At 55.0% G+C, this 115,343-nt stretch carries 93 protein-coding genes, 1 tRNA gene and 2 pseudogenes (2 of these 96 only partly in view); 55 read left to right on the top strand and 41 right to left on the bottom strand.

Annotation, left to right across the window (positions count from 1 at the left end; all coding sequences use genetic code 11):
* From VIJ98_RS17025 to VIJ98_RS17010, 4 genes are all read left to right on the top strand, one after another.
* Nucleotides 1–824, top strand: partial view of a LysR substrate-binding domain-containing protein gene (locus VIJ98_RS17025; RefSeq protein WP_061720473.1) — the 3' portion only. Its footprint begins 76 nt before the window's first position; only the last 824 of its 900 coding nucleotides appear in the window; its start codon lies off the left edge, out of view; the stop codon is at nucleotides 822–824.
* A 265-nt stretch (nucleotides 825–1,089) separates the two neighbouring features.
* A complete protein-coding gene (locus VIJ98_RS17020; protein ID WP_323275169.1) occupies nucleotides 1,090–3,279 on the top strand; it encodes an Ig-like domain-containing protein in 2,190 nt (729 codons plus the stop codon).
* A gap of 48 nt (nucleotides 3,280–3,327) precedes the next feature.
* Nucleotides 3,328–4,206: an OmpA family protein gene (locus VIJ98_RS17015; RefSeq protein WP_008103387.1), complete on the top strand. Its 879-nt coding sequence runs from the start codon at nucleotides 3,328–3,330 to the stop codon at nucleotides 4,204–4,206.
* A 211-nt stretch (nucleotides 4,207–4,417) separates the two neighbouring features.
* Nucleotides 4,418–7,588 (top strand): Ig-like domain-containing protein, encoded by a 3,171-nt coding sequence (locus VIJ98_RS17010; RefSeq protein ID WP_323275166.1) that lies wholly within the window; start codon nucleotides 4,418–4,420, stop codon nucleotides 7,586–7,588.
* Nucleotides 7,589–7,673: 85 nt separating this feature from the next.
* Here VIJ98_RS17010 and VIJ98_RS17005 read toward each other — a convergent pair whose 3' ends face one another.
* Together VIJ98_RS17005 and VIJ98_RS17000 are read right to left on the bottom strand one after the other, a co-directional pair.
* The gene (locus VIJ98_RS17005) at nucleotides 7,674–7,982 is read right to left on the bottom strand and encodes a putative quinol monooxygenase (RefSeq protein WP_008103384.1); all 309 of its coding nucleotides are present in this window, start codon (nucleotides 7,980–7,982) and stop codon (nucleotides 7,674–7,676) included.
* A 31-nt stretch (nucleotides 7,983–8,013) separates the two neighbouring features.
* Nucleotides 8,014–8,592 (bottom strand): NAD(P)H-dependent oxidoreductase, encoded by a 579-nt coding sequence (locus VIJ98_RS17000; protein ID WP_008103382.1) that lies wholly within the window; start codon nucleotides 8,590–8,592, stop codon nucleotides 8,014–8,016.
* 161 nt (nucleotides 8,593–8,753) lie between these two features.
* Between VIJ98_RS17000 and VIJ98_RS16995 the strand changes: the two genes are divergently transcribed.
* On the top strand, nucleotides 8,754–9,515 hold the full coding sequence (locus tag VIJ98_RS16995; protein WP_323275163.1) for a transporter substrate-binding domain-containing protein: 762 nt from the start codon (nucleotides 8,754–8,756) through the stop codon (nucleotides 9,513–9,515).
* 61 nt (nucleotides 9,516–9,576) lie between these two features.
* Here VIJ98_RS16995 and VIJ98_RS16990 read toward each other — a convergent pair whose 3' ends face one another.
* The 6 genes from VIJ98_RS16990 to VIJ98_RS16965 all read right to left on the bottom strand — a co-directional run bounded on the left by VIJ98_RS16990 (nucleotide 9,577) and on the right by VIJ98_RS16965 (nucleotide 14,922).
* Nucleotides 9,577–10,440, bottom strand: a complete 864-nt coding sequence (locus VIJ98_RS16990) for a ketose-bisphosphate aldolase (RefSeq protein ID WP_061720478.1) — start codon at nucleotides 10,438–10,440, stop codon at nucleotides 9,577–9,579.
* 128 nt (nucleotides 10,441–10,568) lie between these two features.
* Nucleotides 10,569–11,420, bottom strand: a complete 852-nt coding sequence (locus VIJ98_RS16985; RefSeq protein WP_154155102.1) for a class II fructose-bisphosphate aldolase — start codon at nucleotides 11,418–11,420, stop codon at nucleotides 10,569–10,571.
* Between the two features lie 9 nt (nucleotides 11,421–11,429).
* Nucleotides 11,430–12,521, bottom strand: a complete 1,092-nt coding sequence (locus tag VIJ98_RS16980) for a PTS fructose transporter subunit IIC (protein WP_008103374.1) — start codon at nucleotides 12,519–12,521, stop codon at nucleotides 11,430–11,432.
* An 11-nt stretch (nucleotides 12,522–12,532) separates the two neighbouring features.
* Entirely contained in the window at nucleotides 12,533–12,847 is a 315-nt protein-coding gene (locus VIJ98_RS16975) for a fructose PTS transporter subunit IIB (RefSeq protein ID WP_323275159.1), read from the bottom strand.
* A 24-nt stretch (nucleotides 12,848–12,871) separates the two neighbouring features.
* Nucleotides 12,872–13,342 carry a PTS sugar transporter subunit IIA gene (locus VIJ98_RS16970; RefSeq protein WP_008103369.1) on the bottom strand — a complete coding sequence of 157 codons (471 nt, stop codon included), beginning with the start codon at nucleotides 13,340–13,342 and terminating at the stop codon, nucleotides 12,872–12,874.
* A gap of 17 nt (nucleotides 13,343–13,359) precedes the next feature.
* Complete coding sequence (locus tag VIJ98_RS16965) at nucleotides 13,360–14,922, bottom strand: transcription antiterminator (protein WP_323275157.1); 1,563 nt, start codon at nucleotides 14,920–14,922, stop codon at nucleotides 13,360–13,362.
* 407 nt (nucleotides 14,923–15,329) lie between these two features.
* Here VIJ98_RS16965 and parC point away from each other — a divergent pair, with 407 nt between their 5' ends.
* The 3 genes from parC to ftsP all read left to right on the top strand — a co-directional run bounded on the left by parC (nucleotide 15,330) and on the right by ftsP (nucleotide 19,926).
* Complete coding sequence (gene parC, locus VIJ98_RS16960) at nucleotides 15,330–17,600, top strand: DNA topoisomerase IV subunit A (protein ID WP_323275155.1); 2,271 nt, start codon at nucleotides 15,330–15,332, stop codon at nucleotides 17,598–17,600.
* Nucleotides 17,601–17,641: 41 nt separating this feature from the next.
* On the top strand, nucleotides 17,642–18,379 hold the full coding sequence (locus tag VIJ98_RS16955) for a 1-acylglycerol-3-phosphate O-acyltransferase (protein WP_061720484.1): 738 nt from the start codon (nucleotides 17,642–17,644) through the stop codon (nucleotides 18,377–18,379).
* A 119-nt stretch (nucleotides 18,380–18,498) separates the two neighbouring features.
* A complete protein-coding gene (ftsP, locus tag VIJ98_RS16950) occupies nucleotides 18,499–19,926 on the top strand; it encodes a cell division protein FtsP (protein WP_154155114.1) in 1,428 nt (475 codons plus the stop codon).
* A 62-nt stretch (nucleotides 19,927–19,988) separates the two neighbouring features.
* Here the strand turns inward: ftsP and dkgA are convergent, their stop codons facing one another.
* The gene (gene dkgA / locus VIJ98_RS16945; RefSeq protein ID WP_008103359.1) at nucleotides 19,989–20,816 is read right to left on the bottom strand and encodes a 2,5-didehydrogluconate reductase DkgA; all 828 of its coding nucleotides are present in this window, start codon (nucleotides 20,814–20,816) and stop codon (nucleotides 19,989–19,991) included.
* Nucleotides 20,817–21,021: 205 nt separating this feature from the next.
* Here dkgA and VIJ98_RS16940 point away from each other — a divergent pair, with 205 nt between their 5' ends.
* Nucleotides 21,022–21,933 (top strand): AraC family transcriptional regulator, encoded by a 912-nt coding sequence (locus tag VIJ98_RS16940; RefSeq protein ID WP_323275152.1) that lies wholly within the window; start codon nucleotides 21,022–21,024, stop codon nucleotides 21,931–21,933.
* Here VIJ98_RS16940 and VIJ98_RS16935 read toward each other — a convergent pair whose 3' ends face one another.
* Together VIJ98_RS16935 and metC are read right to left on the bottom strand one after the other, a co-directional pair.
* Nucleotides 21,934–22,596, bottom strand: a complete 663-nt coding sequence (locus tag VIJ98_RS16935; RefSeq protein WP_061720572.1) for a DedA family protein — start codon at nucleotides 22,594–22,596, stop codon at nucleotides 21,934–21,936.
* 98 nt (nucleotides 22,597–22,694) lie between these two features.
* A complete protein-coding gene (gene metC, locus VIJ98_RS16930; RefSeq protein WP_323275149.1) occupies nucleotides 22,695–23,885 on the bottom strand; it encodes a cystathionine beta-lyase in 1,191 nt (396 codons plus the stop codon).
* A 260-nt stretch (nucleotides 23,886–24,145) separates the two neighbouring features.
* Between metC and exbB the strand changes: the two genes are divergently transcribed.
* The 3 genes from exbB (at nucleotide 24,146) to VIJ98_RS16915 (ending at nucleotide 26,796) form a co-directional block, all read left to right on the top strand.
* Nucleotides 24,146–24,874 carry a tol-pal system-associated acyl-CoA thioesterase gene (gene exbB / locus VIJ98_RS16925; RefSeq protein WP_071531643.1) on the top strand — a complete coding sequence of 243 codons (729 nt, stop codon included), beginning with the start codon at nucleotides 24,146–24,148 and terminating at the stop codon, nucleotides 24,872–24,874.
* A 5-nt stretch (nucleotides 24,875–24,879) separates the two neighbouring features.
* The gene (exbD, locus tag VIJ98_RS16920; RefSeq protein WP_008103349.1) at nucleotides 24,880–25,302 is read left to right on the top strand and encodes a TonB system transport protein ExbD; all 423 of its coding nucleotides are present in this window, start codon (nucleotides 24,880–24,882) and stop codon (nucleotides 25,300–25,302) included.
* Nucleotides 25,303–25,479: 177 nt separating this feature from the next.
* Complete coding sequence (locus VIJ98_RS16915; RefSeq protein ID WP_323275147.1) at nucleotides 25,480–26,796, top strand: MFS transporter; 1,317 nt, start codon at nucleotides 25,480–25,482, stop codon at nucleotides 26,794–26,796.
* A 31-nt stretch (nucleotides 26,797–26,827) separates the two neighbouring features.
* On the opposite strand, the gene VIJ98_RS16910 is transcribed toward VIJ98_RS16915, so the two are convergent.
* The 6 genes from VIJ98_RS16910 to VIJ98_RS16885 all read right to left on the bottom strand — a co-directional run bounded on the left by VIJ98_RS16910 (nucleotide 26,828) and on the right by VIJ98_RS16885 (nucleotide 33,353).
* Nucleotides 26,828–28,015, bottom strand: a complete 1,188-nt coding sequence (locus VIJ98_RS16910; RefSeq protein WP_323271415.1) for an IS4 family transposase — start codon at nucleotides 28,013–28,015, stop codon at nucleotides 26,828–26,830.
* Nucleotides 28,016–28,130: 115 nt separating this feature from the next.
* Nucleotides 28,131–29,096 carry a spore coat U domain-containing protein gene (locus VIJ98_RS16905; protein WP_323275145.1) on the bottom strand — a complete coding sequence of 322 codons (966 nt, stop codon included), beginning with the start codon at nucleotides 29,094–29,096 and terminating at the stop codon, nucleotides 28,131–28,133.
* A complete protein-coding gene (locus VIJ98_RS16900) occupies nucleotides 29,093–31,528 on the bottom strand; it encodes a fimbria/pilus outer membrane usher protein (protein ID WP_323275143.1) in 2,436 nt (811 codons plus the stop codon). Before VIJ98_RS16900 ends, VIJ98_RS16905 begins: the two co-directional genes overlap by 4 nt.
* The gene (locus tag VIJ98_RS16895) at nucleotides 31,528–32,226 is read right to left on the bottom strand and encodes a molecular chaperone (RefSeq protein WP_179452132.1); all 699 of its coding nucleotides are present in this window, start codon (nucleotides 32,224–32,226) and stop codon (nucleotides 31,528–31,530) included. The genes VIJ98_RS16900 and VIJ98_RS16895 overlap by 1 nt, the downstream gene beginning before the upstream one ends.
* Nucleotides 32,227–32,250: 24 nt before the next feature.
* Entirely contained in the window at nucleotides 32,251–32,745 is a 495-nt protein-coding gene (locus VIJ98_RS16890; protein WP_154155515.1) for a spore coat U domain-containing protein, read from the bottom strand.
* A 38-nt stretch (nucleotides 32,746–32,783) separates the two neighbouring features.
* Complete coding sequence (locus VIJ98_RS16885) at nucleotides 32,784–33,353, bottom strand: spore coat protein U domain-containing protein (protein WP_008103338.1); 570 nt, start codon at nucleotides 33,351–33,353, stop codon at nucleotides 32,784–32,786.
* Nucleotides 33,354–33,901: 548 nt separating this feature from the next.
* Here VIJ98_RS16885 and VIJ98_RS16880 point away from each other — a divergent pair.
* The 3 genes from VIJ98_RS16880 to VIJ98_RS16870 all read left to right on the top strand — a co-directional run bounded on the left by VIJ98_RS16880 (nucleotide 33,902) and on the right by VIJ98_RS16870 (nucleotide 39,747).
* Entirely contained in the window at nucleotides 33,902–36,004 is a 2,103-nt protein-coding gene (locus tag VIJ98_RS16880) for an EAL domain-containing protein (RefSeq protein WP_323275140.1), read from the top strand.
* Between the two features lie 156 nt (nucleotides 36,005–36,160).
* A complete protein-coding gene (locus VIJ98_RS16875; RefSeq protein ID WP_323275138.1) occupies nucleotides 36,161–38,251 on the top strand; it encodes a bifunctional diguanylate cyclase/phosphodiesterase in 2,091 nt (696 codons plus the stop codon).
* An 83-nt stretch (nucleotides 38,252–38,334) separates the two neighbouring features.
* Nucleotides 38,335–39,747 (top strand): PLP-dependent aminotransferase family protein, encoded by a 1,413-nt coding sequence (locus tag VIJ98_RS16870; protein WP_323275136.1) that lies wholly within the window; start codon nucleotides 38,335–38,337, stop codon nucleotides 39,745–39,747.
* Here VIJ98_RS16870 and VIJ98_RS16865 read toward each other — a convergent pair.
* On the bottom strand, nucleotides 39,744–40,226 hold the full coding sequence (locus VIJ98_RS16865) for a YlaC family protein (protein WP_008103330.1): 483 nt from the start codon (nucleotides 40,224–40,226) through the stop codon (nucleotides 39,744–39,746). The genes VIJ98_RS16870 and VIJ98_RS16865 overlap by 4 nt on opposite strands.
* 185 nt (nucleotides 40,227–40,411) lie before the next feature.
* Nucleotides 40,412–42,124, bottom strand: a pseudogene (locus tag VIJ98_RS16860) (FHIPEP family type III secretion protein); the annotation flags it as partial.
* Here VIJ98_RS16860 and VIJ98_RS16855 point away from each other — a divergent pair.
* The 6 genes from VIJ98_RS16855 (at nucleotide 42,117) to VIJ98_RS16830 (ending at nucleotide 47,874) form a co-directional block, all read left to right on the top strand.
* Entirely contained in the window at nucleotides 42,117–42,998 is an 882-nt protein-coding gene (locus VIJ98_RS16855) for a flagellar motor protein MotB (RefSeq protein WP_238541696.1), read from the top strand. The pseudogene VIJ98_RS16860 and the gene VIJ98_RS16855 sit on opposite strands and share 8 nt — an antisense overlap.
* Before the next feature lie 269 nt (nucleotides 42,999–43,267).
* Nucleotides 43,268–43,882 (top strand): cupin domain-containing protein, encoded by a 615-nt coding sequence (locus VIJ98_RS16850; protein ID WP_154155147.1) that lies wholly within the window; start codon nucleotides 43,268–43,270, stop codon nucleotides 43,880–43,882.
* Nucleotides 43,883–43,992: 110 nt separating this feature from the next.
* On the top strand, nucleotides 43,993–45,432 hold the full coding sequence (locus VIJ98_RS16845; protein ID WP_008103320.1) for a circularly permuted type 2 ATP-grasp protein: 1,440 nt from the start codon (nucleotides 43,993–43,995) through the stop codon (nucleotides 45,430–45,432).
* The gene (locus tag VIJ98_RS16840) at nucleotides 45,426–46,355 is read left to right on the top strand and encodes an alpha-E domain-containing protein (protein WP_008103318.1); all 930 of its coding nucleotides are present in this window, start codon (nucleotides 45,426–45,428) and stop codon (nucleotides 46,353–46,355) included. Before VIJ98_RS16845 ends, VIJ98_RS16840 begins: the two co-directional genes overlap by 7 nt.
* Nucleotides 46,352–47,152: a transglutaminase family protein gene (locus VIJ98_RS16835; RefSeq protein ID WP_008103316.1), complete on the top strand. Its 801-nt coding sequence runs from the start codon at nucleotides 46,352–46,354 to the stop codon at nucleotides 47,150–47,152. The genes VIJ98_RS16840 and VIJ98_RS16835 overlap by 4 nt, the downstream gene beginning before the upstream one ends.
* 17 nt (nucleotides 47,153–47,169) lie before the next feature.
* Nucleotides 47,170–47,874, top strand: coding sequence for a proteasome-type protease (locus VIJ98_RS16830; protein WP_323275126.1), 705 nt, complete (start codon nucleotides 47,170–47,172; stop codon nucleotides 47,872–47,874).
* A 34-nt stretch (nucleotides 47,875–47,908) separates the two neighbouring features.
* Here VIJ98_RS16830 and VIJ98_RS16825 read toward each other — a convergent pair whose 3' ends face one another.
* A complete protein-coding gene (locus tag VIJ98_RS16825) occupies nucleotides 47,909–48,529 on the bottom strand; it encodes a response regulator transcription factor (protein WP_008103313.1) in 621 nt (206 codons plus the stop codon).
* A gap of 272 nt (nucleotides 48,530–48,801) precedes the next feature.
* On the opposite strand from VIJ98_RS16825, the gene VIJ98_RS16820 reads away from it, so the two are divergent.
* From VIJ98_RS16820 to VIJ98_RS16800, 5 genes are all read left to right on the top strand, one after another.
* A complete protein-coding gene (locus tag VIJ98_RS16820) occupies nucleotides 48,802–50,502 on the top strand; it encodes a lysophospholipid acyltransferase family protein (protein ID WP_258145207.1) in 1,701 nt (566 codons plus the stop codon).
* Nucleotides 50,503–50,644: 142 nt separating this feature from the next.
* Nucleotides 50,645–51,712, top strand: a complete 1,068-nt coding sequence (locus VIJ98_RS16815) for an ABC transporter ATP-binding protein (RefSeq protein ID WP_323275123.1) — start codon at nucleotides 50,645–50,647, stop codon at nucleotides 51,710–51,712.
* Between the two features lie 24 nt (nucleotides 51,713–51,736).
* Nucleotides 51,737–52,726 (top strand): ABC transporter substrate-binding protein, encoded by a 990-nt coding sequence (locus VIJ98_RS16810; protein WP_323275122.1) that lies wholly within the window; start codon nucleotides 51,737–51,739, stop codon nucleotides 52,724–52,726.
* A 2-nt stretch (nucleotides 52,727–52,728) separates the two neighbouring features.
* Nucleotides 52,729–54,465, top strand: a complete 1,737-nt coding sequence (locus VIJ98_RS16805) for an iron ABC transporter permease (protein WP_323275121.1) — start codon at nucleotides 52,729–52,731, stop codon at nucleotides 54,463–54,465.
* A gap of 202 nt (nucleotides 54,466–54,667) precedes the next feature.
* On the top strand, nucleotides 54,668–57,511 hold the full coding sequence (locus VIJ98_RS16800; protein WP_323275119.1) for an EAL domain-containing protein: 2,844 nt from the start codon (nucleotides 54,668–54,670) through the stop codon (nucleotides 57,509–57,511).
* Nucleotides 57,512–57,611: 100 nt separating this feature from the next.
* Here the strand turns inward: VIJ98_RS16800 and ftnA are convergent, their stop codons facing one another.
* The gene (gene ftnA / locus VIJ98_RS16795; protein ID WP_008103301.1) at nucleotides 57,612–58,118 is read right to left on the bottom strand and encodes a non-heme ferritin; all 507 of its coding nucleotides are present in this window, start codon (nucleotides 58,116–58,118) and stop codon (nucleotides 57,612–57,614) included.
* Nucleotides 58,119–58,356: 238 nt separating this feature from the next.
* Between ftnA and VIJ98_RS16790 the strand changes: the two genes are divergently transcribed.
* The 11 genes from VIJ98_RS16790 (at nucleotide 58,357) to mrdA (ending at nucleotide 71,032) form a co-directional block, all read left to right on the top strand.
* Nucleotides 58,357–59,460: a M20 peptidase aminoacylase family protein gene (locus VIJ98_RS16790; protein ID WP_323275117.1), complete on the top strand. Its 1,104-nt coding sequence runs from the start codon at nucleotides 58,357–58,359 to the stop codon at nucleotides 59,458–59,460.
* 259 nt (nucleotides 59,461–59,719) lie between these two features.
* Nucleotides 59,720–61,309: a peptide chain release factor 3 gene (gene prfC, locus VIJ98_RS16785; RefSeq protein ID WP_154192538.1), complete on the top strand. Its 1,590-nt coding sequence runs from the start codon at nucleotides 59,720–59,722 to the stop codon at nucleotides 61,307–61,309.
* A 261-nt stretch (nucleotides 61,310–61,570) separates the two neighbouring features.
* Nucleotides 61,571–62,185 (top strand): molecular chaperone OsmY, encoded by a 615-nt coding sequence (gene osmY / locus VIJ98_RS16780; RefSeq protein ID WP_008103296.1) that lies wholly within the window; start codon nucleotides 61,571–61,573, stop codon nucleotides 62,183–62,185.
* A gap of 93 nt (nucleotides 62,186–62,278) precedes the next feature.
* Nucleotides 62,279–62,440, top strand: coding sequence for a DUF1328 domain-containing protein (locus tag VIJ98_RS16775; protein ID WP_007893192.1), 162 nt, complete (start codon nucleotides 62,279–62,281; stop codon nucleotides 62,438–62,440).
* A gap of 179 nt (nucleotides 62,441–62,619) precedes the next feature.
* Nucleotides 62,620–63,672, top strand: coding sequence for a patatin family protein (locus VIJ98_RS16770; protein WP_154192536.1), 1,053 nt, complete (start codon nucleotides 62,620–62,622; stop codon nucleotides 63,670–63,672).
* Nucleotides 63,669–64,448, top strand: coding sequence for a TatD family hydrolase (locus VIJ98_RS16765; protein WP_323275109.1), 780 nt, complete (start codon nucleotides 63,669–63,671; stop codon nucleotides 64,446–64,448). Before VIJ98_RS16770 ends, VIJ98_RS16765 begins: the two co-directional genes overlap by 4 nt.
* 291 nt (nucleotides 64,449–64,739) lie before the next feature.
* The gene (gene deoC / locus VIJ98_RS16760) at nucleotides 64,740–65,519 is read left to right on the top strand and encodes a deoxyribose-phosphate aldolase (protein WP_323275108.1); all 780 of its coding nucleotides are present in this window, start codon (nucleotides 64,740–64,742) and stop codon (nucleotides 65,517–65,519) included.
* 62 nt (nucleotides 65,520–65,581) lie between these two features.
* Nucleotides 65,582–66,904, top strand: a complete 1,323-nt coding sequence (gene deoA, locus VIJ98_RS16755; protein WP_323275106.1) for a thymidine phosphorylase — start codon at nucleotides 65,582–65,584, stop codon at nucleotides 66,902–66,904.
* 94 nt (nucleotides 66,905–66,998) lie between these two features.
* A complete protein-coding gene (deoB, locus tag VIJ98_RS16750; RefSeq protein WP_008103285.1) occupies nucleotides 66,999–68,222 on the top strand; it encodes a phosphopentomutase in 1,224 nt (407 codons plus the stop codon).
* 33 nt (nucleotides 68,223–68,255) lie between these two features.
* Complete coding sequence (gene deoD / locus VIJ98_RS16745) at nucleotides 68,256–68,969, top strand: purine-nucleoside phosphorylase (RefSeq protein WP_008103284.1); 714 nt, start codon at nucleotides 68,256–68,258, stop codon at nucleotides 68,967–68,969.
* A gap of 188 nt (nucleotides 68,970–69,157) precedes the next feature.
* The gene (gene mrdA / locus VIJ98_RS16740; RefSeq protein WP_323275102.1) at nucleotides 69,158–71,032 is read left to right on the top strand and encodes a penicillin-binding protein 2; all 1,875 of its coding nucleotides are present in this window, start codon (nucleotides 69,158–69,160) and stop codon (nucleotides 71,030–71,032) included.
* Here the strand turns inward: mrdA and VIJ98_RS16735 are convergent, their stop codons facing one another.
* The 5 genes from VIJ98_RS16735 to VIJ98_RS16715 form a co-directional block, all read right to left on the bottom strand.
* Nucleotides 71,033–71,740 (bottom strand): GGDEF domain-containing protein, encoded by a 708-nt coding sequence (locus VIJ98_RS16735; protein ID WP_265299481.1) that lies wholly within the window; start codon nucleotides 71,738–71,740, stop codon nucleotides 71,033–71,035.
* Nucleotides 71,740–72,126 carry a DUF1987 domain-containing protein gene (locus VIJ98_RS16730; RefSeq protein WP_008103278.1) on the bottom strand — a complete coding sequence of 129 codons (387 nt, stop codon included), beginning with the start codon at nucleotides 72,124–72,126 and terminating at the stop codon, nucleotides 71,740–71,742. Before VIJ98_RS16730 ends, VIJ98_RS16735 begins: the two co-directional genes overlap by 1 nt.
* 7 nt (nucleotides 72,127–72,133) lie before the next feature.
* Complete coding sequence (locus VIJ98_RS16725) at nucleotides 72,134–72,685, bottom strand: SiaB family protein kinase (protein ID WP_154155184.1); 552 nt, start codon at nucleotides 72,683–72,685, stop codon at nucleotides 72,134–72,136.
* Nucleotides 72,686–72,694: 9 nt separating this feature from the next.
* On the bottom strand, nucleotides 72,695–73,918 hold the full coding sequence (locus VIJ98_RS16720) for a SpoIIE family protein phosphatase (protein ID WP_154155187.1): 1,224 nt from the start codon (nucleotides 73,916–73,918) through the stop codon (nucleotides 72,695–72,697).
* Nucleotides 73,919–74,371: 453 nt separating this feature from the next.
* Nucleotides 74,372–75,694, bottom strand: a complete 1,323-nt coding sequence (locus VIJ98_RS16715; protein WP_008103272.1) for a PAS domain-containing methyl-accepting chemotaxis protein — start codon at nucleotides 75,692–75,694, stop codon at nucleotides 74,372–74,374.
* Between the two features lie 195 nt (nucleotides 75,695–75,889).
* Here VIJ98_RS16715 and VIJ98_RS16710 point away from each other — a divergent pair.
* The 3 genes from VIJ98_RS16710 to VIJ98_RS16700 all read left to right on the top strand — a co-directional run bounded on the left by VIJ98_RS16710 (nucleotide 75,890) and on the right by VIJ98_RS16700 (nucleotide 78,016).
* A tRNA-Phe gene (locus VIJ98_RS16710) sits at nucleotides 75,890–75,965 on the top strand.
* Nucleotides 75,966–76,502: 537 nt separating this feature from the next.
* Nucleotides 76,503–77,417: a hypothetical protein gene (locus VIJ98_RS16705; protein WP_407330309.1), complete on the top strand. Its 915-nt coding sequence runs from the start codon at nucleotides 76,503–76,505 to the stop codon at nucleotides 77,415–77,417.
* Nucleotides 77,418–77,554: 137 nt separating this feature from the next.
* Complete coding sequence (locus VIJ98_RS16700; protein WP_323275094.1) at nucleotides 77,555–78,016, top strand: GNAT family N-acetyltransferase; 462 nt, start codon at nucleotides 77,555–77,557, stop codon at nucleotides 78,014–78,016.
* A 10-nt stretch (nucleotides 78,017–78,026) separates the two neighbouring features.
* Here the strand turns inward: VIJ98_RS16700 and VIJ98_RS16695 are convergent, their stop codons facing one another.
* The 6 genes and pseudogenes from VIJ98_RS16695 to VIJ98_RS16670 all read right to left on the bottom strand — a co-directional run.
* Nucleotides 78,027–80,069, bottom strand: coding sequence for a pyridoxamine 5'-phosphate oxidase family protein (locus VIJ98_RS16695; RefSeq protein ID WP_323275092.1), 2,043 nt, complete (start codon nucleotides 80,067–80,069; stop codon nucleotides 78,027–78,029).
* 10 nt (nucleotides 80,070–80,079) lie between these two features.
* Entirely contained in the window at nucleotides 80,080–80,697 is a 618-nt protein-coding gene (locus VIJ98_RS16690; protein ID WP_323275090.1) for a glutathione S-transferase, read from the bottom strand.
* A gap of 169 nt (nucleotides 80,698–80,866) precedes the next feature.
* The gene (locus VIJ98_RS16685; RefSeq protein ID WP_323275089.1) at nucleotides 80,867–83,149 is read right to left on the bottom strand and encodes an autotransporter outer membrane beta-barrel domain-containing protein; all 2,283 of its coding nucleotides are present in this window, start codon (nucleotides 83,147–83,149) and stop codon (nucleotides 80,867–80,869) included.
* Between the two features lie 510 nt (nucleotides 83,150–83,659).
* Entirely contained in the window at nucleotides 83,660–83,842 is a 183-nt protein-coding gene (locus VIJ98_RS16680) for a general stress protein (RefSeq protein ID WP_007893075.1), read from the bottom strand.
* Between the two features lie 412 nt (nucleotides 83,843–84,254).
* The gene (locus VIJ98_RS16675) at nucleotides 84,255–85,661 is read right to left on the bottom strand and encodes an MFS transporter (RefSeq protein ID WP_323275086.1); all 1,407 of its coding nucleotides are present in this window, start codon (nucleotides 85,659–85,661) and stop codon (nucleotides 84,255–84,257) included.
* 414 nt (nucleotides 85,662–86,075) lie between these two features.
* Nucleotides 86,076–86,220 (bottom strand): annotated as a pseudogene (locus VIJ98_RS16670) (tartrate dehydrogenase); the annotation flags it as partial.
* A 283-nt stretch (nucleotides 86,221–86,503) separates the two neighbouring features.
* Here VIJ98_RS16670 and VIJ98_RS16665 point away from each other — a divergent pair.
* The 10 genes from VIJ98_RS16665 (at nucleotide 86,504) to fabF (ending at nucleotide 95,395) form a co-directional block, all read left to right on the top strand.
* Entirely contained in the window at nucleotides 86,504–87,463 is a 960-nt protein-coding gene (locus tag VIJ98_RS16665) for a LysR family transcriptional regulator (RefSeq protein ID WP_323275085.1), read from the top strand.
* A gap of 333 nt (nucleotides 87,464–87,796) precedes the next feature.
* Complete coding sequence (locus tag VIJ98_RS16660; RefSeq protein ID WP_323275083.1) at nucleotides 87,797–89,251, top strand: NAD(P)/FAD-dependent oxidoreductase; 1,455 nt, start codon at nucleotides 87,797–87,799, stop codon at nucleotides 89,249–89,251.
* Nucleotides 89,248–89,730, top strand: a complete 483-nt coding sequence (locus VIJ98_RS16655) for a hypothetical protein (RefSeq protein ID WP_323275082.1) — start codon at nucleotides 89,248–89,250, stop codon at nucleotides 89,728–89,730. Before VIJ98_RS16660 ends, VIJ98_RS16655 begins: the two co-directional genes overlap by 4 nt.
* Complete coding sequence (locus tag VIJ98_RS16650) at nucleotides 89,727–90,293, top strand: peroxidase-related enzyme (protein WP_008107152.1); 567 nt, start codon at nucleotides 89,727–89,729, stop codon at nucleotides 90,291–90,293. The genes VIJ98_RS16655 and VIJ98_RS16650 overlap by 4 nt, the downstream gene beginning before the upstream one ends.
* A gap of 10 nt (nucleotides 90,294–90,303) precedes the next feature.
* A complete protein-coding gene (locus VIJ98_RS16645) occupies nucleotides 90,304–91,041 on the top strand; it encodes an amino acid ABC transporter ATP-binding protein (RefSeq protein WP_323275079.1) in 738 nt (245 codons plus the stop codon).
* 21 nt (nucleotides 91,042–91,062) lie between these two features.
* Nucleotides 91,063–91,878, top strand: a complete 816-nt coding sequence (locus VIJ98_RS16640) for a transporter substrate-binding domain-containing protein (RefSeq protein WP_008107157.1) — start codon at nucleotides 91,063–91,065, stop codon at nucleotides 91,876–91,878.
* A 100-nt stretch (nucleotides 91,879–91,978) separates the two neighbouring features.
* Nucleotides 91,979–92,665 (top strand): amino acid ABC transporter permease, encoded by a 687-nt coding sequence (locus tag VIJ98_RS16635; protein ID WP_154155525.1) that lies wholly within the window; start codon nucleotides 91,979–91,981, stop codon nucleotides 92,663–92,665.
* 15 nt (nucleotides 92,666–92,680) lie between these two features.
* The gene (locus tag VIJ98_RS16630; RefSeq protein WP_061720264.1) at nucleotides 92,681–93,373 is read left to right on the top strand and encodes an amino acid ABC transporter permease; all 693 of its coding nucleotides are present in this window, start codon (nucleotides 92,681–92,683) and stop codon (nucleotides 93,371–93,373) included.
* A 180-nt stretch (nucleotides 93,374–93,553) separates the two neighbouring features.
* Nucleotides 93,554–94,096: a helix-turn-helix domain-containing protein gene (locus VIJ98_RS16625; protein ID WP_154192506.1), complete on the top strand. Its 543-nt coding sequence runs from the start codon at nucleotides 93,554–93,556 to the stop codon at nucleotides 94,094–94,096.
* A 36-nt stretch (nucleotides 94,097–94,132) separates the two neighbouring features.
* Entirely contained in the window at nucleotides 94,133–95,395 is a 1,263-nt protein-coding gene (gene fabF / locus VIJ98_RS16620; RefSeq protein ID WP_323275075.1) for a beta-ketoacyl-ACP synthase II, read from the top strand.
* A 232-nt stretch (nucleotides 95,396–95,627) separates the two neighbouring features.
* On the opposite strand, the gene VIJ98_RS16615 is transcribed toward fabF, so the two are convergent.
* From VIJ98_RS16615 to VIJ98_RS16600, 4 genes are all read right to left on the bottom strand, one after another.
* A complete protein-coding gene (locus tag VIJ98_RS16615; protein ID WP_323271415.1) occupies nucleotides 95,628–96,815 on the bottom strand; it encodes an IS4 family transposase in 1,188 nt (395 codons plus the stop codon).
* Between the two features lie 118 nt (nucleotides 96,816–96,933).
* Nucleotides 96,934–97,998, bottom strand: coding sequence for a mannonate dehydratase (uxuA, locus tag VIJ98_RS16610; protein WP_323275073.1), 1,065 nt, complete (start codon nucleotides 97,996–97,998; stop codon nucleotides 96,934–96,936).
* Nucleotides 97,999–98,129: 131 nt separating this feature from the next.
* Nucleotides 98,130–98,834, bottom strand: coding sequence for a response regulator transcription factor (locus VIJ98_RS16605; RefSeq protein WP_008107174.1), 705 nt, complete (start codon nucleotides 98,832–98,834; stop codon nucleotides 98,130–98,132).
* The gene (locus VIJ98_RS16600; RefSeq protein WP_323275070.1) at nucleotides 98,831–102,076 is read right to left on the bottom strand and encodes a transporter substrate-binding domain-containing protein; all 3,246 of its coding nucleotides are present in this window, start codon (nucleotides 102,074–102,076) and stop codon (nucleotides 98,831–98,833) included. Before VIJ98_RS16600 ends, VIJ98_RS16605 begins: the two co-directional genes overlap by 4 nt.
* 379 nt (nucleotides 102,077–102,455) lie before the next feature.
* Here VIJ98_RS16600 and VIJ98_RS16595 point away from each other — a divergent pair, with 379 nt between their 5' ends.
* Entirely contained in the window at nucleotides 102,456–103,403 is a 948-nt protein-coding gene (locus tag VIJ98_RS16595; protein WP_008107179.1) for a sensor domain-containing diguanylate cyclase, read from the top strand.
* Between the two features lie 106 nt (nucleotides 103,404–103,509).
* Here the strand turns inward: VIJ98_RS16595 and VIJ98_RS16590 are convergent, their stop codons facing one another.
* Nucleotides 103,510–105,378 carry an amidohydrolase gene (locus tag VIJ98_RS16590; protein ID WP_407330308.1) on the bottom strand — a complete coding sequence of 623 codons (1,869 nt, stop codon included), beginning with the start codon at nucleotides 105,376–105,378 and terminating at the stop codon, nucleotides 103,510–103,512.
* A gap of 146 nt (nucleotides 105,379–105,524) precedes the next feature.
* On the opposite strand from VIJ98_RS16590, the gene VIJ98_RS16585 reads away from it, so the two are divergent.
* Entirely contained in the window at nucleotides 105,525–106,433 is a 909-nt protein-coding gene (locus VIJ98_RS16585; RefSeq protein ID WP_008107183.1) for a LysR family transcriptional regulator, read from the top strand.
* Here the strand turns inward: VIJ98_RS16585 and VIJ98_RS16580 are convergent, their stop codons facing one another.
* A complete protein-coding gene (locus tag VIJ98_RS16580) occupies nucleotides 106,434–108,023 on the bottom strand; it encodes an MFS transporter (RefSeq protein WP_323275066.1) in 1,590 nt (529 codons plus the stop codon).
* Between the two features lie 216 nt (nucleotides 108,024–108,239).
* Here VIJ98_RS16580 and VIJ98_RS16575 point away from each other — a divergent pair, with 216 nt between their 5' ends.
* Nucleotides 108,240–109,058 (top strand): alpha/beta hydrolase, encoded by an 819-nt coding sequence (locus VIJ98_RS16575; protein WP_323275064.1) that lies wholly within the window; start codon nucleotides 108,240–108,242, stop codon nucleotides 109,056–109,058.
* Between the two features lie 87 nt (nucleotides 109,059–109,145).
* Here the strand turns inward: VIJ98_RS16575 and treF are convergent, their stop codons facing one another.
* A complete protein-coding gene (gene treF, locus VIJ98_RS16570) occupies nucleotides 109,146–110,804 on the bottom strand; it encodes an alpha,alpha-trehalase TreF (RefSeq protein WP_052026007.1) in 1,659 nt (552 codons plus the stop codon).
* A gap of 323 nt (nucleotides 110,805–111,127) precedes the next feature.
* Nucleotides 111,128–111,982: an SDR family oxidoreductase gene (locus tag VIJ98_RS16565; protein WP_323275062.1), complete on the bottom strand. Its 855-nt coding sequence runs from the start codon at nucleotides 111,980–111,982 to the stop codon at nucleotides 111,128–111,130.
* Nucleotides 111,983–112,079: 97 nt separating this feature from the next.
* Here VIJ98_RS16565 and VIJ98_RS16560 point away from each other — a divergent pair, with 97 nt between their 5' ends.
* Nucleotides 112,080–112,442, top strand: a complete 363-nt coding sequence (locus VIJ98_RS16560; protein ID WP_008107191.1) for a helix-turn-helix domain-containing protein — start codon at nucleotides 112,080–112,082, stop codon at nucleotides 112,440–112,442.
* 77 nt (nucleotides 112,443–112,519) lie between these two features.
* Here VIJ98_RS16560 and yghX read toward each other — a convergent pair whose 3' ends face one another.
* The gene (yghX, locus tag VIJ98_RS16555) at nucleotides 112,520–113,410 is read right to left on the bottom strand and encodes a YghX family hydrolase (protein WP_323275060.1); all 891 of its coding nucleotides are present in this window, start codon (nucleotides 113,408–113,410) and stop codon (nucleotides 112,520–112,522) included.
* A 564-nt stretch (nucleotides 113,411–113,974) separates the two neighbouring features.
* On the opposite strand from yghX, the gene VIJ98_RS16550 reads away from it, so the two are divergent.
* On the top strand, nucleotides 113,975–115,343 hold the 5' portion of the coding sequence (locus VIJ98_RS16550) for a cytochrome ubiquinol oxidase subunit I (protein WP_008107195.1). It continues 53 nt past the right edge of the window; 1,369 of the gene's 1,422 nt are visible here — the first part of the coding sequence; its start codon is at nucleotides 113,975–113,977; the stop codon falls past the right edge of the window.

Genomic DNA, 115,343 nt, shown 5'->3' with positions numbered 1-115,343 from the left:
AGTTGGAACAAACCAGCTCCGGTATTAGTCGTGCGTTGAGTCGCTTAGAAAGCAAGCTGCAAACCACATTAATGCACCGCACAACTCGTCGTCTGGCGTTGACCGAAGAAGGGCTTATTTTCCTCGATCACGCGCGGCAGATTCTCGCTTCAGTCGAGCAAGCGGAAGAACATATTGCTCAGCGCAGAGACATTCCTTCAGGGCGGCTACGCGTTAATGCCAACACACCCTTTACTTTGCACGTTATTGTGCCGCTTGTTGCAGAGTTCAGTCAGCGCTATCCGCACATTCAACTTGAACTGAACACTGACGACATCGTCATCGACCTGCTGGAGCAGCAAACAGACATTGCCATCCGCATCGGTGAGTTGCGGGACTCCACGCTGCGCGCGCGCGTCCTTGGCAGCAGCGTGATACGTCTGTTGGCCAGTCCGGCGTATCTGGAGAAATATGGCGTTCCAGAAAGCGTGGATGCGCTGGTGAATCATCAACTGCTGGGGTTTAGTCAACTTGATGCGCATAACATTTGGCCGGTTTGGCAGCGAGAAGGAGAGTTCCTGCGCATCAAACCTACGTTATCTGCTTCGAGTGGTGAAACGCTTCGTCAACTGGCATTGGCTGGGCAAGGCATTGTGCGTTTATCTGATTTTGTCAGCCGTGAAGATCGCATCAATGGACGTCTGGTTCAGGTTCTGGAAACTGAAACGCGCGAGCAGCGCCTACCTATCCACGCGGTTTACTATCGCAACCAATCTCTTACCTCCCGCATCACCTGTTTTCTGGATTTTTTGCGCGAAAAAATTCAGGAAAATCATCTGTTATAGTCCTGTTATGGTTTAATTATTTCCCTTCTCTGGTCGTTTTTTTTCCATAAAGGTTTGTTAATTCAGGTAGTTAATTAACTAACTGGCTTTTTGACAATGTTGGGAAATTTTTTCTTTCCTAACGGGACGTTTCTTATGTCTCGGAAATCTCTCTTTCCTGATTATGTCGCTCACTTTGAGCCCACGGAGGTGGGTTGAGCCAGGGAGATTGCTGCGCTTGTACGCAATCGCGCAATCAAAATCTAAATGACGGAAGGGATTAATCATGAACGTTTCGCCCGTGAGTGTTGCGGTTATTGATAAAAAAACAATAACGAAAGCGGAAGCATTGCGTGTAGGCAAAGAGGGTAAAGCTGCGAAAATTCAGGCTATTACCAACGGAAAATACTTGCTGACCCAAGGTAACGATGGTGTTGCGCCTGAAAATATTACTGTTAAGCGTGTAGGCAAAAATCTGCTGGTGATGCTGGAAGGTTCAGATGCCAGCGATCCTGATCTGATTATCGAAGACTTTTTTGCCAAATCGGGTTCCTTAGTCGGTAAAGCAGAAGATGGCGCGATGCACGAATACGTCGCCACTGATGGTAACTCCGATCACGATGCTGCCGCTTTAGCTGATGGTGAAACCAGTGCTTTAGCCTTGGGTGAAAGCACCGTTGAGAGTGACGGTGGCTTCGCGCTGGCTTCGGGTTTTGAGTGGTCGCCAGCGTTGATCGCTTTGGGCGGTTTGGCAGCTATCGCAGCAGCCGCGGGCCTGGGTTTCCTGGCAGCTAAACAGCAGTATCAGGACAGCAATAGCGGCAGTAACAACAACGGAAACGGTGGCAGTGGCGGCGACGGTGGCGACGGCGGTAAAGGCGGTGACGGCGGCAAAGGTGGTGGTGATAATGGTGGCGGCGACGTAAACATTCCGGTCGTAAGCGGTCTTTATGATGACGTGGGAAGTGTAACGGGTTTGATCGCCAAAGGTGGCCGCACTGATGATACAACCCCAACTCTGAATGGTACCGGCACTAAAGGTAACGTTATCGAGATTTGGGATGGCGAGAAGAAGATTGGTGAAACTACCGTTGGCGAAAACGGTAGCTGGTCGTTTACGCCTGGCACTGCTCTGTCAGCCGGCGATCACAGCATCACCACACGTGAGCGTAATGAGAGCGGTGTGGTCGGTGAGTCAAGCGAAGCATGGAAATTCACCGTTGACTTGACCGCACCAGCCAAAGGCTCAATTGATGGCATGATCGATGATTCGGTTAATCCAGCAAAAGAGATTGTAAACGGTGGTTTGACAAAAGACAGCACGCCGGTTTTGTCGGGTAAAGCTGAGCAGGGTTCTACCGTTGAAATCTGGAAAAATGGCCAACTGATCGGTACGGCGCAAACGGATAATGAGGGTAACTGGAAATTTATTAGTCCAGTATTGGAAGATGGTAAGCACGATTTCAGCGTAGTGGTGGTTGATCAGGTGGGTAATAAATCCCTGCCTTCAACGCCATGGATTATTGATGTTGATACCATCGCGCCAGAAAACCAGGGTATCGGTCAAATTTCTGATGATGATGGCGCACCAATCGGTTCTGGCGAGGAAACAGAAGACAGCACGCCTACCTTTGAAGGCAAAGGTGAGAAGGGCGACATTATCAAAATTATCGATAACGGTAAGGTCATTGGTAGCACGGTTGTTGATGATAAAGGTGAATGGACCTTTACACCGGAAAAACCAATTGATAATGGCGAGCATGAATTCCAGATTATTGTTACCGATCCTGCTGGAAATGAATCTGCACCTTCTGACAAAGTTATCATTACAATCGACGATCCTAATTTCGATCCAGGCAAAGAAGTTGAGCCAAATCCGGAAGTGCCTGTAACAGGAACTATCGATGGCGTCTTCAAAGATAACAATGACGCTGGTCGTAAAGAGTTGGTTGGAAACGGCGGCATTGACTCTAACGATCCAACGATGATTATTGAAGGTTCGGGTCAGGCAGGTAATATCGTTTATCTGTGGATTACGGGCACTTCCGGTCATACGTATCACTCAGTAACGGTTAACACTGACGGTAAATGGAGTTTCACCACTCCAGAACTCGCAGAAGATGTTTATAAAATTGAAGCAGCCTTCAAAGATGCTGATGGTGTAGTAACAGCTAAAACGGATGTTTATCAGGTTGAGGTGGATATCACGCCTCCTGGTCCGCCGGATCTTGGTGGTCTCTCTATTAATGGGCTGGATTTGTCAGAGCTATTATCTGAACAAAGCCAATCATTATTAAACGAGCCATTGGAAGATAATGCCGTCATTCACGATATTAAAAATAGTTTGCTGAATGATATTGATTTCATTAATGATGCCAATAGTATTACCGCTACAGGTGTATTAACGTCGAATGATTCAAGTATTAATTCCGCATATGAGATGAAAGACTTTATCGATTATTCATCACAAAACTAATATTTAAAAGTAGCAGGTGTCTCCAGACACCTGTTTTCTGGAGTGATTATGAAAAATAAAACTATCATGATGCTGGCTGCATTCGCCTCATTGTCAGCCATCACTGTATTTAATGCTCAAGCACAAAATAATTTTGGGCAAGCCTGGCGTTCAATGCCTGCAGCTGCTGCGGACCAGGTGCGTATTGTTTATTATCGTCCGGCGGACGCTATCGGTAATTCACCGGCACATATCTATGTTGATGGCGAATTTCAAACCGCTCTGCTTGCTGGCGGCTACAGCACATTCTGTGTAAATCCAGGCGTGCATTCGCTGGCGAGTTTCACAAATGACGCGCCATCCTATCAGGGCAAGCAACAACAGCCGTGGCGTGACAACTTGGCTGCAGGGAAAACCTATTACATCCGTGCCAGCCTGGATGGTTCCGGCCGTCCATTGGTGACCAGCGAAACAGAAGCCCAGCAGCAGCTGGTGGGCACTCGCCAGCAAACCCATCTGTTATCACGCGTCTCCTCTGTAGTGGCTTGCCAGGCAGGAACCACCCAATCTTATGATAACTATGAGTTTTCATCAGATCTGCTCTTTAAGTTTGCCAGCGCCAACAGCAGCGATATTTCCAATGAAGGCCGTAATGCTATTCAGCAATTTGCCGCCATGATTAAGCGCCAGTCGAATAATCAGCCGCATATTGTGGTTACCGGATTCACCGATCCAATAGGCGACGAGAATAGCAACATGAAATTAGGCCAGCTTCGTGCGGATACGATTAAGAAACTTTTAGTTAATAATGGGATCTCAAGTGCCAATATTTCTTCTCAAAGTATGGGAGAAAGTCAGGTAACTATGCAATGTCAGGGATCGCAGAAAGAGCAAGTAGCCTGCTATGCCAATGAGCGTCGGGTTATTATTAGCGTTGAGAATAAATAATAGCGTTAATGATTTCTAAATATTTACAGGTGGCTTTTCTATAAATATAAGATGGCCACTTTTACCCACTTTTTATCTTTATTAGCTAATCAAAGATATATAGGGTTTTAAGACGTGTCCTGTGTAACGCGTTTCACTAACTAACCGAAAATGATTTCGCTCCGGAGGGATTTCCGGACCCCAAGAATCCATGTTTAAAAGGAATATGCTCATGGCGAATAACAGCATTAATGCAATTAAAGACGTAGAATATATCTATAGTAAAGACACTGATTTCAAATGGACAGATCGAAAAGCTCCAGATGCAAAAGGTGGAGTAGCCGAAATTATTATTGACGGTGTGACTTATACCACCCCAATAAGTGCTGAAGGATTATGGTCTTTCACTCCTCCAGGTGGTTGGGCTGAAGGCATGCATACCTTGCAGGTTATCATTATTGATAAGGCAACTAACCGCGGTGCTCCGGGCACATGTATTGTAAGCATTGATAAATCAGCACCCGCACAGCCTGAAATCTGGCGTGCGGTTGATAACACCGGTAGTGACAAAGGCAACCTGACGCCAGGCGACAGCAGCGATGAGCGCAAGCCGGTACTTTCAGGTGTTGCTGAGCCTAATTCCATCGTCTATCTGTATGATAATACTGGCACAACGCCTATCGCTTCCGTTAAAACGAACAGCATGGGTGCGTGGACGATCACCCCAGAGCTCAGCAATGGTGAGCATAGCCTGACGGTCACTGCTAAAGATGCCAATGGCAACGAAAGTGTGAAATCCCCGGCGTTCAAACTGAGCATCGCCAGCGGTAATGTGGTATTTGCTGATTCGGATACTGCAGAAGCTTCGCATGCAGTTGTTGCACCGGTTGACATTGGTACTTTCGCTCAAAATGATGGAGCGGTAGAACCAACATATGTCTCGAGAAATATCATTAATCCATATGGCGAAAACGCTGAACCAAACATTTTAGTTCAAGTGATTCTGAATAATGTTATTTACACTACCATGACTAAATCGGATGGTACGTGGACACTTCCTTCCATCGAAATTGCGGATGGCACCTATTTTTATCAGACCCGTTATGTTGATCGTGCAGGCAACTGGGGCACAGCAAAACAGCAGATCCTTATTGTCGAGGGTACTGCACCAGAAGCGCCGGAAATTATGCGCGTCATTGATAATGAGGGACAGTTGGATTACCTGTCATCAAACCAATATACCAATGACACTACACCAACGTTGAGCGGCGTCGCTCAGCCAGGTTCAATGGTTTATATTTACGGTAATGGTGCCGATCCTATCGGAACAGTTAAGGCCGGCGAAGATGGCCGCTGGACCTTTGAACCAACGCTGACCGCTGATGGTTCATATGTGTTTAGTGCTCAATATATGGGGCGTCACGGTATAACAAGCGCGAAATCAGAAAATTTCATCATCAATCTTGACAGCTCAATACCGGGAAATCCGTCTCTGGGAGAGGTCTGGGACAATGAAGGTCGTTGGACTGGGAAACTAAATTCTGGTGATACCACCGATGATAAAACGCCTAAGCTTTCCGGTACCGCCGATTCAGGTTCACTGGTGCGTATCTGGGATGGCGACGAAATCATCGCAAGCGTTGTTGCTGGCCTGCGTGGCGAGTGGTCAATCGAGTTGGATTTGGCTGACGGCCCACATAGCCTGCGCGTTGATGCACAATCTAAAGGCGGTAACACCTCTGGTAAAACAGAAGAATTCAAACTGATCGTTGATCCAAACATTTTGCCGCCGGGTAAAATTGACGAGATCGTTGCTAACAATGGCGACACTGAAATTCCTTTGATGGACGGTGATTCCACCAATGACACCACCCCGTTGCTGCGTGGCGCAGGCAATGAAGGCGATATCATTTACATCATTGATAACGGTAAAATAGTGGGTACCGCTGTTGTTGATGACAAAGGTAAATGGGAATTTGAACTTCCTGCCAGTGCAGATGGAGATGGCGAGCACTCGTTAGTGGTTGAAGTTGAGTCAGGTGGCAAGCGCTCTCCTGGTTCAGATCCTATCAAGATCATTATCGACACCATGCCGCCAACCAAGCCGACCACACCGGAAATTATCGATAATGTAGGCGATAATCCTAGCCCAGTGCTTCCGGGTGAAGCGATTGATGATCCACGTCCTGAATTCAAGGGTGGTGGTGCAGATGAAGGCGATACTGTAGAAGTCATTGTTAGGGATGAAAATGGTAATGACACCGTAATTGGTACCGCCATCGTTGGTGCAGGCGGTGATTGGATTGTTAAACCGACGGATCCAATTTCTGACGGCGAGTATGAAGTCATCGTGGTAATCACCGATCCGGCGGGTAACTCCTCTGAGGAATCCGATCCGATTAAAGTGATCATTGATACCAAGGTGCCGGGCGCACTGGAGGCGTTTGAGCTGCACGATGACGTCGAGCCAGTTAAAGGTCTGATCAAAGATGGTGATATGACTGACGATACTAAACCGACTCTGAAAGGTAAGGGTGTCGATGGTTCAACAGTCATCATTTATGATAACGATGTTGAAATTGGCCGTGTAAAAGTTGCAAACGGTGAATGGGAATTTGAGACGCCTGCTCTTCCTGAAGGTTCGCACAAAATTACTGCTCAGCCTGAAAGCGTCTCAGGTGTGAAAGGTCCAGTCAGTGGCGGCATCAGCTTTACTGTTGATACCACAGCACCAACCACCGGTACTTTCGATGGTGTTTATAAAGATAATACCAATCGTGAAGAGCTGGTGGGTGAAGGCGATAGCATCAACGATAACACCTTGATCATGAAAGGTACGGGTACCAATGGTGACATCGCTGTGCTGTATGGTACCTACCATATTAAAGATGCCAACGGTACAATCATTGAGACCATCACTAATGAACTTGGAAAGGCTACTATCGCAAATGGTGCCTGGAAGATTGAAACCGCAGAACTGCCGGATCATGAATATACATTCAGCGTGGGTATCCGTGACGTGGCGGGCAACGAAAATCTGCTTGCCAATGAATTCAATATCGAAGTTGATACCACACCTCCGGGTCCACCAGATATTGGTGGTCTGTTCAGCATCGCGGGCTTGAACGAAGGTCTGATGAACATGTCACTGAATGACATCATGTCTCAGGGCAATGATTCACTGTTCATCGACAACGGTAAAACCCAGATGATTGTGTCGGAAAAAGCCGGTGAAGATCTGAAACTGGAAGACATCTTGCCGAAAGGTGAAGAAGTGAGCAACTGGAGCCAGGCAAATGGCACCGTAACCGTGGCAGGCGTTGAATACAACGTTTACCAGAACAACGGTGGCGATGCTGAAGTGATGGTTCCACAGCACCTGATGCAGGAACAACAGCACTAATCCCTGATTAGCTGCTAAACAAAAGCCCCGGTCGCAAGATCGGGGCTTTTTTTATGCATGATACTGAACGACAAAGGAAATCGACTTATTTAGCCGCTTCCAGCACCAGAATCTTTACATCAACCACTTCATCTTTAATCAGCGCGCGATGCGCATCCATATGCGGCATCTGCTGATGCTGCTCCAGATGGCGCAGTGATTCCCACAGTTCCAGCATAAAAATGGAATCGGGTGAATTCTGTTTCCACGGCACTTGTGCCTGATGATCCACTAATGCGTCATATTGATGGCAGCCATCCTCTTCCAGCACGGTTGGAATCAGCTGATTAATCGCATCCAGCACCACCTGACGGCGGCCCGGTTTGACACAAATTTCTGCAACGACGGTTAACATAGCGCTTCCTTTTTTCCCTGGGTGCTCACAGTTAAGCAAAGATCTGGCTGAGATGAGTCCGATAACGTTCGATATCGCGCGGCACGTCCGGCATTTTAATCACATCGTTACAGATAAAGGTTGGCAAACCTTCCATACCGAGGAACTGGTTGGCTTTATGGAAGTGCAGATATAAGCCATCCACGCCCACGCCTTCGAAGAACTGCTCAGGATCGTTAAAGGCTTCCAGCGGCGCGTTCCAGGTCAATGACAACATGTATTTCTTGCCCTGAATCAGGCCGCCAGAACCGTACTTTTTACCGGCATCGCTACGCGTGCGACCATCGCTGGCATACAGTGAACCGTGACCTTCAGTGAAGACATCATCGATGTATTTTTTCACCGTCCACGGCTCGCCCATCCACCAGCCCGGCATCTGATAAATCACCACATCGCTGTCGAGATACTTCTGCACTTCTTCTGCCACGTTGTAATCGCTATCGGCGATAGTCACCTGTACTTGATGGCCAAGGTCGCGCAGCTGGCTGGCTGCAACGTCAGTCAAAGTATGGTTCAGCTCGCCTTTCGAATGGGCGAAGGTTTTGCCGCCATCGATAATTAAAAAATTCATCTAATCCGCTCCGTTTCTGGTTGATGCCGCACACTCTACGCGCGCGCAGGAACGAGAAAAATGCGTGATTGATCACAACACTTTTGCTAATAAAGCAATAATGCGGACGATTATGAAACAATCCTCGTGCAAACCAACATCAACCCTAAAAAGAAGAAACCATGAAAACCGCGATACTGAGTGCATTACTTCTGGTGACTGGCGCTGCTCAGGCGCAATCCCACCTTGATGACATCCGCGCAAGCAAGACCTTAAAAGTTTGTACCACCGGCGATTACAAGCCTTATAGCTATTTGCGCAGCGATGGCCAATACGAAGGATTGGATATCAGCATGGCGCAATCGCTGGCGGCGAGCCTTGGCGCGAAAGTCGAGTGGGTGCCAACCACCTGGAAAACCCTGAGTGATGATTTTGTGGCGAAGCAGTGTGATATCGCACTGGGCGGCGTATCGGTCACGCTCAAGCGCCAGCAATTCGCTTGGTTCGCGCAGCCGCTCGGCGTCGATGGCAAAATCCCGCTGGTACGCTGCGATGACAAAGCGAAATACCAAACGGTTGAGCAGATCAACAAGTCGAGCGTACGGGTGATTGAACCGGCGGGCGGCACCAACGAAGCCTTCGTGCACAGCCATTTACCACAGGCAACGCTGCAGTTGGCCGACAACGTGGGGATTTTCCAGGAGTTGGTGGATAACAAAGCGGATGTGATGATCACCGATGCGTCTGAAGCACTGTTCCAGCAGCAGCATTATCCAACGCTGTGCGCCATTAATCCGGACAAACCGATGCAGTACGGCGAGAAGGCCTACATGATCCCGCGCGATGATATGAGCTGGAAACTGTATGTCGATCAGTGGCTACATCTCAGCACCGCCACCGGCGAATATGCCCAGATCACTAAAAAATGGTTAGGCGTGAAGTAGGGTCGCCATTCATGGCGACCTGTGTTTCTGGTGCGCAATAGTGCGCACCTTACAGCAGAACTCAGCGATACAAACTCGCCTTACCCAGCCCACCAAACAGATTCATCTTGTAGCGAATCACTGACTTCGCCGCAGCAATCGCATCCGGATAAATCACATTCGGATCCCACCAGGTTTCGCGCGCCAGAATCTCACGCAGTTTGTCGAAATAGGCGAACTTCATATCGCTGGAAATATTGATTTTCCCTACGCCTAACGTTACCGCTTCCGCAATCTCGGCATCCGGATTAGCTGAACCGCCGTGCAGCACCAACGGAATTGTGGTGCGTTGTGAAATGTCTCTGAGGATATGCATCTGCAGCTCAGGCTTCATATTTTTCGGGTAGATGCCGTGCGCGGTGCCAATCGCTACCGCCAGCGTATCCACGCCGGTGCGCTGCACGAAATCCTCTGCCTGCGCCGGTTCGGTGTAGATCACTTTACTCACACCACCCTCCACTGAAGTGCCGGTATCGCCGATGGTGCCGAGTTCCCCTTCCACTGAAACGCCCACCGCGTGCGCCAGCTTCACCACTTCTTTGGTCAGCGCCACATTCTCTTCATAGGGCAGCAGCGAGCCATCGATCATCACCGAAGTAAAGCCGCATTGAATGGCGCGCAGCACCTGAGCGATAGACGCGCCGTGATCGAGGTGAATGGTGAACGGCACTTTGCTTTTCAGGGTGCGTTCGCGCACGTAGCCAAAGAATTCATCGGTGACAAACTCCAGTTCGCTCGGGTGGATGGAGATGATCGCCGGCGTATTGGTGGCCTCGGCTTCTTCAACTACCGCGCGGATAAAGCAGCTGTCCGCCACGTTAAATGCGCCAATCGCGTAACGGTGTTCACGAGTCGGTGCCAACATCTCTTTCATTGAAATCAACATGTTAATATTTCCTCAGCGTGAGTTTTACTGGAGCCGACGCACGCGCCGACCCGATAGTGGATATGAATGTGAAATTGACAATGCTTTGTAGGGTCGCCATTCATGGCGACCACCAATTAACGCCGCACTTAAACCTTGCCCGCCGATCCCGACCAGCTCAGATACTCGACTACCACCTCGCGGCAGGCAGATTCCATTAGCCCAAGCAAGTCGGCCAGTTCAGCATGCGGATGCTGCTTCAGGGCCTGCTCCACCGCCATTTTCCCGGCATCAAACACCGCCGCACCGACGTTGATCTTGGCAACACCAAACTCGCTGACGCGGCGAATATCCTCGGCCGGCGTGCCCGATCCGCCATGCAGTGCCAGCGGTCGCGTGGACACCGCATGCAGTTCCTGCAAGCGCTGAAAATCGATCTTCGGCTTCACGCCAGCCGGATAAAGTCCGTGCGCGGTCCCGACCGAGATCGCCAACAGATCAATGTTGGTCTGTTCGATAAACGGCAGCACATCGGCCACCTGCGTCATCTTCACTGAAGCATCAGCCAGCTCGTAGGTCGGTGCATCGGCGATATGCCCCAGCTCGCCTTCAACACAAACGCCGGCGGTATGTGCCATCTTCACTACGGCGGCGGTCTGGCGAATGTTCTCGGCGAGCGGCTCAGACGAAGCGTCGATCATTAAGCCGGTAAAACCGGCGCGAAACGCCTGACCAATCAGCGGAAAGGCTTTGCCGTGATCGAGTGCCAGCGCCACCGGCACGCTGGCGGCATCAGCCAGCGCTCGCACTAACGGCACCGCGACAGCAGGGGGAAAGTGCGCGCTGTGTCCCTGATACACATTGAGGATTAGCGGGGCGCGCTGCTGTTCGGCGGCCTGAATGGCGGCGCGCGCGGTTTCCAGGTTGAAGCAGTTGATTGCCAGCACCGCATAACGCTGTTGGGCGGCGGCCTGAATCAGGTCGTTCATCATGGCAAACATGGTGGCTCCTTATTCCAGAGTGAATTTGATCTCTTCATCGCGGACGCCGGGGGCTTCCACGTCATCGAACTCTTCATCCGCCTGCGTAACCGGCTTTTTCAGTACCGACAGCATCACGCCGCACACCGTGGTGCCGATGCCAAGCGCTAGACAGAACAGCCAGGGTTTGGTGAACAGCGGCACCACAAACATGCCGCCGTGCGGCACCGGTGCGCCAACGCCCCACACCATAATCAGCCCACCGGCGATAGCGGAGGCCACCACGCAGCTGCCGACCACGCGGAACAGGTCGCGCGCCGCAATCGGAATCACCCCTTCGGTAATCATGCAGATGCCCATCGGGAAGGCGGCTTTCAGCGCCTCTTTTTCCGCTTTGGTGTATTTGTTGCGGCTCAGCAGATAAGAGAGCGTGATGCCGAACGGCGGAATCATCGAGCCGACAAACTTCACCGCTTCCGGCCCGTAAATGCCGTCAACCAGCATGCCGTCGGCGAACAGCGACATGGTTTTATTCACCGGACCGCCGAAATCGAAGGTGGCCATCGCGCCAAGAATTGCGCCCATCACAAACTTCGAGCCGCCCTGCATCGATTCCAGCAGGGCAATCAGCGCCTTCTGCAGCCAGACAATCGGCTGGCCGATAAAGGTCATCATTAGTAGCCCGGCGATGATGGTGCTCAGCACCGGCAGCACCATAATCGGCATCAAACCCTGCATCGATTTCGGTAACTTGATGGTTCGGCGCAGCAGCAGCACCGTGTAACCAACCAGAAAGCCACCAAAGATGCCGCCGATAAAGCCGGTACCGATCTGCCCGCAGATAAAGCCGACAATCAGGCCAGGCGCGAAGCCGGGACGATCGGCAATTGAGTAGGCGATCGCCGCGCTGATCAGCGGCACGATCAAGCCCATGCCCCAGCCGCCGATCTGGTTGAGCATCCAGGCGATAGTGCCGGTTTGTTTGCCGACATCCGGCCCGCCGATCACTTGGCCGAGCGCGATGCAGATCCCGGCGGCGACGATCAGCGGGATCATCCACGAGATCCCGGTGAGCAAATGCCCTTTGATCTCCTGGCCGTACTGACGTTTGTTGTCATTCATGATGGATCTCCTCAGGCGCGCGCCAGTGAATCCGCCACTTTTTCGAGGAATTTCACCGGTGATTTGATCACCACTTCGGTTTTCACTCGCACAATGGGTTTGCCCTGAAAGCGCTCCTCGCCTTTGATCTTCACGTCAACGGCGAGGATCACCACGTCAGCGGCGGCGATGTTTTCCTGCGTCAACGCCGTTTCGGTGCCGATGGTGCCCTGAGTTTCAACGTGGATGGTGTGGCCCAGCGCGTGGGCCCCTTTAATCAGTTTTTCGCGCGCAATATAGGTATGCGCGATGCCTGCCGTGCAGGCCGCTACACAGACGATATTCATGTGTCACCTCAGAGAGTTAGGGTGTTAACAGAGGTCGGTTTCGGCGTACTGACTAAACAGCCGGATGATATTGCTGGCGTCATTTTCGACCAGCAGTTGGGCTATCACCTCATCATCGGCCAGCGCACTGGCCACCTGCGACAACAGGCGAATATGGGTGGTGTTCTGATCTTCCAGTCGTACCGCGAACAGGATGATGCAGCGCACCTGGCTGCCATCGAGTGTTTCCCACGGAATGTCGTGTTGGGTGCGACCAATGGCGAGCGTGGTTTGTTTCACCGCGGCGGATTTACCGTGCGGAATGGCAATGTGATTTTCGAAGCCGGTGGAGCCTTCGGCTTCACGCAGCCAGACGTCTTCGATAAAGGCGGCGCGGTCGCTGATGGCGCCGTCGTGGTAGAGCAAATCGGTCAGCTCATTAATCGCTTGTTCTTTGGTGGTGGCGGTCAGCGCCAGGTTAACGCGGCGTGGCGTCAGAATGCGCGAAATATCCATGATCAATCCTCATTCAATTAATGTTCAGCCAAAGCGCAGGAGGCGCCGTCGGGCAGCTGGCTGCCAATCATGGCGTCTGTCACCCGCCGAATATCGTCATCGTTAAAAAAGGCACTGACATACACCGCCGGAACCGATCCGGCATTGAGGTGAATGGTGGTGATCACCAAATCCACCGTTTCTCGCTGGCAAAACTCCGCATGATTGCTGGCGGAAACTACGCCGACGATCGCCCAATCCGGGAAGGCGCGCAGGATGCGACTCTTCAGCAAATGCGAGGTCCCGACGCCGCTCGAGCACACCACCAGAATGCGTTTGTGGGCAATTTGTCGCTCCAGCGCCGCCTGGAAATGCACGCACAGATAACCTATTTCGTCATCCGCCACTGATGAAAGTCCCTGGCTGCGCGCGGTTAATTGCATCGCCTGTTGAGTTAACGAAAATATTTCCTTCATCTCCTGCTGAATATCTTCCAGCAGCGGATTGCGAATATGAATGTGATATTTGAGTCGATTTAATAATGGCTTTATATGGACTAATAACCCTTCAAATAATAATCGGTCCTGTGATAAGTCCTGCTGAATAAATGACGCGAAACGATCGATTAATTCACAGGTTATTTTTACCGATTCAGCGGTGGAAAACTGATTATGCAGCGGCGCATTATCGCCACGCTCTTCCACCACAATGCCGGACGAGACAATATATTGATAAATAAAACCCACTTCATCGGCTGGCAATGCACAGCACATGCGCTGTTCAATCTGGACCACCATCTGCTGGGCAATGTTGAGAATACGCTGGTCGAGATCCTGCGCGCTGGTCAGCGTTTCCAGCGCCAGCGCGTTACCTTGCGCCATGCGATGCATCATGATCAGAATGTGGGTGCAGAGATTGAGGTACCACGCATCGCCCAGTGGATAACTCAGCTGCTGCTCCATCTGTTGCAGCAGCGCCTGCACAAAAGCCACATCATCATCGCCAAAATAGTGCACCAGCGCCTGCTGGCTGCCGGGATCGAGCCGCGGTAGCAGCGGCGTGCCGGCGACGTTCTGCTGCATCACATCATTAATCAGCGACACCATCGCCTGGCGCAGCGTCTGCTCATTGCCTTCAATGTGCGTGCCGCCGGGGCCGCGCTGCAGTACCAAACCCAGCGGCTGCAGCCACTCTTCAATCACTTTCAGGTCATTCACGATCGACGCATGGCTGATAAAGTAGCGCTCCGACAATTTGCTGATTGAGGTCGCGCGTGGTGCATCACTCAATAGCTGCGAAGCAATCTTCACCCGTCGGCTGTTATGGCTCAGCGCATCCGAGCTGCTTTCGTCGCCATTCAGCTGCTGCTCCAGTTGCAGACGCTGTTGCAGATCGTCCACTCGCAGGCGCACACCGCGTCCCGGCATTTTTTCCAGCTGCAGCGACCAGTCGCTCAGCCAGCTCTCCAGCCACTGCAAATCGCGCTGAATGGTTTTCTCCGACACGCCAAGCTGTGTCGCTAACGCTTTACTCGGCTGCGGTGCGGCATGATGCAGCAGCAATTTTACTAATCGGTGTTGTCGCGAAGTCAGTATTTGCATTCGGTCACCCTTATTTTGGCAAAACGTTTATGGCTAATTGATGTTTATATTTATTCCATGCCAGAAATCAGAAGCGCAAAAATGTGGTGCTTGTGGAGTATGAATTTAGGAGAGGAATCAGTAAGCAACAATACTAAATGTTGTCCCATCTTGCGGACACTATTAATACGCTAAACGCATCGTGATATTAATTGCGAAGTTGCTCACATATTATTAGCGATATTCACTGTGACAGGGCTCCCATTCCGTTTTAATTTTTCAACCAATATCACGTTATTAAATGTAAGCCGTTTCTGTTTGCTGAACGGGCTTCTCTGTGACTAAACCGCACGAATAAGGTAATATCCTCGCCAAATGACCGCCGGATGTCCCGCCGTTGCGGGCCACGAAGTGAGGATGCGAGCTGAATGAGCGAATTGACGCAGGATGGTGCAGAGCGTCTTGCCCTGCACACGTTTACGGAAAACGCGTACCTGAACTACTCCATGTACGTGATCATGGACCGCGCGCTGCCGTACATCGGCGATGGCCTCAAGCCAGTGCAGCGCCGTATTGTGTATGCCATGTCGGAATTGGGCCTCAATTCCAATGCCAAATTCAAAAAATCGGCGCGTACCGTCGGTGACGTATTGGGTAAATACCATCCGCACGGCGACAGCGCCTGTTATGAAGCGATGGTGTTGATGGCGCAGCCGTTCTCCTACCGCTATCCGCTGGTGGATGGCCAGGGAAACTGGGGTGCACCGGACGATCCGAAATCCTTCGCCGCGATGCGTTATACCGAATCGCGCCTGTCGAAATACGCTGAAATCCTGCTGGGCGAACTTGGCCAGGGCACGTCCGATTACATCCCGAACTTCGACGGCACCATGCAGGAGCCGAAGATGTTGCCGGCGCGTCTGCCCAACATTCTGCTGAACGGTACCACCGGCATCGCCGTGGGCATGGCGACCGATATTCCGCCGCATAACCTGCGCGAAGTGGCGGAAGCGGCGGTCAAGCTGATCGACAACCCGAACACCACGCTGCATGAGCTGCTGGATATTGTGCAAGGCCCGGATTACCCGACCGAAGCGGAAATCATCACGCCACGCAACGAAATCCGTAAGATTTATGAAAGCGGGCGTGGTTCGATTCGCCAGCGCGCGGTGTGGAAAAAGGAAGATGGCGATGTAGTGATCACCGCGCTGCCGCATCAGGTTTCGGGCGCACGCGTACTGGAGCAGATTGCTAACCAGATGCGCAATAAAAAGCTGCCGATGGTGGAAGATCTGCGTGATGAGTCCAACCACGAAAATCCAACGCGTTTAGTGATTGTGCCGCGCTCCAATCGTGTGGATCTCGAGCAGGTGATGAATCATCTGTTTGCCACCACCGATCTGGAAAAAAGCTACCGCGTTAACCTGAACATGATCGGACTGGATAACCGTCCGGCGGTGAAAAACCTGCTGGAAATCCTCTCTGAGTGGCTGGTGTATCGTCGCGATACCGTGACGCGCCGACTCAACTATCGTTTAGACCGCGTGCTGCGTCGTCTGCATATCCTTGAAGGTATGCTGGTGGCGTTCCTCAATATTGATGAAGTGATCCACATCATCCGTACCGAGGATGAGCCGAAGCCGGTGCTGATGTCGCGCTTTGACATCAGCGAAACTCAGGCCGAAGCGATTCTCGAACTCAAATTGCGTCATCTCGCCAAACTGGAAGAGATGAAGATTCGCGGTGAGCAAGCGGATCAGGAAAAAGAGCGCGATCAGCTGCAGGCGATTCTGGCGTCTGAGCGCAAGATGAGCAATCTGTTGAAGAAAGAGCTGCTGGCTGATAGCCAAACCTACGGCGACGATCGCCGTTCGCCGCTGCGCGAGCGCGAAGAAGCCAAAGCGCTGAGCGAAACCGAGCTGGTGAGCGCCGAGCCGGTAACCATCGTGCTGTCGCAGATGGGTTGGGTGCGCAGCGCCAAAGGTCACGATATCGATCCTGCGGGCCTGAGCTACAAAGCGGGCGACAGCTATCTGGCCGCCGCACGCGGCAAGAGCAATCAGCCGGTGGCCTTTATCGACTCCACCGGACGCAGCTACACGCTGGATCCAACGTCATTGCCGTCCGCGCGCGGGCAGGGCGAACCGCTCACCGGCAAACTGACACCACCGCCGGGCGCGGTGATTGAACAGGTGCTGATGGAGCCCGACGATCAGAAGCTGTTGATGGCCTCTGACGCCGGTTACGGCTTCATCTGTACCTTTGCCGATCTGGTATCGCGCAACCGTGCCGGTAAAGCGCTGCTGACGCTGCCGGAAAACGCCAAAGTGATGACGCCAATGGCGGTGCACTCAGGCGATGATATGCTGCTGGCGATTACCCAGGCCGGACGCATGTTGATGTTCCCGGTTGGTGACCTGCCGCAGATGTCGAAAGGCAAAGGCAATAAGATCATCTCGATTCCTTCAGCGGAAGCCGCTGCGGGCACCGACAAACTACAATGGTTGCTGATTCTGCCGCCAGGCGCGTCTATCACCGTGTATGTCGGTAAACGTAAGCTGATCATGCGTGATGAAGATCTGCAGAAAGTGCGTGCCGATCGCGGTCGTCGCGGCAGCGTGGCGCGTGGTCTGCAACGCATTGATAGCGTAGAAGTGAATGCACCAGCGCGTCCGAAAGCCGACGCGAGCGAAGAGTAACGCTGTTATTCAGGCGATGGAATGCCCAATTTGAGGAATCTATGTTACTAATTTTACGAGCAATTATTGTTATTGTTTATTCGATTCTGGTTTGTATCTTCGGCAGTATCTGGTGTCTGTTTTCACCGCGTAACCCGCGTCATGTTGCGACGTTCGGCCATATGCTTGGTCGTCTGTCGACGGTGTTTGGTCTCAAGGTGGAACTGCGTAAACCGGCGGAAGCCGCGCATTACGGTAACGCGATCTATATCGCCAACCACCAGAACAACTACGACATGATCACTGCAGCAAAAATCGTGCAGCCAACCACGGTGACCGTGGGCAAGAAAAGCCTGCTGTGGATTCCGTTCTTTGGCCAGCTCTACTGGCTGACCGGTAACCTGCTGATTGACCGTGATAACCGCTCCAAAGCGCACGGCACCATCGGTGAGTTAGTGGATCAGTTCAACAAAAAGCGCATCTCGTTCTGGATGTTCCCGGAAGGGACGCGCAGTCGCGGACGTGGTCTGCTGCCGTTCAAAACCGGCGCGTTTCATGCGGCGGTAGCGGCTGGTGTGCCGATCATTCCGATCGTGGTGTCTAACACCCACGACAAGATCAAGCTGAACCGCTGGAACAACGGCTTGGTAATTGTCGAGATGTTGCCGCCGGTTGATACCTCGCAGTTTGCCACCACCTCGGTGCGCAAGCTCGCCACGCACTGCCGTGAATTAATGTCGACTAAACTGGAAGAATTGAACGCCGAAGTCGCCGAACGCGAAAAAAGCGGTAAACTCTGACCAGCCAAAATGGGGCAGGTGATCATCTGCCCCGTTCTCAAGCCACACAGCAACTAATAATTAATTAGAACAACATGGACACGGCGTCCTCACGCCACGCTCAAAAGGTCTGAAGTTTTATGTCTTGCAGCAGACGTCAGTTTATTCAGCTTTCTGCCGGTGTCGCACTGGCTTCCGGTGCTATGCCTTTCGCCGCCCGCGCCGCCGCGCCATTGGGCGATACGCCACTTCCTATTCCACCGCTGATTGAATCCCGTCGCGGTCAGCCGCTGTTTCTCACCTTGCAGCGCAGCCATTGGTCGTTCAGCGGCAACAGCAATAAAGTGCCGGTGTGGGGCTTTAACGGCATGTATCTCGGCCCAACGGTGCGCGTTTACAGCGGCGACGATGTGAAGCTGATTTACAGCAACCGCCTCAACGAACCGGTATCAATGACCGTCAGCGGTTTGCAGGTGCCGGGCGCGTTAATGGGCGGTGCGCCGCGCATGATGTCGGCGGGAGCTGACTGGGCGCCTGTGCTGCCGATTCGTCAGGGCGCGGGCACATTGTGGTATCACGCCAACACGCCAAACCGCATGGCACCGCACGTCTACAACGGGCTCGCTGGTATGTGGCTGGTGGAAGATGACGTCAGTAAATCGCTGCCGCTGCCGAAGCATTATGGCGTCGATGATTTCCCGCTGATTATTCAGGACAAGCGCCTCGATAACTTCGCCACGCCGGTTTATAACCCGCCATCCAGCGGCGGTTTTATCGGCGACGTGCTGCTGGTGAACGGCGTGCAAAATCCCTATGTCGAAGTGTCACGCGGCTGGGTGCGTTTGCGTTTGCTGAACGGCTCGAACGCGCGCCGCTTCGATCTTAGCTTCTCCGATAATCGTCCCTTTACGGTGATCGCCAGCGATCAGGGCTTCCTGCCTGCACCGGTGGCGGTGCAGCTGCTAACGCTGGCACCCGGCGAGCGTCGCGAAGTGCTGGTGGATATGTCGCAGGGCGATGAAGTCTCGATTACGGCCGGAACGGCGGCGGGCTTGATGGATCGTCTGCGCGGGCTGTTTGAGCCGTCATCGATTCTGACCAACACGCTGGTGCTGAGCCTACGCCCAACCGGTTTGTTGCCACTGGTAACCGACAATCTGCCGATGCGTTTGCTGGCGGATCAGATTCTCGATGGCGTAGCGACACGCACGCGTGAATTCCGCATTGGCGACAGCGAGCCGGGCATTAATGGCGTGCTGTGGGACATGAACCGCATCGATACCACCGTGCAGCAGGGCACCTTTGAACGCTGGATCATCCACGCCGATCGCCCGCAATCGCTGCATATTCAGGGCGTAATGTTCCTGATTAAGAACGTCAATGGCGCGCAGCCGATGGGTGAAGATCGCGGCTGGAAAGATACCGTGTGGGTGGATGGCAGTGTGGAGTTACTGGTGAGCTTCCCGCAGAGTTCGTCAGATCACTTCCCGTTTGTCTATTACAGCCAGACGCTAGAGATGGCGGATCGCGGTACGGCAGGGCAGTTGCTGGTGAATTCGGTCTCTTAATAAAAACGGTGCGCATAACCGCGCACCGTAGGGTCGCCATTCATGGCGACCTTTTCACATGGCTACCCGTTAAACGCCTCCGGATCCGGCCCCAAACGGTTACCGCTATCCAGCTTACTGATCTCACTCACTTCAGTTTTATCCAATCTAAAATCAAACACCTGGAAATTCTCACGAATACGTTCCGGGGTAATCGATTTCGGAATCACCACCAGGCCGCTATCCAGATGCCAGCGGATCACGATTTGTGCCGGCGTCTTGCCATACTTTTTCGCCAGCTCGCGGATAATCTCCTGATCGAACACGCCTTTGCCGCCTTGTGCCAGCGGGCTCCAGGATTCGGTTTGAATCTGGTGCAGCGCATTCCACGCATGCAGCGTGCGCTGTTGCAGCATCGGATGCAGCTCAATCTGGTTCACCACCGGCGACACACCGGTTTCATCGATCAAACGCTTCAGGTGCGCCTCGTGGAAGTTACATACGCCGATGCTCTTGGTTAAGCCCTGTTGCTGCAGCTCAATCAAGCCTTTCCAGGCTTCAACGTAGTTATCTTTTTCCGGGCACGGCCAGTGCATCAGATACAAATCCACCTGCTCCAGCTGCAACTTCTTCAGGCTGGTTTCCATTGCCTGCTGCCAGTTGGTTTGATCGTCATTCCACAGCTTGGTAGTGATAAAAATGTCTTCACGCGCCACGTCGGTCTCTTGCAGCGCTTGCCCAACCGCTTCCTCATTTTTATAGATAGCGGCGGTATCGATGGAGCGATAGCCGACCTTCAACGCTTCCAGGATGGCGTTACGCGCATCCTCAATGCTCGCTTGCCACACGCCGAGGCCAAGCTGCGGCATCATGTTGCCGTCGCGCAATTTAATAATGGGTTGCTCTGCCATAGTTGCTCCTTATCTGTTGCAGTGACTTACCGTAGAAAAGATGTGCTTAAGTCTAGTCAACAAACCTCACCTCAGGATCATTGTGGCAAGCGGGCGGCACTTTTGCCTGATGGATTTCTGCAAGAATCTTGCCTGATTCTCCAGAATGGTGGAGCTTTGCACAGCCTTACGGCAAACTGACTTTTTTGCTGCCCGAGAGAGATGCATGCCAAACGACGCCCTTTGTCGCCAGCTGGCGCAGCGCGTAGTTGCGCTGATGAGTGACCTGCATAAGCCGCTGTGCGCGGTAGAAAACGTCAAGCTGATTTACGCCTGCGAAACCTTGCCACGCACGCCGATGATGTACCAACCCGGCATTGTGATTCTGTTTCAGGGGCGTAAAACCGGTTATCTCGGCAGCACGGTTTTTCACTACGACGCCACCAAATATCTGATGCTCACCGTGCCGCTGCCGGTGGAGTGTGAAACCGAAGCCACGCTGACGGAGCCGCTGGCCGGCATGTGTTTAAGCGTGGATGTCGCCAGCCTGCAGGATTTGCTGATGGATATCGGCGATGACGAGCAGTTCCAGCCACAGGCGCAAACTTCCGGCATCCATTCGGCGTTTATGAGCGAAGAGATGCTGTGTGCGGCCGAACGCTTGCTGGATGTGATGAACAGTCCGCGCGACGCCCGCGTGCTCGGTCCGCAGCTGGTGCGCGAGATCATCTATTACGTATTAACCGGACCGATTGGCGGCGCGCTGCTGTCGCTGGTCAATCGGCAGACGCAGTTCAGCCAGATTGCGCGCGCGCTGCGTCGCATCGAAAGTCACTTTGCGGAAAGCCTGAGCGTCGACATGCTGGCCGCCGAAGTGAACATGAGCGTTTCGGCATTTCATCACAACTTCAAAGCGGTGACGCAAACCTCGCCGCTGCAATATCTCAAGCGCTATCGCCTGCATCAGGCGCGCCTGATGATGCTGCAGGATGGCATGAAAGCCAGCGCGGCGGCGGTGCGCGTCGGTTATGAAAGCCCGTCGCAGTTTTCGCGTGAGTTTAAGCGCTATTTCGGCGTGACGCCGGGAGAAGAGGCAAGCCGCGTGCGTCAAACCTTACCGTTTGACGCCGCGTCGTAATCAGGAGACTTTCTGGCGGCGTTTTTTCCAGATCACCACAATGCTGCCGGCCAGGCCGATAAACAGCAGCGCGATCGGCAGAATCATCAGGATCGCCATCACCTGATCTTCATGGCGCTTGATAAAGGGCACATGGCTAATGCCGTAGCCTAGCGTCACCACAATCCCAACCCACAACAAACCGCTCAACCAGTTAAACAGCTGGAAGCGGCCATTGTTCAAACCGGAAATGCCGGCCATGGTGGGCAGCAAGGTGCGTACAAAAGCGAGGAAGCGGCCAACCAGCAGCGCCATCAAACCGTGGCGGTTAAACATATTCCACGCGCGCTGGTGATATTGCGCGGGCAGATGCAGTAACCAGCTTTTCACCAGTTTGGTGTTGCCGAGCCAGCGCCCTTGCAGATAGCTGAGCCAGCAGCCGAGACTGGCCGCCGTGGTCAAAATCACAATCGTCGGCACGAAATCCATCACACCTTTAGCGACCATCGCGCCCGCCAGTAACAGCAGGCTATCGCCCGGCAGGAATGACGCGGGCAGCAAACCGTTTTCCAGAAACAGCGTTAAAAACATCACGCCGTAAACAATCCAAACGACATCCGGATTGCCTAGCGCGGCAAAATCCTGATGCCAAAGCGCCTGGACAATCTCATGTAAAACACCCATCAGCTATTCCATCGAGTCACAAGGAGTCTAATTTTAACCTTCTGTGGCATCGTATACGTTGATCTCTCATCGCCGCCACAGCGTGGTTTATCTTCTGTTTAACTTCTTAAACGTGCAAAACCGGCTTTCAGGTCATCCAGCAAGTCGTCGACATGTTCGAGGCCGATATGCAGACGCACCAAAGTGCCGTCAAAATCCACGCCGCCCGCCGGACGAATCGCCGCCAGCTCTTCGGGCTGATTTGCCAGAATCAGTGATTCATAGCCGCCCCACGAATACGCCATGCTGAAATGGTGGAAGTGATCGAGGTAATTTGCCAGCTGCTCACGGCTCAGTTTTTCATGCAGGATGAAAGAGAACAAACCGCTGCTGCCGCTGAAATCACGCTGCCAGAATTCATGGCCTTTACACTGCGCCAGCGCCGGATGATTCACGCGCGCTACTTCCGGCTGCGTTGCCAGCCATTCGGCCACCTGCAATCCGCTCTCTTCGTGCTGACGCAAACGCGTGCCCAGCGTACGAATGCCGCGGCTCGCCATATAGGCGGTATCGGCATCGACCATCTGGCCCATCAGATAGGAATTCTCGCGCAGCTGTGGCCAGCAACGTTCATTCGCTACCGCAGTGCCAATCATCGCATCGCTGTGACCAATGATGTATTTGGTGCCGGCCTGAATCGAAATATCGATGCCATGCTCCAGCGCGTTAAACAGCACGCCCGCCGCCCAGGTATTATCGATCATGATGATCGCATCCGGCGCTTTGGCGCGCACGGCGGCAACAATCGCCGGAATATCCTGCACTTCCATGGTGATCGATGCCGGTGATTCCAGGAACACCACGCGCGTATTCGGCTGCACCAGTTCGCCAATTTCGCTGCCGATGCAGTGGTCGAAATAGGTGGTGGTGACGTTCAGCTTACTGAGAATTTTCGAGCAGAAATCCTGCGTCGGTTCATAGACCGCGCCGCTGACCAGAATATGGTCGCCAGCTTCGACAAAGGACAAAATGGCATTAGAGACTGCCGCCGCACCGCACGGATAAAGTGCGCAACCTGCGCCGCCTTCCAGCTCGGTCATGGCGTCTTGCAGCGAGAAATGGGTGAGGGTGCCGCGACGGCCATAAAACAGCTCGCCTGAAGCGCGACCGGCGGTAGCACGTTTCTTGTCGGCGACCGTGTCAAAAACCAGGGATGAAGCGCGTTGAATTACGCTGTTAACTGAGCCTTGAGTGTAACGTTTATTGCGTCCCGCGCTGACAAGCGTGGTGTCTATTTTCTTCGTTGCCATCACTGCCTTTCCTGACATTTCCCACAAAACATCCACGTTACCACGAATCAGCGTAGTGGGTTGAGCCTGATTGCGGATTATCAGAGTGAGGCCAGTATTGCGCATAACATCAGCTAAATTGTGGAAATTGCTGGCCTCTTTGCTTTGTAAATAGTAATGAGAACCACTATCACTTCGGGCGTTTTTTTTGCTATGATCCGCGCTTCAATCGTGAACTGTGCAACAGAAGTTGGAGATGCAGCGTGGTAGCCAGTGATTTGATGCAAACGGATCTCTCCGTTTGGGGCATGTATCAGCATGCCGATATCGTGGTAAAGATTGTGATGATTGGCCTGTTACTGGCTTCCGTTGTCACCTGGGCAATTTTCTTCGGTAAGTTTGCTGAGCTGAGCGGGGCGAAACGTCGCCTGAAACGCGAGCAGCAAGCGCTGGGCGAAGCCCGCTCGTTAAACGATGCTTACCGTGCTGCTGAAACCTTCAAAGCCAACAGCCACAGCGCTGTGCTGCTTAACGATGCGCAGAATGAGCTGGAGCTGTCTGCCGGCACCGAAGATCTGGATGGCATTAAAGAGCGTACCAGCTTCCGTCTCGATCGCCGCGTGGCCGCATTCAGTCGTCATGCCGGTCGCGGTAATGGTTTCCTCGCCACCATCGGTTCCGTTGCGCCGTTTATCGGTCTGTTTGGTACCGTTTGGGGCATCATGAACAGCTTCATCGGTATCGCTAAAACGCAAACCACCAACCTCGCCGTGGTTGCGCCGGGCATCGCCGAAGCGCTGCTGGCCACCGCGATTGGTCTGGTTGCGGCAATTCCTGCCGTGGTTATCTACAACGTCTTCGCGCGTATGATTGCCAGCTACAAAGCGTCGCTGGGCGATGTCGCCGCGCAGGTCATGCTGCTGCAGAGCCGCGACCTTGACCTCGGCAACGTCGATACCGCGAAAGAAGCCAACCGTCCAGCGGCGGCACAGAAACTGCGCGTAGGATAAGTATTATGGCGATGCGTTTAAACGATGACTCGGTCGGCGATGGCGAAATGCACGAAATCAACGTGACGCCGTTTATCGACGTCATGTTAGTTCTGCTGATCATCTTTATGGTCGCCGCGCCATTAGCCACCGTCGATGTGCGCGTTAACCTGCCAGCATCGACCAGCGCGCCGCAGCCTCGTCCGGAAAAGCCGGTTTATCTCTCCATCAAGGAAGATAAGCAGATCTTCATCGGTAACGATGCGGTCACCAAAGAGACGCTGGTGAATGCGCTGACGGCACAAACCGAAGGCAAGAAAGACACCACCATCTTCTTCCAGGCGGATAAATCGGTTGATTACGCCACCCTGATGGAAGTGATGGATCAGCTGCGTGAAGCCGGTTATCTGAAGATTGGCCTGATGGGCATGGAAACGGTCAAAAAATAATATTTTTCAGCGTAGACGTAGGGTCGCCATTAATGGCGACCTTTTTTATTTCCCGCACTTAACTTGTTAATTTATTGTTACTATTGGTCTTATTTTTGTAAACTGCAATGGTGAAGAGGATCACGTTTATTCCTGGCCCGGCACGTTAAAACGGAAGAAAAAACCAGGAAGGACAATATGAGCTCAAGTCACTCTTTACAAAAGTCGTCGCAAGGCGGTGCCAAAACCATCTTTAGCGTTACCAGCGGTAACTTCCTTGAGATGTACGATTTCATGGTGTTTGGCTATTACGCCACCGCGATCGCCAAAACCTTTTTCCCCGGCGATGATCCCTTTGCCTCTCTTATGCTCACGCTGATGACCTTTGGAGCAGGCTTCCTGATGCGCCCGCTCGGCGCGATTATTCTCGGCGCTTACATCGACCATCATGGCCGCCGTAAAGGCTTACTGTTAACGCTTGGTCTGATGGCGATTGGTACCTTAACCATTGCGCTGGTGCCCGGATACGCCACGTTGGGTGCCGCCGCGCCGATTCTTATTCTGCTCGGTCGTTTATTGCAGGGCTTCTCGGCGGGCGTTGAGCTGGGCGGCGTGTCGGTTTATCTGGCTGAAGTGGCGCCGAAAGGGCGCAAAGGTTTTTATGTCAGCTGGCAGTCGGGCAGCCAGCAAGTGGCGGTGATCTTCGCCGCGCTGCTTGGTTTGGGTCTGAATCATCTGCTGGCTAAAGATGCCGTCACCGAATGGGGCTGGCGTATTCCGTTTGTGGTGGGATGTATGATCGTGCCGTTCCTGTTCTACATTCGTCGCATGCTGGAAGAGACCGAAGCCTTTAGCCAGCGCAAACATCATCCTTCCATGAGCCAGATTATGCGTTCGGTCGGGCAGAATTGGGCGCTGGTGCTGGCGGGGATGTTGATGGTGGTCACCACCACCGTGATGTTCTACATGATCACCGCGTTTACCCCGACATTCGGCAAAACGGTGCTGATGATGAGCGACAAGGAGAGCTTCCTGGTGACGCTGTTTGTCGGCATCTCCAACCTGTTCTGGCTGCCGGTGATGGGTTCGTTGTCGGACCGCGTTGGCCGTCGTCCGCTGCTGATTGTCTGCACCATCTTGATGATTCTAACCACCTGGCCGGTGCTGCATTGGCTGGTGGGCGCGCCGACCTTTGCCCGTCTGGTTGAAGCTGAGCTGTGGCTGTCATTCCTGTATGCCAGCTACAACGGCGCGATGGTGGTTTATCTGGCTGAGATCATGCCAGCAGAAGTGCGTGCTTCGGGCTTCTCACTCGCCTACAGCCTGGCAACCGCGCTGTTTGGCGGCTTTACGCCAGCGGTGTCGAGCTACCTGATTCATGCCACCGGCGACAAAGCGATGCCAGGCGTGTGGCTCTCTTTTGCGGCGGTGTGCGGGCTGGTTGGCACGCTACTGATTGGCCGTATGGTGAAGCAATATCAGTCACGACATAGCACAACACCTGTCAGCGCATAACCGTAGGGCTGAGGGATCCCCAGGAATATCGTTAATACACATATACGATATTCCTGTAACTCGCTGATAGTTCGGCTCGCACCGTTTCTATATCCAGCTGACTGATCCCTGCCGGGTTGTGCCTTATCGCATTTCTTGCCAGCGTAAGGTATGACAGTACTCGCCGGTGTTGCACCGTGTTCGCCTGATAAAACCGGTGCTCGCCTTTTCTTTCAAGCGCGTAGCCCATCAGCCACAGTACGATGCTGCACAGCGTCGACAGCAGGTTCAGCACTGACATCCTTTCCACACTCCGGCTGAAGCTGCTTCTCAGCCCCATACCGTAACGTTCACTCTTTTCATCCCGGAAGTTCTGCTCTATCTGCATTCTCCGGCTGTAAAGCTTCATTATCGTCCGTGACTTCAGCTCCGCATCGCTGGTAAACAGCACCCACGGCTCACGGGCCAGGCGACTCTGGTTTGCCTCTTCGCGCGTGTAAAAAAAACGATCCCGGCTTTTCTTTCCGTGACGATTTTTGGGTGCTCTCTTATGAACGTGCACGAAGCCGTAAGCCGGTGATTTTTTATATCGCGTCAGCCGGGCCGCACCAGCACAGCGCGGCGTTGTGCCGGCTTTTAGCTGACCCGGCGTTACCCACTCTTCCGTTCCGGCCAGCTTCAGAACGCCGTTGCCCCTGAGCCGGCCGATGAAGTGCCATCCGTGCGACTGAACGCGGTTAAACCACTCGCGGCGGAACCCGGCATCGGTGACGATGGTCACTTTCCTGTCTCCCAGGCACCCGGCCAGGTCGTCCAGAAAACGGTTCTGAAGGTCGGGATTTCCCAGCTTATCGCCTTCTGCGATGAGGCTCAGCAGCGGGATGGCGCGTCCATCCGCCAGCAGGCTGGCACGCAAAAGGCTGAAGGACTGAGTCGGCCAGGCGCTCCAGTCCACGGCAATGACGCACTCCTTCATGTCCCGGATAAGCCAGCAGATAATGTCGCGTGACAGCGCGGGCACCTCCCGGTGGAGGGCGGCATTCCCCATAAGGCGGTCAACGCGTTTGATTTTGTGCTTAACGCGGGCATCGCCCGCAAGAGAGCGACCAATGCTGGTCAGATTGAGGGAAGCACCGCGGGTCAGGGAAATCGTCATATCAGTGAGGGCGTTACGACGATACTGATGGGTGCTGGCTAAAGATTCCCGTAAAAATTTATGGCAAAATGCGGAAGCAGGCATAGTGGCGATCTTATTTTTTGTTGGCGCAATAATTAGATCATTTTTCCACTGTGCCTGCTTCGTTTTTGTGGGGATTCATCAGACCGTAGGGTCGCCATTCATGGCGACCTCCTTTTTAAAACGACACATCCACCACCACGCTATCGGTATAATTCCCCGCCGCAGGGGTATTCTGCGTGGTCAAAATCTGCGCCGTATAGGTAAAGTTGCGCGTCACGGTATCCGCATTCAACGAGGTCGAGGTGGTGCTGCTCCAGCGATCGGTGCCGGTCGGTCCCCAGCGCGAGGTGGTGGTGGTGCCTTTGTAGATGTCATACGCCAACCGGTTGGTTCCGCTCGCCATCTGCCGCGTGGTGCCGCTGTAGTAACTGCCGTTGCTCAGGCCCACGGTATAAGTGCTGCCCTTCGAACACACCACGTTAATCGTCTGCTGCACGGTTGAGAAACTGCCCACCAAAGGTGCGCTGCCGAAACTAACATTCGGCGCGGTGATGGTGGTGCAGTCGTTGGTAACCACCAGATTCACGGTAATCGGCATCGCCGTACCGGTGCTGCTCTGTACCGTTCCCACGCACAATCCTGCCACGTTCAACCCGGCGCACACCGTATAACTCACGGTCAGCGTGATGGTGGTGGTATAGGTGCCGGCGGCGATCACCTGCCCGGTAAGGGTGCGGAAGTAGAGCGGAATGTTGAAGTTGAGGGTGTTACCCAACGCCAGCAGCGAGGCAGAACTCCAGCGATAGCTGCCGCCCTGCTGTAATTCGGTGGCACAGGCGCTGTCGATACACAGCTGAATCGGAATGTTATCGGTGCCGCCGCTGGCGGTTTTCAACACGGCGCGCGTGCCGCTAAGGTTTGAGGCGGTGGTAAAGGCATAGGTGATGTTATCGGAGCCCAACAGCGAAAGCGTGCCAGAGCCGCAATTCACGTTGGTGGTGCTGGAGGTGTTATTCACCGTCGAAGCCACCGAAAATGTGGTGACCGAACCAAAGGTCGCAGTAGGCGCTGATAAGGTACAAAGCGCATAGCTGGTACCCGGCAATATAAATAACGCCAGCAGGAGCAGAAGCTTTCTCATGGTGAAATCCCTGACTGTGAATTATCCGCGCTACTCACCGCCGAACCTTGCGGCGGCGGTGGCAGCGGGCAGGTAAGCGGTCCGTAGGTTTCCAGCGCTTTTGGCTGGCCGTCGGTGATGTCCAGTTGCGTATCGCAACTGCGTCCATCGGGCGTCACCACGTGAATCGGGTTACTGGCAGCGAGATCTTCCATCCACACAATGCCGTCCCAGCCGACATATTCGGTGGCCTGATTCGGACGAAGTACCTGGCTGGAAATCGGCAGCGGCTGATGGTTGCTGTCATGCAGTACTACGCTGGCGGCGCGTAGGCGCTCCACCGGGAAGTTGAGCAGATAACCGCTCTTACGCTTCACCGCAAAGCGCTGTTCGACTTTCGGCGCGGTGCGATCGGCGGGCAGATCCAGCGTATCGATATCGTACTTCGCGCCGTAATAGCTGCTGATTGAGGGCACCAGCAGATAGCCTTGTTTATCGGTGCGGCCCATGGTCTGGTTTTCATAACGCACCGTCACGTCGGGATAATCGGTTTTCACCACCACAAAGGCATCGTTGATATCGTTGGCAGCGAACACGCGGTTATCCATCAACACCACCGAACCGGTGAAATCGGCCCATTGCGTGGTGTTGTCGTTGTCGCCATAGAAACCGGCTGAGGTATCAATTTTGTTGTTGCGATAACGCAGGCTGGCCTGGCGATAATCGCCGCTGTCGCTGGCCTGTTTGGCCCACGCGGCATCGTAGGAGAAGCCACCGTCGGTTGGCATGGCGCGCGATACATACAGACGCTGGCTGTTATTGCCTTCCTGATCGCGCTCGGTGCTGACCGAGGCGCTGCTCTGCTCGCCAAACGGGATGACCAGCGAAATCGCGCCGCTCCAGTTGCCCTGCTCCTGATCGCGGCTGGCGGAAATGTACAAACTGCTGTTGCCCCACAGATTTTTACTCCACGACAGATTCAGTAAACGTGTGCGGTCACCGTTGCCGCCGGAGATATCAAAATAGGCCAATCCCAGGCTGCCGTAATCATTCAGCGACACGCTGGCAGTGTACTGCGCGCTGCGTCGTGCCAGCGAATAGCTGGTGTTCGCGCTGTCGCCACGACTGCCAACCAGCGCGAGGTTGCCGAAATCGGCACTGCGAATGATGTGCTGAGTTCCGAGGCTGAACCAGCTGTTGTTGTATTGATAGCCCCAGCTGTATTGCGTGCCTGGATTGCCGTCCATCTGGCTTTGTGCCAGCGCACCATTCACCACGCCAAAACTGCCGAGCTTCACCAGGCCACCTGCGCCGCCCATCGCCACGCTGTCGCTGCCTTCTGCGTGACTCTCCAGCGTTAGCCAATCGTTGATACCGTAGCGATACGAACCGCTGGCCGCCGCCGCGCCATAATCAAAATTGTTTATGCCGTAGTTTTCGCGAATGGCACCGGCGGAAAACGAGTAATCGGATAACCCACTTTTCAGCAAACTGCTGGAGACGTAAAACGGCAGCGTGGTGGTGACTTGTCTGCCCACTGCATCGGTGGTGGTGATCACCGCATCGCCTGCGCCGTTAACGAACGGCACGTTAGTGAGTGACCACGGACCCGGCTGCACATCGGCCTGGGTGCTGCGATAACCATTAATAAACAGATCGACCGAAGAGGGCACCGCCGCCTGGCCGGAAAACGCCGGCAGCGGATAGGTCACCAGATCCGGACGCACGCTGAAGTCGCGGCCAATCTGCACGCCTCCCAGCCGCACGCTGTTGCTCCAGCTCAACGCATCTGTAACCAAATCCCCGGCGCGCCAGCTGATCGCCGCATTCTCGTTTTCATTACTGAACCAGGTGTCGTAGCGGATATAGCCTTCCTGCTGACCGGCAACGCCACCTTCCAGTTGCTGCACGTAAACACCGTTGGTAGAAAACTGCCCAACCGGGCCAAAGAAGCGCAATTCGTTCCAGCTGGAGAGGCGCGAACCGGCGTTATCGGTGCGCGTGGCGTAGAAGTCATAATTGAGCAGGGCGCCGTTGCTGGCGCGGCCGGGAAATCGCGGAGCATTCTGCAGTTGGCCAATGGTTTGACCCGGCAGCCAGGCGGGCGGCACCGTCAATAACAGGCGCTGGCGTCGTTCGTCATACTCCACTTTCGCTCCGCTCAGTTGATTGATATCGATCTGCTGCCCCTGCAGTTTCTCGGCCGGAATACCGGCGCGTTGCAGATCGCCACGTCGCAGCCAGAAATCACCGTTCTTGCGTTCAACCGGCACGATGTCGCCGCGTTCGCCTTGATTCACCACCAGTTCCAGCATGTATTGCTGGCCGCTGGCGTTATTCTCCAGCGCAGGCGGCGGTGGCAGTTCGGAGAAAGTCTCCGCGCTGCTACTCATCGGACTGATACAGAGCACGCTGGCAACGGCCAGCGCGCAGGGATGCGGCGTTAACTTCATCAACGCGCGGCAGCGCTGCTCCAGTGGCCTTTATTCATTTCGGCCGACAGTTCACCGCTCACGCTGCTGGTTAACGGCCAGCGATTGCTGCTGTTGGCCAGCACATAGCCAAACAAGCCGTTGCCCATTTTGCGTCCGCCAATGGTGACGTTGCTTAAACGCGCGTGGCCGTTACCGTGATTGGTCAGCTCCAGCCAGCGCTTGCCGCCGCTGTTCACTTCCTGCCAGCTCAGCTGCGGTTTCGCCGTATCACGCGTGACGCCGTCGCCATAGATGAATAGCGGCACTGAGTAGCGCATCTGGAACGTCAGTCCAGCCTGATTCTCTCCCGGCGTGCGCGGCGTGGGGATCTCATCCAGCACCACGCGATAGGACATCTCACGTCCGGCTTCGGGCGGCGTTTGCTTGATTAAACGCACCAGCTGCTTTTGCCCTGGCTCCAGCCGCACCATCGGCGGGCTCGCCACCACTTGCTGCTGGGTTTGATACTGCTCCTGACCGTTGACCTGCTGCCAGCTGAAGATACGCACCTGCATCATGGTGGTGGCGTTGCCACGGTTTTCCAGCCACAGCTCGCTGGCTTTATCTTGCGGATCGATTGCTGGATCGATCGGCCACACCATCAGTGAATTGGCAGCGTGTACCGCAGGCGTTAGTGCCACGCATAACAACAGAATCAGGGCGCGCAGGTTCATCATCATTCATCCTTCTTATTGACGCCGTCACCAACTCAGCGTGACGGTTAAGGTGTCGGTATAAGTCCCGGCGCGCGTGGGGCCGGGCAGCGTTAATAAGCCGTAAATCGGCAAAGTGATGTTATTGGCATTGCTGTAGCTCAACGCCACAGCGCTACTCACGGGAATCGCCACGGTATGTGCGGCATTCGTAAAGAGGCTGTAAGCCACGGTATTGGTGCTACTGGTATTTTTGAGGTTGCGCGTGGAGGTGTAATTGTTGCCACCGTTAATGCTCATGCTCACGGCGGTGCCTGGCGTGCAGGCGAGAGTGATAGTGGTACTTTGCACATAGCTAGCGCTGACGCTGTTGGAAGCCACGCCAGACTGTGTTCCAAAATCAAGCGTGCCAAAGACCCCGGTATTGGTACCGGAGACGACACAGCCTGCCACTACTGATGCTGAAACCTGAAACGTTGCAGTGGGCAACCCCCAGGCGGAGACGCTCCCTATCAGCAGGGCAAGGCCGCCTGCACTGTGCATCAACCGCTGCACCACGGCCACCCTGATTATCCTTTCCCTCAGTAATTCACCGCCACGTTAATGGTGTCGGTGTAGGTGCCTGCGGGAATCAACGGGTTAAAGCCGCCGCCCACCACGCGACCATAAATGGCGTAGTTGGTACCGAGCGTCGGATCCGTGGTGCCACTGGCAGCGATATTGGTGTTGTTGGCGATAGCAGTGGTAAAGGCGGCGTCGCTATACAGCGTATAAGCAATGCCCTGCGTATTGTTGGAGCCGAGGATCAGGTAGCGTGGCTGGCCGCTCACCGTGCCGTAAATGGTCGCCGGAGCGGCATTACTGCTGGTGACCTGCACGTTAAAGGTTTGTCCGGTGGTGCAGCGGACAAAGATGCCGTTACCCGAGGCGCCGACCAGCGTGGCGTTGAGGGTATCAAAGGTGGCTGCGCTGCTACCAAAGTTCAGGGTACCGAAGTTCACCCCTGTCGTTGCCGATTGACCGTTCACCAAACAACCGGTGGTCAGCGTCAACGTTGCATTGATGGTTCCCGTTGTGGTGGCGGCAAAAACAGCAGTAGGGGCTAGCGCGGCGCTTAGGCTAGTAGCCACAAGAAAAAGCTTGAGTTTCATAATCATTCCTTACTGATTATCCAAGGTCAGTGCTTTTTCACCTGGTCATACATTTATGGAAATACATCCGAAATCAAACAAGAGCCGCAATCGGCTCGACAGCGTAAGCGCCTGCCATCTAAGAAAAATCCTAGATGGTGGATTAATGATTTATATCAGTTTTCTTTACTATAGATCAGCAAATCGGCCCTTGTGCGCCGATGGTTCAATTTTTCCCTAATCAATTCACACTTTTCGCCGATAACTCAGTATTCACAAGGGGTAGCGAGCGGTTAAAAAAACTAAACAGCCGATGATTCCTCCCTCTACCGCGCGCTTCGGTTCAATGTTATGTTCGTGCATTAATCAGATATTATTAATTTTTCGCTTAACGACTGACGATGAAAATAAAAAAAATCCGCACGACGACTCCAGATTTGTCTGGATCGACTTTTTGTTGAGTTTCGCCGCAGGCGGTCATTAATCGCCCTTGATCGGCGCTTTATCATCCTTGTTCTAATTTGACGACACCGCACCTGCTCCGCAGCGGGTGGAATTTAGGAGCGCACATGCTGCTGGTTACCTGGGATAGCGTTCTGGTTACCGTTTCACTGATCGTGGCCTTCATTGCCGCGTTTACCGCCTTAGATACCGCCGGGCGCGTTGCCGTTTCACGCGGTTGTCTGGCAAAACTGTGGTTGATCGGCGGAGGCACCGCGATGGGCATCGGCGTGTGGGCGATGCACTTTATTGGCATGCTGGCGATGATGATGCCAATGACCATGCGCTACGACGTCGAGCTCACCGCCATCTCATTGCTGGTGGCGATTATCACCGCCATCTTCGCTTTTGCACAGGGCGTTCAGGGCAGTCATCTCACCCGCCGACGCCTGGTGCGCGGCACCCTGATCATGGGCAGCGGCATCATTGTCATGCATTACCTCGGCATGAACGCGCTGATGATTGAAACCCCCATTAACTGGAATCTGCCGCTGGTGGCGCTCTCGGTGCTGATTGCCTATGCCGCATCGGGCGCGGCGTTATGGCTGGCGTTTCATCTGCGCCAGGGCGAAAGCCTGCTGTTACTGCGCGCCTGCGCAGCGCTGGTAATGGGGATTGCGATTGCCGGGATGCACTACACCGGCATGGCTGCAGCTGAGTTTGTTATGCCAGTGAGCATGCAACATCAGGGTGCCAGTGAAGAGGGACTGGCGGTGTGGGTCACGATTATTACGCTGAGTATTCTCGGGCTGATGTTGCTGATCTCGATGTTGGATGCGCAGCTACGCGCCGCGCGCCTCGCCGCCAAGCTTAAGCGCGCCAACAGCGAGCTGCGCCAGCTGGCGATGCATGACAACCTCACCGCGCTGCCGAATCGCGTGATGCTGGAGCAGCAACTCACCACGCAGATCAAACAGGCGACGCTGCAGGATGAGAATTTTGCGCTGATGTTCATGGATCTCGATGGTTTCAAAGCCATTAACGATACCTGGGGCCATCACGTCGGCGACCGCCTGCTGATTGCCGTAGCCGATCGTTTGCGGGATGAACTCGCTGAAGAGATTCTGCTGGCGCGTCTGGGTGGCGATGAATTCGTGCTGCTGTGTCCGCAATACCATCTTCATCAGGCCACCAAACTGGCACAGCGGCTGGTGCAGGTAATTGATGCGCCGTTCGATCTCGATCGCTATTCGCTGCGCGTCTCCTTGAGCGTTGGCATTGTTATCTTCCCGCTGCACGGCCGCAGCCAGCAGGAGTTGATGTTCAACGCCGACTCCGCCATGTATCACACCAAACACAGTGGCCGTAACGGTTGGTGCCTGTTTGAACCGGCGATGAGCGCGGTGGCGCAGCATCAGCTGGCGCTGGCCAACGATCTGTGGAACGCGCTGGAATATCAGGAGATGCGCCTGTTCTATCAGCCAAAATTCCGCGCGGGCGGCACGGTATTAATCGGCTTTGAGGCGCTACTGCGCTGGCAGCATCCGCGTCGCGGGCTGCTGATGCCGGATATGTTCCTGGCGCGCGCCGAGAAAACCGGGCAAATTGTCGCGCTGGGTAACTGGGTGATTAATGAAGCCTGCCGCCAGCTGAAGCAGTGGCACGATGAAGGTAACGGTGACTGGACGGTGTCGGTTAATCTCTCGGCTTTGCAGTTCCAGCAGCGTGACCTGATTGAGAGCCTGCGTCAGGCGTTGCAGCACCATCAGATCCCGGAAGGGGCGTTGATGCTGGAAATTACCGAGAACATCGCGATGCGCGATCCGCAGTTCAGCCAGCAACGCATTGCCGAGCTGCATCGTCTTGGGGTGAAAGTGGCGATCGATAACTTCGGCATCGGCTACGCCAACTTGCTGCATTTGAAACATCTTGAAGCCAGCGAGCTAAAAATCGACCGCGCCTTTATCAACAGTTTGCGCGCCGGCAGTGAAGACGCCACGGTGGTGACAGCGATGTTGACGCTGGCGCAAACGCTCAACTTGCGCATGGTGGCGGAAGGCGTCGAAACCGAGGAGCAGCAGCGTTTGCTCACTGGTTTAGGCTTCGACACACTGCAAGGTTATCTGCTCGGCAAGCCCACGCCAGCCGATCGCATCGGTGAATTTACCGCTGCGCTTACCGTGCCGCTGGCGTTTAGCGATAACGTGGTGCCGTTGGCTGGCGCGCAATAAACAATTTTTATTTTCTTCCGCATCGGAAGGTTTCATCGTTCAAAAACTCAGATCGGCAGTTACGCTGCCGATAATTCCTACAATAAAACCAATAGATCTCACTTTTAACAACAACACCACAGCTGACTCAAACCGGCTTTTACTTGGGAAATCACTATGTTAGTGACTTCGTACGACTCGTTTACCGTCATCGTCTCGATCCTGGTGGCAATGCTGGCCTCGTTTACTGCACTAGATATGGCAGGACGCGTGGCTTCCTCAACTGGCAAGGTGGCGCTGGTTTGGTTATTTGGCGGTGGATTCGCTATGGGCGTCGGCATCTGGGCGATGCACTTCATCGGCATGCTGTCGATGAGCGTCGATATGGTGATGAGCTACGATCCCACACTTACTGTCACCTCAATGGTGGTGGCGGTGCTGGCGTCGGTATTTGCGCTATGGCTGGTGTGTTCAACGCCGACGTTGCCGTGGCCGCGACTGTGCGGCGGCGCCTTGGTGCTGGGTTCCGGCGTGGTGGCGATGCACTACACCGGCATGGCAGCGCTGATGTTTGCGCCTGGCATTACGTGGAATTGGGGTTGGGTGGCGGCATCGGTGGCGATTGCGCTGGTGGCGTCGGGTGCCGCGCTGTGGCTGGCGTTTAACCTGCGCGAAGGCCACGGCCGCGTCACCGTGTTGCGTTTAGGCGCATCGGTGGTGATGGGCTGCGCGATTGCGGGTATGCACTACACCGGCATGGCGGCGGCCAACTTCCCGATGCACAGCCACGCGACGCAAATGGGCGTTAACAGCAACTGGCTGGCGATTGTGGTGACAGTGGTAACGCTGGCGATCCTCGGCATTACCTTGCTGGTCTCGATGCTGGATGCGCGTCTGCAGGCACGCACTTCCATCCTTGCCCATTCGCTGGCCGAGGCCAACCGCGAATTAGCGCAGCTGGCGCTGCACGATAACCTGACGCGCTTACCCAACCGTATTTTGCTGGAAGATCGCCTCGAACAAGCTCTCAATAAAGCCAACCGCGAGAAGTCGCAGTTTGCGCTGATGTTTATGGATCTCGACGGCTTCAAAGCAGTTAACGACGCCTTTGGTCACCACGTTGGCGACAATTTGCTGATCGGTGTGACTGAGCGCATGACCGAACAGATGAAAGGGCACTACACGCTGGCGCGCATGGGCGGCGACGAGTTTGTACTGCTGCTGGAAATTGATGATCCCAACGATGCCGCAGCAGTTGCCGATACGCTGGTGAAAGCGGTGGATCGTCCGTTCGATATCTCGCGCTATGAGCTGGTGGTGTCGCTGAGTATCGGTATTGCGGTCTATCCGGGCGATGGCAAAGATGAGCGCGAACTGATGTTCAACGCCGATGCCGCCATGTATCACACCAAAAACAATGGTCGCAACGGTTACACCTTCTTCCAGCCGTCGATGAACACGCTGGCGCAGTCGCAATTGCAGCTGAACAACGATCTGTGGCAAGCGCTGGACAACGAAGAGTTACGCCTGTTTTACCAGCCAAAATATTGCGCGCCGAGCGGCCCGATCCTTGGCTTTGAAGCGCTGTTGCGCTGGCAGCATCCTTCACGCGGCTTGCTGGCACCGGACGCCTTCCTGCCGATGGCGGAAAAGACCGGCATGATCATTAACATCGGCAACTGGGTGATCAACGAAGCCTGTCGCCAGCTGCGTTCCTGGCATCTGCAAGGCCATCCGCACTGGTCGGTGGCGGTTAACCTCTCGGCGCTGCAGTTTGAGCAGAATAACCTGGTCGAAACCGTTACCGAGGCGCTGGCGCAGCACCAGATTCCGGCTGAGCTGCTGACGCTGGAAGTCACCGAAACCACGGCGATGCGCGATCCCGAAGAGAGCGTGCGTATCCTCACCGAGCTCACCAATATGGGCGTGAAAGCCTCGATTGATGATTTCGGCACTGGCTACTCCAGCTTGTTGTATCTCAAGCGGTTACCGGCCAGCGAGCTAAAAATCGATCGCGCCTTCGTTAACGAACTGCAGGAGCACTCCGAAGATGCCACCATCGTTTCCGCTATTGTTGCGCTGGCGCAGTCGCTGCACCTGAAAGTGGTGGCTGAAGGAGTGGAAACTCAGGATCAGCAGGCGTTCCTCACCGGCTTGGGCTGCGATACCTTGCAGGGCTATTTGCTGGGTAAACCGGTTCCGCCGGAGCGTATTGCTGAGCTACCGAATTTCTACGAAGAAGTGTTAGAGCTGGAGCGCATGCCTTAACGCCGATTCATTCCCTCTCCCGCTTGCGGGAGAGGGTTAGGGTGAGGGAAACTAGCCGCCAAATCCTCTACATCGGAGTTAGGGTGGCGAAATATCAGCAGTTGGTGGAGCAGCTTCGCACGCAAATCGAGGCCCGCATCTGGCCGCAGGGCGAAAAACTGCCATCTTTACGCCAGCAGGCGGAACAAAGCGGATTAAGCCTGATGACGGTGATGCACGCCTATGAAGTGCTGGAGAGTCAGGGCTGGATCGTCTCAAAGCCGCAATCTGGCTACTACGTGGCGCCGCGTGCCGCCGAGAGCCGTCCTCGGCTGCCAACCCAGGAGATCGCCAAAACCGATCAGGCCGATACCAACAGCTTCGTATTTGACGTGCTGCAGGCCACGCGTAATCCCGCCATCATGCCGTTTGGCTCTGCCTTTCCCGATCCTGAACTCTTCCCGCAGCGCCAGCTGATGCGCTCGCTGGTTAAAGTCTCACACAACCTGAAACCCACCGATGCACTCAATAACCTGCCGCCAGGTAATGAAGCGCTGCGTAAAATTCTGGCTCAGCGCTATGCGCAGCAGGGCATTACGCTGTCGCCGGATGACATCGTCATCACCAACGGTGCAATGGAAGCGCTCAATCTGAGCCTGCAAGCGGTCACTGAACCCGGCGATTGGGTGATCCTCGAAAACCCGTCGTTTTATGGCGCGCTGCAGGCGATTGAACGTCTCAAGTTGAACGCGATTGCCATCGCCAGCGATGTGGAACACGGCATGGATCTGCAGGAGCTGGAGCAGGCGCTGCAGCGCTGGCCGGTGAAAGCCTGCTGGCTGATGACCAACCGACAAAATCCGCTCGGCTTTACCCTGAGCGCCGAGCGCAAGCAGCAGCTGGTGGCACTACTGGCAAGCTACAACGTGGCGATGATTGAAGACGATGTGTATGGCGATCTGTATGAAGGCCATGACAAACCGCTGCCGGCCAAAGCCTTTGATCGCGACGGCAACGTGCTGCACTGCGGCAGTTTTTCGAAGAATCTGGTGGCGGGATTTCGCGTCGGTTGGGTGGCAGCAGGACGACACGCGCAGCGCGTGCAGCGTATTCAGCTGATGAGCACGCTATCGACCAGCGCGCCGATGCAGTTGGCACTCGCCGATTTCCTCAGCACGCGCAGCTACGATACCCATTTAAAGAAGCTGCGTCAGACGCTGGCAAAGCGTAAGCAGCTGGCGCAACAGGCGCTGCGCCGCGTATTACCTGCCGATGCCAGCATCAGCGACACGCCGGGCGGCTATTTTCTCTGGGTTGCGCTGCCTGCGCACATCAACACCACAGAGCTCTATCATTTGGCGTTGCAGCAGGGGATCAGCATCGCGCCCGGCCAGCTGTTTTCCAGCAGCGAAGGTTTCAGTCACTGTTTCCGCTTTAACACCGCCTGGCCGTGGGATGCACGCGCCGAAGCGGCGGTAGAGACACTGGGAAAACTGATCGCCAGGCTAAACGGCTAAACGTGGGCCGCCTGCTGGTGGCCCCAGGTGAGATAGTAGACGTCGTAGAAATCCACTTCACCTTTCTGCTTCATCAGGCGATCAATACCGCTGCGCACGCGATCCGGCGTGTGCGGATTATCGAGAATTTTGTCCAGCGCCTGCTGCGAAACCGGCTGCACGTAATACCACTCGCCGTTGTAGCACACGCGCAGATCCAGCGTATCGATATCTTCGAAGCGATATTTCGGGTTGATATCCATCAGCATCAGCACGCTCATCACCACCACAAACGCCGTGGCAAACCAGAAAGCTGGCCAGCCGAGCATGTCGGTTGAGAAGATCAGCGCCACGCACAGCGCGTAGCACAGATACATGATGGCCCAGAGTCCCGGATGGGTTTTGAGGAAGGAAAAGCTAAAGCGCGGCAAATTATCACGCTGTCCTTCGCGGTTCAGCGTGGCGATTTCGTCGAGCAGAATTTGTTTGATCGCGTCCATTGTTCACCTCTAATTATCACTGCCTGCCAGTAAAGCACATAACAGTGAAGCGAATTAGAGACAGATTTGATGTGATTTTTTATAACAGTTGAGGTGCGCATGAATGCGCACCCTACAAAAACCGTATCAAACATGAGAAGGGTCGCCATTTATGGTGACCGAAAAATGCAACGGTCAGGCATTTACTAACTTACTTGCCCCACAATCTGCAAATTCGCATCATCCGGAACTTCGTTATACGACAGCACATTCAGCCCGTTTGCAAACAGACGTGCGTAGCGCGCAATCAGCGGACGCAGCTGCGGCGTTACCAACAACACCTGCGTCAGGTTCTGCGCTTTCAGCTGCTCCATCATCACCGGCAGCGTGCTTTGTAGCTGCGTCAGGATATTCGGATCCACCGGGAAGCTATCCAGCGCCACTTTGCCGGCTTGCTGCGCCTGATTCAGCGCCGCCAGCAGCAGGTTCTCAAGACTGTTCTCCAGCGTATACGCCGACAACGGTTTATTGTCTGGCGCAATCGCCGCCACCATCGCACGGCGCAAGGCGAAGCGCACATCGGAAGAGAGCAGGATCGGATCTTTGGTGATCGACGCGCTTTCCAGCAAGGTGGTGGCGATGGTGGTGATGTCTTTCAGCGACACCTGATCATTGAGCAGTAAGCGATAGACTTTCAGCTGCAAACTGTAATTCACTGCCGCATTAAGATCGTCGGACAGTTTTGGTGCCACGCTCGCCAATCTTTGATGCAGCTGCGTGATGTCGTCATAATTGAACAACTCTGGCAGATTCTCGCGCACCACTTTATTGACATGCGTTGCTACCACGCTGGCGCAATCCACTACCTGATAACCCAGATTAAGCGCCTTCGCCTTCTGCTCGGGTAAAATCCACGTCACCGTCATGTTGTAAGCCGGATCAATATCCAGCACGCCATCGATCTCGCCATACTGTTCAGGCGTGGGGATCGCCATCAGGCGATCGGCATGCACTTCACCCACAGCGGTACGTACACCGTTGATCTTTATTGCATACTGCGCGGGCTTGAGATGAAAATCCTCACGCAGGGCGATCTCCGGCAGCAGCACGCCGCTGGTTTCAGACACCACTTGCCGCACGCCGCGCATCCGTTGAGTCAGCGGCGCACCTTTACCTTTATCCACCAACGTCACCAGCTTATAGCCGAGATTCAGGCCAATGGGCTCCACCATCGGAATATTATCCCAGCCAATTGCCAGCTGATCTTCCGGTTGCGCCAGCGCCTGCTGGATGGCATCCATGTCGTTGTGATCTTTGGTCGGTGCTTTTATTCCACGGCCCTGACGCCAGGCGGAGAACAGCAGCAGACCGGCGAACAGCAGAAACACCGTATGTGGCATGCCAGGCACGATGGCCAGCACAAACATGACGGCTGCTGCGGTATAAAGCGTTCCCGGCTTTGCCAGCAGCTGAGACTTAATGTCATCGCCCATGTCCGCACCATCGCTGATGCGCGTAACGATAATCGCCGCCGCAGTTGAAAGCAGTAACGATGGAATCTGCGCGACTAAACCATCACCAATGGTCAGCAACACATACTGTTCAAACGCTTGTCCTGCCGGCAAACCGTGCTTGAACACACCAATCAAAATACCGCCAATCACGTTGATCAGCAGGATCATGATCCCGGCGATGGCATCACCACGCACGAACTTAGATGCGCCATCCATTGCCCCGTAGAAGTCGGCCTCGTTCGCCACATCTTTACGGCGCAGGCCGGCCTGTTCCTGATTGAGTAAGCCGGCATTGAGATCGGCATCGATCGCCATCTGCTTGCCGAGCAACGCATCCAACGTAAAGCGCGCTGATACTTCCGAGATACGCTCTGCGCCTTTGGTCACCACCACGAAGTTGATCATCAAACGTGCCGCTAAGAGGGCGAATCACAGCCATCACGGTGGCGCGTGGAAAGTTGCTTTTGCCGACTTCACCCTGGCGATGATGGCGCTGTTTATGGTGCTGTGGATTACCGCGTCGGTGAGTGTCGAAGAGCGTAAAGAGATCGTCGCCCAATTGAATGGTGCATCAATTTTTGATGGCGCGGCGTTCAACCCGTTTGAGCAACACGGCGGCAAGAGTGATGCGCTGATTGGCGACACGCTGGAACTAAGCAAAGCGGAAGAAACCGCCAAAGCCGGTGAAATGCTGCAATCGGGCGGCAAACCACAGGAACATCTCGATAGCGTGCTGTCACGCTCCGATGCTGAGCTGGCGAAACTGTACCAGCAGATTCAACACATCATCAAAAGCTATAACGCCCAGGATGTACTGTCGCTGGAAACCCTGCCGCAAGGCCTGCGCATCCTGGTGCAGGACGATCAGTCGCGCATGATGTTTCCACGCGGTAGTGCGGTGTTGACGCCTTATTTCCAGAAATTGCTGACCGAACTCGGCCCGGTATTTAACCGCATCGATAACAAAATCATGATCAGCGGGCATACCGATGCCGCGCAATACAGCGGCAATGCCGCCTACAACAACTGGAATCTGTCCGGCGATCGCGCACTGGCGGCGCGCCGCGCGCTGGAGCGTGGTGGGCTGGAGAGTGAGCGCGTGTTGCAGGTTAATGCAATGGCCTCACGTATGCCGCTGGATAGAGAAGATGCGATGAGTGCGCGTAATCGCCGTATCGAAATTCTGGTGTTAACCGATGCCGCTGCAGAAACCTTATTCCAATTTTATGGCCGCGAAGGGGAGAACGTTGTGAAACCCATCGCTGAGCGCCTGCGATAACCTGTCAGTGCCTTTGAATCGCTTTTTTTGATTCGACCGGTGGCGAAATCCACCGGTTTTTTTTCGTTTAAAATTTATACGGCGATCCATCGTAGGGTCGCCATTAATGGCGACCATCAATCCCCCGCACGCGATGTTAATAATGTTGCCAATAAATTTGACTTTAGTTAGCTAAATCATTCTTTTTTGTGAATTTTGTCGCCGGGAGCACATTGCAATGCCGCTTTGGTAAGCCACAATTAAGCATCGTGATTAACCGGAGAAAGAGTATGACTGCCAACCACTCCAGCCTGCTGTTACTGATGTCTTTCGCCGCCGGCACCTTTTCTGCTGGATCCTCCAGCAATCCGCAACATTTGATGCTGTCGCTGCCGTCCGGCGGCGTGCCTAATAATCCGCTACCGCTAATTATCTGGCCCGGCATCGTGCCGTATGACGCTGAAAATCCAACCGAAGACAGCGCGGCTTGGTTTGAAACCACCTTTACCCGCAACGGTTGGCCCGCCGCGTGGCGTGCGCCGATCTTCCCGTATACGCATTACCATCCGAACACCCATGAAGTGCTGGGCGTGGCTGCCGGTTGGGCGGAAGTGCTATTTGGAGGCGACAGCGGTCGCATGGTGACGCTGCGTGAAGGCGATGCGGTGCTGATCCCCGCAGGCGTCGGCCACAAACAGGTATTTGCCTCAGAGGATTTTTTCACCGTAGGCGCCTATCCTGAAGGCATGTCCCCGGAAACCGTGCGTGATGAGCCGTCGCGTTTACGTGCGTCGAAGGAGAAAATCCAGCATGTTCCACTGCCGCACCGCGATCCCTTTACCGGTGGCGAAGGCGCGATGACGGAGATCTGGCTGCCAATCGCGCAGCAGCTGATGCACCAGTAAAGTGCAAAACAGCCATTTCCATCTACGCGGCGCGTGTGCCATGCCGGGGGCAAGCCTCTGGCACAGTTTGTGCAGGAGAGAAATATCTCTAGACAAGCGCCGGGTAAATCATGAAAGAAAGCTATCAGATAGCATCGCACTTCTATGATGAGATGTTGCTGAGCGATGGCCAACACCGCGCTCACTACCAGCAATACTGGGAATGGTTACAACAGGCGGACAAAGAGGCAGTGGCGCGCAAGCGCGAAGAGGCGGAACTGCTGTTTCATCGAGTCGGTATTACTTTCAACGTTTACGGTGATGATGGCGGCGCGGAACGTTTAATTCCTTTCGACAGCGTGCCGCGCATTATTCCTGCCAGCGAGTGGGCAATGCTCGATCGCGGCATTCGCCAGCGCGTGCAGGCCCTCAACGCCTTCCTGCACGACATCTATCATCAGCAACTGATCCTCAAAGCCGGCATCGTGCCTGCCGAACAGGTGCTGGTGAACGATCAATATCAGCCCTGTATGCAAGGCGTCGATTTGCATCGCAATATCTACGCGCACATTGTCGGCGTGGATATGGTGCGCAATAACGATGGCGAATATTACGTGCTGGAGGACAATCTGCGCACGCCGTCTGGCGTCTCCTACATGCTGGAGAACCGCAAGATGATGATGCGCCTCTATCCGGAGTTGTTCGCCGGACAGCACATCGCGCCGGTTGAGCGTTATCCCTCGCATCTGCTGCAAACCTTGCGGGAAAGTTCGCCGGTCAACGATCCGGTGGTGGTAGTACTGACGCCGGGCCGCTTTAACAGCGCCTATTTTGAGCACAGCTTCCTCGCACAGCAGATGGGGGTTGAGCTGGTGGAGAGCGCCGATCTGTTTGTGAAAGACGGCGCAGTGATGATGCGCACCACCGCCGGGCCGTGCAAAGTCGATGTGATCTATCGTCGCGTGGATGATGCCTTCCTCGATCCACTGGCGTTCCGCCCGGATTCGATGCTCGGCGTGCCGGGCTTATTATCGGTGTATCGATCCGGCAACGTGGTGCTGGCGAACGCGATCGGTACCGGCGTCGCCGATGACAAATCGATCTACCCGTATGTGCCGGACATGATCCGCTTCTACCTCGACGAGGATCCGATCCTCAATAACGTGCCGACCTGGCAATGCCGCAAACCGCAGGATCTCACCTATGTGCTGGCCAACCTGGCGAAAATGGTGGTGAAAGAGGTACACGGCGCTGGCGGTTACGGCATGTTGATTGGGCCGGTGGCGAGCCAGCAGGAGCTGAGTGATTTCCGCGATCGCCTCAAAGCGCGGCCAGAAAACTACATCGCGCAGGACACGCTGTCGCTCTCGACTTGCCCGACTTTTATCGACAACGGCCTCGCGCCACGCCATATCGATCTGCGTCCGTTTGCGCTGTGCGGCGCGGATATTCGTCTGGTGCCCGGCGGCTTAACCCGCGTGGCGCTGAACGAAGGTTCGCTGGTGGTGAACTCGTCGCAGGGCGGCGGCACCAAGGACACGTGGGTTCTGGAGGATGACGCATCATGCTAAGCCGCACGGCCAGTGGCCTTTATTGGATGGCGCGCTATCTCGAACGCGCAGAACAACTCGCACGCGTGTTGGACGTGACCAACCGTTTGTCATTAATGCCGGTTCGCGGTAGCCAGGGCGATGAGCTGCTGCTGCCGCTCAATCTCACCGGCACACGGGAACTGTTTGAAACCCTGAATGGCCGCTTCACCATGCCGCAGCTGTTCAACTTCTTCGCCCTCGACGACCGCAATCCGTGCAGCATTTTTAGCTGCTGGCAGGAGGCGTGGAACAACGCGCATGCGGTGCGCGGCAGTTTGTCGTCGGAAGTGTGGGAGAGCATCAACTCGACGTGGATTGAGATGCGCAACACGCGGCGGCGCGGCATTACCAGCGCTAACGCCGACACCTTTTTCGATTGGGTGAAAGAGCGCTCGCACCTTTTTCGTGGCGCGATGTTCGGCACCTTGCTGCGCGGCGATGCGATGAGTTTTATCCGTATCGGCACCTTGATGGAGCGCAGCGACGGCACCGCGCGTTTGCTGAGCGTGAATCAGCAATTGCTGGAGCAGCAGTCGGATTCGGTACGCGAGTATTATTGCCTCGACACCTTATTGCGCGCGGTATCGGCGCGTGAAGCTTACAACGCCATCTTCAAGCAGCAGCTGTTGCCCGATCTGGTCAATGAGATGCTGATCCTGCGCAGCGAAAGTCCGCGATCGCTGCACTCCTGTATTGATGAGATCGCCACGCAGTTAGAGAACATCGGCAGCAGCGGCGAAGATCGCCCGCGCTATTTGATCACCGTGCTGCTGGCCGAGATGCGCTTCAGTACCTGGGAAAGCCTGACTCAGGAAGGCTTATATCACTGGCTCAATGAATTCCTGACGCGCCTGAATGCGCTGGCAGACAGCATTAATCACACCTATCTGGAGGCGAAATGAGACTGAACATCGAGCATAAAACCCGTTACGCCTACGAGCATCAGGTGACACTCAGCACCCAATATCTGCGCCTGACGCCGCAAAATTCGGTGCATCAGCAGATAATCTCGTGGGATCTCGAGCTGCCGTGTGAAGCCACCTGCACGCAGGATGCGTACGGCAATGTAATGCATGTGCTGACGCTGGATACGCCGCATCAGCAGTTGGATATCGCCGCGCGCGGCGTGGTGGAGATCCTTGATGATGGCGAATGGGCGCCCGATCCTGAATCGTTATTGTCGCCGTTGGTGTTTCTGCGCTCATCGCCGCTGACGCAGCCTGACGGTGAAATCCGTGAGTTCGCCAAGCGCTACTGGCGACCGGAAAAACCGCTGGCTAGCCTGGAAAAACTCATGGATGAACTGCTGCTGAAGATGCCGTATCGTCCCGGTAGCACCTTGGTTACTGATGCCGCCACGAAAGTATTTGCCGCCGGCAGTGGCGTTTGCCAGGATCACAGTCACGTGTTTCTCGCCTGCTGTCGTAGTTTAGGGATTCCGGCGCGCTATGTAAGCGGCTATCTCTATACTGAAAACGTTGAGCACGTCGCCACTCACGCCTGGGTTGAAGCCTGGCTGGATGGCAGTTGGCACAGCTTTGATATCACCAATAATACCCGCAGCACGCGCCAGCATTTACGCCTGGCGGTCGGCGTGGATTATCTCGATGCGTGTCCGGTGCGCGGTATGCGACTGGGCGGCGGCGGTGAAGATATGCTGGCGGTGGCTGCGGTGCTTCAGGTGCATGCGCAGCAGTAATCAGAACAGGCGTGACTATGACTTATTGTGTGGCAATGCGTTTATCGTCAGGGATGATTTTTGTATCCGATTCACGCACCAATGCGGGCGTCGATCATATTTCCTCGTTCCGCAAATTGCATGTGTTTCAGGTCGATGATGAACGCACGCTGGTGCTGCAAAGTGCCGGCAATCTGGCCACCACGCAGAGCGTGCTGAGCCTGCTGCGACGCAACAACGGCGATAACGATCAACCGAATTTGCTGAATGGACGATCGCTGTATGACATTGCGCTGATGGTGGGCGAAACGCTGCGCGAGGTGATCAAGCGCGATGGCGAAGAGTTTGGCGGCACGCTGCTGCTGGGCGGGCAGATTCGCGGCGAAGAGCCGAGACTGTTCCAGATCTACCCGCAGGGCAACTTCATCGAAGCCAGTGTGGATACGCCTTATTTTCAGATTGGTGAAAGCAAGTACGGTAAACCGATTATTGACCGCGTGCTGCGTTACGAAACGCCGCTGAGTCAGGCGATGCAGTGCGCGTTGATTTCGATGGATTCGACGCTGGCGAGTAATATTTCGGTGGGCTTGCCGCTGGATGTGATGGTCTATCGCACCGACAGTTTCAGTGACAGCGAGCAATATCACATCACCGAACATCATCCCTATTTTTCACAAATTCGTCAGCTGTGGAGTAAAGGCCTGTTGAGTGTCTTTTCACAGCTGCCGCCGTTAAAGCTCTAATCAGTAGGGTCGCCATTAATGGCGACCTGCCCATTCACACCAACTCATTCATCTTCGCAGTCATATTAATTCCGCTAATCCCTTTCAATCCTAATTTGCGCAGGATTTTTATTTTATAGGTACTCACAGTTTTACTACTCAACTGCAATTGTGAAGCAATCTCTTTATTACTCATTCCCGACGCGAGTTTGACTAAAACAATCAATTCACGTCGCGTCAGGCTCATCAATTTCTCGCTTTCAATCAATTCGCCGGCATCAGCAGCGGCATGGGTTACGGGATAAAAACGTTTGCCGTGTTCCACTTCTTTTATTGCGGTAATCAGCGTGTCTAAATTCCCGCGCTTGTAGACATAACCTTCAACGCCTAATTGCAAGCAACATCGTTGATAAAAAAGGCTTTCTGACGCAGTGAATACGATGATTTTCTGTTCTGGCATCGCGCGCTTGATATCCGCAATCAGCGGAATACCGGCACGACCGGGCATGGTGAGATCAAGCAGTAAAACGTCCGGACGCATTTGGTGTAACTCGGTAATCAGTAAATCTCCTTTCTGCGCAATACCGACAATTGCATAGTGATAAGAATCTAATAGTGCCTGAATACCCGCACAGATTAGCGGATGGTCATCAACAATAAATACCGAATGAATCATATGTGTAGCCCAGAAAAAAAAAGAAAAAACCCAAGGGTTAAAACACTCATAAAAAACACAACCAGAGGTGTGACCAGATTAATTCACGGGGCTTAACATTAAGATTTAAGCCATGTCTTGATTTTCTCCTTTTAAGATCAATCGATGGTTTTTATGCGTTAGAACAATGCACCTTGCTGATTTATCCATTCTTACTGGGCGGCAGTCATAAATCTGAAAACAAGCCGTTTTAACGTCGAGGCGATAAACCGCTGCGCATAAAAAGGTGAATGATGTTTTCAGTTGATCAGCTTCTCGATACTTACTGGCCTGGCCATCAACCGGCGAACTGGCAGAAAAGAGCCCTGAAATGGGCGGTTCGTGAACATGAATTCCAGGCATTTGCCGCCCGCTATCGCCACCTCAAAGGCGTGGATATGGTGGAGCAAGTGCTGGAGCATCTGGATGTACGTTGTGAACTGAGCGAACGTGATTTGGAGCAGATCCCAACGCGTGGGCCGGTGGTGATTGTTGCTAATCATCCGCTCGGTGCGCTGGATGGCCTGGCGCTGCTGGCGGCGGTTTCGCAGGTGCGGCGCGATGTGAAAATTGTTGCCAACCGCATGCTGATGATGCTGGAACCGATCAACAACATGATGCTGCCGGTGGATAACATGGGCAACCGCACCAGCCGCGAACAGCTGACGCACATGCAGCAGCATCTCGATAATCAGGGCGTGCTGATCATCTTCCCAGCGGGCGAAGTGTCGCGGCTTTCCAGCCGTGGCGTGCGCGATCGTCACTGGCATCACAGCTTTTTACGCCTTGCCGCCCGCGCTCGCGCGCCAATCGTGCCGGTGCATGTGGTGGGGCGCAACAGTCTGGCGTTCTACGCCGCCGCTAAAATTGCCTCGCCGCTGGCATTACTGATGCTGGTGCGCGAAATGTTTCGCCAGCGCGGTTCGCGCATCAAGCTGCACATTGGCGAGCAGATTCCGTTTGCCAACTGGCATGATGGCCACACGCCCGGCAAAGAGCTGGCGAAGCGGCTGCGCAAACATCTGTATCGCATTGGACAAGGGCGGCGTGGCCTGTTCCAGACCGAAGCGGCGATTGCGCGACCGGAAGATCGCGCCGAGCTGAAAAAAGCGCTGATGGAGAGCGAGCGACTCGGCACGCTGCCGGATGGCAAGCAGATCTACCTGTGGCGACGTAACGGTGCCAGTTGGGTGCCGTTGCTGCGTGAGCTTGGACGTTTACGTGAAGTGGCGTTCCGCGCAGTGGGCGAGGGCAGCGGCCGTCGTCGCGACCTCGACAAATACGATGACGATTACTATCACCTGATTCTGTGGGATGACGATGCGCTGGAGATCGTCGGTGCCTATCGCTTTATTCCCGGCGCTGAGCAGCTGGAGCGCCGTGGGCTGGAAGGTATTTATAGCGATAGCCTGTTCCACTACGACGAGCGCATGTTGCCGATCATCAATCAAGGTCTGGAGCTGGGCCGCAGTTTTATTCAGCCCGCTTATTGGGGTAAACGCGGCCTCGATTATCTGTGGATGGGCATTGGTGCCTACATCGCCAGGTATCCGGAAACCCGCTATCTGTTTGGTCCGGTCTCGATCTCGGGCGGCATGCCGCTGGCGGCGCGCGATCTGCTGGTGGCGTTCTATCGCATGTATTTCCCCACCGAACTGCCGCTGGCCACCTCACGCCGCCCTTATCCAGCCTCGCTGCCGGAAGTGCTGGCGCAGTTCACCGGCGATAACTACAGCGAAGATTTACGGCGGTTGAAGCATCTGCTGGCGAACCTCGGCACCGCCATTCCGACGCTTTACAAGCAATATTCCGAGGTGTGCGAGCCGGGCGGCGTGCAGTTTATCGATTTCGGCAGCGATCCAGATTTCAATAACTGTATCGATGGTTTGGTGCTAGTGGATCTGACGCGAGTGAAGCCCGCGCGTTATGAGCGCTATATCGGCATGCACCTTTGAATCGGTCGCCATGAATGGCGACCCTACGACGGGATACCAGCATTTGTAGGGTCGCCATTTATGGCGACCTGGCCCAATGTCATGGAATCGTCATCACAGTGTCGTAGGGTCTTAGCCGGACTGTTAGCGAAAGGCCAGAAACATGGCATCAATCACACTGCGCGGGCTGCGCAAATCCTTTGCGGCGCAGCCGGTATTGCAAGACATCTCGCTGCAGATTGCGCAGGGAGAATTCATCGCCGTATTGGGGCCGTCGGGCTGCGGCAAAACCACCTTGCTGCGCCTGCTGGCCGGATTTGAAACCGCCGATGCCGGAGAAATCCACGTTGGCGACCGCTGCTTCGCCGCGCCGGGCGTGCATTTGCCGCCGGAAGATCGCCAGCTTGGCGTGGTATTCCAGAGCTACGCACTGTGGCCGCATATGACGGTGGCGGAAAATGTCTCCTACAGCCTGAAAGTCAACGGCGTCGCGCGTGCCGAACGCGAGCGCCGCACGCAGCAGGCGCTGGAGCTGGTGGGACTGGAAGCGTTCGCCGCACGTCGTCCTGCCGATCTCTCCGGCGGCCAGCGTCAGCGTGTGGCGCTGGCGCGTTGTTTAGTGGCGCAGCCAACACTGGTTTTGCTCGATGAGCCGCTCGCCAACCTTGATGTCCACCTGCGCGCCACCATGGAAGAGGAGTTTCGCCGCTTCCATCATCACAGCCGCGCCACCTTGCTCTACATCACCCACGATCAGCATGAAGCGATGGCGCTGGCCGATCGCATCGTGGTGATGGATGCCGGCCGCGTGATGCAGTTCGCCACGCCGCAAACGCTGTGGCGCGAACCGGCGAATGCCATGGTCGCGCGCTTTATTGATGACGGCAAAGTGCTGCCGATCAGCGATATCGAACCGCTCGGCGATGGCCGCGCCTTTGCCACGCTGTGCGGCCTGCGCGTGCCGTTACGCTGCGCGCCGCATCAGCGCCCGCAGCCACAGGCGCAAGCCAGTTTTCACGCGGTGGATTTCCACTTAGCCGCGCCGGGCGAACCTCAGTTTGCCGCACGCGTGCAGCGGGTGATTTATCGCGGCGGTCACCATCAACTGAATGTGGTTCCGCTGGATGCGCCGGAATGCAGCATTACGCTGCTGCTGGCCGATCAACCTTTACCCGCTGTCGACGCCACTGTCGGTGTGGCGCTGCGCGACGGCTGGATTCTTCCTTCTTAACTCTTAAACCTTCAGGGAAATGCTATGCGTACGTCGTTCAACGTGTTGATGTTAGCCAGTGGATTATTCGTTTCTGCTGCCAGCCTTGCCGATGAGGCGCCAGCGGGAAAATTGGTGGTTTATACCTCGCAGGCACCGGAAATTGCCCAGCAAACCATGGATGCCTTTAAAGTCGCCTATCCCAATGTGCAGGTCGAGTGGACGCGCAACGGCACCACGCAGTTAATGAACGTGCTGCGCACCGAAATGATGAGCGGCGAAGCTAAGCCGGATGTGCTGCTGATTGCCGACGCCATCAACCTTGGCGCGCTGAAAAACGAAAATCATCTTTATAGCTACAGCGATGCGCCACTCAGCCACATCAATCCGTCGTTCTACGATAAAGACAAAACCTTCTTTGGCACTAAAATCATCGCCACGGTGATTGCTTACAACACTCAGCACGCGCAGCCGATTGATAGCTGGAACGCGCTGGCGGTGGAAGCCAATAAAGGGCAGATTGCGGTGCCAAGCCCGCTCTACTCCGGCGCGGCGCTCTACAAGCTGCACACCGATATCAACACGCCGTCGATTGGCTGGAGCTTCTATAAGAAGCTGGCGGCCATCGGCGTTGCGCCGCAGGGCGGCAACGGTCCGGCGCTTAAAGCGGTTGCCAGCGGGCTGGATAAGTACGGCATTATCACCGACGCCGACGTGATTCTGGCGAAGAAAAAGGGTTCGCCGGTGGATCTGGTCTATCCGAAAGAGGGCGTTTCTTACGTCACCGAGCCGGTTGCCATCATGAAAACCGCGCACAACTTGCCGGCCGCCAAAGCTTTCGTCAACTTTATGCTGTCCGAGCAAGGCCAGAAGCTGGTGGTCGAGCAGGGCAACCGTCCGGTGGATGATCGCGTCTCAGCACCGGAAGGCTTCACGCCGATCAACAAAATCAAGCTGCTGTCGCCGGACGTGGCGAAAGCGATTAAAGAAGATGCGGCAGTGCGCGATCAGTTCACCGCGCTCTTCGGCGGCTAAGCATGAGCGTGTTGAGCAACGAATGGCGTAGCGCGGCGCGCAAAGCGCCGCGCGTTAACAGCGAACGGCTGATTCTGGCATTGATGGTGCTGCTGATTGGTTTGCTGTCGGTCGCTCCGCTGATGCGGCTGGTGTGGACCGCCATTGCGCCCAACGGCGTGCCGGACATCGCGCGCTTAACGCGTCTGCTGGCGAGCGATCGCGTGTTGATCGCCAGTGGCAATACCTTGCTCATCGCGCTCAGTTCTACCCTGATTTCCGTGGTGCTCGGCACCGCCGCCGCATGGCTGGTGGCGCTCAGCGATCTGCGCGCTAAAACCGCGTGGGTGTTTGCGTTTATCCTGCCGCTGATGATTCCGCCGCAGGTGACTGCGCTGGCCTGGCTGCAGGCGCTGGCACCGAGCAGCCCGCTGGCGCTGCTGTTCGCCACGCTAGGATTGCCGTGGTTTGCGCCCGGCGAGCAGCCGCTTTACTCCTTAACCGGCATTGTGCTGCTGCTCGGCACGCACAATGCGCCGCTGGTGTTTCTCACCGTGCGCGCCGGTTTGCGCCGTTTACCCGCCGATTTGGTGGAAGCGGCGCAGGCCAGCGGGGCGTCTCGCGCACGCATCCTATTCACTATTGTGCTGCCGCTGGCGCGCCCGGCGATCTTTGCCGGAGCCGCGCTGACCTTTGTCGCGGCGGCGGGCAACTTCGGTATTCAGGCGATGCTGGGGATTCCGGCACGCGTGCCCACGCTAATCACGCTGGTGTATCAGCAGCTGAATGGTATTGGCCCGAGCGCGCTGCCGAACACGGCGGTGTATGCGTTATTGATCGCGGTGATCACGCTGGCGGGCATGGCGGCCAGCGCCTGGTTGGGCGGACGCCATGATGTGCGCGTCAACGGCGCGCCGCGTCTGTGGCAGCAATCGCTGGGGCGCGGGCGTGTGGCGATTGAAGGCGTCGCCTGGCTGTGGATGGCGCTGACCTTGCTGCTGCCGCTCAGCGCGCTGCTTATCACCGCGCTCACCAGCGGTTTTGGTCAGGCGCTCAGCTGGCAAACGCTGACGCTGGAGAACTTCCGCGCCGCCTTGTGGGGTTATCCGGCGGTGCGGCACGCGTTTCTCACCAGCCTCGGATTAACTACGCTGGCGGCGCTAATTTTGACGGTTTGCGCGCTGTTTCTTGCCTACTTCCTCAGCTGGCGTCGTACCAAACTGGTGCGCGGTTTGTGGCTGGCGAGTGAACTCACCTATGCGCTGCCGGGCATTGTCACCGGCGTGGCGGCAATGTTGTTCTTCCTGCGTCCGCTGCCGATCGTCAACGTTTCGCTGTATGGCACGGTGTGGATCATCCTCGCCGCCTATCTGGCGAACTTTCTCGCGCTGGTGCTGCGCCCGACGTTGGCCGGATTTGCTCAACTGGAACCGGCACTGGATGAAGCCGCACGCTTGTGCGGCGCCGGTTTTCTGCGCCGCATGCGCGATATTTTACTGCCGCTGGCGGCACCGTCCGCGCTGGCGGGCAGCGTGCTGGTGTTTCTCACCGCGCTGAATGAAATCCAGGTTTCGGTGTTGCTGGTGACCTCGCAAACGCAAACCATCGGACCGACCATCGTGTTTCTCGATGAAGGCGGATCCGCTTCGCTGGCGGCGGCGGTCGGCTGCCTGATGATTGTGGTGGTGTGCTTATTAATGGCGCTGGCGACTCGCCTGACCCGACGCCTGCCGCACGGCATTTTGCCGTGGCAAGCGTAACGGCAGCCTGCCGTCAACGCATGATGATTTATGAAGTATCCCGCTGAACATTTTCTCGCCACTGCCGATAACTTACCTACCAACATTTGTCTGTGGATGAATAGCGCTTGTCAGCGCTGCGTATTTGCGCTTAAGTCTGCACGATAATTAAGAATTTTCTTAATAGTCTCGACGATACCAGGCCAGCAATAGGCGAATAACAATGAATAATAACTCTGACGTCATGTACCGACTTTTGGTACAGAGCGTGGTGGATTACGCCATTTACATGCTCAAACCCGATGGCACCGTGGCGAACTGGAACGCCGGCGCGCAGCGTGCCAAAGGCTACACGCTCGAAGAAATCGTGGGTAAGAATTTTGCGCTGTTTTACAGCGAAGAGGATCGCAAAAACGGCGCGCCGCAGCGCGGGCTGGCGACAGCGATGGCGACCGGGCGCTTCGAAACTGAAGGCTGGCGCTATCGTAAAGATGGCAGCGCGTTTTGGGCGCATGTGGTGATCGACGCCATCCGCGATGAATTTGGTGAGCTGCTGGGCTTCGCCAAAATCACCCGCGATTGCACCGAGCAGCAAGAGCAGCAGCGTAAACAGCGCGAGCAGGAACAGCGTTTCCGCATGCTGGTGGAAGGCGTTAGTGATTACGCCATCTACATGCTCGATTTGGACGGCAACGTTGAAAATTGGAACGTAGGCGCACAGCGCGCAAAAGGCTACGTGGCCGAAGAGATCGTTGGACAGCACTTCTCACGCTTCTACAGCGCGCAGGATCGACTAAACCATATCCCGGAAAAAAATCTCACCACCGCCTTTAAAACCGGCCGTTTCGAAGATGAAGGCTACCGTTACCGCAAAGATGGCAGCGCGTTTTGGGCGCATGTCATCATTGACGCGATCCGCGATGATGCGGGCAAGCTGATCGGTTACGCCAAAATCACCCGCGACTGCACCGAACAGCAGGCGCTGCTGCGTAAACAGCATGAGCAGGAGAAGAATTTCCGCCTGCTGGTGGAGGGGGTGCGCGATTACGCCATTTATATGCTGGATGTGCAGGGCCGCGTAGTGAACTGGAACAACGGGGCGCAACGCGCCAAAGGTTATCTGGCTGACGAGATTGTCGGCCAGCACTTTTCGGTGTTTTACAGTTCAGCGGAACGTAATGCCAACGCGCCCGAAGCCAACCTTGGCATCGCGTTGAAAACCGGCCGTTTCGAAGATGAGGGCTGGCGCTACCGCAAAGATGGATCGGCGTTTTGGGCGCATGTCGTCATTGAGGCAATCCGGGATGAGAGCGGCAAACTGATCGGTTTTGCCAAAATTACCCGCGATATCACTGAACGCCGTGAGAACGAACAGCAGCTGCTGCGCGCGCGCGATCTGGCGCAGTCGCAGAGCGCGAAAATGTCGGAGCTGTCGGGCTTTCTCGACACCATCATCAGCAATATTCCATCGTGCGTGATTGTGGAAGATGCCATCAGCCGTGAAATCCTGATGGTGAATGACAAAGCCGAGCAGCTGTTTGGCGTCAATAAAGCGCTGATCATGCATAAACGCCCGCACGAATGTATGTCGGCGGAGCTGGGCGATTACTTCAACAGTCTGGCGGATGTGGCGCTGCGCAGTGAAGGCATTCACTCACGTGAACAGCTGCTGTTGACGGCGGGCGGCGAGCGTATTTTGCATACGCGTGCCACCACCATCAGCGGCAAAGATATGCGTCAGAACTACGTGATGCTGATTGTCGAGGACGTGACCGATCAGCGCGAAGCCGATGCGCGCATCCGTCATATGGCGCATCACGATAATCTCACCAGCCTGCCGAACCGTGTGCTGTTCCGCCAGAAACTCAGCGAAGCCTTGCGTGTTGATAATCAGAATAACCAGGTCAGCGCCACGCTGTGTCTCGATCTCGATAACTTCAAAAACGTCAACGATGCGCTCGGCCATCAGATTGGTGATGACCTGCTGCGCGTGGTGGCGAAACGCCTGCGCAGCGCGCTGCGCGATCACGATACGCTGGCGCGTATTGGTGGCGACGAGTTTGCCATCGTGTTGCCCAATGTCCGTTCTGCCGATGAAGCGGCGGTGGTGGCGCAGCGGCTGATCGAGGGAATCCGTCCGCCAATTAACGTTGAAGGACATAACCTGTCGGTGGGCTTGAGCGTCGGTATCGCGCTCACCTCGCAAACCACCAACACGCCGGAACATATGCTGCGCTGCGCAGATATGGCGCTGTATGAAGCGAAACGTAATGGCCGCAATCGCTTCGAACACTTCACCATTGAAATGGACGATCAGGCGCGCAGTCGTCGCGTGATTGAGAACGATCTGCGTGATGCGATCTCCGGCCGTCAGCTCAAACTCTATTACCAACCGATCACCGACGAGAAGGGCATCATCGGCTATGAAGCGCTGATGCGCTGGCATCACCCGATTAAAGGGCTGATTATGCCAAACGATTTCATCCCGATCGCCGAAGAGACCGGCTTGATTCATATGCTTGGCGCTTACGCGCTGTACGAAGCCTGCCGCGAAGCGCAAAGCTGGAACACCGAACAATCGGTGTCGGTGAACCTGTCGCCGCTGCAGTTTAAGAACAGCTCGCTGGTATCCGTGGTGGAAGGTGCGCTGCGTGAATCGGGGCTGGCGCCGCATCGGCTGGAAGTGGAGATCACCGAATCGGTGCTGCTGGACGATACGCTCGGTAATATCCGCACATTGCAGAGTTTGAAAACCCTTGGCGTGCAGATTGCGCTGGATGATTTCGGCACCGGCTACTCATCGCTCAGCTATCTGCGCTCGTTCCCGTTCGACAAAATTAAAATCGACAAGTCGTTCATCAACGATATGGGCGATAGCCGCGAGGCACTGGCGATTATCCGCGCCATTACTGGCATGAGCCGCAGCCTCGATATTCAGATCACCGCCGAAGGCGTGGAGAGCGGCGAGCAGTACGCCAAGCTGCGTGAAGAGGGTTGTACGCTGTTCCAGGGGTATTTCTTTGGCCGTCCGCAGCCATCGGAGTTGCGCTTGAAAGAGTTGGAGTAAATACGTTGGTCCCGGTCGCCATAAATGGCGACCCTACAAAGCATAAAAAAACGCCCGACATGTCGGGCGTTCTCTGTTTTGCTGTGTGTAATCTTTATTATTATGCGCCGTGGCCGTCGACAGACATGTGGCCGAGATCTTTATCCACCAGGAACAGGCCTTCGCCTTTGGTGCCGACCATCGCCAGTTTATCCAGCACGGTTTTGAACAGCTTCTCTTCTTCATGCTGCTCGGCAACGTACCACTGCAGGAAGTTGAAGGTCGAGTAATCCTGCGTGGTTAATGCGGTGTGCACCAGCTCGTTGATTTTCTTAGTAATCAGCTGCTCATGCTTCAGCGCTTCTTCCAGCACGTCGTTCAGTGACGTCCAGCTAATGGCCGGTGCAGCAATGCTGCCCAGCACTGGCAGAGCACCGGCATCGCTGACGTAATCAAACAGCTTCTGCATGTGCTGCATCTCTTCGCGAGAATGCATTTTCAGGAATGAAGAGGCGCCTTCATAGCCTTTATCGCTGCACCAGGCGCTCATCTGCAGATACAGGTTGGCAGAGAAGAATTCGAGGTTCAGTTGGTCGTTTAAACGCGAGGTCATTTCAGCAGTTAACATGGCTGAGTCCTTTTTAATTTGTCAGGTGAAGTACGGCGAATTATGCATCAATCTATACTTTTTTGTGAAGGACTTTCCTTAAAAAAGTTGAATTTATCTTATTGATTGTAAATGGAATTATTCCACATGTTGAATGCGAAGAGTTCTCACTTTTGACTAATTTTCATTCACGCTGGATTGATTATAGCTGCACATCGGGCGATGCTGAGGCTTGCCTTTACTTGTCAGGAGCTTAGCGGTGTCGAACGTCTTAGAGCATTACCATTTTCTGCATGAAATTCCCGAGCTGGGTTTTCAGGAATTCAAAACCTCTGCTTATATTGCCGATCAGCTGGAAAGCGCCGGAATTAAGGTGACGCGCGGCATCAATAATACCACTGGCATGGTGGCGGAAATCGACAGCGGCGTGCCCGGTCCGGTGCTGGCGCTGCGTGCGGATATGGATGCGCTCGGTCATATCATTGACGGCGTGGCTTGTGCGCGTCACACCTGCGGCCACGATGGCCATTCGTCGGTGGTGCTGACGGCGGCGCAAGAGCTGCTGAAAGAGGGCGCGATCAAGAAAGGGCGGCTGAAGCTGCTGTTCCAGCCAGCGGAAGAACTCGGTGCCGGTGCGCTGGCGATGATTGAGGGCGGCGCGCTGGAGGATGTGGAGATGATTCTCGGCTTCCATGTGCGTCCGCTGGAAGAGTGCCATGTTGGGCAAGCGACCCCAGCGGTGATCTACTCCGCTTGTAGCACTCTGGAAGCCACCATCAAAGGCGCGCCGGCGCATGCGGCGCGTCCGCATTTGGGCGTTAACGCGCTGGATGCGGCGGTGCAAGCGGTGCAGGCCGTCAACGCCATCCATCTGCCGCCGGGTTTGACCTGGAGTGTGAAAGCTACACGTTTTCTGTGCGATGCGGGCGTGACCAACTCGGTGCCGGATGAGGCGCGCGTGGTGTGGGATTTGCGTTCGCAGGAAAACGCGCCAATGGATGTGCTGAAAGAGAAAGTGACGCTGGCGATTCAGCACAGCGTGGCGGCGCTGGGTGCCACGGCGGACGTGGTGGTGCTGAAGGAGATGCCGGCAGCAGAAATTCATGAAGAAGCCACGGCGGTGATTCGCGCGGCGATTATCGATGTGCTGGGTGAAGAAGGTTTGCTGGATACCAAAACCACGCCGGGCAGCGAAGATTTCTTCTATTACCCGGTGAAAAATCCGCAGGTGAAAGCCGGTTTCTGGGGATTGGGAACCAATCTGGTGCCGGGCCTGCATCACCCCGAGATGCGCTTTGAGCTGAGCTCGCTGGAGATTGGCGTGAAGATCTTTAAAGCGGCGGTGGTGCGGGTTTTAGGCTGAATGTGAGTGGGTCGCCATGAATGGCGGCCCTACAAGGGCAACACCATGCGACGATTTCCCCCCTCGGCGAAATATTGTATGCTATGCCGCCTCAATGCTGCCGGGATAATCGGAACTGCCGCCAATGTAGATCGCACACCTCTTGCTGTGAACTGACGCCACTGCGTCGCCATTGGCCGCGTTATCCTGCGGAATGACCCCGAAACGATTTATTCGCAGCGCGCCGCCCGCGTGTTGCCCTTGAAGAAGAATTCACTCAATGTCTAATGCTCCCTTTTTAGAAGAAGTGGCGCGCCGCCGTACTTTTGCGATCATCTCGCATCCGGATGCCGGTAAAACCACAATCACCGAAAAAGTGCTGCTGTTCGGACAGGCGATTCAAACCGCCGGTACCGTCAAAGGCCGCGGCTCCAACCAGCACGCGAAATCGGACTGGATGGAGATGGAGAAACAACGTGGTATCTCCATCACCACCTCGGTGATGCAGTTCCCGTATCGCGACAGCCTCGTGAACCTGCTGGATACCCCAGGACACGAAGACTTCTCCGAAGATACTTACCGTACGCTGACGGCGGTGGACTGCTGCTTGATGGTGATCGACGCCGCCAAAGGTGTTGAAGATCGTACCCGTAAGCTGATGGAAGTCACGCGCCTGCGTGATACGCCAATCATCACCTTTATGAACAAACTCGACCGTGACATCCGCGATCCAATGGAGCTGCTGGATGAAGTGGAGAGCGAGCTGAAGATCGCCTGCGCGCCTATTACCTGGCCGATTGGCTGCGGCAAGTATTTCAAAGGGGTTTATCACCTCTACAACGACGAAACTTACCTGTATCAAACCGGCAAGGGCCACACCATTCAGGAAGTGCGCATTGTAAAAGGTCTGGCGAATCCTGAGCTGGATGCGGCGGTAGGCGAAGATCTGGCACAGCAGCTGCGCGATGAGCTGGAGCTGGTGCAGGGCGCTTCGCACGAGTTCGATCAGGAGCTGTTCCTGAGCGGCGAACTCACGCCGGTGTTCTTCGGCACCGCGCTGGGTAACTTCGGCGTTGATCATATGCTCGATGGCCTGGTTTCGTGGGCGCCGCGTCCAATGCCACGCAACACCGACACGCGTCTGGTGGAAGCGAAAGAAGAGAAATTCAGCGGCTTCGTGTTTAAGATCCAGGCAAACATGGACCCGAAACACCGCGACCGCGTGGCCTTTATGCGTGTGGTATCCGGCAAGTACGAAAAAGGCATGAAGCTGCGTCAGGTGCGTACCGGCAAAGACGTGGTGATTTCCGATGCACTGACCTTTATGGCCGGTGACCGCTCGCACGTGGAAGAAGCCTATCCGGGCGATATTATTGGTCTGCACAACCACGGCACCATTCAGATCGGCGACACCTTTACCCAAGGTGAAAACATGAAGTTCACCGGCATTCCGAACTTCGCGCCAGAGCTGTTCCGTCGTATTCGCCTGCGCGATCCGCTGAAGCAGAAACAGCTGCTGAAAGGGCTGGTTCAGCTGTCGGAAGAGGGCGCAGTGCAGGTGTTCCGTCCGGTGCATAACAACGATCTGATCGTGGGCGCGGTTGGTGTGCTGCAGTTCGAAGTGGTGGTGGCGCGCCTGAAAAGCGAATACAACGTTGAAGCGATTTACGAAGCCATCAACGTCTCAACCGCGCGCTGGGTTGAGTGTGATGACGCGAAGAAATTCGACGATTTCCAGCGTAAAAACGAAGTGAACCTGGCGCTCGATGGCGGTGATAACCTCACGTATATCGCGCCGACCATGGTGAACCTCAACATCACCCAGGAACGCTATCCTGACGTGCGATTCCGCAAAACGCGCGAGCACTAATCGGCGTTGCCAGCAGGGCCTGTGATTTTCACTGGCCCTGTTTTATTTGTTACAGACTCCTCCTAATTCCGCTGTTTTTTTCTCTTTTTGGCGATATATCAACCACAAGAGCCAGCAAAAGCTATAATCCCTACTACTATTATCCTGTCGGACGAGAAAAGAGACCTTTCGGGTTTCATTACGTCCAGTAACTCAGCAACGCCGTTCGTTGCTGGCGCATCCGCGATAACGGATGAGTTAACTGATAGAAGGATGATATCGATGAATAAGACTAAGATTGCCAAAACCCTGATTGCTGCCCTGGCCGGTTCTGCTCTGCTGAGCGGTGCGGCGTTCGCAGATGAATCATTGTCGCAGAAAGCACAGCAAACCTCCGACAGCGCGGGTGCGAAGATCGATAGCTCTATGAAAAAAGTCGATGGTTATATGGATGACAGCGGCATCACTGCTAAAGCCAAAGCGGCGCTGGTGGATGATGAAGCGATTAAAAGCACGGATATCTCCGTCAAGACGCATGATGGCGTGGTGACACTGAGCGGCTTTGTGGCTTCTCAGGATCAGGCTGAAAAAGCCGTCGCGCTGGTGCAGAAAGTCGAAGGTGTGAAATCCGTCAGTGACAAACTACACGTTAAAGACAGCAAAAATGCTTCTCTGAAAGGTTATGCGGGCGATACCGCAACCACCAGCGAAATTAAAGCTAAGCTGTTAGCAGATGACATCGTGCCATCACGCAACGTTAAGGTGGAAACCACCGACGGCGTGGTGCAGTTATCAGGGGAAGTGGCGAACCAGGCACAGTCTGATCGTGCTGAGAAAATCGCCAAAGCCATTGAAGGCGTGAAAAGCGTGAAGAATGACCTGAAGGTGAAATCTTAACGCGAGCGACTCGGCACCCGCTGGTGCCGTTTCGTAATAAAAACAAAGGTGTAAATAAGCAGTTCGATTTTCACAATGGTAAAGGAGAGGCTTATGTTTCGTTGGGGTATTATCTTTCTGGTCATCGCTCTGATTGCTGCAGCATTAGGTTTCGGCGGTCTGGCGGGTACGGCAGCATGGGCAGCTAAAATTGTCTTCATTGTCGGTATTATTCTGTTCCTCGTGAGCCTGTTTACCGGGCGCAAACGACCCTGACTACTTGCGTCTCAATAGACGCTAACCCGCGAGTCACCTAAAGCGGAGACCGGTCATTTGCGGCATACTATGAAGCCGCAACGATTGCTGAGGCAATTGGTCAGGGAACGACAATGACTGGTTCTCCGGGATGCTGCTTCGGCGACTCCCTCAGAGCAAGCAACACTGAGGGACATCCATTGGGAACACGTATTCCGTTGACGTTAGGTTCACTTGAACCGCTAGCTTTAACCCCTTTCAAATCCAGTAAAATCGCCTTGGTGTGCGAAGGCGGCGGTCAGCGCGGCATCTTTACCGCAGGCGTGCTGGATGAGTTTCAACGCGCAGGCTTCAACCCCTTTCAACTGTTACTCGGCACCTCGGCCGGGGCGCAAAACCTGTCGGCGTTTGTCTGTGGCCAGCCTGGCTACGCGCGACGCGTGATCTCCCGCTACACCACCAGCAAATTATTCTTCGATCCGCTACGATTCGTGCGCGGCGGACATCTTATCGATCTCGATTGGCTGATCGACATCACCAAACAGGAATTCCCGCTGGCGCTCAATACCGCCGAAGGGCTGTTTGCCAAAGGCAGCGAGTTCTATATGTGCGCCTGCCGCAGCGACGATTACCGCGCCGAGTACTTCAATCCGATCAGCACCAACTGGCATGACATCCTGAAAGCGTCCAGCGCGATTCCCGGCTTTTACCGCAGCGGCGTGCAAATGGATGGCGTGAGTTATCTGGATGGCGGCATCAGCGATGCAATTCCGGTACGCGAAGCCGCACGCCGCGGCGCGGATACCATTGTCGTGATCCGCACCGTGCCATCGCAGGTGTCATACACGCCGAAGTGGTTCAAACGCATGGAGCGCTTTTTGTCTGACAGCGCCTTGCAGCCGATGATCAACATCCTGCATCAGCATGAAGAGAGCTATCGCGAGATTCAGCAGTTCATCGAGCAGCCGCCGGATAACCTGCGCATCATCGAAATCTGTCCACCGAAACCGCTGGCGAGCATGGCGCTCGGCAGCCGCTTGTCATCGCTGAATCAGGATTACCATTTAGGCCGCCGCAGCGGGCGCTATTTCCTCGCCACGCTCGGTCAATGGCTGAGTGATGCCGAGCCGCTGATACGGCAAACCACGGTTACGCCGCCAGCCGCTGTGGCGAATTCGCCCGACAACCGCCCACTGATTACGCCCGCGCTGGCGGAAAACGATGCGGATTACGATAAAGGCTCGCTGGCATGAAGTTTATCGATACGCATTGCCACTTCGATTTCCCGCCGTTCATTGATGATGCAGACGCCAGCATTGCGCGCGCTGCGCAGGCGGGCGTGGAACGCATCATTGTACCGAGCGTGGACGCCAGCCGTTTCGCGCGGGTGACGCAGTTGGCGCAGCAGCATCCGGCGCTGTATGCCGCGCTCGGCCTGCATCCAATCAATATCGCTGAGCATCAGGAAGATGCGCATCTTGATGAGTTAGAGCGCTGGCTGAAAAAGCCGGATAGCAAGCGGGTGGCGATCGGCGAGATCGGTCTCGATCTCTATATGGACGATGCGCAATTCGCCAAACAGACGCGGCTGCTCGATAAGCAGCTCAGGCTGGCGAAGCAATACGATCTGCCAGTGATTCTGCACTCGCGTCGCACCCACGATCAGCTGGCGCTGCACTTACGTCGTCACGATCTGCCGCGCCGTGGCGTGGTACACGGCTTTGCTGGCAGCCAGCAGCAGGCGGAGCGCTTTATTCAGCTCGGCTATGCGATTGGCGTGGGCGGCACCATCACCTATGAACGCGCCAGTAAAACCCGCAACACCATCGCCAGCCTGCCGCTCAGTGCGTTATTACTGGAAACCGACGCGCCCGATATGCCGTTGCAAGGTTTTCAGGGCCAGCCCAATCGTCCGGAGCGGGCGCGCAACGTGTTTGACGTGTTGTGCCAGTTACGCAGTGAATCTCCCGAAGTGATTGCCGACGCGCTGTGGCATAACAGCCAGCAGCTGTTCAACTTGCCTGCCTGATTCTCCCCCGACAGATTCTGCATTTACGCTGCCTTACGCCTGATTAGCTACATTGATAAAGCTGAGAGTACACTTTCGCGCCCATTTTTGTGATAATAATAACAACGGCCATCGCGGCGCATTTCGGCCTGACTGGTGGTTATTTGTGATTAACATCACTAAATAACTGTATTTAAATGACAGGTTTTCTTTTTCGTGTGACACGAAGCTCAATTCATCGTCACGGTAGTTGTTAGAATTGTCACATTCCCCGGTGGGTTGTGCCCGCCGATCTGAATTTTGGAGAGCATCATGATCGACCTGAAAGCAGCAGCACAGCGCGCATTGCAACTGATGGATTTAACCACCCTGAACGAAGACGACACCGACGAGAAAGTGATCGCGCTGTGCCGTCAGGCAAAATCCCCAGCCGGTAATACCGCTGCCATCTGCATCTATCCGCGTTTCATCCCGGCGGCACGTAAAGCGCTGCGCGAGCAGGGCACGCCGGAAATCCGCATCGCCACCGTCACCAACTTCCCGCACGGCAACGATGACGTTGAGATCGCGCTGGCCGAAACCCGCGCGGCCATCGCCTACGGTGCTGACGAAGTGGACGTGGTGTTCCCGTATCGTGCGCTGATTGCTGGCAACCGCGACATCGGTTTCGAGCTGGTGAAAGCCTGTAAAGAAGCCTGCGAACAGGCAAACGTGCTGCTGAAAGTGATCATCGAAAGCGGTGAGCTGAAAGACGAAGCGCTGATTCGTGCTGCGTCGGAAATCGCTATTGATGCGGGCGCCGACTTCATCAAAACCTCCACCGGTAAAGTGCCGGTCAACGCGACGCCAGAAGTGGCGGCGATCATGATGCAAGTGATCCGCGATAAAGGCGTGAAGCAGCAAGTTGGTTTCAAACCGGCGGGCGGCGTGCGCACTGCGGAAGACGCGGCGCTGTATCTGAAGCTGGCGGACGACTTGCTGGGTGAAGGCTGGGCGGATGCGCGTCATTTCCGCTTTGGCGCTTCCAGCCTGCTGGCAAGCCTGCTGAATACGCTGGGCCATGAAACCGCGACCAGCAAAGCGGGTTATTAAGTTCATATCGATGTTCGTAGGGTCGCCATTTATGGCGACCTCTCTATTCCGGGGAGGCAACCGTGTTCCTGCCACAAGAAATTATTCGTAAAAAACGCGACGGCCAGGCGCTGAGTGAAGCGGAGATCCGCTTCTTTATCAACGGCGTGCGCGACAACAGCGTTTCGGAAGGTCAAATTGCCGCGCTGGCGATGACCATCTATTTCCATGATATGACGCTCGACGAGCGCGTGGCGTTGACCATGGCGATGCGCGACTCCGGCACGGTGCTGAACTGGAAATCGCTCAATCTCAACGGCCCGATTGTTGATAAGCACTCCACCGGCGGCGTCGGCGATGTTACTTCGCTGATGCTTGGCCCGATGGTGGCGGCATGCGGCGGTTATGTGCCGATGATCTCCGGGCGCGGCCTGGGCCACACCGGCGGCACGCTGGATAAACTGGAAGCGATTCCGGGCTTCGATATCTTCCCGAGCGACGATCGTTTCCGCCAGATTATTAAAGACGTCGGCATCGCGATTATTGGTCAGACCAACTCGCTGGCACCGGCCGACAAACGTTTCTACGCCACGCGCGATATCACCGCCACCGTGGATTCCATTCCGCTGATCACCGCGTCGATCCTCGCCAAAAAGCTGGCGGAAGGATTGGATGCGTTGGTGATGGACGTCAAAGTGGGTTCCGGCGCCTTTATGCCGACCTTCGAAGCCTCAGAAAATCTGGCGCAGGCGATTGTTGGCGTAGCGAACGGCGCAGGCTGCAAAACCACTGCGCTGCTCACCGACATGAATCAGGTGCTGGCTTCTACTGCGGGTAACGCGCTGGAAGTGCGTGAAGCGGTGCAGTTCCTGACCGGCGAAGCGCGCAATCCGCGTCTGTTGGAAGTGACAATGGCGCTGTGCTCGGAAATGCTGATCTCCGGCAAACTGGCTGAAAACGACGCCGATGCACGCAAAAAGCTGCAGCAGGTGCTGGATAACGGCAAAGCCGCTGAAGTGTTTGCCCGCATGGTGTCGGCGCAAAATGGTCCGGTCGATTTCATCGAGCGCATGGACAGCTATTTACCAGCCCCAACCCTGAGCAAAGCGGTGTACGCCGATGGCGCCGGTATCGTCAGCGCAATGGATACGCGTGCGCTTGGCATGGCAGTGGTTGCGCTTGGCGGTGGCCGTCAGCGTGCCAGCGACAGCATTGATTACAGCGTGGGTCTGAGCGACATGATCACGCTCGGCACGCAAGTTGATGCGCAGCGTCCGCTGGCGATTATCCACGCCGCGTCTGAAGCGCAGTGGCAACAGGCCGCTGCCGCCGTTAAAGCGGCCATCACGCTGAGCGATACTGCGCCAGCGATCACGCCGGTGGTTTATCGTCGCGTCAGCGAATAACTGGCGCTTCTTCGTGCCAGGCAGCGGCCGTTCGGGTATACTGATCTGATCGCTTTTTTTTGACTTGTCATCGCGCATTGCGCAGGAGACTTGCATGAAACGTGCTTTTATTATGGTTCTCGACTCCTTCGGGATCGGCTCCAGTAAAGACGCCGATAAATTCGGTGATGAAGGATCGGACACGCTCGGCCATATCGCCGAAGCCTGTTTCGAAGGCCGCGCCAATGAAGGTCGTGAAGGCCCGCTGCACTTACCTAACCTGACCAAACTGGGCCTCGGCAAAGCGGCTGAGCTCTCCACCGGTCGTTTCCCGCCAGGCCTCGATCCCAACGCGGAAATCATCGGTGCGTACGCTTACGCCAGCGAATTGTCGTCCGGTAAAGATACGCCGTCGGGCCACTGGGAAATCGCCGGTGTGCCGGTGCTGTTTGATTGGGGCTACTTCAGCGACAAAGAGAACAGCTTCCCGCAGGAGCTGCTGGATATTCTGGTGAAACGTGCCGATCTGCCGGGTTATCTCGGTAATTGTCACTCATCGGGCACGGTGATCCTCGACCAGCTCGGCGAGGAGCACATGAAATCCGGCAAGCCGATTTTCTACACCTCGGCGGATTCGGTGTTCCAGATTGCCTGCCACGAAGAGACCTTTGGCCTCGATCGCCTGTACGAACTGTGCGAAATCGCCCGTGAAGAGCTGACCAATGGCGGCTACAACATCGGCCGCGTGATTGCGCGTCCGTTCGTCGGCGACAAAGCAGGTAACTTCGAGCGTACCGGCAACCGTCACGATCTGGCAGTGGAACCGCCAGCGCCGACCATGCTGAAAAAACTGGTGGATGAGAAGGGCGGTGAAGTGATTTCGGTGGGTAAAATCGCCGACATCTACGCTGAGCAGGGCATCACGCAGAAAGTCAAAGCCACCGGCTTAGACGCGCTGTTCAACGCCACCATCGAGCAGATGAAGAAAGCGCCAGATACTTCGATTGTGTTCACAAACTTCGTTGATTTCGACTCAACGTGGGGACATCGTCGCGATATCGCCGGTTATGCGGGCGGGTTGGAGTTCTTCGATCGTCGCTTGCCAGAGCTGATGGAGTTGGTGAAAGAGGGTGACATTCTGATCCTCACCGCCGATCACGGCTGCGATCCAAGCTGGAAAGGTACTGAACACACGCGTGAGCACATCCCAATTCTGATCTACGGCCCGAATGTGAAGCCAGGATCGTTGGGATATCGCGATACCTTCGCTGATATCGGCCAGACCATCGCAAAATATTTCGGCCTGTCCAGCATGGACTACGGCAAGAGCATGCTGTAAAACAGCGCCCCAAATTTAATAAGGAAAATAACCATGGCAACGCCTCATATTAATGCAGAAATGGGTGATTTCGCGGACGTCGTACTGATGCCGGGCGATCCGCTGCGCGCTAAGCACATCGCTGAAACCTTCCTTGAAGATGTGGTGGAAGTGAACAACGTACGCGGCATGCTGGGTTACACCGGGACTTATAAAGGCCGCAAAATTTCGGTGATGGGTCACGGCATGGGCATTCCATCCTGCTCGATCTACACCAAAGAGCTGATCACCGATTTTGGCGTGAAGAAGATCATCCGTGTCGGTTCTTGCGGCGCGGTGCGCGCAGACGTGAAACTGCGCGACGTGGTAATTGGTATGGGTGCCTGCACCGATTCCAAAGTGAACCGCATGCGCTTCAAGGATCACGACTTCGCCGCGATTGCGGACTTCGACATGGTGCGTAACGCGGTTGACGCAGCCAAAGCGCTGGGCGTTGATGCGCGCGTGGGTAACATCTTCTCGGCCGATCTGTTCTACACGCCAGATCCGCAGATGTTCGACGTGATGGAGAAGTACGGCATTCTGGGCGTGGAAATGGAAGCTGCGGGTATTTATGGCGTGGCAGCAGAGTTTGGTGCCAAAGCGCTGACCATCTGTACCGTGTCGGATCATATCCGCACCCACGAGCAGACCACGGCGGCTGAGCGTCAGACCACCTTCAACGATATGATTAAGATCGCGCTGGAGTCCGTGCTGCTGGGCGATTAATCACTGCGTTAAACCAGGTCGGCATAAATGCCGACCCTACATTCGTCGTAGGGGCGCCATTAATGGCGACCTGGCTTCCCACCGTAAACATCTGACACACTTTTACCCAGGCTTGTGCATCTTCGTGCTGGCTCTAAAGCAATCTCTGCTTATCATTAGCGTGATAACAAAGAGACTAAGCCCACCTGATGAATTTCCGTAATTTCGAAGCAGAAGAAAAGCTGTTTGCCCGCCGTGCGATTGTCGCTTTTGCCCTGGTTGTCATCTGCTTTACCATTTTAGGCATCAACCTGTATCGCTTACAGGTCGATCAGCACAGCTATTACCAGACGCGTTCCAACGAGAACGACATCAAAATGATCCCCATCGCACCCACGCGCGGGCTGATCTTTGATCGCAACGGTATTCCGCTGGTGCGCAACGTTAGCTGGTACGACATTCACATCACGCCGTACAAAATCGACAACATGCAGGAAACGCTGAAGGAGTTGACGCCGATTGTCGATCTCACGCCGGAAGAGATTGAAACCTTCGAGCACGAGCTCAAACAGAACAGCCGCTACAAGCCGGTTGAACTGAAAGCGGAACTGACTGACGAAGAAGTGGCGCGCTTCGCCGTCAATCAATTCCGCTTTACCGGCGTTACCGTCGATACCTATCAGGACCGCGAATATCCTTACGGTGCCGACCTGGCGCACGTGCTCGGCTATGTTTCTAAAATCAACGATAACGACTACAAACGCCTGAATGCAGAAGGTGTGGGTGAGAACTACGCGGCGGACCACAACATCGGTAAGCAGGGCATTGAAGGCTATTACGAATCGCTGCTGCACGGCAAAACCGGCTATCAGGAAGTGGAAGTGGATAACCACGGCCGCATCGTGCGCGTACTTAAAGAAGTGCCGCCGGTTGCCGGTCAGAACATCACGCTGACGCTCGATCTGCATTTGCAGCAGTATGTCGAGAGCCAACTGGCCGGGCAACGTGCGGCGGCGCTGATTGAAGATCCGCACGACGGCAGCGTGCTGGCGATGGTTTCTGCGCCGAGCTACGATCCCAACCCGTTCGTCAAAGGCATCAGCTACAAAGCCTATAAAACCCTGCTGCAGGATAAAGATCTGCCGCTGATTAACCGCGTCACCCAAGGCTTGTATCCGCCGGCGTCCACGGTAAAACCTTATATGGCGATGTCGGCGCTGCTGACCAAAGTCATCACGCCGAGTTTCACGATCTTTGGCGCGCCCACCTGGACGCTGCCGGGCACCGATCGTAAATATCGCGACTGGAAAAAAACCGGTCACGGCATGCTGGACGTGACGAAAGCCATTGAAGAGTCGGCGGATAGCTTCTTCTATCAGGTGGCGTTCATGATGGGCATCGATCGCATCCACACCATGTTGAGCCAGTTTGGTTACGGCAAATCCACCGGCATCGATCTCAACGAAGAGTACGCCGGATTATTGCCAAGCCGTGAATGGAAGCAAAAGGTGCACAAAAAGATGTGGTATCAGGGCGATACGGTTTCAGTTGGGATTGGGCAAGGTTATTGGGTGGCGACGCCGATTCAGATGGTGAAAGCGCTGGTGGCGCTGTTGAATAATGGCCGCGTCATTAATCCGCATCTGCTGGAAAAATCGCAGCGCGGCACGGTGGTGCAGCCGTATCAGGCAAAATTACCGCAGCCGCAGATTGGCGATGCCAAATCGCCGTACTGGTCGCTGGTGCGCCACGCCATGTTTGGTATGGCGAATGCGCCAAACGGCACCGGCTACAAATACTTCCACACCGCGCCGTACGGCATTGCGGCGAAATCGGGTACTTCGCAGGTATTCAGCCTGAAAAAGAACCAGATCTATAACGCGAAAATGACGCCAATGCGCCTGCGAGACCATATCTTCTACACCGCGTTTGCGCCGTTTAACGACCCCAAAGTGGCAGTGGCGTTGATTCTGGAAAACGGTGGCAACGAAGGCGTCACGGCGGCGCCGCTGATGCGTAATATTCTCGACCACATCTTTGTGCCGGAAGCCACACCGCCGCCGGTAGCAACGGCGGCTAAGTAATTAGCGGAAGAACACCCGATTGCGGCCATGGTTTTTGGCGTCGTACAGCGCCACATCGGCGTTGTTATACAGCGTCTCAAAATCAGATCCCGGTTTGCCGTAGCTGACGCCAAGGCTGGCGGTCACTAGCTGACCGGGCAACACCGCCAGCGGTGAAGCATTCAGCGAGGCGTGAATCGCGCCCGCCACAATAACCGCATCGGATAGGCGATAGTGCGGCAGCAGCACGGTAAACTCTTCGCCACCAATGCGGCCAATGCTGGCTTCTTCCGGGCAGTGCGCCTGAATGCGCGACACCAGCGCGCAAATCACCTTATCGCCCATCGGATGACCGAACTCGTCGTTAATGCGTTTGAAGTGGTCGATATCCAGAATGATCAGCGCCGCTGCGCCGTTACTCAATGTTTGCGTAATGCGCTGAATAATCGCCCCGCGATTCCACACCGCCGTCAGTGGATCGTGGCTGGCTTTGTACTCCAGCTCCTGCGCCAGCTGATGCAGCTGTTCGTTGACGCGATTGAGCTCACGCTCGGCGCGGTCGCTGCGCGAGATCATGCGATAGGTTTCACGCATCAGACGCTGATAATGGCGATTCACCATCAGCAGCGCATCGCGATAATCCTCAGCGCTGAGCGTGGTTTGAGCCGCCACATCCTGCGAGCGATTAAGCACATCGCTCTCTTCGCGGAACAGCTCGTTGAGGTCCATCACGATGCCATTTCCGCCTGCAGATTCACCTGCAGATCGGTGAAATCCAGCGCCAGCTCCTGACCAAACTCTTCTGAGACATCATCTTCGGCGTCGAAGAACCAGTTGAGCGCCACGGTTTGCCCGCTCTGCGCACGCTGGTTAAACAGGTCAAACAGGCTGAACAGCATTTTAGTGCTGGAGCTGTTGAAGTAGCGCAGCGCGATATTCACTTCAACGTCGCCGCCCGGCTGCGGCTGCCAGTTCTCTAAGGCGTCCAGTAGCGGACGGTAAAACGCCGCCGCGTTCTCAGGCCAGGATTCACCGCGCAGGGCAAACTGGCCGGCGGCAAAATCAAAACTCACTTCGGGCGTGCTCTCTGTGGCAGCAATAACAAGGTTTTGCATCAATCGATCAATCCTGGTGAATGGTGGCTTTCAGCCAAAACGTGGCGTAACCGTTGGAGGCCAACGGACGCAGTTCATACTCCAGCGGTTCGCTGACGTCGCGCGCCAGCGTTAATAATCCAATGTTGGCCCCTTTGCTGGTGGCGGGGCTCTCGGCGCGTAATCCCACGCGATACGCCTGTTTGATCTCTTCGTTGCTCATGGTGCGCAGCAGGTCGAGCCAGTAGCGCAGCTGCTCGCAGGCGACTTCATCCACCTGATTGCTGCTCTCCAGCACGTAGTTGTCGCCTTCAACGTGCAGCGTCACCGTGCCGAAGCGGAAATCCTGCTCGGCGTGGCTGGTGCTGCGGCTGTCTTGTGAATAGCGCAGGATGTTTTGCACGATCTCGACAAAGCTGGAGAACAAGCGACGCCGAACTTTGACCGGCGCCTGCTGATTCTCAAGAAACACTTTGATCACTTCGCCCATCGCAGTGATGTTCTGCGGCGAAAAGAGGCCGGTGTAGTGCAGCGCCACGCTGTCGGGCGGGACGCGGCTGAGGTTCGAAGCTGGTGTCATAACGTGACTCTAATAGCGGAAGCCAAACCAGGTGACGTCATCGCGTCGCGGCTGGTTGCCTTGCCAACGAAGAAATTCCTGCTCGAATGCCGTGGAAAGCGCCGGCATCGGCAGCGTTTGATAATGATTCAGCAGCGTCTGAATGCGCTTTTTGCCAAACATAATGTGACGTTCACCGCCGGGCTGATCGGTGACGCCATCGGTCATCACCAGCAGCATGTCGCCGGGATTGAGCGTACGTTGCTGCTGCGGCCAGACGTAATCCTGCGGCGTATCGGTATAGCCAACGCCAACGCGGTCGGCCTTCAGCGATTCTGCCTCGCCGCTGGCGCTATGCAGCAGCGCGTGCATGCGCGCGCTCGACCATGAAAGCTGATGATTTTCGCTATCGAGGCGCAGCGCGATGGCATCGCAGCCGTCGTTCGACAGCGAAGTCTGCTGCGAAGCATTGAGCTGGCCAAGGGTTTGCTTGATATGACGATTGAGCGATTGCAGCACGTCGGATGGTGCACGCCGATTCTGCTGCAGCGCATTTTCCAGCGCCGATTGCAGGATCACCGTCATAAACGCGCCGGGAATGCCGTGGCCGGTGCAGTCGGCAATCAGCGCCAGCCAGCCGTGTTGATCCTGATGAAAAGCGTAATAGTCGCCGCCGACGCCATCGCGCGGCTGCCAGTGCAGGCACCAATCGCTGAGCTGCTGCGCCATTTGCTGCTTTGAGCGATCGAGCATTGCGTCCTGAATCACGCGCGCGTAATCGATGCTCTGCAAAATTTGCTGATGCTGTTGATGCTGCAAATCCGACACGGTACGAATCAGATCGATGCCCAGCCCGATGCCGATGTAGCGCCCTTGCTCGGTGAGGATAAAGCCGTCGGTCACCGATTTATCGCCGGTCGCCACCACTTGCTGCGCTACCTGATCGAGCTCGGTATCGGCATCGATCACCAGCGGCTCTTTATCCATAAAGGCGATGCAGCTTTTGCGATCGTAGAGTTCGCGGAAAAATGGGCGCGACATTTGCGACAGGAAGATATGGCGGTTGATCATGCCAAACGGCGTACCGTTTTCGATCACCGGCAAACCAATCAAATCTTTGTGCTCGGTAAACAACGCCATCACTGCCGTGTTGTCCATCGCAGGACTGACAAACGGCACGGCAATGCACAGCGAACGCGCACGAGAACGACTCGACAAGGAGGCAAGGCCTGCGCGTAAATCAGGCAGCTGCATAGAGGAATCTGACGTTGATTAGGAATTATCTTAGATTACTGCGCCCCTGTGACACTTTTATGATCCGTAGGGTCGCCATTCATCGCGTAGTGCCGCTCAGTTAAGCACCGAGCGACTTTCGTTCGCCCTATGCTGAGGCAGTTGCAGTAACTTCGTGCGGCGACCGAGCAGAGGGCGCCTGGCCGCGCCCTCTGCACTCCCGGGCCTTGCGCCAGCCCAACCCGCCGCTTCGCGGTACCTTCACTCAATCACGATTCCTGACGGACCGGTGGCGATTCGCTCCTGCTCAGCGCCACCTCTCGCCGCATCCATGCGGCTCGCCCTGGAATCCCTCTTTCGCTCAGCGGTTTGGGATGTCGCCTCAACACCGTCGCTGCAGCAGTCGTGCGTATTCTTAACTCAACATCGCTATAAATCCCGTAGGGTCGCCATTCATGGCGACCTGGCTAGAAATCACTCTTCCTTCAGCGCCGCCGTAACGTGCCCAATCGCGCGCACCACTTCGCTGGAACTGCCGCGAATATCCGCCATCATGCCGCCAGCTTCCTTCGCCAGCACCACGCCTTGATCGGCACGTTTCAGGTTGGATGCGATACCTTTCAGCGCTTTCTCCGCCAGCGTATGGTTCTGCTGCACCATGTTCTCAATCTCGGTGGTGGCGCGGTTGATGTTGGCCGCTAGCGTGCGTACTTCGTTGGCGACCACGGCAAAACTACGACCGTGCTGACCGGCGCGCGCCGCTTCCACCGCCGCGTTAAGCGCCAGCAGGTTGGTTTGATCGGCAATCCGACGGATGCTCTCGACAATCGCGCCGATGCGGTCTGAAGATTCGCTCAGATCATTGATATCGCCGGAAATGCCATGCAGCTCGCCGGCCAAATCATTCATGGTCTGCACGCTGTTCTCAATCACCGTGGCACCAAGACGCGTGCTTTCGCTGGTTTGCAGCGCGGTTTGATACGCCTGCTGCGCCGCTTCGCGTTCTTGCTGATTCTTCTCCACCTGCGCGGTGACATCGGTGGCGAACTTCACCACTTTGTACAGCTCGCCGGTTTCGTTAAACACCGGGTTGTAAGTGGCACGCAGCCATACCGTTTGGCCGCGTTTATTCACGCGCTGGAACTGGCCGGAGATAAATTCTCCCTGATTCAGCTTGTGCCAGAAACGGCGATACTCATCGCTGTTGCGCATCTCCGGAGGACAAAACTGGCTGTGATGCACGCCGATCACTTCTGACGCGCTGTATCCCATGGTTTTCAGGAAGTTGTCATTGGTCATCAACACTTCGCCCTTGAGATTGAAGGCAATCACCGCCATCGAACGCTCAATCGCGGTGGTCATGGCGCGCTGCTCTTGTGCATCCATGATGCGCGCGGTGATATCGCTCGCCAGTTTGACGATTTTGATCACCCGACCGCTGCGATCCTGCACCGGCACGTAATTCGCTTCCAGCCAAATAGGGCGGCTGTTTTTCGCTACGCGCAGGAATTTGTCGCTGAAACCTTCGCCACGATTCAGGCGTCGCCAGAAGTCGCGGTATTGCGGCGAGTTGAGCAAATCTGCGGTGCAGAACATGCTGTGATGCTGGCCAACGATCTCTTTGAGCGTATAACCCATGCGCTCGAGAAACAGCTCATTAGCGGTGAGGATTTTTCCTTCTGGAGTAAATTCAACCATAGCGATAGCGTCTTGCAGCGAACTGAGCGTTGCCATGCTATTACTGCGCTTTTGCCACGCAAGACGTGACAAGATTCCTGATGCAATTGTGCTGAACATGGGGCGAACCTTATTATTGGTATAGGATGTCAGCTCGGTTATCGGCACAAGCGATTAAAAATTCACCTATAACAGCGATAGGCGAATAAATTTTTACCTGTTGGTCTGGAGGTTGCTTTAAAAGGCATCAGTCAGCTGATTTTTGCCGAAAAGCGTTTGACGGTGCCGCGCGAGTAGGGTTTAATGCGCCCCGTTGCCCGGATAGCTCAGTCGGTAGAGCAGGGGATTGAAAATCCCCGTGTCCGTGGTTCGATTCCGCGTCCGGGCACCATACATTGAAGCGCTGGTTAGAAGTAACACTTCTGACGGGTGCTTAAAGAAGGTGGTGTTCACAGCAACAGTTAAACATCAATGCCTTCCAGAAAGGGTACTAGTTAACGCTAGTACCCTTTTTTCGATCCTGTAACGCATTACAAATCTTAGCGAATCTTTCAGCATTCCCGCATAAAACAGTCTTTGTATTCCTTTCTCATCGCTTATGCAAAAACCTCTGAATTTCCCAATTTCATTCCTTCTCAATACTTACCATGCACCGAAAAATAATTATCATTGAAGTCATCATCACCGATTCTAAAAATTACACCCCTTTAAACGCCCACCAATAAGTGACTACTTATTATGATTTTTGTCACTTTATAGAAAAATAATGATGAAAATAACTTTCTATTGCATAGCCCGGTCTAAAATAAAATGAATTTAAATATGCGGTGCTGCAATGCAATAAGAAACGATCAGTCGTGGGGTGTGACATCTGGAGTAAAACATGGCTCTTTTCATTTCTCGTATAACAATTATTCAAATTAGCGTAATGCTTTTAACGAGTTATACCAGTTTTGCTGCAGATGATACTCCTCTAAAAAGTCGCGCTAATGCCGTCCTTTCTCTTATGAGCTATACGGTGGTACCGGATGTTACCGCAAGTGACCTCAACATCGGTGCTGACACCAAAGAAAAAAACTCGCTTTCAATTACTCAGTTTGGCGGCGGTGCAACCCTTAGTGAGGAATTTCCTCTCTATCTCGAAGGTACACTCGGTTACAGCCGTTATGATCCTCAATTTGTTGTTTCTAATGGCAATGAAAGCCGAAAAATTCCGGTTAAATGGAATAGCTTAACGGCGACTGGCGGTATTGGTTGGGATATAAAACTTTATACGGATAAACTCGGCGGCAATTGGGTCCTGCGACCAATCGCAAATTTCACCTTAGGTACAATGGCCAGTGATCTGCGTATTGGCGCTTTTGTTCTGCAAAAAAAATTTGAAGATGCAGACTACAAATTCCTGGATGGTGGCCGCCTCAATGCGTATGGCTTAGGAGGATCGCTAATGTTGGATTATGAATTATTTAGCAAAGAGCAAGATATCGATGTTGAGTTGCGATATTCCTATCAAGAGCTCAATAGTTTCGGTAATAGTTCTGAGGCCGTAAGCGGGAGTGCTACTGCGGAAAATCTCGGGCTTTATTTACGTCGTCGCGCTCCAGTTTCAGATTGGACGTTATTAGGAAGTCCTTTGCGCTATGTGCTTGAAGCTGCACGCACTGAATATTTGGGTGAGCAGCGTGGCCAATTAGGATTCGATAGTTTAAATTCATTGGGTGTTGGGCTCGAGCTTGATAGTAGTAAATATCCGGTTTTCATCAGTCGTACACGAATAGTGGCACGTTATATGTTCGGAAATAATACCCAGGGATATGGCGTGGGGCTTGCCATGAGTTTTTAATGAGAATTATTATTACCCTTTAATTCTAAGTGGCTAAATCATGGTAAAACCCGATTTAAGGGTTGCCCACTATGCGCCCGCCATCATCCTTCATAAACTCTTTTTACATCCCAATAACAGTATCGCAGGCCCCGGAGATGAGTGATTTCGTTATAGAAGAATGGAACAAAGATTGTTATCTGATCAGCACAGACACAAACAAATTAGATCTCGCCGCCATACACCGTTACCTCACCACCTCGATATGGGCAGCAGGCATTGATGAAGAGACGGTTTATGCCTCGGTACAAAACAGCCTCAACTTTGGTCTTTATCATCAGGGCGTACAGATTGGCTTTGCGCGGCTGATCACGGATTACGCCACATTCGCCTATCTGTGCGATGTCTACGTGCTTGATGAATATCAGGGAAATGGTTTAGCACGATGGTTGATGGAGTGCATTCATGCGCATCCGGTTTTCGCGCGGCTACGCAGAATTACGCTGTTCACCAGCACTGCGCCGTGGCTGTATGAAAAGTTTGGCTATCAGCCGGTTAACCAGCCGAATTACGCCTGGACGATTACCCGGCCTGATATCTATAAAGGCAAAGTGCGATAAACCTCGTCACTCACAGCGCCAGCTGAATCGCCTGCACCTCACCTTCCTGCTGCGCCGGTCTTGCGCAGCAGATCAGCACTTCATCATCCGCCACCTGCGCGCTCGGTGGCGTTAAGTAAGTCACCGCGCCTTGCAGCAGTTTGGTTTTACAGCTGCCGCAATGTCCGGCGCGACAGCTGTACGCCGGGCTTAGGCCACGCGCTTCCGCCAGTTCCAGCAGCGAACCGGCATCTGGCGTCCAGCGCGCCTCTTTCAGTGAATCCATAAACTTCACCGGTACCGATTGCGCTGCTACCGGCAGCAGCGGTTTTTCTTCGGCCACCACATCGCGGGAACGCTGCAGCGACGACGGTCCAAAAGCTTCGGCGTGAATGCGATCATCGGCGATATTGAAGGCGCGCAGCCCGTCGTACAGCGCTTGCGTGAATTGCGGTGGACCGCACAGATAGAAGTCGTAATCGTTAAACGGCAGCATCTGCGAGAGCAGCGCCATATCAATGCGGCCTGCGAAATCGTAATCAATATCCGCTTCTGCATCCGCCGTCTGGCTCAGCACGCGCACCAGTTTCACCGCGCCATGCGCCGCCGCCAGCAACTGGTCGAGTTCGCGCACAAAAGGGCGATCGGCTTTACTGCGTGCCGACTGAAACAGGAACGTCGGGCGCAGGCGCTGTTTGCGCTTTCCTTCGAATATCAGATGTCGCAGCATCGCCAGCATCGGCGTGATGCCCACGCCAGCGGCAAGCAGCACCGCCGGACGTGGTTCGCTGGCATCGATAGTAAAATCACCTGCCGGCGCACGCGCTTCCAGCGTATCCCCAATGTGGAGATGATCGTGCAGGTAGCGCGAAACCGCGCCATCACGCTTGACGCTGATGCGGTAAAAGCCATCCGACGGCGCAACCGAAAGCGTATAGGCGCGCATCAATGGCTTATCGCTTCCAGGCAGCTGCACGCGAATCGAAAGATGTTGACCGGCCAGATGCGGCACTAAACCCGCGCCATCATCCGGCATCAAATGAAACGAGCGGATTGTGGCGCTCTCATCCACCACCTTCATCACCTTGAACGGACGCCAGCGCGCTGCCAGCTCCGCCGCACGTAGGCGCTGGTCGGCAGCTTGCCAGTCGCCGGTCATCAGCGAGCTGGGTGCTGCGCCATCCGGCGGCGTTAACCAGCGCAAGGCGAGGGCGTCGCGACGACGCACGATGCGGCGCGGGCGAAACGTCCACAGCCGTTCGGCACCCTGAAAGGCGGCGATCTGTGGCGAGTCGAGAATCACTTCGGCATCGCCGCTCAGTTGCAGCGTGTCGCCGCTGGCGTAATCAATAAACAGCAATCCCGCTTTGCCATTCTGGTGAATGTTGCCGAGCGTGTTGAAAAACAGATTGCCGTTGAAGTCGGGAATGGTCAGCAGGCCATCTGCGCTGACGCGCACGAAGCCCGCTTTACCGCCGCGATGTGAGGCATCAACCTGACGTTCGGCATAGGTGGCGACGTAGAAGGTATCTGCCGCGGCGATGGTGGCGCGGGCCGCATCATCCAGCGCGCTCAGGCTTTCCACCTCACCGCGATAAGGCTCGGCGGGATCGCGTGCATAGTGAAAATCACGCAGCTGGATATAGCGCGGGCAGTTGCCAAAACTCTGCTGCACCTGCACGCGAAAACCGCCGCCAATTGCTTGCAGTACGCCGTTCATGCGATTGCGGCGCCGCGTGTGCAGCTCGATGCCGAGCAGCCCAACCGGCGCGCCATCCTGCATGCCCGCCGCCGCCGGATCGCCTTGATGCGGACGCGCCTCAATATCCAGCGTGCTGGCATTCGGCGAGAAGATAAAACCGGGTTGGCCTTCCAGCAGCGTGGCCCACGCATCGCCGTGCGCATCAACGCTGCCCGCCACAATAAACGGCAGCTGCGCGTAGAAGTCTCGATGTTGATCGGGCATGTGATCGCGGATCACCCGCTGGCCGACTTCCGCCATGCGTTCCGCCACGCCCGCCTGCTGCTGCAGCGCGATTTCACCCTGATGCCAAACCGGCATTTTCTTGCTCATGATGGTGGACTCAGGCGATGCTGCGCAGGCCAGCCGCAGTTTGGGGGAAGGGCACAAAGCCCGGCAGCGCTTCGATACGACGCAGCAGCGCGTTCACCGCCGGATAACCGGAGAGATCGACATTGCCTTCTGGCGCACCGACGATATAGCTGTATTGCGCGACGTCAGCGATTGTCGGGCGATCGCCGACCAGCCATTCACGGCCTTCGAGATGCTTCTCAATGCGTGACAGCACCAGATGTGCGCGGCCAATCACCTCTTCGGGATTGAACGGGCGGCCAAACACGGTAATCAAACGCGCCGCTGCCGGACCAAAGGCTATATCTCCGGCAGCAACGGTTAGCCAGCGCTGCACTGCCGCCGCTCCTTTTGCATCTTCCGGCAGCCATTCGCTGCGACCGCTCTTCTTCGCCAGATAGACCAGAATGGCGTTGGAATCGGCAATAAACACGCCGTCATCCTCCAGCACCGGCACCTGACCAAACGGATTCATGGCGAGGAATTCCGGCGTTTTGTTTTCGCCAGATTTGAGATCGACATCGATAACCTCATGTGGCAAATCCAGCAGCGACAGGAACAGACGTGCGCGGTGAGCATGACCAGAAAGCGGGAAGTGATAGAGTTTCATGTTGCGGTTCCTTAGGTGTTGCTCGGGATGATCCCCGGCGATGACTAAGGTTCGCACAGACATTTCAGCGGCAAAATAGCCTGATCAGCGAAGTCATTGTTACGAAAAATGGAAGAATCGCGGGAGGCAATAAAAGCCCTCCGTAACAGCCGGAGGGCAATAAGCACTCTTAGAAATGTGCTAGTAGCGTGAGCGCACCGCCGAGGTTTTGATAATGATCCGTGCCTTGCTGCGCGTTGCCCTCAACAGCGATCTCCAGACCAGAAAACAGGTCGGCGCGAATACCGGCTTTCACTTCAGCAATGTGCTTCGTTCCCTCAATCTCCACTACGCGATCATCCATTTTGCTGCCAAAAGCGCGGCTGTTGTGCAACGCGTTGGCTTCAGCGTAGGGCGTGAACCGACTCGTTTGCAGCTCCGCTCTGACGCCGACGCGGGTCGCAATATTGCCATTACCGGTGAGTTGCACTGAGCTGCCGCTCTGCTCTTGATGCTCGCTGGCGCGCACGTTCATCCATGCGATCTGTAATTGCGGCTGCAGCAGCAGTTGGGTTTGATCGCTCAACGAAAATGCTGCCCGATAGCCCCATTCGGTTGCGGCCGTTACGCCTTGCGAACGGCAGGTTTCAGCGCTTAAATCGTCTCCCTTCACGTGATTCTCAAAGCGGCTAAATTGCAGCCAGTTATCACTGTAGAAGCCTAAACGGCGAGCTTCATCCGCATACCAGGTGGCGCTGATGCCGCCGCTGTAACCGTTAAGCGTATGCACACTGCCAAAGCCAGTGATACGTGAAGTGGTTTTGCCGTGATGGTTGCCGTAGCCCGCCATGACGCCGAGATGAAGCGCACTCTGTTCGCTGGTTTGCAGCGTCAGCAGATCGGCCCCCATCTGCACCACATATTGGTTACTGCGATCATCAAGCTGGCTTCCCGCTTGCGCACGCTGCTGCGTACCGGTTTGACGTAACCACATTGACGATCCTGGCGCAGTCGCAGTGAGACGATCCTGTAATCGATGGATAAAGAGTGTGTTGCTGGCGGCCATGTTTGCTGCGTAAGCGCCCACTTCGGGTCGCAGGATCGCGATGATTTGCGGTGCTGCCATAGGCCTAACGATCGGTGCTGCAGGCGGTAAAGAAGAGCGCAGATACCAGCTTTGATCGTTGGCTGCATTCGGCGTTCCCTGCTGCAAAAAGTACTCATAGCTGCCCGCCACGATACGACCTTTCTGCACGAAGGCATTAGCAGCGGAAGTGCCATTAATCTTGATAAGCGTTATACCTTGCTGGGTTTGCGCACCGTTGCCGCCGCTGTTAATCACTGCAACCTGGCTGGTACCAGCGGTGTTGCCGTTGATCACCAGTGGATTCAGCGCCGAGTTGTCGTCCTCTAAGGCTCCGTTAAAGGTGAGCTGACTATTGGCATTGCCGGTGTAATTACCATTGATCACAAAGGGATTACCGTGAAGGTTGTTTCCCGGATTAACGTTGATCTCGCCGTTATTGACGAGGTTACCTGTTAGCGTGCCACCGTTCATCAGCTGTAATTGTCCACCCGGCTGCACGGTCGCGCCGCCACCGCCGGCAATCACCGTATGTCCCGCCAGTTGTAACTGCCCGGCAATAGTCATCACATCGTCACTCGCGCCCCAGGCATTCACATCACCATTAAGCGCCCAGCGGCTGCTGGCTGTGGAGGTAATGGCAGACAATCCGTGCTGAGGCGTGTCGGCGCTGAAATTGCCGTTCTCACTGCCATCACCCTCCAAAATCAAGTGGTTAGCTACACCCTGGCTCATCAGCGCAATATTGCTGCCGCCGTTCAGCGCAGAGTGATTACTCAGGGTAATGGCGTTGCCAGAACCGGTTAGTAATAGCGCGGGAGCATTTTGACTGGCGATGACACCGGCGTTAGCGAGTTGACTATCGCTGTGAAGAATTACAGCGGGCTGCTGCTGGCTAGTGATATTGCCCAGGTTGGTAATCCGTACCGTCGTGCTGTTTTCCGCATCAATCGCACTGGTGTAACCCTGTATTAACCCGTTATTAAGCAGCGCGGTTTCATCGGCAAAGCTCAACAGTGCAACGCCATTATTGGCAATGATTTGCCCGTTGTTTACGATCGCGCTTTTTCCGCCAGCCATAATGACGCTGAAGTCCCAGCCGCTGATGTTACCGCTGTTATCAAGCTTGCCGTTTTTGGTGAAAAATGAAACGGCGGCTAAATTATGAGTGTTGAATCCATTATTGATGATTCCGTAATTGTGTAACGAAACCGATTCAGCAGGCCCATATAGCGCTAAGTTGGGATCGTTAATTGAAAGTGTGTCATTTTTCGCTGAGTTGGAATTAATAGTGTCACCCGAACTAATAACGTAATCGTCCGAATAGTTAAGTATGTGACTATAGCTATCTGGCGCAATGACACTGCTCGCCGCGCTGGCGGTTTGCAAGGGTGTTTTCGCTATTAATAGGATGCTAATTAATGGGATAGATTGATTTTTGATAATCTTTCTGAAGCGGCGTTGAGTGTGCACGTGATCTCCGTTGTTTAAAAAGTACAGCAGGAATACTCACCGTTCAGAGGTATGTTTTTATAAGTAACAGGCAATCCAATAATTGTTCTCCCGCACGGCGAAGTTTATGTTCCTGCCGTTTTGAGGAGACTATTTAAGTAAGAAGTAACTATTTAGAGTTATGGTTTATATTAGTGATAACTGCGGTGAATTATTTTTGCGGAGTGTAGGTGAGCGATAAAATAAAAACAAGAAGATTATTTGGTGAGATATTTTTTGATGGTTTATGGCGGTTTGATATTTTTTGTTATTCAATTAACTCAATTATTAGCAACGAGAAACGTCTCAAAGTGTTTTTTTATAAAGTCAGGGCGTTATTTTCCGGCGGCATTTATCTTCTGATAATAAAAAGATTGCGGCTAATAAGTCATAATAGCCGCAACAAAGTTATTCGGGTGATTTATCGACGACACGACGGCTTTTCTTACCGCCTTTTCGTCCTGCTTCAATTGCACGTTCAGGATTATTTCGAAAATTCCCGCCGCTCAATTGGCCGCCTTTTTTACCCGCTTCGCGAGCTCTTTCTGGGTCCATGGCAAAATTGCCAGAACCACCACGTGGTGTTGTCATAATCAATACCTCAGATAAAGGGGATAACGCATATTTCACTTGCTACTTAAGGTTAGTCGTTAAAGCCTAACGCACAACAAAGAGTAATTAGGAGTTATCTCATCTTCCTTGATAATGCTCAGGAATTTTTCTGTCTGCAAAGGAGTGAAAGAGGCGGGTAATAATTATTTTTGCGTGAGCCTCTGGTCAATATAAATATATTACCGCTTCGCCTTTAAATTTTTTCTCTTTCAATATGATGAAATTAATCAGCATTCCTGATGTTTCGTCTTTTACTTAAGATTTGGTAAGCATTCGCATCATTAGTCATTATCTTAAAATGGGTGTAAAAAATATAAATCCTTATGTGAAAGTGATTATTTTTAAGCGAAGCGCACTATTAATGTTTTTAACGTTAAATAGTGCGCGAATATTATTTTACCAGCACTTGCGCACCGGCATTTTTTTCCAGTCTCAACACGTCAAATAGCGACAGCAGCACCAACAAAGCCACTCCGGCGAAAGCGATATGAATATCGCTCTGCGCGATCTCGCTATGTTCCTGCCACAGCATCGAAGCGCGCAGGAACAACGCCGCCAGCGCGATGCCCGCGCTCATGCTGAACTGGAAGAAGATACTGAACACCACCGAGGCATCGCTCATTTTGTTTTGCGGCACATCGGCGAAGCCCAGGCTGTTGTAGCAGCTGAACTGCAGCGAGCGCGACAGCCCGCCGATAAACAGAATCGCGGCAATGGCGAAGTAGCCCAGTGAAGGATTGAGTAGTAAGCAGCCGAGCATCGCCACCAAACTGATCGCGCCATTGATCATCAACACGCGACGAAAACCCCAGCGTTTCATCAGCCAGGTTGTCGCCGGTTTCATCGCCAGATTACCGGCAAATACCCACAGCACCATGGCTCCGGCCTGCGCCGCGCTCCAGCCAAAGCCAAGCTGAAACAGCAACGGCAGCAAATAGGGCACTGCATTGATTGAGGCGCGGAAGAACGAGCCGCCAATTACCGCATTGCGGAAGGTGGCAATTTTCATCGCGCTAAACGGCAGCAGCGGCTGCGGATGGCGGAAGCTGTGACGATACGCCAGCCAGCTGCACAACACGCCCAGCAGCAACAACGGAATACCAAAATTGAGATGCATCTGCCCGAGCGCTTCCAGCGCGATAATCAATGAGGTGCAGGCGGTGGCGGTCAGCACAAAGCCGCGCACGTCAAACGGCCGCCGCTGTTCGGCTTTGAACTGTGGCACCAGATAAGCGGTGGCGATGATGGCAAGGATGCCGAGCGGAATATTGAGCCAGAAAATCCACTGCCAATGGCCGTATGTGACAATCAAACCGCCCAGCGGCGGGCCAAGCACCGGCGCAATCAAACCCGGCCAGGTAATAAAGGCAATGGTTTTCACCATCTCCTTTTTCGCAGTGACGCGCAGCACCACCATGCGACCGACCGGCACCATCATCGCGCCGCCTATGCCTTGCAGAATACGGCTCAGCGTGAACATGGCGAGCGTGTCGCTTAAGCCACATAGGATCGAGGCGAGAGTGAAAATCAGGATGGCGCTGGCAAAAACGGTACGCGCGCCAAAGCGCTCCGCCAGCCAGCCGCTCATCGGAATGAACACCGCCACTGCCAGTAAATAGGCGCTGACGCCAACGTTCAGCGCCACCGGGCTGGAGGCGAAATCCCGCGCCATTTGCGGAATCGCGGTGGTGATCACCGTGGCATCAAGGTTTTCCATGAAGAAGGTTACTGCGACCAATAACGCTAACAGCAGGGTGCGATGGGAATTCGGTTTGGCTTCTCTGCCTGAGTCGATCATGCGAGGACCTGCGAAAACAGAAGGATGCAAAGACTTTTAATGAAAAGCGCGGCAGGTGCAAACCGAATTGTTTAGCAAAATGTTGATGCCGTCGTGGGGTCGCCATTCATGGCGACCACAACAATGCGCACCTGGTTAAATCAGACGGCTTCAACCACGGCAGCTTTTGCCTAATGCTCGTCAGTTAAGCGTCTTTCGGTCACCATAAATGGCGACCCTACAAAGGACTGGCGCGTTTTTCGTAGGGTGCGCATTCATGCGCACCTGCATACATATGCAAATTAATGCTTAACTGAGCGGCATTACAGCAGCTTTTGCCTTAATAAACGCCACCATCGCTTGCATCACCCCTGCGGTATTTGCCGTGCCGCTGGGCGTTGGATTTGGTGACCACCTTTAGCAGCTTGCGCGGACGCGATGGCGCAGCGGTGAGGTGACGCCGGGCAGAATTTTGGTTGGACGCACTGGTGTACTGGTCAAAGCCCTGACAAATCGGCAAACCCAAACCCCACAGCGTGATGTGATCCGGCACGTCGGGCGTGCCCACCGCGCCAAAGTAAAAAGGTTTGCCACTGAGTATTGCCTGGCAGAAGGACAACGAAGATAGTTTTCTACTGGATATGCTGCGTTTGCTGCATGAGCATCAGCGTGAGCGGACGGCGAAGTTGTGATGCTAGTAAGATCCGCAGAGGACGGTTCCCTCTCCCGCTTGCGGGAGAGGGCTAGGGTGAGGGACAACGCGCACTTTCCCCCCGGTGGCTAATTCCCACTACTCTCTCTATGATGGAATATTTCCCGCGCCAATGTCGGGAACGATCAATGAGTTAGGGAAAAATCGCGCGATGACCATTTTAAACGACCTGGATTTGCGGCAGCTGGAAGCCTTCTCGGCGGTGATCTCTGCCGGTAGCGTTACGGCGGCGGCGAAGGCGCTCAATCGCTCGCAGCCGGCGGTGTCGCGTTTGATTCAGGAGCTGGAACAATCGCTGGGTTATCCGCTGTTTATCCGCAACGGGCCGCGTATCCATCCGTCGGAAGAGGCGCTGCAGCTGCATCAATACGTGCAGAAAGCGCTGCTCTCACTGCAGCAGATTCGCCTGCGCGCGCAGGAGATCGCTCATCAGCAACATCGTCCGCTGAGCATTGCCGCCACGCCTGCACTGGCGGCGGGTTTGCTACCGCAGGCGCTGGCCGCGCTGAACTTGCAAAACAAAGTGCAGATCATCAGCGAATCGGCGGTGCAGACGGCGCATGCGGTGATCACCGCCGAAGCCGATCTCGGTTTATGCAGTTTGCCGCTGGAGCATCACGCGGTGGAGCTGCACTGGATTGGGCAGTCGCAGTGCGTGGTGGCGCTGCCGGAAAATGACGAGCTGGCGGCGCAATCTCAGCTGTCGTTGAGCAGCCTGGCGGGACGGCGGTTGATTGCGCCGTGGAGCCCGCAGCGGCTGCGCGGACGCTACGAAAAAGCGTTGAAAAAGGTCAAAACGCCGCTGCACGAAACCATCGAAACCAACTCCTCCGCCAATATTCTTGGCTGCGTGCGTGCCGGGCTTGGCGTAGCGATCCTTGAACCTGTCACAGCGTGGGGCATGCCGCTGGCCGGTGTGGCGATTCGTCCACTGGAGGAGGATATTCCTTACTACTTTGGCGTGATTACGCCGCAGGGACGGCAAATTTCAACGGCTGCGCAGGCACTGGTTGAGGCGTTGGCCAGCGCCGCCGCAGATTTGCTGCCGGGGTTTGAGCGTCTGCCCGCCAGTGAACATCCGCGTATTATGCGGCTGATTAATCAGGATTAATGGATAGTGCGGTGGTTAACAAGGTCGCCATAAATGGCGACCCTACAAATGACCTCGTAGGGTCGCCATTTATGGCGACCGCCAATCAACATCAAACCCGCTTATAACATTTCCGGCATAAGATATAAGAAATCCATTGGTCAAAAGCTGAGCGAGAATATTGACTCTGTTTTAGGGCAAGAGGATTATGCGAAGCCTTAGCTCTTATTATGCGTTTTGATGATTATTACCCATTGACTATGTGTTATCAGGATAATGGAAATGCATAGTCACTAACGCGCTTTAGTGGTTTCGTCCGCATTCTGGCTGCCGCTTATTTCTGGGAAAACGTCTATGACTTATGCCGCCGATGGCCTTGCCGCGCTGGAAGCTCAGCTTCAGCAGGATCTGGAATATCTTGAACTGCCCGCGAAATCCTGGGTGCCCGAGCGCACGCAGGATGGCGCGCTGGTGCGTGATGTGGTGGTGATCGGCGCGGGCATGTGCGGTCTGGCGGCGGTGGCGAAATTGCAGTTCACCGGCATCAGCAATGTGGTGGCGTATGACGCCGCACCCGCCGGGCTGGAAGGTCCGTGGGTGACTTTTGCGCGCATGGAAACGCTGCGTTCACCGAAATCACTGCACGGCCCGGCGCTCGGCATGGCGCAACTGACGTTCCGCGCGTGGTTCACCGCGCAGTGGGGCAAAGAAGCCTGGCAAGAGCTGGATAAAATTCCCAAAGCGCAGTGGATGGATTACCTGATTTGGTATCGCAAGGTGCTGAATCTGCCGGTGCGCAACAATGTGCGCATCAACAACATTGCCTTTGCCGATGATCTGATTGCCCTCGATCTCAGCGGTGCCGAAACCGGTCGCATTTATACCCGCCGTCTGGTGCTGGCCACCGGACGTTCTGGCCTTGGCGGTTTCGCCGTGCCGGATTTCCTGCAAGGTATTAGCCGCCAGTTCTGGGCGCACTCCGCCGACGACATTGATTTCTCTGCCCTAAAAGGCAAACGCATTGCGGTGATTGGTGCGGGCGCATCCTCGATGGATAACGCCGCCACCGCGCTGGAACACGGCGCGGGCGCGGTAGATTTGCTGATTCGTCGTAAGCAGATGCCGCGCATCAACAAAATGACCGGCATCGGCAGCCAGGGCGTGGTACACGGCATGCATCAGTTGCCGGACGCGTGGAAGTGGAAGTTTGTCGATTACACCGCCACCACACAAACGCCACCGCCGCGCTCCTCAACGCTGCGCGTGTCGCGCCATGCCAATGCGCGCTTCTTGCTTGATTGCGGCATCAATGCGGTGAAAGAAGAAGCCGATGGCCTGCTGATCGAAACCACACAAGGCCCGTTCTGCTATGACTTCCTGATTGCTGCTACCGGTTTTAGCAATGATTTCCACGGTCGCCCGGAGTTTGCCGCCATCGCGCCGCATATCCGCAGCTGGCGCGACGGACGCTATCAGCCACAAATGGGCGCGCCGCGTCCCGGTTTGCTGGAAGCGCCGGATCTCGGCCCCGCTTTTGAATTCCGCGAACTGACGCCAGGCGCATGTCCGCTGTTGGCGCACATTCACTGCTTTAACGATGCGGCGATGCTGACGCACGGCAAAGTCTCCGGCGATATTCCGGCGGTAAGCGCCGGTGCCGATCGTCTGGTGCGCGGCATTACCGCTTCGTTGTTTGCCGAAGATGTCGAGCAGCATTACGCCAACTTACAGGCTTTTGATACCCCTGAATTGCAGGGCGATGAATGGGTGGATTCCACGCCCTTACTCAACCAGGAGAACGCGCAGTGAGTGACGCAATTGATCGCGCAGTCGGCTTAAACGCTGAAGATGCGCTGTACGGCACGCGCCGCCTGCGCCCGGAATTTGTTGACGGCGCGGAACAGTGCCGCATCTCGGTGCTGGCACCAAACGACGATCAGGGCTTAGCGCCGGATGTGCGTTTGGCGCTGGCACAGCGCATGGCGCAGCTGAACCACGATGCCGAGCTGCAACAGGATTATCAGACGCAGCTGGCGGCGTTGCAGCCTTCAGATGCGCTGCTGGCGCTGGCGGCAGGCGCAAGCGATCTGCCAGAACCGCTGGCGACGATTGCGCGCCACGCCGATCTCGTTACCCAGCAGCCAATGAATGCCACCGAGCAGCACATTCGCTTGCTGGAGCAGGCGGGATTGAACAATCCGCAGATTGTGGCGCTATCCGAGCTGATCGCCTTTGTTAACTTCCAGACGCGCGTCGCGGCCGGATTACGTTTGTTGAGGTCTGCATGATTCCGTCGGTTAATCTCAAGCCACTGCATTGGCACCCGTATATCGCGCCGGTGGAAGTGGAAGATGCCACGCCCGCGCAGCTCGATGCGATGAAAGTGACGCCATCCAACAAGAAGATCTCCGAATATGTGCGCACGTTAGCGCACGATCCCGACAGCTACGTGGCGCGTACCGTGCTGTTCAACGCCATTATGTATGTCGATGGCGGGCTGGATCGTGCGGATCGTGAACTCGGTGCGCTGGGCGCGTCGATCGTCAACGGCTGCAAATATTGCGCGGTGGTACATGCGCGTCGCCATGCGCAGCTGGCGGAGAGTGATGCGGTGGTGAGCGCCATCTACTTTGATCGTGCGGATGTGCTCGGCGAGCGTGATGCGGCGATCTACCGTTTTGCCCGTCGCCTGTCGGTGACGCCGTCCGAAGCCAGCGCCGAGGATATGGCGGCACTGCGCGCGGTCGGCATGAACGATCAGGAGATTATCGATCTGATCCACGCCATCGCCATTTTTGGCTGGGCCAACCGTCTGATGCATGTGCTTGGCCATGCTGACCTGAACAAATAAGGGCTGCTGCATGTTAGAACTCAACGATATTAAGCTCTCTTACGGCATCACGCCGATCCTGAAAGGCGTCGATCTGTCGGTGAAACGCGGCGATGTGGTGTCGATCATCGGGCCAAGCGGCACCGGTAAAACCACGCTGCTGCGCTGCATTAACTATCTGGCGAAACCGACTTCGGGCACCATTCAGCTCGATCAAATCCGCATGGATTATCAGTCACCGGATAAAGCGGCGATCCAGGCGATCCGCCTGCGTACCGCGATGGTGTTCCAGCAGTTCAACGTGTTCAAAAACATGACGGTGCTGGAAAACGTGATGGATCCGCTGATCGTCATTCAACGCAAAAGCAAACAGCAAGCGCGCGATATCGCCGTGCAGGAGCTGGAGCGCGTCGGATTGGGCGCCAAGCTCGATCACTATCCATCGCAGCTTTCCGGTGGCCAGCTACAGCGTACCGGCATCGCCCGCGCGCTGGCGGTGCGCCCTGATGTGATGCTGTTTGATGAACCAACCTCATCGCTCGATCCGGAGCTGGTGGGCGAGGTGCTGAAAGTGATTAAAGATGTGGCGTCCTCCGGCATTACCTCGCTGCTGGTGACGCACGAAATGCAGTTCGCCAAAAGCATCTCGAACCGCATCGTCTTTATGGATCAGGGCGTGGTGGCCGCGCAGGGCAGCCCGACTGAGATGTTCGATAATCCAACCCTGCCGCGACTTGCTCAGTTCCTCAATTCAGAACGCGTATTCTAATAATTAAAAGGAATCAACGACATGCCTGCAATCAAAACCACATTACGTCGCCTGGCCGCGCCTGGCATCATCGCACTGACACTGATCAGCGGTAACAGCTTCGCTGACGCGGTGCGCACCATTAAAATCGCTACTGCAGCGGAATCTAAACCGCTGTCGTGGGGCGCGATTGGTCACGAGCCGCAGGGCTACGAGCCGGACGTGCTGAAAGCCATCAACGCCAAACTGCCGCAGTACAAATTCGTGATGGAAGGTGCGGCGGATATCGCCCAGGAAACCGGCCTCGCCACTGGCAAATATGACATGGCAACCGGCGGTTACTACAAAGCGCCAACGCGCAGCAAACAGTTCCTGATCCCGGATGCGCCGATCGGTGCCAGCCTGATGAAGATCTACAGCCGCAGCGATAGCACCATCAACAGCATGAAAGATCTGGTTGGCAAGAACATCGTTCCAGTCACCGCCGGCGGCGGCGTGTACAAATTCGTGACGCAGTGGCAGCAGGAAAACCCGAACGACAAGGTTGAGATCAAAGCCTCGAGCGCTGGCGTGCCTTATCCGGACCGTCTGAAAGAGGTGCAGCGTGGCAAATATGATGCGCTGATCCTGCCTTCGAACCTTGGCGAGCAAACGGTGATCGACAACCAGAAACTGGCAATCAAAGCCAGCGAGCCAGTTGCCATCAACAACACCTACGTGCTGATTCACCGTTCGGCCGAGAACCAGGCGCTGAATGACGACATCAACAAAACGCTGCAACAGCTGAAAGCCGACGGCACGCTGGATAAGCTGGCGCAGAAGTGGTTTGGCGAAGACGTTTCTAAGTATATGAAGTAAGCGATTCACTGTGCTCGATGATGCGTTGGAAGGGGCCGCCCCTACGACGCATTCACCGGCTCTTTTTTAGCAGGAGTGTTTCACCGTGAATCTGACTTCGATGATTCCCGAGCTGCTCTCGGCGCTGCCGTTGACGCTTGGCATAATGTTTGTCGCGATGATCGTCGGGTTCTTCCTGGCGCTGATCGCCACCGTATTCCGCGTGCGCCGCATCCCGGTCATCAGCCAGTTTGTCGATTTGTACGTCTCGTACGCGCGCAGCGTGCCGGTGGTGCTGCAGCTGTTTGTCGCCTTTTATGGCTTGCCGCTGGTGGCCGAGCAGTTTGGCTTCAGCGATTTTGTCACCGCCAATATCGCGGCGATGATTGGCCTGAGCCTGTATCACGGCGGTTATCTTTCCGAAGTGATGCGCCCGGCGTTTCTCGCCGTGGAGAGCGGCCAGCATGACGCCGCCGACAGCATGGGTTACAGCTTCCGCCAGAAAATGCTGCGCATTGTTGGTCCGCAAGCGGTGCACTATGCGCTACCGGGCTACGGCAATGCGATTATCTATCTGATTCATAACGTGGCGCTGGTGATGTACATCGGTGCGGCGGATGTGATGGCGACTGCGCATCTGATCATGGAACGCGACTACAACCAATATCAGTTCGGCACTTATCTGGTGCTGGCGGTGCTCTATTCGCTGCTGTGCGGCGTAGCCTGGTTGATTATCCGTTTCTTCGAACAACGTCACGCGAAGTACAGCTCGAAAACCGCTGCGCGCGTCAAATTCACCAGCGTCTGATGAGGGAGAGAAACCATGTTTGATCTTGAGGTTTTACTGCCGGACTTCTGGAGCATTCTCGATGCGGTGCCGGTGACGTTGCTGATGGCAGTAACGGTGTTTATCTGCTCGACGCTGCTCGGCGGGCTGTTTGCCTTTATTGAACATCGCCGCATTCCAGTGCTGCGCCAGTTGGTGATCGCTTACAAGATTGCTTTCAAAGGCGTGCCGATGGTGGTGGTGATTTTCCTCGCCTATTACGGTTTGCCGCCGGCGCTGGACTTCGTTGCCACACTGTTCGGCGTGAAAGTGAATGCGCACTCGCTGCCGAATTGGGTGATCATCATCGTCGCATTGAGTGCCTGCGTCGCGGCGTTTCAGGCGGAAGTGTGGAAGGGCGCGCTTAACTCGTTTGATAGCGGACAATCGGATGCGGCGCTGTCGCTCGGTTACAGCGGCGGCCAGCTGTTCCGCCGCGTGATGTTCCCGCAGATTATTGTGGCGGCGATTCCCGATCTGGCCAACGCCTTTATGGTGATCATGAAAGCGCTGTCGCTGGCGTTTGCCATCGAAGTGGTGGATATCTTTGCTCAGGCGCAGCTGACGGCGGCGCTGAATTTCTACTATCTCGAAGCCTTCCTGGTGGCGGTGGTGTTTTATATGGTGATTGCGTATGTGGTTACCAAGATCGCCGACAAGATCGAGGCGAGATTGCGGGTGCGGACGTAAACCCAGGTCGCCATAAATGGCGACCCTACGGGGTGAGTGCGGGGTAAGGTTTTTGTAGGGTGCGCATTCATGCGCACCTTTTTTTATTCTCGCTACAAACTTTCATTCTGCAAGTTACTTGCAAAATGAAAGTCACTCTGCAACAGTATCCGACATCACACCGATGTCGGATATCCAACCTTGAAAAACCAACCGCTCTACAACATGCCTTGTCCCATCGCGCGCAGCCTTGGTCGCATTGGCGATGGCTGGAGCATACTGATCATGCGCGATGCGCTGGCCGGTTTTACCCGCTTCGATGAATTCCAGAAAAGCAGCGGCGTGGCGCCCAACATCTTGTCGCGACGGCTGAAAGAGCTGGTGGACGATGGCTTGCTGGAGAAGGTGTGTTACAGCACCAGCCCGGCACGCTTCGAATATCACCTGACGGCTGTTGGCCGCGATTTTCGCGGTGTGATTCTGGCGCTGACCGAATGGGGCAGCACCCATTTCTCGCCGGAAGGTCGTCAGATGGAACTGGTGGAAACCGCCACGCAGCGTCCGGTGAAGATGCAGATGGTCGATAGCGAAAACGGTCAGCCGCTGACGCTGGATAAATATCAGATGGTGCCCGGCGCGGCAGCGGAGCCGATGATGCACTATCGCCATAATTATCTGCAGAAAAAGCGCGCCGGAGATAACACCCAGAAATTCGCGCCGCCAGCGCTGCAATCATCATGCTGAGGTGCAACTCAGCACCTGCAGATTAAGGAGTTAAAGATGAAACGAATTGTCATTACCGGCATGGGGCTGGTATCGCCGCTGGGTTGCGGCACGGAAGCGGTTTGGCAGTCGCTGCTGGCGGGAAAATCGGGCATTAGCGCCTTGCCGCCGGAGATGGTGCAGGATATCGCCTGCAAAGTGGCGGGACAGGTGCCGACGCTGGAGCAGGATCCACAGCATGGTTTCAATCCCGACGGCATTATTGCCGCCAAAGATCGCAAGAAGATGGATCGCTTTATCGAGTTCGCGCTGGTGGCGGCGCATGAAGCGCTGACGCAGGCTAACTGGTTCCCGCAAGATAGCGCGCAGCAGCAGCGCACCGCCACGGTGATCGCCACCGGCATCGGCGGTTTTAATGAGATCGCCAACGCGGTTGAAACCACCGCCGAGCGTGGGCCGCGTCGTTTGTCGCCGTTTACCATTCCTTCGTTCCTTGCCAATCTGGCGGCCGGACACGTTTCGATTGCGCACGGTTTTCGTGGGCCGATTGGCGCGCCGGTAACCGCGTGCGCGGCGGGTGCGCAGGCGATTGGCGATGCGGCACGAATGATTCGCAGCGGCGAAGCGGATATCGCGCTGTGCGGTGGCACCGAGGCGGCGATCCATCGCGTGAGCCTGGCCGGATTTGCCGCAGCGAAGGCGATGTCGGGCGGTTTTAACGATCGTCCTGAGCAGGCTTCACGTCCGTTTGATCGTGACCGCGACGGTTTTGTGATGGGCGAAGGCGCGGGATTGCTGGTGATTGAATCGCTGGAACATGCGCAGGCGCGCGGCGCAATACCGCTGGCGGAGCTGGTGGGTTACGGCACCAGCGCCGATGCTTACCATCTCACCGCCGGTCCGGAAAATGGCGAAGGCGCACGCCGCGCGATGGAAACCGCGCTGGCGCAGGCGGGCATTACGGCGAGAGAGGTGCAGCATATTAATGCGCATGCCACGTCGACGCCGGTCGGCGACAAGGGCGAATTGGCAGCAATTAGTTCGCTGTTCGCTGGCAGCAAGGTGGCGATCACTTCCACCAAATCGGCCACCGGACATTTGCTCGGTGCGGCGGGCGGCGTGGAAGCGATCTTCTCGATTCTGGCGCTGCGCGACCAGATTGCACCGCCGACGCTCAATCTGCAGCATCCGGATGAAGCGGCTATTGGGCTGAATCTGGTGGCGCTCAAACCGCAGCCGACGGCGATGACCTATGCGCTCTCCAACGGTTTTGGCTTTGGCGGTGTGAATGCCAGTTTGTTGTTTAAAGCCTGGCAATAGGTTTCCTGATGCACGTCAGTTAAGCGTAAAACGGTCGTTTGGACAGGTTTTCGTAGGGTGCGCATTCATGCGCACCTTCATATAATACGGCAACGATAGCGCGCAGGATCTGATCGAAAGTGTGCCAGAGACTTTCGCGATCGCTGGGTGCACGCCCGCTGGCGCTGAGCTTAATGTGAAAAGGTCGCCATGAATGGCGACCCTACGATCTGAGGGATCCCCAGGAATATCGTTAATACACATATACGATATTCCTGTAACTCGCTGATAGTTCGGCTCGCACCGTTTCTATATCCAGCTGACTGATCCCTGCCGGGTTGTGCCTTATCGCATTTCTTGCCAGCGTAAGGTATGACAGTACTCGCCGGTGTTGCACCGTGTTCGCCTGATAAAACCGGTGCTCGCCTTTTCTTTCAAGCGCGTAGCCCATCAGCCACAGTACGATGCTGCACAGCGTCGACAGCAGGTTCAGCACTGACATCCTTTCCACACTCCGGCTGAAGCTGCTTCTCAGCCCCATACCGTAACGTTCACTCTTTTCATCCCGGAAGTTCTGCTCTATCTGCATTCTCCGGCTGTAAAGCTTCATTATCGTCCGTGACTTCAGCTCCGCATCGCTGGTAAACAGCACCCACGGCTCACGGGCCAGGCGACTCTGGTTTGCCTCTTCGCGCGTGTAAAAAAAACGATCCCGGCTTTTCTTTCCGTGACGATTTTTGGGTGCTCTCTTATGAACGTGCACGAAGCCGTAAGCCGGTGATTTTTTATATCGCGTCAGCCGGGCCGCACCAGCACAGCGCGGCGTTGTGCCGGCTTTTAGCTGACCCGGCGTTACCCACTCTTCCGTTCCGGCCAGCTTCAGAACGCCGTTGCCCCTGAGCCGGCCGATGAAGTGCCATCCGTGCGACTGAACGCGGTTAAACCACTCGCGGCGGAACCCGGCATCGGTGACGATGGTCACTTTCCTGTCTCCCAGGCACCCGGCCAGGTCGTCCAGAAAACGGTTCTGAAGGTCGGGATTTCCCAGCTTATCGCCTTCTGCGATGAGGCTCAGCAGCGGGATGGCGCGTCCATCCGCCAGCAGGCTGGCACGCAAAAGGCTGAAGGACTGAGTCGGCCAGGCGCTCCAGTCCACGGCAATGACGCACTCCTTCATGTCCCGGATAAGCCAGCAGATAATGTCGCGTGACAGCGCGGGCACCTCCCGGTGGAGGGCGGCATTCCCCATAAGGCGGTCAACGCGTTTGATTTTGTGCTTAACGCGGGCATCGCCCGCAAGAGAGCGACCAATGCTGGTCAGATTGAGGGAAGCACCGCGGGTCAGGGAAATCGTCATATCAGTGAGGGCGTTACGACGATACTGATGGGTGCTGGCTAAAGATTCCCGTAAAAATTTATGGCAAAATGCGGAAGCAGGCATAGTGGCGATCTTATTTTTTGTTGGCGCAATAATTAGATCATTTTTCCACTGTGCCTGCTTCGTTTTTGTGGGGATTCATCAGCCCTACGATGGCGCAAATGTGCGCACCGCGTAAAACTCAGCGCTTACCCAGCGCTTCCCACAATCCCAGCAGATACGTGGTGCCCAGCGCGCGGTCGTACAAGCCGTAGCCCGGACGGCCGGTTTCGCCCCAGATAAAGCGGCCGTGATCCGAACGGATATAGCCATCGAAGCCGTTGTCATGCATCGACTGCAGCACTTTATACATATCCAGCGAACCGTATTCCGTTGGGTGCGCGCACTCGTAGAAATCTTTATCCTGAATAATCTTGATGTTACGCACATGGGCAAACGGAATGCGTTTGCGGCGCGAGAATTCAGCCAGAATAGCGTACACATCATTACTCGGATCTTCGGCAATCGATCCGGTACACAGCGTGATGCCGTTGGCCTCAGAATCGACCACGTTACAGATCCAGTCGAGATCGTCGCGGTTCTTCACCACGCGCGGCAGGCCGAAGATCGAATACGGTGGATCGTCCGGGTGGATCGCCATCTTCACGCCCACTTCTTCACATACCGGGATCACCGCTTTCAGGAAGTAAGCGAGGTTTTCGCGCAGTTTCGCGTCATCAACATCTTTGTATTGAGCAAACAGATCCTGCACTTTTGCCAGACGTTCCGGTTCCCAGCCCGGCAGGGCGAAACCGTTGGAGTTGCCCAGCACTTCCTGCACCACCTCGTCGAGGCTCTTATCGATGCCTTTCTTCTCGAACGCCATGGTGAGAGAGCCGTCTGGCAGCACGTAGTTCATGTCGGTCTTCATCCAGTCGAACACCGGCATGAAGTTGTAGCAAATCACCTTCACGCCAACCTCGGCCAGGTTGCGGATGCTCTGCTTATAATTTTCGATATATTGATCGCGGCTCGGCAGACCGATTTTGATGTCGTCGTGAATGTTGACGCTTTCGATCACTTCCACGGTGAGCCCGGCGGCATGCACCTGCTCAACCAGCACGTTAATCTTCTCTTTCGGCCAGGTTTCGCCCACCGGCACGTCATACAGCGCGCCCACTACGCCGCGCACGCCCGGCACCTGACGAATATATTCCAGCGAAACTTTATCTTCTTTCGGACCAAACCAACGCATTGTCAGTTGCATAATGTCATCCACCGTTATCGTGTCTGTGATAACTGATAAACTACCATTCTAGTAAACATCATGACAGCACGGTGCGTTCAATAAGCCTTGATCCGCGTCACAGAACACAATTTATCCGCATTAAGCGAGGCTCAAAGATGCACGGCCAGATCGCTGAAATGCTCTTTGTATTTGAAGAGCTCCAGATCGGATCGCAGCCCCAGTTTGCGCAGCGCGGTCTGCTTTTGCCCGCTGATGGTTTTGCGACTGCGCGCGTATTTACCGGCGATTTGCGTGACGCTTAAGCCGTCAAGATAGCAGCGGATCACTTCCAGCTCGCGCGGGCTTAGCTCACGTAGCAGCAATGCAATGTCATCGCCGAGCTCGCGCGGCAGCAGGTAATCATGCATTTCCCGGTCGCTTTCCTGAAACTTGTCCATCTCCAGCAACATGTCGCGGGTGAGAAAACGCTTGTTACGGCAAACCTGGTGCAAGGCGGCAATCAGCACTTCCTGATCTTCGCTTTTACCCACAAAGCCATGTACACCTGCTTTCAGCAGCAACTGGACTATCGCGGGTTTTTCCACCGCTGAGGAAACCAAAATTTTCATCTCCGGATAACGCACGCGCAGCTGTTTTACCATCTGCAGGCCATCGAGTTCCTCCTCGCCAAGCATGTAGTCCAACACCAGGACATCTACTGAGTGACGCTGTAAAAAAGCCATCAACTGCTGACGCTGAGAGAAAGCACCCGCCAGATCCAGCAGCGCTTCCTGCGCCAGTCGGTACTGAATAGCTTTGCCGATTAGTGGATGATCATCTAATACGGCAACCTGCCAGATTGCATCTTGTTTCATGGTTTCACCTCATTATTGGGATTCTTTTTCAGTGCGTGATGGAAGAGCGCTTCCAGTTCTGCAACTGCGGTGGTAACTGCGGGTATCAGTTGTTGCAAAAACACACTCTCTCGTTGCTCTGCTGCCTGTTCGGCGGCGAGGCAACTCTGTTGCAGACTTTCAGCTCGCAGCAATTTGGCGCTGCCGAGTAATTGATGAGCGGCGTGGCGTGCACCCGCGAAATCCTCTGCCAGAGCGGCTTGCTGCAGTTGGGCAAGATCGCGCGCATTTTGTTGCTGTGCGGTGGTGACCAGATCGCACCAGGCTTGCGGATCGTTGGCTGCCAGGTTTTCCAAAGTGAGCAGGGTTTCATTGCGTGTGCTGCTGGCGATATTGCCAGTGACCACCCGCAGCAGTTGCGTGCGCTCCAGCGGTTTAAACAGGCAACCATCCATGCCAGCCTGCGTCGCGAGTTGTGCTACGCGCTCTTCGGCCATCGCCGTCAGGCCATAAATCGGTACCGCACGCCGGTTTAGTAGCTTCTCCTCAATACGTAACTGGCGGGTAAATTCAAAGCCATCCATGCCGGGCATATTGCAGTCGGTGATGACGCGATCAACTTCGTGTTCGCGCCACAATGCCAGCGCCTCTTCGCCGCCTTCCGCCACCAGCACATGATGTCCGGCGTAACGTAGTTGCTGCGCCAGCAGCAGGCGATTAGTGGCGTTGTCATCGACAATTAGCATTCTGAGTGACACCTGCGGATGTTCCTCCACCGGCTCAACTTCTGCGTCGGTCAGCGTCGCAGGCTGGGCGGTAAAGCGCAGCATGAATACGCTTCCTACATTCGGTTCACTCTCTACATGCAACTCGGTGCCCAGCATCACCGCCAGGCGACGGCAAATGTTGAGGCCAAGGCCGGTACCACTGACGCGATTAGTGCCCTGATCAACCTGAATAAAGGGTTCGAAAATGGCTTTTTGTTGCTCGGGTGTCAGGCCAACGCCGCTGTCACACACTTCCAGTACGTATTCGGGTTTGCTGACTTCGGCCTGATACAACGCCACTTCAACTTCGCCATGCGTAGTGAACTTGATGGCATTACTGACCAGATTCGCCAGGATTTGCTTCAGCGCAACGGGATCAAACAGCACTGCATCTTGATCGATATCCAGCATTACATTCAGCGCCAGCCCTTTGTTATGGGCCACCTGGCGAAAGAGCGCTTCGGTATCGTGCACCACATCGCTTAGCGACATCGGCAGAAGACGAATGCTGAAATGGCCGGATTCGATTTTCGCCAGGTCGAGTATGTCGCCCACCAGTGACAGCAGCGAACGTGAAGATTGCCACGCCAAATCGATATTTTTCTGTCGTTGCTGGGGATCGCTTTGGCCTAAATGCTCAATCTCTAGCAAGCCAATCAGCGCCGCGAGCGGGGTGCGAATTTCGTGACTCATATGTGAGAGAAACGTGCTTTTGGCCTCGCTAGAGCGCAACGCAGCCCGTTTGGCCTTATGGACATCATCCAGCAGGGTTTCGATGTAGTGCAGTTGGCTACTCATTTCTCGTTCATGCTGGCGTTGCTTCGCCAGCGAAGACTTCAGCAGATGGTTGCGGCACAGGAAAAACAGCAGGCAGACGCCAGCCACGGCAACGATGCGCAGCACGTAGCTGCGATAGCTCTGCCATGAAGTGCTGGTGGCCGGTGGCGTGTATTTGATCCAACGCTCCATCAGGGATTGCATCGTAGGTTGGGGAATATCCGACAATGCTTTATTCAGGATTGAGATGAGGTGTTCATCCGCCGCATTGGCGGCCATCGCCATGCGAAACATCGGCAACGGCGCGACAAACGCCACTCTGAAGCGGTCATTGAAGTGGTTATTCAGCAAATATTGCGCGGATTCATAAGGCACGATAAAGCCGTCAACCTGCTTATCCTGTAGCTGCCCGAGTGAATCGATTGAAACGGCATTTTCACTAAAATCGATGGCAGGCCAGCGCTGACGCAGATCAAAACGATAATAGGAGCGCTCATAAATACCGATGCGTTTACCTGCCATCTCATCAAAGCTGCGCCATTTGCTGTCGCTGCGTGTCATCACTACCCAGGGCGAATAGATATAGGTGCGCGTATAGCGGATGTGATCGCTTTGCTGGGAAGCGGCATCGCTCACAACGATCAGAGAATCGCGTTGGTTAACCAGCGCATCGCGCATGGAGCTCAAACCTTGCATCGGTTGGTAACGAAAGCGGATACCGGTGCGCTGTGAGATGAGTTTCAGTAACTCCACGCTCAGCCCGGCGATGCGCTGCTTGCCATCCAGAAAGGTGAAAGGCAGATGTGTCGGATCATAATTCACCGTGATGTCCCGGTGCTGCGCCAGCCAGCGCGTCTCGGCTTCGCTTAGATCCAGCGGATGGTTTTTCACCACAGACTGATAATCCAGTCCCCATGCTTCCGCGATCTGTACTGCGTTACGCAGCGGAATATTGGTCAGAATCTCATTAATCGCGGCGATCAATGGCGCATTGTTGGCGCGTGTGGCAAAGCGAGCATCAACGTCGTTCATATAAGGCGTGCTATGACCTTCAATAATGTTCTGCAGACCGCGCTGTGACAAATAACGTTGTGTAGCAGAGTTGCTCCAGAACACGGTGTCTTCATTTAAGGCTGTATCGGTATATGCCCAGAGTGGAGGCGACGCGGGAGCTAAGCTCGCATTGGGGTAACGTTTATGCAGCAGATCTCGCAACTCATCATCGCCGTAGTACATCAGGCGATAGCGGCTGTCTTTTAATTCGCGATCAAATTTTGCCTGACGACGGCTGATCAACACACTTTGCGCCAGTGAATACGGAATGCTGAGCGCCAGTTTCGTCTCGTGATTGGCGGCCTGCGGATAATAGGGAATCAGATCAACTTGCTTGTTATTGAGCGCATCAACCAACTCCAGCCGAGTCTTATAGCGTTTGATCTCCACTGGCAGGTTAAGCGTTTTGGCGACGATGGCGAGGTAATCGGCGGATAGCCCCTCAAAGGCATTCTTTTCAAATTCCACCGAATAAGGCGGTAAAGTATGGCTCCAGACGCCCACGCGTAATACCGCATGGCGCGCCAGCCAGCGCTGGCTTTCAGGATTGAGGGTGACTTCCGGAGAAATCAATCCGTAACGTGGCGTGAAGTTGAGTGTGGAAGCACCCCAGGCAGAGAAGCACCAGCCCAACAGGAAAATCATGCTCAGAATGCGTTTGCCCACGAATCAACTCTCAACCATCTTTGCCAGCGTTCTGCACCGCCAGCGTGGCCGCGCAACCTTCTGACGGTGTGTTAGCTGCGTCAGGTTTCATCACATAGCGGCACGCAACTCTGCAGGAATTAAATGCCAGTTAAGAAATATCTGAAAAATGGTGCGCGGATAACAATAGCTGAGTTGAGATGTTTAAGCAGATGAATAACGTAGAGTTTATTAAAGGCTGGTACTTAAGTAAGTTTAGTCAGCTGTTTTCACTGGAAACTTTCGACGTAACTCCTGAAGTTTCTCCAATTTACCGCTGCTAATCGGCTTTTCATTTGTTTTATTTACAGAAACTTCCTGGCAGGCAAAATAGCGCTTATTTCCTCTCCATCAGCCGACCATGTCAGAAGAAGCGCTACGTCAGCAGATTCAGAACCTGAAAAAGCATAATGCGCGATTAAAGCGTATAGCGCATGACGCGCGTAATAAGCTAAGTGCCGCGCTGGATGGAACCGGTTTATGTTTGTGGCAGCTGGATATTCCCAGCGGCAAACTGGTGATTTTTAACCGCCGCTGGGGCGCGATGCTGGGCTTTCAGCCGAAAGAGACCAAAGCCCAGTTTGATGTGTGGCGCGATCGCCTGCATCCGGATGACGCCGACGAAGTGCTGAAAGCCTTTTACGATCATATAGAAGGGCGCGCCCCTTACTACGAAGCGCTGCACCGCATGCTGGGCAAGAACGACAACATCAAATGGGTGCTGGATCGCGGACGCGTCACCGAATGGGACGAAGCGGGCAATCCGATCAAAGTCACCGGCACGCATATCGATATGACCAAAGAGAAGCAGTATGAAGCGCAGCTCTCATCGCTGGCGCATCACGATCCGCTTACCGGACTGACTAACCGCCATGCGCTGCACACGCAGTTCAGCAAGATGAAAGCGCAGGGACCGCTGTGTGTGGCGTTTATCGATCTTGATAACTTCAAACACGTTAACGACACGCTGGGGCATCGCAGCGGTGATGAGGTGTTGATTCAGCTGAGTCAGCGCATTACCGACGTGTTGCCGCCAAACGTAGTGATTGGCCGACTTGGCGGCGATGAGTTTGTGCTGCTGATGCCGTTCCTGATCGACTATCCGAAAGTACGCATTTTGCTGCAGGCGGTGCTGGATGCCGCGCTGACGCCGTTTGATATTGATAACGGCCACGCGCAGATTGGTGCATCGATTGGTATTGCCCAGGTACAGGAACGTGACAGCTTCGATGAGGCGCTGACGCGCGCCGATGAGGCGATGTATCAGATCAAGAAGAACGGTAAGCAGGGTTTTGGGTTGGCGGGTTGATGTAGGGTCGCCATTCATGGCGACCGTTTCACATAGCGCACTTTTGGTCGCCATAACTTTTGGTCGCCATAAATGGCGACCCTACGACAATGGTTTGGCCTCTCACTCAAAACGCAAAACATGAGCAGCCCAGCGCACCCCAGAACGCATGATTATCCGACACCGGCACCGATGACTGGCGCGCAACATCGTGCGAGTGACTGTGCACGCCGCACGGTCCGCTGCACTGGTGCACTTTCGGCATCATCGCGGCGCGGCCATTGGCCTGCGGCGGCGCGCTGCGATAGTGGCCTGGCACCGTTACCACCGGCGACCATTCAGGCAGCACCGGCACGGGCGGCGGTGACAGCGGCGTAAATCCGCCTGCGGCATACACCACTTCGCCATCCACCAGCGTCAGCACCGACTCAATCCCTTTGATCTCCTCTTCCGGCACGCTGAAGAAATCTTTCGACAGTAGCACCAGATCCGCCAGCTGACCGACCTTAATCTCGCCTTTGGCACTTTGCTCATTCGAGAACCAGGCGCTGCCTTTGGTCCACAGCATCAGCGCGGTTTCGCGGTCGATACGCGCATTGTCATCGTACAGTTGCATGCCGCCGACGGTGCGCCCGGAGACCAACCAGTAGAGCGCGGTCCACGGGTTGTAGCTGGCAACGCGGGTAGCATCAGTGCCCAATCCCACCGGCACGCCGGCTTCCAGCATGCGCGCCACCGGCGGCGTCTGTTTGGCGGCTTCTTTGCCATAGCGATCAACAAAATATTCGCCCTGAAACGCCATACGATGCTGCACCGCCAATCCGCCGCCCAGCGCTTTAACCCGCTCGATATTGGCTTCGGTGATGGTTTCTGCGTGGTCGAAGAACCAGTGCAGGCCGTTAAACGGAATGTCGCGATTCACTTTTTCGAACACGTCGAGCATGCGGCTGATCGATTCGTTGTAAGTCGCATGCAGGCGGAACGGCCAGCGATGCTCTACCAGATGTCGCACCACGCGCTCCAGCTCATCTTCCATGCCTGGCGCGAGATCGGGGCGCGGTTCGAGGAAGTCTTCAAAGTCTGCCGCTGAGAACACCAGCATTTCGCCCGCGCCGTTGTGGCGCAGGAAATCGGTGCCCTGACCGGGTTTCAGCATATCGGTCCACTTCTCGAAGTCCTGCAGTTCGTGGCCGGGATTCTGGGTAAACAGGTTGTAGGCGATGCGCACCGTCAGCTGCTTTTTGGCATGCAGTTCGGAAATCACATCGTAATCATCTGGAAAGTTTTGGAAACCGCCGCCCGCGTCAATGGCGCTGGTCAGGCCGAGGCGATTGAGCTCGCGCATAAACTGACGCGTGGAGTTAACCTGCTGTTCCAGCGGTAATTTTGGACCTTTCGCCAGCGTGGCGTACAGCAGCATGGCGTTAGGGCGGGCAATCAGCATGCCGGTAGGATTGCCATTGCTGTCACGCTGGATCTCGCCGCCCGGCGGGTTCGGCGTGTCTTTGGTGTAACCGACCACGCGCAGCGCCGCACGGTTGAGCAGGGCGCGATCGTAGAGATGCAGGATAAATACCGGCGTGTCCGGCGCGGCGGCGTTGATCTCATCCAGCGTCGGCATGCGGCGTTCGGCAAACTGGAACTCACTCCAGCCGCCGACTACGCGCACCCATTGCGGCGACGGCGTGCGCAGTGCCTGATCGCGCAGCATGCGCAGCGCATCCACCAGCGACGGTACACCTTCCCAGCGCAACTCAAGGTTGTAATTCAGCCCGCCGCGAATCAGATGCAGGTGCGAATCATTGAGGCCGGGAATGCCGGTATGGCCTTTGGCGTCAATAATTTGCGTGTCATTGCCGGCGAAGCGCATCACCTCGGCTTCGCTGCCTACGGCAAGAAATTTGCCGTCTTTAATCGCCACGGCGGTTGCCAGCGGATTAGTGCGATCGACGGTGTGAAACTTGCCGTTAGTAAAAATCAGTGAGGCCGTTGTCATCATCATTCTCCAAAAGATTTCGCGTTGCGGGCTGAGTCAGTGTTAAAGCGCTTGCTTCGTTGGTTAAAAAAATACGAAATGAGAGCAGTTATTGATAACGGATTGTTTTTGGGTTGTTGTTCAACAATTTTTGGGGAGGATTGGCCATGCGTTTAAACCTTGAGGCGCTGTTGATTTTGGACGCACTGGATCGCCACGGCACCTTTGCTGCCGCTGCGGCGCGGCTGTTCAAAACCGCGTCTGCATTGAGCTACACCGTGCAGAAAATGGAGAGCGATCTCAAAATCACGCTGCTCGATCGTTCCGGCCATCGCGCCACTTTTACGCCCACCGGCCGCCTGATGCTGGAGAAAGGGCGCACGCTGCTGCGTGCGGTGAATGAGCTGGAACAGCAGGCGCGCTACGTGGAGAGCGGTTGGGAGAGCCAGCTGGTAATAAGCGTAGATGCATCGGTGCCGTTTAGCATTTTGACGCCGCTGATCGATGAGTTTTATCAGGAGCATCCGCACACCCAATTGCAATTCCGCCAGGATGTCCTTTCCGGCTGCTGGGAAGCGCTCAACTACGGCGAAGCGGACATTGTCTTTGGCGCGGTGCAGGAACCCGCCACGCGCAAAGAGATTGTCTGCCAGCCGCTGGGTTGGCTTGAATATGTGTTTGCCGTCGCGCCTAATCATCCGCTCGCTACCGCGCCGGAACCGCTGCCGCGCGAGCAGATCCGCCAGTATCGCGCCGTTACGGTGCATGACTCTTCGCGCCACGGCACGGGCATTGATTTACGTGTGCTGGATGAGCAGAAAACCCTGAGCGTGCATGATTTCCCTACCAAACTGCAGGCACAGCTGGATGGCCTTGGCTGCGGCTATCTGCCGCTTTATCTGGCGCGTCCACATCTGGCAAGCGGGGCGTTGGTGGCGCGTCAGCTGGATAGCGAATGCCGCCGCGATATGGCGTATCTGGCGTGGAACGAAAGCGCCTGCGGTAATGCGGCAACCTGGTGGCGCGAGCGCTTACTCACGCTGCCAGGTTTGCGCGATGTCTATCTGCCAGCGTAATCAGATGGCGATATGGTGGCTGACCAACGGAGCATCCTCGCCCTGATGGTATTGCAGCACCGTCTGCTGTAACTCGGCATCAGCGTGGGAAACGCGCTGGTGCTGGCGTAAATGCTCCTGCCACGACTCAACCAAAAACCACTCCAGCAACGCGTTGGGATCGTCGGTTTGCGCCATCAATCCCCATGAATACGCGCCGTCGCGACGACGGGCATGCGCCAGCTTGTGGATCGCCTGTTTGAAGGCAGCGCGATCTTCCGGCAGCACGCGATAGCGGATCTGAATCAACACCGGCCCGCGACGCACATCGGTATCGGCATCCAGCTGCGGTTCCGCCCAGTGCAGCGACGGTTGCAGGTCGGCTTCACCGGCGGGCAACACCAGACGCTTCAGCAGCAGCGCGCTAATAATCAATCCCGCACCGGCAATTAGCAGCGTATTGCCGAGTCCCGCATGCTGCGCAATCAGGCCCCACGCCAAACTGCCGCCCGCCAGCGTGCCGTTGAACACCATCAAATAGACGGCTAACCCGCGACCGCGCACCCAATCCGGCAGCACCGCCTGTGCCACGCCGTTTAAGGTGGTCAGCGCGATGATCCAGCCCACGCCCAGCACCAGCATCAATACCAGCACCAGCCACTGCGGCGGACTGAACGCCAGCGCCAGCATCACCAGCGCACTCAGCAGCGCCGAGAGCAGCAGCAAGCCATCGTTACTCAGCACGCTGCGCAGGCGCGGCAGCAGTAGCGCACCGGCAATCGCACCGCCGCCGACGGCACCGAGTAGCAGGCCGTAGAAGCCTGCAGTGCCGTGCAGCATGCTGCGCGCCACCAGCGGCAGCAGCGCCCAAATAGCGCTGGCAAAAGCGAAGTAGAGCGCGGCACGCAGCAGCACGCGATGCAGATCGTGGCTGGCCCGCACATAGCGTAGCCCGGCACGAAACGCGCCAAAGAAGTGTTCATTCAGTTCGGTTTTGGCTTTCGCTGGGCGCTTCCACAACAGCAGCGCGGCGATGACGAAAAAGTAGCTCGCCACATCGGCGCCATAAGCCGCCATCGCTCCCAGACTTGCCAGCAGCAAACCGCCGGTCGCCGGACCAATGGCGCGCGCGATATTGATGCCGAGTGAGTTGAGCGCCACGGCATTTTTCAACTCATGACGCGGCACCAGCTCCGGCACAATCGCCTGCCAGGCGGGACCAAACAGCGCTGCGCCAATGCCGCCGACGAAGGTCAGGCCGATCAACCATTCCACCGTGAGCCAGTTATTGTGCGATAGCAGCAGCAAGGTACCGCTGACGCTGGCCATGAGTATTTGCACTACAATCAGCAGGCGACGGCGATCGACGATATCCGACAGCACGCCAGCCGGCAGCGCCAGCAGGAACACCGGCAAAGTGGCGGCAGTTTGCATCAGCGCCACCGCCGTGGGGTTATCGGAGAGTCCGGTCACCAGCCAGGCGCTGGCGACATCGCGGATAAAGCTGCCGGTGTTGCCGAGCACTGAAGCGGTCCAGATCAGGGCAAACAGCCCGTAACCAAAGGGTGAGAAAGCGCTGCTGCGCGACGTAGCGGAAGTGGGCTGGCTCATCATCATGTTCCTGTAAGAGAGGCGATGTAAGCACCTTACGAATCCCACCGCGTGCTTGATAGCGGAAAAAATTCCTCAACTTGTTCAGGCTTTTTTGACAGCTTTGCAGCACCAAAAACCTTGAACAAGTTGTCAAAATCTCTGCTTTAGGTTTTTCCCATAGCTCGATGTAGTTTGATTGGCAGACACAACATCACTCACTAACGGAGCAAAAACATGAGCACTTTCAAGACTAAAGACGGCGTGAACCTTTACTTCAAAGATTGGGGCAAGGGCCAACCGGTGCTGTTTAGCCACGGCTGGCCGCTGGATGCCGATATGTGGGATAGCCAACTCAATTTCCTTGCTGAGCGCGGCTACCGCGTGATTGCCTTTGACCGCCGCGGCTTTGGCCGTTCTGAACAGCCGTGGGAAGGCTACGATTACGATACCTTTGCCGATGATATTCATGGCCTGATTGGGCATCTGCAATTAGACGACGTGACGCTGGTGGGCTTCTCAATGGGTGGCGGCGATGTGACGCGCTATATCGGCCGCTACGGCACGGCGAAAGTGAAAGGATTAGTGTTGCTGGGCGCGGTAACCCCGATCTTCGGCAAGACTGCCGATCATCCAGAAGGCGTAGAGCAGGCTGCGTTTGATGGTATCAAAGAGGGGTTGCGTAAAGACCGCGCGCAATTTATCAAGGAGTTCGCCACGCCGTTCTATGGCATCAACGCCGGGCAAACCGTTTCTGATGGCGTGCTGACGCAGACGTTGAACATCGCGCTGCTGGCGTCGCTGAAAGGCACGATTGATTGTGTCACGGCCTTCTCTGAGACCGATTTCCGCGCGGATATCGCTAAAGTTGATGTGCCGACGTTGGTGATTCATGGCAGCAACGACCAGATCGTGCCGTTTGAAGCCACCGGTAAGTTGGCGCATGAGATGATTGAAGGGTCGGAGCTGAAGGTTTATGAGAACGGTCCGCATGGATTTGCGGTGACGCATCAGGATCAGCTGAATGCGGATTTGTTGGCGTTTTTGCAGAAGTAGAAGTCGTTAGCGGTCGCCATGAATGGCGACCAAATGCGCAATATGTGAAACGGTCGCCATGAATGGCGACCCTACGGTGCGTATTAATCAATCCGCCAGCAAATGCCCATACATGGTCATCAATCTGCGCGTCACGCCGTTGGTCCAGCCGAAGCCGTCCTGCAGCGGATATTCACCACCGCCACCCGGACGGGCGCGATCGCCGCTGATGTCATACTTCTCCACCAGCTTATGATGCAGTGAATAGAAATTGTTGACCGTATTCAGCCAGTTAACGGCAATTTCTGTCGCCAGCGTCTCTTCACCGTAGTGATTCAAGCCGACAACCGCCATCCACTGTAGCGGCGCCCATGCATTGGGTTTATCCCACTGCTCGCCGCTCTCCACCATCGAGGTCAGCAAACCGCCTTGCGTCAACAACAGATGACGTAGCGCAACAGCCTGCAAGTGCGCCTGCTCGGGTGAGGCGAGACCAAGGAACAGCGGAACCACTGCTGCGGCGGTAAAGGCGCCAAAGCGCTCGCGGCGCCAGTCGTAATCGCGGTAAACACCGGCGGTGTTATCCCACAGATAGCGGTGAATCGCCTGCTTACGCGCATCGGCTTTTTTCTGCCACGCCAGCGCCGTTAACTCTTCGCCTTTGGCGTGGGACAGCGTCGAAATCATCAGCTCCAGCTTGTAGAGGAACGCGTTGAGATCGATCGGAATAAATTGCGTGGTGCGAATACTCGCCAGACGCTGTGGATCGCGCAGCCAGCGGGAAGAGTAATCCCAGCCCGATGCGGCACCGGCACGCAGATCGCGGTAAACCTCATTCGCCGGACGACCCGATTTCTTCGCGGTTTCAATATCTTCCAGCCACGACTCATCGCGCGGCGTGTCGCGATCGTCCCAGTAACGGTTGAGCAGCGAACCATCTGGCATGCGCACCACGTGGCGATAGGCCTGATGCGGCATCAACTCGCCCGCGCCATCCATCCAGAACTGATACTCTTTCATCAGCTGATCGAGATAGCGTTTCGCCCCGCGAATGCCATCCTCTTCAAACAGTTCAACCATCAGCGCAAATACCGGTGGCTGCGAGCGGCTGAGATAGTAAGTCCGGTTGCCGTTCGGCACGTGACCATAGTTATCAATCAGCCAGGCAAAGTTATCCGCCATGTGACGCAGCAAATCATCGCGACCTGCATCGGCCAGACCGAGCATGCTGAAGTAGGAGTCCCAGTAATAGGTTTCTCCAAATCGACCGCCGGGTACCACATAGGGTTTTGGCAACGGCAGCAGCGATGAGTGCGCTAAATGTTGCTGCGGCATTTTGGTTAACACCGGCCACAGATCGTCAATATGTTCGGTTAAGGTTTTATCCGGATTGGAAACATAAAAACTCTCATTCACCTGAGGCGAATAAAAATGTTCGTGCACGAATGCTTCCAGATCAAAATCCGCTGCGCGTTTACGACGACGAAAACGAATTAAAATATCCAGCGGATCGAATTTTGGTGCGCAGTCCGGGAACGTTTTGCTGTCGGCAAATATGTGCGATGTCTGAACCTGCTCAAACAGCTCCATGTAGCGATCGGCAGGCGTCAGCGCATCCGGCGCGGGCAGACCTTCAATCAGCTCGGGTTCCGGCTCCGAATCCTGCATACCTTCGCGAACGAACTCATGAGGATTATATTGATACTCCAGTTCAGCATCAGCGCGTCGATCCTCGAAAGCGTTATATTGCTGTTGGTTAGTATTAATAGCAGCCTCCTGGTAAATTCTTGAATGCGTAAAGAACAAATTATAGAGCTCTGAACGGGCGAAACAACAATGCGATTTATCTATGAACGTAATAAATCATGTCGATGGATCCGGTGTTTTTATGATTTTTCAGCGTTTACAACGGACTATATTTCAGGAAATGAAAGCGGCGTTTAGGATGGATGTTTAAATAGCTACGCAGAATTATCTGTATTTAAGAAAATCGCTAAAATTTGCGTGAAAAAGCGTGGGATGGCTTGATCAATTGATGGCAAACGCAGCGGTGATTGACCAGGTCGGCATAAATGCCAACCTGGTTAACCTTACTTCTGTAACGCTGCCTTAATCACTTCCGCATACGGCGTGGTTGCACGGCCAATCAGTTTGCTCAGCGTATGGCTATCATCGAACAAGCCGCCTTTTTCGGCACCGGCATCTGAATCTGCCAGCATCTCGGACAAGCCATCCGGCAAACCGGCACCTTTCAGCGCGGCGGCAAATTCGGCCTGTGGCAGGTTGATGTAATCAACTTGCTCGCCAGACTGTTTGGCAATCTCGGCGCTGAACTGCGCCAGCGTGTAGCTGTCGTCGCCAGCCAGTTCATACACTTTACCGGCCTGGTCGTCACGGCTGATCACTTCGGCTGCCGCCGCCGCATAGTCAGCGCGCGCCGCAGAGGCGATGCGACCTTCACCCACCGCACCAATAAAGGCATGATGCGCCAGCGCTGGTGCAATACTCGCCGCGTAGTTTTCGGTGTACCAGCCGTTACGCAGCAGCGCGAAAGGAATGCCGGAGGCTTTCAGCTGTGCTTCAGTCGCACGATGCTCAACGCCTAATCCCAACGGCGATGTATCGGCATGCAGTAAGCTGGTGTAGGCGATAAAGCCAACGCCAGCGGCTTTTGCCGCCTCGATCACCGCCTTGTGCTGCGCCTCACGCTGGCCGACTTCACTCGAAGAGATCAGCAGCAGCTTATCGACACCAGCAAAGGCGCTCTGCAGCGTTTCCGGTTTGCTGTAATCCGCCGCACGCAGTATCACGCCCAACGCTTTAAGATCGGCCGCTTTCTCCGGCGAACGCACCGCTGCAATGATTTCGCTAGCCGGCACTTTTTTCAGTAACTCGTTAATCACCAAACGGCCCAGTTGGCCTGTGGCACCTGTAATCGCAATCATGATGTTCTCCTTTTGAACTGGTATGAAAACAGCCTAAGCGATAAACTAACTTTTAGTAAGTACTTACAGATTTGTTAGTTTGAAGTGGGGGAGTTAAATGTCTGAAAAGATGAGTGAAAAATTTACGCGCGGTGAGTTGCTTAACGTGAACTGCCCGTCGCGCGAAGTGCTGAAACGCATTACCAGCCGCTGGAGCGTACTGATTTTGCTGGCGCTACGCGAAGAAACTCTGCGCTTTAGCGAGCTACGTCGCAAGATTGGCGGCGTGAGCGAACGAATGCTGGCGCAGACGCTGCGCTATATGGAAGAGGATGGTTTTGTTGAGCGCATTGCCTATGAAGTGGTGCCGCCACACGTCGAGTATCGTTTGACGTCGTTAGGCCGCGAAGTGGAAGGGCAGGTGACCGGGCTGGCAGATTGGCTGGAGAGCAATGTGCATCGGATATTGAAGGCGCATTGAGAAGGTCGCCATGAATGGCGATCCTACAAACGATGCAGTCGAATTAGTAGGGTCGCCATTTATGGCGACCGCAGCCATCACGCCCGCAAATACTTCTCAAACCAACCCAGCGTGCGGCTCCAGGCTAATTCGGCGGCGGCTTTGTCATAACGCGGCGTCGAATCATTATGGAAGCCATGGTTCACGCCGGGATAAACATAGCCTTCGTAGACTTTGTGATTGGCCTTCAACGCCTCTTCATAAGCTGGCCAGCCTTCGTTGATGCCTTTATCCAGCGCGGCGTAGTGCAACAACAGCGGCGCTTTGATGCGTGGCACATCTTCAGATTTAGGCTGACGACCATAAAATGGCACCGCACAGGCCAAATCGGGGAACGCGACTGCAGCCGCATTGGCGACGCCGCCACCGTAGCAGAAGCCGGTGATGCCCACTTTGCCGGTGCCTTCCTCGTGATGCATCAGGAAATCAATGGCGGCGAAGAAGTCATTCATCAACTTGGTTGGATCGACTTTGGCCTGCATCGTCTTTCCTTCGTCATCATTGCCCGGATAGCCGCCCAGCGAACTCAGGCCATCCGGTGCCAGCGCGATATAACCGGCTTTCGCTACGCGTCTCGCCACATCCTCGATATAGGGATTAAGGCCACGATTCTCGTGCACCACCACCACTGCAGGCACTTTGCCGGTTGCATTGGCCGGTCGCACCAGATAGCCACGCACCTCGCCGTGGCCTTGCGGTGATGGATAGTGAATGTACTCCGGTTTGATCGCCGGATCGGTAAATTCCACCTGCTGCGCCAGCGCATAATTAGGGCTCATCGCGCTCAATAATGTTGCGCCCGCCATGCCCGCAACGGTGAATTTCGCCGCCATCGAGATAAATTCGCGTTTGCTGATTTTGCCGTGGGCGTAGTAATCGTAAAGCTCGAGCAGTTCCTGAGGGAAATCCTGTGCAGTAAGACGGGCCATAACCTCTCCTTCGCTGTTTAACTGGTTGATTACTGCTCTAAAAAAGCACAGCTTGTCGCCGCTGGCAAATGCCATGCCGCAGCAGGTTAACGTAACCACGTTTACATCACGTCACCAATAAGCAGCAGGAATTACGTTTTTCGTTTTAAATTAATTATCTTTTAATTAACAATTCTGATCATCCCGAGCTGTCCGGAAATATTTACATGCTCTAATGAGGAGCAGTAAATAACGCCTTTTTTCTGCGCACTAAAAAATAAATAAATGAAGTGGTTACCTGATAAGCACAGCGGGAATAAACGTAAAATAATAACAATATTGTCACAATGAGTGAGGGTGATTAACCTTAACATAGTGATTTTAAAGTATTAGTTTCTGCTGAAAACAATGATCGAAATCAAAAAACACTGTTATAGTTTTACCGACTTCCCCTGTATCTTTTCGTTCGCACCACTTCCTTTTACATTGGCGCGACATTTCTTTAAGCACGGCGAAATAACCGCTGCGCTCTGCTTGTTAATTATAAGTAAAAATTCGGTGTAATTTGTGGCAATGAGGTAAGCAATGTTTGGATTAGACGCCTTTCATCTGGCCAGGATTCAGTTCGCATTTACTGTTTCCTTCCATATTATCTTTCCAGCCATCACCATCGGTCTCGCCAGTTTCCTGGCGGTGCTTGAAGGGATGTGGCTGAAAACCCGTAACGAGACCTATCGCGATCTCTACCATTTCTGGTCGAAAGCTTTTGCCGTTAACTTCGGCATGGGCGTGGTATCCGGATTGGTGATGGCGTACCAGTTCGGTACTAACTGGAGTGGTTTCTCACAGTTTGCTGGCAGTATTACCGGCCCGCTGCTCACCTATGAAGTGTTAACCGCGTTCTTCCTTGAAGCGGGCTTCCTTGGCGTGATGCTGTTTGGCTGGAACCGCGTCGGTCCAGGCTTGCACTTCTTCGCAACCTGCATGGTCGCGCTCGGCACCATCTTCTCCACCTTCTGGATTCTGGCGTCGAACAGCTGGATGCATACGCCGCAGGGCTACATCATCCAGAACGGCATCGTGGTACCGGAAGATTGGCTGAAAATCATCTTCAACCCCTCGTTCCCTTATCGCTTGTTCCACATGTCGGTGGGTGCTTTCCTCGCCAGCGCCTTCTTTGTCGGCGCGTCGGGCGCATGGCATTTGCTGCGCGGTAACGACAATCCAGCGATTCGTAAGATGTTCTCGATGGCATTGTGGATGGCGCTGATTGTGGCACCGATTCAGGCAATGATCGGTGATGCGCACGGTCTGAACACCCTTGAGCATCAGCCAGCGAAAATCGCGGCAATTGAAGGACACTGGGAAAACAAGCCGGGTGAAGCCTCGCCGCTGATTCTGTTCGGTGTGCCGGATATGGAGCAGGAGCGTACCAAGTACGCGCTGGAAATCCCGTACCTCGGCAGCCTGATTCTGACGCATAGCCTCGACAAGCAGATCCCTGCGCTGAAGAGCTTCCCGAAAGAGGACCGTCCGAACTCCACCATCATCTTCTGGTCATTCCGCGTGATGGTGGCGCTGGGCCTGCTGATGATTACGCTCGGCGTGGTGTCTTTGTGGCTGCGCTTCAAAGGCCGTTTGTATCACTCGCGTCCGTTCCTGTGGTTCACGCTGCTGATGGGCCCATCGGGTTTGATTGCCATTCTGGCCGGCTGGTTTACTACCGAAATTGGGCGTCAGCCTTGGGTGGTTTATGGCGTGCAGCGCACCATTGATGCGGTCTCCGCGCATGGCGATATGCACATGAGCATCAGCCTGCTGGCGTTCATTCTGGTCTACTCGTCGGTGTTTGGTGTCGGTTACCTCTACATGATGCGTCTGATCAAAGAGGGTCCGGTGACCGGCGAAGGTAAAGAGGTTGATCACGGTGGTCCGGGTCAGCATCACACGCCAG

The sequence above is a fragment of the Pantoea sp. S18 genome (assembly GCF_045689705.1).
Lineage (GTDB): Bacteria > Pseudomonadota > Gammaproteobacteria > Enterobacterales > Enterobacteriaceae > Pantoea > Pantoea symbiotica.
This window is presented reverse-complemented; position numbering and strand designations above follow the sequence as displayed.

Coding starts and splice junctions, on each gene's coding strand:
- VIJ98_RS16835 (WP_008103316.1), top strand. CDS start 46,352: ATGAGACTGAACATCGAGCATAAAACCCGTTACGCCTACGAGCATCAG.
- VIJ98_RS16810 (WP_323275122.1), top strand. CDS start 51,737: ATGCGTACGTCGTTCAACGTGTTGATGTTAGCCAGTGGATTATTCGTT.
- VIJ98_RS16995 (WP_323275163.1), top strand. CDS start 8,754: ATGAAAACCGCGATACTGAGTGCATTACTTCTGGTGACTGGCGCTGCT.
- yghX (WP_323275060.1), bottom strand. CDS start 113,410: ATGGCCCGTCTTACTGCACAGGATTTCCCTCAGGAACTGCTCGAGCTT.
- VIJ98_RS16615 (WP_323271415.1), bottom strand. CDS start 96,815: ATGCCTGCTTCCGCATTTTGCCATAAATTTTTACGGGAATCTTTAGCC.
- VIJ98_RS16890 (WP_154155515.1), bottom strand. CDS start 32,745: ATGCACAGTGCAGGCGGCCTTGCCCTGCTGATAGGGAGCGTCTCCGCC.
- VIJ98_RS16565 (WP_323275062.1), bottom strand. CDS start 111,982: ATGATTGCGATTACAGGTGCCACAGGCCAACTGGGCCGTTTGGTGATT.
- VIJ98_RS16910 (WP_323271415.1), bottom strand. CDS start 28,015: ATGCCTGCTTCCGCATTTTGCCATAAATTTTTACGGGAATCTTTAGCC.
- VIJ98_RS16820 (WP_258145207.1), top strand. CDS start 48,802: ATGTTTTCAGTTGATCAGCTTCTCGATACTTACTGGCCTGGCCATCAA.
- VIJ98_RS16705 (WP_407330309.1), top strand. CDS start 76,503: ATGCTTTTAACGAGTTATACCAGTTTTGCTGCAGATGATACTCCTCTA.
- VIJ98_RS16595 (WP_008107179.1), top strand. CDS start 102,456: ATGTCAGAAGAAGCGCTACGTCAGCAGATTCAGAACCTGAAAAAGCAT.
- VIJ98_RS16630 (WP_061720264.1), top strand. CDS start 92,681: ATGTTTGATCTTGAGGTTTTACTGCCGGACTTCTGGAGCATTCTCGAT.
- deoC (WP_323275108.1), top strand. CDS start 64,740: ATGATCGACCTGAAAGCAGCAGCACAGCGCGCATTGCAACTGATGGAT.
- VIJ98_RS16765 (WP_323275109.1), top strand. CDS start 63,669: ATGAAGTTTATCGATACGCATTGCCACTTCGATTTCCCGCCGTTCATT.
- VIJ98_RS16800 (WP_323275119.1), top strand. CDS start 54,668: ATGAATAATAACTCTGACGTCATGTACCGACTTTTGGTACAGAGCGTG.
- VIJ98_RS16955 (WP_061720484.1), top strand. CDS start 17,642: ATGTTACTAATTTTACGAGCAATTATTGTTATTGTTTATTCGATTCTG.
- deoB (WP_008103285.1), top strand. CDS start 66,999: ATGAAACGTGCTTTTATTATGGTTCTCGACTCCTTCGGGATCGGCTCC.
- VIJ98_RS16700 (WP_323275094.1), top strand. CDS start 77,555: ATGAGTGATTTCGTTATAGAAGAATGGAACAAAGATTGTTATCTGATC.
- VIJ98_RS17015 (WP_008103387.1), top strand. CDS start 3,328: ATGAAAAATAAAACTATCATGATGCTGGCTGCATTCGCCTCATTGTCA.
- parC (WP_323275155.1), top strand. CDS start 15,330: ATGAGCGAATTGACGCAGGATGGTGCAGAGCGTCTTGCCCTGCACACG.
- VIJ98_RS16560 (WP_008107191.1), top strand. CDS start 112,080: ATGTCTGAAAAGATGAGTGAAAAATTTACGCGCGGTGAGTTGCTTAAC.
- VIJ98_RS16645 (WP_323275079.1), top strand. CDS start 90,304: ATGTTAGAACTCAACGATATTAAGCTCTCTTACGGCATCACGCCGATC.
- VIJ98_RS16880 (WP_323275140.1), top strand. CDS start 33,902: ATGCTGCTGGTTACCTGGGATAGCGTTCTGGTTACCGTTTCACTGATC.
- VIJ98_RS16605 (WP_008107174.1), bottom strand. CDS start 98,834: ATGAAACAAGATGCAATCTGGCAGGTTGCCGTATTAGATGATCATCCA.
- VIJ98_RS16660 (WP_323275083.1), top strand. CDS start 87,797: ATGACTTATGCCGCCGATGGCCTTGCCGCGCTGGAAGCTCAGCTTCAG.
- dkgA (WP_008103359.1), bottom strand. CDS start 20,816: ATGGCAGAGCAACCCATTATTAAATTGCGCGACGGCAACATGATGCCG.
- metC (WP_323275149.1), bottom strand. CDS start 23,885: ATGGCAACGAAGAAAATAGACACCACGCTTGTCAGCGCGGGACGCAAT.
- VIJ98_RS16915 (WP_323275147.1), top strand. CDS start 25,480: ATGAGCTCAAGTCACTCTTTACAAAAGTCGTCGCAAGGCGGTGCCAAA.
- exbB (WP_071531643.1), top strand. CDS start 24,146: ATGCAAACGGATCTCTCCGTTTGGGGCATGTATCAGCATGCCGATATC.
- VIJ98_RS16905 (WP_323275145.1), bottom strand. CDS start 29,096: ATGAGAAAGCTTCTGCTCCTGCTGGCGTTATTTATATTGCCGGGTACC.
- osmY (WP_008103296.1), top strand. CDS start 61,571: ATGAATAAGACTAAGATTGCCAAAACCCTGATTGCTGCCCTGGCCGGT.
- VIJ98_RS16975 (WP_323275159.1), bottom strand. CDS start 12,847: ATGAATATCGTCTGTGTAGCGGCCTGCACGGCAGGCATCGCGCATACC.
- mrdA (WP_323275102.1), top strand. CDS start 69,158: ATGAATTTCCGTAATTTCGAAGCAGAAGAAAAGCTGTTTGCCCGCCGT.
- VIJ98_RS16985 (WP_154155102.1), bottom strand. CDS start 11,420: ATGTTTGCCATGATGAACGACCTGATTCAGGCCGCCGCCCAACAGCGT.
- VIJ98_RS16580 (WP_323275066.1), bottom strand. CDS start 108,023: ATGAGCCAGCCCACTTCCGCTACGTCGCGCAGCAGCGCTTTCTCACCC.
- VIJ98_RS16650 (WP_008107152.1), top strand. CDS start 89,727: ATGATTCCGTCGGTTAATCTCAAGCCACTGCATTGGCACCCGTATATC.
- VIJ98_RS16885 (WP_008103338.1), bottom strand. CDS start 33,353: ATGAAACTCAAGCTTTTTCTTGTGGCTACTAGCCTAAGCGCCGCGCTA.
- VIJ98_RS17000 (WP_008103382.1), bottom strand. CDS start 8,592: ATGAATTTTTTAATTATCGATGGCGGCAAAACCTTCGCCCATTCGAAA.
- VIJ98_RS16990 (WP_061720478.1), bottom strand. CDS start 10,440: ATGTTGATTTCAATGAAAGAGATGTTGGCACCGACTCGTGAACACCGT.
- VIJ98_RS16935 (WP_061720572.1), bottom strand. CDS start 22,596: ATGGGTGTTTTACATGAGATTGTCCAGGCGCTTTGGCATCAGGATTTT.
- VIJ98_RS16725 (WP_154155184.1), bottom strand. CDS start 72,685: ATGACACCAGCTTCGAACCTCAGCCGCGTCCCGCCCGACAGCGTGGCG.
- VIJ98_RS16715 (WP_008103272.1), bottom strand. CDS start 75,694: ATGTTCAGCACAATTGCATCAGGAATCTTGTCACGTCTTGCGTGGCAA.
- VIJ98_RS16940 (WP_323275152.1), top strand. CDS start 21,022: ATGCCAAACGACGCCCTTTGTCGCCAGCTGGCGCAGCGCGTAGTTGCG.
- VIJ98_RS16815 (WP_323275123.1), top strand. CDS start 50,645: ATGGCATCAATCACACTGCGCGGGCTGCGCAAATCCTTTGCGGCGCAG.
- VIJ98_RS16730 (WP_008103278.1), bottom strand. CDS start 72,126: ATGCAAAACCTTGTTATTGCTGCCACAGAGAGCACGCCCGAAGTGAGT.
- VIJ98_RS16590 (WP_407330308.1), bottom strand. CDS start 105,378: ATGACAACGGCCTCACTGATTTTTACTAACGGCAAGTTTCACACCGTC.
- VIJ98_RS17020 (WP_323275169.1), top strand. CDS start 1,090: ATGAACGTTTCGCCCGTGAGTGTTGCGGTTATTGATAAAAAAACAATA.
- VIJ98_RS16840 (WP_008103318.1), top strand. CDS start 45,426: ATGCTAAGCCGCACGGCCAGTGGCCTTTATTGGATGGCGCGCTATCTC.
- VIJ98_RS16875 (WP_323275138.1), top strand. CDS start 36,161: ATGTTAGTGACTTCGTACGACTCGTTTACCGTCATCGTCTCGATCCTG.
- VIJ98_RS16825 (WP_008103313.1), bottom strand. CDS start 48,529: ATGATTCATTCGGTATTTATTGTTGATGACCATCCGCTAATCTGTGCG.
- VIJ98_RS16640 (WP_008107157.1), top strand. CDS start 91,063: ATGCCTGCAATCAAAACCACATTACGTCGCCTGGCCGCGCCTGGCATC.
- VIJ98_RS16635 (WP_154155525.1), top strand. CDS start 91,979: ATGATTCCCGAGCTGCTCTCGGCGCTGCCGTTGACGCTTGGCATAATG.
- VIJ98_RS16720 (WP_154155187.1), bottom strand. CDS start 73,918: ATGCAGCTGCCTGATTTACGCGCAGGCCTTGCCTCCTTGTCGAGTCGT.
- VIJ98_RS16850 (WP_154155147.1), top strand. CDS start 43,268: ATGACTGCCAACCACTCCAGCCTGCTGTTACTGATGTCTTTCGCCGCC.
- deoD (WP_008103284.1), top strand. CDS start 68,256: ATGGCAACGCCTCATATTAATGCAGAAATGGGTGATTTCGCGGACGTC.
- VIJ98_RS16675 (WP_323275086.1), bottom strand. CDS start 85,661: ATGATCGACTCAGGCAGAGAAGCCAAACCGAATTCCCATCGCACCCTG.
- VIJ98_RS16735 (WP_265299481.1), bottom strand. CDS start 71,740: ATGGACCTCAACGAGCTGTTCCGCGAAGAGAGCGATGTGCTTAATCGC.
- VIJ98_RS17010 (WP_323275166.1), top strand. CDS start 4,418: ATGGCGAATAACAGCATTAATGCAATTAAAGACGTAGAATATATCTAT.
- VIJ98_RS16805 (WP_323275121.1), top strand. CDS start 52,729: ATGAGCGTGTTGAGCAACGAATGGCGTAGCGCGGCGCGCAAAGCGCCG.
- prfC (WP_154192538.1), top strand. CDS start 59,720: ATGTCTAATGCTCCCTTTTTAGAAGAAGTGGCGCGCCGCCGTACTTTT.
- VIJ98_RS16695 (WP_323275092.1), bottom strand. CDS start 80,069: ATGAGCAAGAAAATGCCGGTTTGGCATCAGGGTGAAATCGCGCTGCAG.
- VIJ98_RS16900 (WP_323275143.1), bottom strand. CDS start 31,528: ATGAAGTTAACGCCGCATCCCTGCGCGCTGGCCGTTGCCAGCGTGCTC.
- VIJ98_RS16665 (WP_323275085.1), top strand. CDS start 86,504: ATGACCATTTTAAACGACCTGGATTTGCGGCAGCTGGAAGCCTTCTCG.
- VIJ98_RS16585 (WP_008107183.1), top strand. CDS start 105,525: ATGCGTTTAAACCTTGAGGCGCTGTTGATTTTGGACGCACTGGATCGC.
- VIJ98_RS16775 (WP_007893192.1), top strand. CDS start 62,279: ATGTTTCGTTGGGGTATTATCTTTCTGGTCATCGCTCTGATTGCTGCA.
- VIJ98_RS16690 (WP_323275090.1), bottom strand. CDS start 80,697: ATGAAACTCTATCACTTCCCGCTTTCTGGTCATGCTCACCGCGCACGT.
- VIJ98_RS16865 (WP_008103330.1), bottom strand. CDS start 40,226: ATGGACGCGATCAAACAAATTCTGCTCGACGAAATCGCCACGCTGAAC.
- VIJ98_RS16970 (WP_008103369.1), bottom strand. CDS start 13,342: ATGGATATTTCGCGCATTCTGACGCCACGCCGCGTTAACCTGGCGCTG.
- VIJ98_RS16845 (WP_008103320.1), top strand. CDS start 43,993: ATGAAAGAAAGCTATCAGATAGCATCGCACTTCTATGATGAGATGTTG.
- ftnA (WP_008103301.1), bottom strand. CDS start 58,118: ATGTTAACTGCTGAAATGACCTCGCGTTTAAACGACCAACTGAACCTC.
- VIJ98_RS16965 (WP_323275157.1), bottom strand. CDS start 14,922: ATGCAAATACTGACTTCGCGACAACACCGATTAGTAAAATTGCTGCTG.
- ftsP (WP_154155114.1), top strand. CDS start 18,499: ATGTCTTGCAGCAGACGTCAGTTTATTCAGCTTTCTGCCGGTGTCGCA.
- VIJ98_RS16680 (WP_007893075.1), bottom strand. CDS start 83,842: ATGACAACACCACGTGGTGGTTCTGGCAATTTTGCCATGGACCCAGAA.
- VIJ98_RS16895 (WP_179452132.1), bottom strand. CDS start 32,226: ATGATGAACCTGCGCGCCCTGATTCTGTTGTTATGCGTGGCACTAACG.
- VIJ98_RS16980 (WP_008103374.1), bottom strand. CDS start 12,521: ATGAATGACAACAAACGTCAGTACGGCCAGGAGATCAAAGGGCATTTG.
- exbD (WP_008103349.1), top strand. CDS start 24,880: ATGGCGATGCGTTTAAACGATGACTCGGTCGGCGATGGCGAAATGCAC.
- VIJ98_RS16575 (WP_323275064.1), top strand. CDS start 108,240: ATGAGCACTTTCAAGACTAAAGACGGCGTGAACCTTTACTTCAAAGAT.
- uxuA (WP_323275073.1), bottom strand. CDS start 97,998: ATGCAACTGACAATGCGTTGGTTTGGTCCGAAAGAAGATAAAGTTTCG.
- fabF (WP_323275075.1), top strand. CDS start 94,133: ATGAAACGAATTGTCATTACCGGCATGGGGCTGGTATCGCCGCTGGGT.
- VIJ98_RS16830 (WP_323275126.1), top strand. CDS start 47,170: ATGACTTATTGTGTGGCAATGCGTTTATCGTCAGGGATGATTTTTGTA.
- VIJ98_RS17005 (WP_008103384.1), bottom strand. CDS start 7,982: ATGTTAACCGTCGTTGCAGAAATTTGTGTCAAACCGGGCCGCCGTCAG.